General features: G+C 73.3%; 106 protein-coding genes (1 of these 106 running past the window's edge). 51 read left to right on the plus strand and 55 right to left on the minus strand.

The genetic code is table 11. From position 1 onward, the window contains the following. A partial coding sequence (locus ABD944_RS27510) for a helix-turn-helix transcriptional regulator (RefSeq protein WP_345181508.1) occupies positions 1-1314 on the plus strand: 1314 nt, incomplete at its 5' end. Positions 1315-1331: 17 nt separating this feature from the next. On the opposite strand, the gene ABD944_RS27515 is transcribed toward ABD944_RS27510, so the two are convergent. Further along, a complete protein-coding gene (locus tag ABD944_RS27515; protein ID WP_345181511.1) occupies positions 1332-2504 on the minus strand; it encodes an SRPBCC family protein in 1173 nt (390 codons plus the stop codon). An 11-nt stretch (positions 2505-2515) separates the two neighbouring features. Further along, entirely contained in the window at positions 2516-3319 is an 804-nt protein-coding gene (locus ABD944_RS27520) for an SRPBCC family protein (protein ID WP_345181513.1), read from the minus strand. A gap of 368 nt (positions 3320-3687) precedes the next feature. On the opposite strand from ABD944_RS27520, the gene ABD944_RS27525 reads away from it, so the two are divergent. From ABD944_RS27525 to ABD944_RS27540, 4 genes are read left to right on the plus strand one after another with little or no spacing between them, the layout of a single operon-like run. Further along, the gene (locus ABD944_RS27525; protein WP_345181517.1) at positions 3688-4935 is read left to right on the plus strand and encodes an extracellular solute-binding protein; all 1248 of its coding nucleotides are present in this window, start codon (positions 3688-3690) and stop codon (positions 4933-4935) included. Further along, positions 4936-5880, plus strand: coding sequence for a carbohydrate ABC transporter permease (locus ABD944_RS27530; RefSeq protein ID WP_345181520.1), 945 nt, complete (start codon positions 4936-4938; stop codon positions 5878-5880). It abuts the gene before it with no gap. Next, the gene (locus ABD944_RS27535; protein WP_345181524.1) at positions 5877-6692 is read left to right on the plus strand and encodes a carbohydrate ABC transporter permease; all 816 of its coding nucleotides are present in this window, start codon (positions 5877-5879) and stop codon (positions 6690-6692) included. Before ABD944_RS27530 ends, ABD944_RS27535 begins: the two co-directional genes overlap by 4 nt. Then, positions 6689-7591: an ROK family protein gene (locus ABD944_RS27540; RefSeq protein ID WP_345181527.1), complete on the plus strand. Its 903-nt coding sequence runs from the start codon at positions 6689-6691 to the stop codon at positions 7589-7591. Before ABD944_RS27535 ends, ABD944_RS27540 begins: the two co-directional genes overlap by 4 nt. On the opposite strand, the gene ABD944_RS27545 is transcribed toward ABD944_RS27540, so the two are convergent. Further along, positions 7588-8445: a helix-turn-helix transcriptional regulator gene (locus tag ABD944_RS27545; protein ID WP_345181530.1), complete on the minus strand. Its 858-nt coding sequence runs from the start codon at positions 8443-8445 to the stop codon at positions 7588-7590. The two genes, ABD944_RS27540 and ABD944_RS27545, sit on opposite strands and share 4 nt — an antisense overlap. A 103-nt stretch (positions 8446-8548) precedes the next feature. Between ABD944_RS27545 and ABD944_RS27550 the strand changes: the two genes are divergently transcribed. Then, positions 8549-10066, plus strand: a complete 1518-nt coding sequence (locus ABD944_RS27550; protein ID WP_345181533.1) for an MFS transporter — start codon at positions 8549-8551, stop codon at positions 10064-10066. A gap of 12 nt (positions 10067-10078) precedes the next feature. On the opposite strand, the gene ABD944_RS27555 is transcribed toward ABD944_RS27550, so the two are convergent. Both ABD944_RS27555 and ABD944_RS27560 read right to left on the minus strand, forming a co-directional pair. Next, on the minus strand, positions 10079-10537 hold the full coding sequence (locus ABD944_RS27555) for an SRPBCC family protein (RefSeq protein ID WP_345181535.1): 459 nt from the start codon (positions 10535-10537) through the stop codon (positions 10079-10081). Positions 10538-10592: 55 nt separating this feature from the next. Next, entirely contained in the window at positions 10593-11564 is a 972-nt protein-coding gene (locus ABD944_RS27560; RefSeq protein ID WP_345181537.1) for a GlxA family transcriptional regulator, read from the minus strand. Between the two features lie 114 nt (positions 11565-11678). Between ABD944_RS27560 and ABD944_RS27565 the strand changes: the two genes are divergently transcribed. From ABD944_RS27565 to ABD944_RS27580, 4 genes are all read left to right on the plus strand, one after another. Further along, positions 11679-12443 (plus strand): NIPSNAP family protein, encoded by a 765-nt coding sequence (locus ABD944_RS27565; RefSeq protein ID WP_345181539.1) that lies wholly within the window; start codon positions 11679-11681, stop codon positions 12441-12443. Positions 12444-12544: 101 nt separating this feature from the next. Beyond that, complete coding sequence (locus ABD944_RS27570; protein ID WP_345181541.1) at positions 12545-12760, plus strand: hypothetical protein; 216 nt, start codon at positions 12545-12547, stop codon at positions 12758-12760. Between the two features lie 209 nt (positions 12761-12969). Then, complete coding sequence (locus ABD944_RS27575) at positions 12970-15651, plus strand: ATP-binding protein (RefSeq protein WP_345181740.1); 2682 nt, start codon at positions 12970-12972, stop codon at positions 15649-15651. Positions 15652-15814: 163 nt separating this feature from the next. Continuing rightward, positions 15815-16564, plus strand: a complete 750-nt coding sequence (locus ABD944_RS27580; RefSeq protein WP_345181543.1) for an SDR family NAD(P)-dependent oxidoreductase — start codon at positions 15815-15817, stop codon at positions 16562-16564. Between the two features lie 151 nt (positions 16565-16715). Here ABD944_RS27580 and ABD944_RS27585 read toward each other — a convergent pair whose 3' ends face one another. From ABD944_RS27585 to ABD944_RS27600, 4 genes are all read right to left on the minus strand, one after another. After that, positions 16716-17771 carry a CU044_5270 family protein gene (locus ABD944_RS27585; RefSeq protein ID WP_345181545.1) on the minus strand — a complete coding sequence of 352 codons (1056 nt, stop codon included), beginning with the start codon at positions 17769-17771 and terminating at the stop codon, positions 16716-16718. Further along, complete coding sequence (locus ABD944_RS27590; protein ID WP_345181547.1) at positions 17768-18376, minus strand: RNA polymerase sigma factor; 609 nt, start codon at positions 18374-18376, stop codon at positions 17768-17770. Before ABD944_RS27590 ends, ABD944_RS27585 begins: the two co-directional genes overlap by 4 nt. Positions 18377-18499: 123 nt before the next feature. Further along, positions 18500-18958, minus strand: coding sequence for an SRPBCC family protein (locus ABD944_RS27595; RefSeq protein WP_345181549.1), 459 nt, complete (start codon positions 18956-18958; stop codon positions 18500-18502). Continuing rightward, positions 18955-19200 carry a hypothetical protein gene (locus ABD944_RS27600; RefSeq protein WP_345181551.1) on the minus strand — a complete coding sequence of 82 codons (246 nt, stop codon included), beginning with the start codon at positions 19198-19200 and terminating at the stop codon, positions 18955-18957. Before ABD944_RS27600 ends, ABD944_RS27595 begins: the two co-directional genes overlap by 4 nt. A 111-nt stretch (positions 19201-19311) precedes the next feature. Here ABD944_RS27600 and ABD944_RS27605 point away from each other — a divergent pair, with 111 nt between their 5' ends. Next, on the plus strand, positions 19312-20136 hold the full coding sequence (locus ABD944_RS27605) for a hypothetical protein (protein ID WP_345181553.1): 825 nt from the start codon (positions 19312-19314) through the stop codon (positions 20134-20136). Positions 20137-20157: 21 nt separating this feature from the next. On the opposite strand, the gene ABD944_RS27610 is transcribed toward ABD944_RS27605, so the two are convergent. Continuing rightward, positions 20158-21078 carry an NADP-dependent oxidoreductase gene (locus ABD944_RS27610; RefSeq protein WP_345181555.1) on the minus strand — a complete coding sequence of 307 codons (921 nt, stop codon included), beginning with the start codon at positions 21076-21078 and terminating at the stop codon, positions 20158-20160. Between the two features lie 102 nt (positions 21079-21180). Between ABD944_RS27610 and ABD944_RS27615 the strand changes: the two genes are divergently transcribed. The 3 genes from ABD944_RS27615 (at position 21181) to ABD944_RS27625 (ending at position 22784) form a co-directional block, all read left to right on the plus strand. Next, positions 21181-21540: a VOC family protein gene (locus tag ABD944_RS27615; RefSeq protein WP_345181557.1), complete on the plus strand. Its 360-nt coding sequence runs from the start codon at positions 21181-21183 to the stop codon at positions 21538-21540. Further along, positions 21537-21848, plus strand: coding sequence for an ArsR/SmtB family transcription factor (locus tag ABD944_RS27620; RefSeq protein WP_345181560.1), 312 nt, complete (start codon positions 21537-21539; stop codon positions 21846-21848). Before ABD944_RS27615 ends, ABD944_RS27620 begins: the two co-directional genes overlap by 4 nt. 501 nt (positions 21849-22349) lie before the next feature. Beyond that, complete coding sequence (locus ABD944_RS27625; protein WP_345181562.1) at positions 22350-22784, plus strand: SRPBCC family protein; 435 nt, start codon at positions 22350-22352, stop codon at positions 22782-22784. A gap of 237 nt (positions 22785-23021) precedes the next feature. On the opposite strand, the gene ABD944_RS27630 is transcribed toward ABD944_RS27625, so the two are convergent. Continuing rightward, entirely contained in the window at positions 23022-24902 is a 1881-nt protein-coding gene (locus tag ABD944_RS27630; RefSeq protein WP_345181565.1) for an ABC transporter ATP-binding protein, read from the minus strand. A gap of 125 nt (positions 24903-25027) precedes the next feature. Here ABD944_RS27630 and ABD944_RS27635 point away from each other — a divergent pair, with 125 nt between their 5' ends. Then, positions 25028-26182 (plus strand): aminotransferase class V-fold PLP-dependent enzyme, encoded by a 1155-nt coding sequence (locus ABD944_RS27635; RefSeq protein WP_345181567.1) that lies wholly within the window; start codon positions 25028-25030, stop codon positions 26180-26182. Positions 26183-26191: 9 nt separating this feature from the next. Here the strand turns inward: ABD944_RS27635 and ABD944_RS27640 are convergent, their stop codons facing one another. The 3 genes from ABD944_RS27640 to ABD944_RS27650 all read right to left on the minus strand — a co-directional run bounded on the left by ABD944_RS27640 (position 26192) and on the right by ABD944_RS27650 (position 28314). After that, the gene (locus ABD944_RS27640; RefSeq protein ID WP_345181569.1) at positions 26192-26611 is read right to left on the minus strand and encodes a CBS domain-containing protein; all 420 of its coding nucleotides are present in this window, start codon (positions 26609-26611) and stop codon (positions 26192-26194) included. Positions 26612-26683: 72 nt separating this feature from the next. After that, on the minus strand, positions 26684-27730 hold the full coding sequence (locus ABD944_RS27645; RefSeq protein WP_345181571.1) for an LCP family protein: 1047 nt from the start codon (positions 27728-27730) through the stop codon (positions 26684-26686). A gap of 2 nt (positions 27731-27732) precedes the next feature. After that, complete coding sequence (locus tag ABD944_RS27650) at positions 27733-28314, minus strand: RNA polymerase sigma factor (RefSeq protein WP_345181573.1); 582 nt, start codon at positions 28312-28314, stop codon at positions 27733-27735. Positions 28315-28528: 214 nt separating this feature from the next. On the opposite strand from ABD944_RS27650, the gene ABD944_RS27655 reads away from it, so the two are divergent. Next, positions 28529-31315, plus strand: coding sequence for a hypothetical protein (locus ABD944_RS27655; RefSeq protein ID WP_345181576.1), 2787 nt, complete (start codon positions 28529-28531; stop codon positions 31313-31315). A gap of 12 nt (positions 31316-31327) precedes the next feature. Here ABD944_RS27655 and ABD944_RS27660 read toward each other — a convergent pair whose 3' ends face one another. The 6 genes from ABD944_RS27660 to ABD944_RS27685 all read right to left on the minus strand — a co-directional run bounded on the left by ABD944_RS27660 (position 31328) and on the right by ABD944_RS27685 (position 37436). After that, on the minus strand, positions 31328-32752 hold the full coding sequence (locus tag ABD944_RS27660) for a pyridoxal phosphate-dependent decarboxylase family protein (RefSeq protein WP_345181578.1): 1425 nt from the start codon (positions 32750-32752) through the stop codon (positions 31328-31330). Next, positions 32742-34082 (minus strand): MFS transporter, encoded by a 1341-nt coding sequence (locus tag ABD944_RS27665; protein ID WP_345181581.1) that lies wholly within the window; start codon positions 34080-34082, stop codon positions 32742-32744. The genes ABD944_RS27660 and ABD944_RS27665 overlap by 11 nt, the downstream gene beginning before the upstream one ends. Then, positions 34079-34687: a TetR/AcrR family transcriptional regulator gene (locus ABD944_RS27670; RefSeq protein WP_345181583.1), complete on the minus strand. Its 609-nt coding sequence runs from the start codon at positions 34685-34687 to the stop codon at positions 34079-34081. The genes ABD944_RS27665 and ABD944_RS27670 overlap by 4 nt, the downstream gene beginning before the upstream one ends. Positions 34688-34718: 31 nt before the next feature. Continuing rightward, positions 34719-35942, minus strand: a complete 1224-nt coding sequence (locus tag ABD944_RS27675; protein WP_345181586.1) for a PucR family transcriptional regulator — start codon at positions 35940-35942, stop codon at positions 34719-34721. Positions 35943-36080: 138 nt separating this feature from the next. Further along, on the minus strand, positions 36081-36710 hold the full coding sequence (locus tag ABD944_RS27680) for a LysE family translocator (RefSeq protein WP_345181588.1): 630 nt from the start codon (positions 36708-36710) through the stop codon (positions 36081-36083). Positions 36711-36776: 66 nt separating this feature from the next. Next, entirely contained in the window at positions 36777-37436 is a 660-nt protein-coding gene (locus ABD944_RS27685; protein WP_345181590.1) for a TetR/AcrR family transcriptional regulator, read from the minus strand. Between the two features lie 151 nt (positions 37437-37587). Here ABD944_RS27685 and ABD944_RS27690 point away from each other — a divergent pair, with 151 nt between their 5' ends. Continuing rightward, positions 37588-38751: a cytochrome P450 gene (locus tag ABD944_RS27690; protein WP_345181592.1), complete on the plus strand. Its 1164-nt coding sequence runs from the start codon at positions 37588-37590 to the stop codon at positions 38749-38751. 81 nt (positions 38752-38832) lie between these two features. Here ABD944_RS27690 and ABD944_RS27695 read toward each other — a convergent pair whose 3' ends face one another. The 7 genes from ABD944_RS27695 to ABD944_RS27725 form a co-directional block, all read right to left on the minus strand. Beyond that, entirely contained in the window at positions 38833-39402 is a 570-nt protein-coding gene (locus ABD944_RS27695; protein WP_345181594.1) for a TetR/AcrR family transcriptional regulator, read from the minus strand. Positions 39403-39410: 8 nt separating this feature from the next. After that, positions 39411-40958, minus strand: coding sequence for an MFS transporter (locus ABD944_RS27700; protein WP_345181595.1), 1548 nt, complete (start codon positions 40956-40958; stop codon positions 39411-39413). A 151-nt stretch (positions 40959-41109) separates the two neighbouring features. Beyond that, complete coding sequence (locus ABD944_RS27705) at positions 41110-41727, minus strand: GyrI-like domain-containing protein (protein ID WP_345181598.1); 618 nt, start codon at positions 41725-41727, stop codon at positions 41110-41112. Next, positions 41714-42292: a PadR family transcriptional regulator gene (locus ABD944_RS27710; RefSeq protein ID WP_345181599.1), complete on the minus strand. Its 579-nt coding sequence runs from the start codon at positions 42290-42292 to the stop codon at positions 41714-41716. The genes ABD944_RS27705 and ABD944_RS27710 overlap by 14 nt, the downstream gene beginning before the upstream one ends. Before the next feature lie 38 nt (positions 42293-42330). Beyond that, positions 42331-42906 carry a GNAT family N-acetyltransferase gene (locus ABD944_RS27715; protein WP_345181601.1) on the minus strand — a complete coding sequence of 192 codons (576 nt, stop codon included), beginning with the start codon at positions 42904-42906 and terminating at the stop codon, positions 42331-42333. A 51-nt stretch (positions 42907-42957) separates the two neighbouring features. Next, positions 42958-43383, minus strand: a complete 426-nt coding sequence (locus ABD944_RS27720) for an NlpC/P60 family protein (protein WP_345181603.1) — start codon at positions 43381-43383, stop codon at positions 42958-42960. A 21-nt stretch (positions 43384-43404) separates the two neighbouring features. Continuing rightward, positions 43405-43791: a winged helix-turn-helix transcriptional regulator gene (locus ABD944_RS27725; protein ID WP_345181605.1), complete on the minus strand. Its 387-nt coding sequence runs from the start codon at positions 43789-43791 to the stop codon at positions 43405-43407. Positions 43792-43891: 100 nt separating this feature from the next. Here ABD944_RS27725 and ABD944_RS27730 point away from each other — a divergent pair, with 100 nt between their 5' ends. Further along, entirely contained in the window at positions 43892-44515 is a 624-nt protein-coding gene (locus ABD944_RS27730) for an NAD(P)-dependent oxidoreductase (protein ID WP_345181607.1), read from the plus strand. Positions 44516-44597: 82 nt separating this feature from the next. Here ABD944_RS27730 and galE read toward each other — a convergent pair whose 3' ends face one another. Continuing rightward, entirely contained in the window at positions 44598-45602 is a 1005-nt protein-coding gene (gene galE, locus ABD944_RS27735; RefSeq protein WP_345181609.1) for a UDP-glucose 4-epimerase GalE, read from the minus strand. A gap of 262 nt (positions 45603-45864) precedes the next feature. On the opposite strand from galE, the gene ABD944_RS27740 reads away from it, so the two are divergent. The 7 genes from ABD944_RS27740 to ABD944_RS27770 all read left to right on the plus strand — a co-directional run bounded on the left by ABD944_RS27740 (position 45865) and on the right by ABD944_RS27770 (position 54701). After that, positions 45865-46518, plus strand: coding sequence for a response regulator (locus tag ABD944_RS27740; RefSeq protein WP_179846292.1), 654 nt, complete (start codon positions 45865-45867; stop codon positions 46516-46518). Between the two features lie 110 nt (positions 46519-46628). Beyond that, positions 46629-47954: a hypothetical protein gene (locus ABD944_RS27745; RefSeq protein ID WP_345181612.1), complete on the plus strand. Its 1326-nt coding sequence runs from the start codon at positions 46629-46631 to the stop codon at positions 47952-47954. Between the two features lie 4 nt (positions 47955-47958). Then, complete coding sequence (locus ABD944_RS27750) at positions 47959-49107, plus strand: DegT/DnrJ/EryC1/StrS family aminotransferase (RefSeq protein ID WP_345181614.1); 1149 nt, start codon at positions 47959-47961, stop codon at positions 49105-49107. Continuing rightward, a complete protein-coding gene (locus tag ABD944_RS27755) occupies positions 49104-50324 on the plus strand; it encodes a glycosyltransferase (RefSeq protein WP_345181616.1) in 1221 nt (406 codons plus the stop codon). The genes ABD944_RS27750 and ABD944_RS27755 overlap by 4 nt, the downstream gene beginning before the upstream one ends. Beyond that, positions 50321-53002, plus strand: a complete 2682-nt coding sequence (locus ABD944_RS27760) for an O-antigen ligase family protein (RefSeq protein WP_345181618.1) — start codon at positions 50321-50323, stop codon at positions 53000-53002. Before ABD944_RS27755 ends, ABD944_RS27760 begins: the two co-directional genes overlap by 4 nt. 2 nt (positions 53003-53004) lie before the next feature. Beyond that, positions 53005-53754, plus strand: a complete 750-nt coding sequence (locus tag ABD944_RS27765; RefSeq protein ID WP_345181620.1) for a sugar transferase — start codon at positions 53005-53007, stop codon at positions 53752-53754. Between the two features lie 26 nt (positions 53755-53780). Then, positions 53781-54701, plus strand: a complete 921-nt coding sequence (locus ABD944_RS27770) for a hypothetical protein (RefSeq protein ID WP_345181622.1) — start codon at positions 53781-53783, stop codon at positions 54699-54701. 22 nt (positions 54702-54723) lie between these two features. On the opposite strand, the gene ABD944_RS27775 is transcribed toward ABD944_RS27770, so the two are convergent. Further along, positions 54724-54876, minus strand: coding sequence for a hypothetical protein (locus ABD944_RS27775; protein WP_345181624.1), 153 nt, complete (start codon positions 54874-54876; stop codon positions 54724-54726). 153 nt (positions 54877-55029) lie between these two features. Further along, positions 55030-56592: a Rieske 2Fe-2S domain-containing protein gene (locus tag ABD944_RS27780; protein ID WP_345181626.1), complete on the minus strand. Its 1563-nt coding sequence runs from the start codon at positions 56590-56592 to the stop codon at positions 55030-55032. A 339-nt stretch (positions 56593-56931) separates the two neighbouring features. Between ABD944_RS27780 and ABD944_RS27785 the strand changes: the two genes are divergently transcribed. The 10 genes from ABD944_RS27785 to ABD944_RS27830 all read left to right on the plus strand — a co-directional run bounded on the left by ABD944_RS27785 (position 56932) and on the right by ABD944_RS27830 (position 66185). After that, complete coding sequence (locus ABD944_RS27785; protein WP_345181628.1) at positions 56932-57663, plus strand: sensor histidine kinase; 732 nt, start codon at positions 56932-56934, stop codon at positions 57661-57663. Continuing rightward, positions 57660-58307 (plus strand): response regulator transcription factor, encoded by a 648-nt coding sequence (locus ABD944_RS27790; RefSeq protein WP_345181630.1) that lies wholly within the window; start codon positions 57660-57662, stop codon positions 58305-58307. The genes ABD944_RS27785 and ABD944_RS27790 overlap by 4 nt, the downstream gene beginning before the upstream one ends. A gap of 102 nt (positions 58308-58409) precedes the next feature. Continuing rightward, on the plus strand, positions 58410-59282 hold the full coding sequence (locus ABD944_RS27795; protein ID WP_345181632.1) for a cytochrome P450: 873 nt from the start codon (positions 58410-58412) through the stop codon (positions 59280-59282). Positions 59283-59313: 31 nt separating this feature from the next. Next, complete coding sequence (locus tag ABD944_RS27800) at positions 59314-60447, plus strand: alpha/beta hydrolase (protein ID WP_345181634.1); 1134 nt, start codon at positions 59314-59316, stop codon at positions 60445-60447. A 1-nt stretch (position 60448) separates the two neighbouring features. Next, entirely contained in the window at positions 60449-61498 is a 1050-nt protein-coding gene (locus tag ABD944_RS27805) for an alpha/beta hydrolase (RefSeq protein WP_345181636.1), read from the plus strand. A 58-nt stretch (positions 61499-61556) separates the two neighbouring features. Continuing rightward, positions 61557-62828: a sensor histidine kinase gene (locus tag ABD944_RS27810; RefSeq protein WP_345181638.1), complete on the plus strand. Its 1272-nt coding sequence runs from the start codon at positions 61557-61559 to the stop codon at positions 62826-62828. Continuing rightward, entirely contained in the window at positions 62825-63490 is a 666-nt protein-coding gene (locus tag ABD944_RS27815) for a response regulator (protein WP_185027840.1), read from the plus strand. The genes ABD944_RS27810 and ABD944_RS27815 overlap by 4 nt, the downstream gene beginning before the upstream one ends. An 89-nt stretch (positions 63491-63579) precedes the next feature. Beyond that, a complete protein-coding gene (locus ABD944_RS27820) occupies positions 63580-64191 on the plus strand; it encodes a response regulator (protein WP_345181641.1) in 612 nt (203 codons plus the stop codon). Positions 64192-64468: 277 nt separating this feature from the next. Then, a complete protein-coding gene (locus tag ABD944_RS27825; protein ID WP_345181643.1) occupies positions 64469-65062 on the plus strand; it encodes a DUF6230 family protein in 594 nt (197 codons plus the stop codon). Between the two features lie 4 nt (positions 65063-65066). After that, positions 65067-66185, plus strand: a complete 1119-nt coding sequence (locus ABD944_RS27830; RefSeq protein WP_345181644.1) for a DUF6114 domain-containing protein — start codon at positions 65067-65069, stop codon at positions 66183-66185. Here ABD944_RS27830 and ABD944_RS27835 read toward each other — a convergent pair. From ABD944_RS27835 to ABD944_RS27845, 3 genes are read right to left on the minus strand one after another with little or no spacing between them, the layout of a single operon-like run. After that, a complete protein-coding gene (locus ABD944_RS27835) occupies positions 66101-67612 on the minus strand; it encodes a serine/threonine-protein kinase (protein WP_345181646.1) in 1512 nt (503 codons plus the stop codon). The genes ABD944_RS27830 and ABD944_RS27835 overlap by 85 nt on opposite strands. Positions 67613-67634: 22 nt before the next feature. Then, positions 67635-69347 (minus strand): protein kinase domain-containing protein, encoded by a 1713-nt coding sequence (locus ABD944_RS27840; protein ID WP_345181648.1) that lies wholly within the window; start codon positions 69345-69347, stop codon positions 67635-67637. Continuing rightward, positions 69347-71188 carry a serine/threonine-protein kinase gene (locus ABD944_RS27845; RefSeq protein ID WP_345181650.1) on the minus strand — a complete coding sequence of 614 codons (1842 nt, stop codon included), beginning with the start codon at positions 71186-71188 and terminating at the stop codon, positions 69347-69349. Before ABD944_RS27845 ends, ABD944_RS27840 begins: the two co-directional genes overlap by 1 nt. A 158-nt stretch (positions 71189-71346) precedes the next feature. Between ABD944_RS27845 and lysX the strand changes: the two genes are divergently transcribed. Next, positions 71347-74646 (plus strand): bifunctional lysylphosphatidylglycerol synthetase/lysine--tRNA ligase LysX, encoded by a 3300-nt coding sequence (lysX, locus tag ABD944_RS27850; RefSeq protein ID WP_345181652.1) that lies wholly within the window; start codon positions 71347-71349, stop codon positions 74644-74646. Here the strand turns inward: lysX and ABD944_RS27855 are convergent. Continuing rightward, positions 74643-75128, minus strand: coding sequence for a hypothetical protein (locus ABD944_RS27855; protein WP_345181654.1), 486 nt, complete (start codon positions 75126-75128; stop codon positions 74643-74645). The two genes, lysX and ABD944_RS27855, sit on opposite strands and share 4 nt — an antisense overlap. A gap of 111 nt (positions 75129-75239) precedes the next feature. Between ABD944_RS27855 and ABD944_RS27860 the strand changes: the two genes are divergently transcribed. Genes ABD944_RS27860 through ABD944_RS27870 form a run of 3 tightly spaced genes read left to right on the plus strand, consistent with a single transcriptional unit; the run spans position 75240 to position 77412 of the window. Beyond that, a complete protein-coding gene (locus tag ABD944_RS27860) occupies positions 75240-75608 on the plus strand; it encodes a type II toxin-antitoxin system RelE/ParE family toxin (RefSeq protein ID WP_345181657.1) in 369 nt (122 codons plus the stop codon). Beyond that, positions 75608-75907 (plus strand): helix-turn-helix domain-containing protein, encoded by a 300-nt coding sequence (locus tag ABD944_RS27865; protein WP_345181660.1) that lies wholly within the window; start codon positions 75608-75610, stop codon positions 75905-75907. Before ABD944_RS27860 ends, ABD944_RS27865 begins: the two co-directional genes overlap by 1 nt. Positions 75908-75921: 14 nt before the next feature. Further along, positions 75922-77412, plus strand: coding sequence for an alpha/beta hydrolase (locus tag ABD944_RS27870; RefSeq protein WP_345181663.1), 1491 nt, complete (start codon positions 75922-75924; stop codon positions 77410-77412). A 12-nt stretch (positions 77413-77424) separates the two neighbouring features. On the opposite strand, the gene ABD944_RS27875 is transcribed toward ABD944_RS27870, so the two are convergent. Next, a complete protein-coding gene (locus ABD944_RS27875) occupies positions 77425-78513 on the minus strand; it encodes a winged helix DNA-binding domain-containing protein (RefSeq protein ID WP_345181665.1) in 1089 nt (362 codons plus the stop codon). Positions 78514-78590: 77 nt separating this feature from the next. Between ABD944_RS27875 and ABD944_RS27880 the strand changes: the two genes are divergently transcribed. Further along, positions 78591-79091 carry a CGNR zinc finger domain-containing protein gene (locus ABD944_RS27880; RefSeq protein ID WP_345181668.1) on the plus strand — a complete coding sequence of 167 codons (501 nt, stop codon included), beginning with the start codon at positions 78591-78593 and terminating at the stop codon, positions 79089-79091. A gap of 3 nt (positions 79092-79094) precedes the next feature. On the opposite strand, the gene ABD944_RS27885 is transcribed toward ABD944_RS27880, so the two are convergent. The 4 genes from ABD944_RS27885 to ABD944_RS27900 all read right to left on the minus strand — a co-directional run bounded on the left by ABD944_RS27885 (position 79095) and on the right by ABD944_RS27900 (position 85096). Continuing rightward, on the minus strand, positions 79095-83255 hold the full coding sequence (locus ABD944_RS27885) for a hypothetical protein (RefSeq protein ID WP_345181670.1): 4161 nt from the start codon (positions 83253-83255) through the stop codon (positions 79095-79097). Between the two features lie 83 nt (positions 83256-83338). Continuing rightward, on the minus strand, positions 83339-83542 hold the full coding sequence (locus ABD944_RS27890; RefSeq protein ID WP_173397798.1) for a PspC domain-containing protein: 204 nt from the start codon (positions 83540-83542) through the stop codon (positions 83339-83341). A gap of 145 nt (positions 83543-83687) precedes the next feature. Then, a complete protein-coding gene (locus tag ABD944_RS27895) occupies positions 83688-84449 on the minus strand; it encodes an HAD family hydrolase (protein WP_345181674.1) in 762 nt (253 codons plus the stop codon). After that, the gene (locus tag ABD944_RS27900) at positions 84446-85096 is read right to left on the minus strand and encodes an MBL fold metallo-hydrolase (RefSeq protein WP_345181676.1); all 651 of its coding nucleotides are present in this window, start codon (positions 85094-85096) and stop codon (positions 84446-84448) included. Before ABD944_RS27900 ends, ABD944_RS27895 begins: the two co-directional genes overlap by 4 nt. Positions 85097-85212: 116 nt before the next feature. On the opposite strand from ABD944_RS27900, the gene ABD944_RS27905 reads away from it, so the two are divergent. From ABD944_RS27905 to ABD944_RS27915, 3 genes are all read left to right on the plus strand, one after another. Beyond that, entirely contained in the window at positions 85213-86277 is a 1065-nt protein-coding gene (locus tag ABD944_RS27905; protein ID WP_345181678.1) for a phosphotransferase family protein, read from the plus strand. Further along, complete coding sequence (locus tag ABD944_RS27910) at positions 86274-87374, plus strand: Rv3169 family protein (protein ID WP_345181680.1); 1101 nt, start codon at positions 86274-86276, stop codon at positions 87372-87374. The genes ABD944_RS27905 and ABD944_RS27910 overlap by 4 nt, the downstream gene beginning before the upstream one ends. A 98-nt stretch (positions 87375-87472) precedes the next feature. Then, entirely contained in the window at positions 87473-87673 is a 201-nt protein-coding gene (locus tag ABD944_RS27915; RefSeq protein WP_345181682.1) for a hypothetical protein, read from the plus strand. Positions 87674-87735: 62 nt separating this feature from the next. Here ABD944_RS27915 and ABD944_RS27920 read toward each other — a convergent pair whose 3' ends face one another. From ABD944_RS27920 to ABD944_RS27930, 3 genes are all read right to left on the minus strand, one after another. Continuing rightward, positions 87736-88035: a Fe-S cluster assembly protein HesB gene (locus tag ABD944_RS27920; RefSeq protein WP_089310191.1), complete on the minus strand. Its 300-nt coding sequence runs from the start codon at positions 88033-88035 to the stop codon at positions 87736-87738. A 94-nt stretch (positions 88036-88129) separates the two neighbouring features. After that, positions 88130-89089: an LLM class F420-dependent oxidoreductase gene (locus ABD944_RS27925; RefSeq protein WP_345181685.1), complete on the minus strand. Its 960-nt coding sequence runs from the start codon at positions 89087-89089 to the stop codon at positions 88130-88132. Between the two features lie 54 nt (positions 89090-89143). Next, a complete protein-coding gene (locus ABD944_RS27930) occupies positions 89144-89911 on the minus strand; it encodes an SDR family oxidoreductase (RefSeq protein ID WP_345181686.1) in 768 nt (255 codons plus the stop codon). Positions 89912-90122: 211 nt separating this feature from the next. On the opposite strand from ABD944_RS27930, the gene ABD944_RS27935 reads away from it, so the two are divergent. Next, positions 90123-90572: a Zn-ribbon domain-containing OB-fold protein gene (locus ABD944_RS27935; protein WP_345181689.1), complete on the plus strand. Its 450-nt coding sequence runs from the start codon at positions 90123-90125 to the stop codon at positions 90570-90572. Continuing rightward, positions 90569-91759 (plus strand): lipid-transfer protein, encoded by a 1191-nt coding sequence (locus tag ABD944_RS27940; RefSeq protein WP_345181691.1) that lies wholly within the window; start codon positions 90569-90571, stop codon positions 91757-91759. The genes ABD944_RS27935 and ABD944_RS27940 overlap by 4 nt, the downstream gene beginning before the upstream one ends. 9 nt (positions 91760-91768) lie before the next feature. On the opposite strand, the gene ABD944_RS27945 is transcribed toward ABD944_RS27940, so the two are convergent. Both ABD944_RS27945 and ABD944_RS27950 read right to left on the minus strand, forming a co-directional pair. Next, positions 91769-93376 (minus strand): serine/threonine-protein kinase, encoded by a 1608-nt coding sequence (locus ABD944_RS27945; protein WP_345181693.1) that lies wholly within the window; start codon positions 93374-93376, stop codon positions 91769-91771. 76 nt (positions 93377-93452) lie between these two features. Beyond that, complete coding sequence (locus tag ABD944_RS27950) at positions 93453-93824, minus strand: DoxX family protein (protein WP_345181695.1); 372 nt, start codon at positions 93822-93824, stop codon at positions 93453-93455. A 383-nt stretch (positions 93825-94207) separates the two neighbouring features. On the opposite strand from ABD944_RS27950, the gene ABD944_RS27955 reads away from it, so the two are divergent. The 3 genes from ABD944_RS27955 to ABD944_RS27965 are packed head-to-tail and all read left to right on the plus strand — an operon-like array spanning position 94208 to position 97542. After that, a complete protein-coding gene (locus tag ABD944_RS27955) occupies positions 94208-94807 on the plus strand; it encodes an ATP-binding cassette domain-containing protein (protein ID WP_345181697.1) in 600 nt (199 codons plus the stop codon). 26 nt (positions 94808-94833) lie between these two features. Then, a complete protein-coding gene (locus tag ABD944_RS27960) occupies positions 94834-96951 on the plus strand; it encodes a YhgE/Pip family protein (RefSeq protein ID WP_345181699.1) in 2118 nt (705 codons plus the stop codon). A 15-nt stretch (positions 96952-96966) separates the two neighbouring features. After that, the gene (locus ABD944_RS27965; RefSeq protein WP_345181702.1) at positions 96967-97542 is read left to right on the plus strand and encodes a TetR/AcrR family transcriptional regulator; all 576 of its coding nucleotides are present in this window, start codon (positions 96967-96969) and stop codon (positions 97540-97542) included. A gap of 3 nt (positions 97543-97545) precedes the next feature. Here the strand turns inward: ABD944_RS27965 and ABD944_RS27970 are convergent, their stop codons facing one another. Together ABD944_RS27970 and ABD944_RS27975 are read right to left on the minus strand one after the other, a co-directional pair. After that, the gene (locus tag ABD944_RS27970; RefSeq protein WP_345181704.1) at positions 97546-98271 is read right to left on the minus strand and encodes an SDR family oxidoreductase; all 726 of its coding nucleotides are present in this window, start codon (positions 98269-98271) and stop codon (positions 97546-97548) included. 144 nt (positions 98272-98415) lie between these two features. Continuing rightward, positions 98416-98940: a pyridoxamine 5'-phosphate oxidase family protein gene (locus ABD944_RS27975; protein ID WP_345181707.1), complete on the minus strand. Its 525-nt coding sequence runs from the start codon at positions 98938-98940 to the stop codon at positions 98416-98418. A 306-nt stretch (positions 98941-99246) separates the two neighbouring features. On the opposite strand from ABD944_RS27975, the gene ABD944_RS27980 reads away from it, so the two are divergent. Next, positions 99247-99756 (plus strand): hypothetical protein, encoded by a 510-nt coding sequence (locus tag ABD944_RS27980; protein ID WP_345181709.1) that lies wholly within the window; start codon positions 99247-99249, stop codon positions 99754-99756. A gap of 73 nt (positions 99757-99829) precedes the next feature. On the opposite strand, the gene ABD944_RS27985 is transcribed toward ABD944_RS27980, so the two are convergent. The 6 genes from ABD944_RS27985 to ABD944_RS28010 all read right to left on the minus strand — a co-directional run bounded on the left by ABD944_RS27985 (position 99830) and on the right by ABD944_RS28010 (position 106842). Further along, positions 99830-100300 (minus strand): MarR family winged helix-turn-helix transcriptional regulator, encoded by a 471-nt coding sequence (locus ABD944_RS27985; RefSeq protein WP_345181711.1) that lies wholly within the window; start codon positions 100298-100300, stop codon positions 99830-99832. Positions 100301-100541: 241 nt separating this feature from the next. Further along, on the minus strand, positions 100542-102110 hold the full coding sequence (locus ABD944_RS27990) for an acyl-CoA synthetase (RefSeq protein WP_345181714.1): 1569 nt from the start codon (positions 102108-102110) through the stop codon (positions 100542-100544). An 18-nt stretch (positions 102111-102128) separates the two neighbouring features. Continuing rightward, complete coding sequence (locus tag ABD944_RS27995; protein WP_345181716.1) at positions 102129-103286, minus strand: thiolase domain-containing protein; 1158 nt, start codon at positions 103284-103286, stop codon at positions 102129-102131. Continuing rightward, the gene (locus tag ABD944_RS28000) at positions 103279-104319 is read right to left on the minus strand and encodes a thiolase domain-containing protein (protein WP_345181718.1); all 1041 of its coding nucleotides are present in this window, start codon (positions 104317-104319) and stop codon (positions 103279-103281) included. The genes ABD944_RS27995 and ABD944_RS28000 overlap by 8 nt, the downstream gene beginning before the upstream one ends. Beyond that, positions 104319-105293 carry a Zn-ribbon domain-containing OB-fold protein gene (locus ABD944_RS28005; RefSeq protein WP_345181720.1) on the minus strand — a complete coding sequence of 325 codons (975 nt, stop codon included), beginning with the start codon at positions 105291-105293 and terminating at the stop codon, positions 104319-104321. Before ABD944_RS28005 ends, ABD944_RS28000 begins: the two co-directional genes overlap by 1 nt. Continuing rightward, complete coding sequence (locus ABD944_RS28010) at positions 105283-106842, minus strand: acyl-CoA synthetase (protein ID WP_345181723.1); 1560 nt, start codon at positions 106840-106842, stop codon at positions 105283-105285. The genes ABD944_RS28005 and ABD944_RS28010 overlap by 11 nt, the downstream gene beginning before the upstream one ends. Positions 106843-107012: 170 nt before the next feature. On the opposite strand from ABD944_RS28010, the gene ABD944_RS28015 reads away from it, so the two are divergent. Continuing rightward, positions 107013-107825, plus strand: a complete 813-nt coding sequence (locus tag ABD944_RS28015; protein ID WP_345181725.1) for a crotonase/enoyl-CoA hydratase family protein — start codon at positions 107013-107015, stop codon at positions 107823-107825. 104 nt (positions 107826-107929) lie between these two features. Beyond that, positions 107930-108328 carry a hypothetical protein gene (locus ABD944_RS28020; RefSeq protein ID WP_345181726.1) on the plus strand — a complete coding sequence of 133 codons (399 nt, stop codon included), beginning with the start codon at positions 107930-107932 and terminating at the stop codon, positions 108326-108328. Between the two features lie 71 nt (positions 108329-108399). Here the strand turns inward: ABD944_RS28020 and ABD944_RS28025 are convergent, their stop codons facing one another. From ABD944_RS28025 to pgfA, 3 genes are all read right to left on the minus strand, one after another. Continuing rightward, on the minus strand, positions 108400-109515 hold the full coding sequence (locus ABD944_RS28025) for a hypothetical protein (RefSeq protein ID WP_345181728.1): 1116 nt from the start codon (positions 109513-109515) through the stop codon (positions 108400-108402). A 168-nt stretch (positions 109516-109683) separates the two neighbouring features. Further along, positions 109684-110793 carry an NAD(P)H-dependent flavin oxidoreductase gene (locus ABD944_RS28030; protein WP_345181730.1) on the minus strand — a complete coding sequence of 370 codons (1110 nt, stop codon included), beginning with the start codon at positions 110791-110793 and terminating at the stop codon, positions 109684-109686. 545 nt (positions 110794-111338) lie between these two features. Beyond that, positions 111339-111359, minus strand: partial view of a cell envelope lipid trafficking protein PgfA gene (gene pgfA, locus ABD944_RS28035; protein WP_345181732.1) — the 3' portion only. Its footprint extends 1140 nt past the window's final position; the window shows 21 of its 1161 coding nt (coding positions 1141-1161); its start codon lies beyond the right edge, outside the window — the gene reads right to left on this strand; the stop codon is at positions 111339-111341.

The raw sequence follows: 111359 nt of genomic DNA on the forward strand, positions 1-111359 counted from the left end.
CTTGACGCCGCGGCGGCGCTGGACGCGCTGGTGTGGGCCGCGGAGGCCGCCGACGCGTCCGGCGACCACCGCGCCCGCCTGGAGATCGCCGAGCGCGCCCGCGCGCTGGAGCCCGCCGCGCCCGGTCCGCGCGCCGAGCTGCTGCTCGCCCACCTCGGCGGCGTCGCGGCCGTGATCCGCGGCCGGTACCGGGAGGCGGCGGAACGCCTCGGGCACGCCGTGCGCCTCGGCGCGGACGCGGCGGACCCGGACGCGCGGTCGTGGGCGGCGCTGTCGGCCCTCGCCCTCGGCGACGGCTCCCGCGCCCGCGCGCTGGCGGGCGAGGCGGTCGCGGCGGCCCGGCGGTCCGGCGACGCGCCCGCCGAGTCGTTCGCGCTGGTGGCCGCCGGGCGCTGCGAGACGCTCCTCGGGCATCCCCCCGCGCCGATCGCCGCCTGCCACGACGGCCTGCGCCTGGCCCGCGCCACCCGCCTGCACGGGCACGCCACGGAGCAGCTCGCCACCCTGGCCCTCACCGCCGCCTTCAACGGCGACGAGGCCAGGACGCGCGAGCTGCTGGACCAGCTCACCGGCGCCGCCGACGCGCGCTTCCTCGCCCGCGCGGGCGCCCTCGGATCGTGGGCGCCCGCGTGCCTCGACCTCGCCGCGGACCGGCCCGCCGACGCGGCCGCGCGGGTGCGGCTGCCGGGCGGCGCCGGGCTCGCGCACCCGCCGGCGCGGCTCCTGTCCGTCCCCCACCTGGTCGAGGCGCTGGTCCGCACCGGCGAGCACGACCCGGCCGCGGGGGCCTACGGGCACTTCCGCCGCTGGGTGGACGGGATCGGCTCGCCCCCCGGCCCGGAGGCGCTCGGCCGCCGCTGCCTGGGCCTGCTGGCCGGGTGCGACGACGAGGCCGAGGAGCACTTCACCGAGGCCCTGCGCCTGCACGAGGCCGCCGGCGCCGCGTTCGAGCTGGCCCGCACCGAGCTGCTGTTCGGGCACCGGCTGCGGCGCGGGCGACGCCCCCGCGCCGCCCGCGAGCACCTGCGCGCCGCGCTGCGCGTGTTCGAGCGCTACGGCGCCGCCCCGTGGACGGGGCGGGCCCGCGCCGAGCTGCGCGCCGCCGGGGAGACCGCGCCGCGGGCGGCGAGCGGGTTCGGCAAGCTCACCGCGCAGCAGGCGCACATCGCCCGGATGGCCGCCGAGGGGGCCACCAACCGGGAGATCGCTGCGCGCCTGCTGCTCAGCCCGCGGACGATCGACCACCATCTCCGCAACGTCTTCACCCGTCTCGGGATCCGCTCGCGCGTCGAGCTGGCCCGGCTGATCCGCTGATCCGGCCGGCCGCCGGGTCAGCGGGCCTGCTCGTACTCCTCCTCGCGGTCCTCGGCCTTGCCGCTGCGGGACGACGAGGAGGACGAGGAAGAGGAGGAGCTCCGCGTGCTCCGGCCGTTCCGGGAGCCCTTGGTCTCCGAGTCCTTGGAGTCCTTGGCGCTCTCGGAGCCCTTCGCGGAGGTGCCGGAGCCGCTGCCCTTACCGGACTTCTCCTCTTCCTCCATGGCCTCCTCGTGCGTCCGGACGACCTCGCTGTCGCGGATCTCACCGCGCCAGCCCTCGATCTCGTCCGCGCGGGTCAGCGAGTTCGTCATCACGTACCGGCGGAAGTGCTTCAGTTCGAGCCGGGCGCGGCGGCCCTGGGCGCGCCACAGGTTGCCCGTCCGCTCCATGAAGCCCTGCGGGTGGTACTCCAGGACGACCAGGACGCGGGTCAGGTTCGGCGACAGCTCGTGGAAGCTCACCGTCCCGTCCACGTGGCCCTTCGGGCCCTTCGAGCGCCACACGATGTGCTCGTCGGGGACCTGCTCGACGATCGTGGACTCCCACGTGCGCGCCGACCAGAAGATCTTGGCCTTCCAGTTCAGCTTGGTGTCGTCGGCCTGGTCGACGCTGACGACCTTCTTCATGAAGGACGGGTAGTCCTGGAACTGCGTCCACTGGTCGTAGACGAGGCGGGACGGCGCACCGATGTCGATGTGCTCGACGATGTTGGTGACCTTCACCTTCTTCCCGCCGCCCTTGCCGCCCTTGCCCTTCTTGCCGCCGGGCAGGACGTCCTTGAGCTTGCCGAATATGCCCTTGCCCTTGCCCTTGCCCTCGGACTGCTCGTCCTTGCCGTCGGCGTCCTTGGCGCCGGCCTTGGCCTCGTCCTTGGAGTCGCTCTTGGCGGCGTTCTCGGCCTCGTCCTTCGCGCCGTTCTTGGAGTCGCTCTTGGCGTCGGAGGCCTTCGCCTGCTCCTGGTCGCCCTGGTCGGAGTCCCGCCCGGCGCGGTTGCCGGCGATGGCCCGGCTCGCCGCGACGGCCGCGCCGGCGCCGAGCAGGACGCCGCCCGCGGTGCCGACGGCCCGGCCGCCCGGGAGGGCCTTGGTGATGGCGCCGATACCGGACGAGCGCTTGCGCCCGCCGATCGGCAGCCTCTTGGCGATCTGGCCGACGGGCAGCTTGCCCATCGGGTTTGCGCGTGCCATGTTCCGCTTCCTCACTTGGGGTTGGTGACGGTCTCGCCGTCGCGGATCTCGCCGCGCCAGCCCTCCACCTCGTCGGGGTGCAGGAGCGCCTGCGTCATCACGTGACGGCGGAAATGCTTCAGTTCCAGCCGCGTCCGGCGGCCCTGGGCCCGCCAGAGGTTGCCCGTCCGCTCGAACAGGCCGACGGGGTGGTACTCCAGGACGAGCAGGACGCGGGTCAGGTCGGGCGTCAGCTCGTGGAAGCTGACCGACCCGTGGGCGTGGCCCTTCGGGCCCTTCGAGCGCCACACGATGTGCTCGTCGGGGACCTGCTCCTTGATCGTCGACTCCCACGTCCGCGCCGACCAGAAGATCTTCGCCTTCCAGTTCAGCCTGGCGTCGTCGGCCTGGTCGACGCTGACGACCTTCTTCATGAAGGACGGGTAGTCCTGGAACCGCGTCCACTGGTCGTAGACCAGCCGGCGCGGCGCCCCCACGTCGATCTGCTCGACGATGTTGGTCAGCTTCCCCTTCCGCCCCCGCCCGAAGATGCCGGCGAGGGTCTCCTTCAGGGCCGTCCAGCCGAAGCTCAGCAGCGCGCGGAAGGGCGACTTGCCCTCCTGCAGCGCCTTGACCCCGGCCAGTGCGGCCTTGGCGAGCGGGCCGGCCTGCTCCGCCTTCGCGGTGAGGTGCCGGACCGCACGGTCGAGCCGCCGTTCGAGCCGGGTGACGAGCCCGGCCGAGGCACGGCGTGCCAGGCGCCGCGCCGAGAGCGCGGCCAGCGCCCCGCCGGCGCCGACGGCCGCGCCCGCGATCGGGCCCGTCCGGAGTTTCATGTCCTGTCCACCTCATCGTCCAACTCGGGTACGGCGCCGGGTTACCCGGTCAAGATGGGGCAAAACAGGACGCAGGCAAGATGCGACACATCGCGGTGCGGTTGGCCGCTCCAGGACGGGGGCCCGCGAGGCCCCCGGAGCGAACACCCGGACGCTCCTGACGGGCGACCAGACCAGCCCAGCGTGGACACCGGACCAGACCGGCGTCTCCGAAACCTCGCATAACGGTTGAGATTCGTGCTTTACGGGCCCCTTGAACTGGTACGGACCAGTGTTTATCTTCTTCCCCACCACGCGCGTTTGTGCTCGGGGGGCGTTCACACCGCGCAGAATCTTTCATGCGCGACAGCCGGAGAAGGCGGGGACAGATGAAACGGCACCTCATGGGCGTCGTCGCCGCGGGCCTGACCGTGGCACTCGGCGTCAGCGGCTGCGGCAAGGGCAGCTCGTCGGGAGGCGACTCCGACGGCAAGACCATCAAGTTCGTCGCCGCGATCTACGACGACAACACCAAACCCTTCTGGGACGCCCTGATCAAGGACTTCGAGGCGAAGAACTCGGGCTACAAGGTCAACCTGGAGATGGTCGACTGGACCCAGATGGACGCCAAGGTGAAGACCTACGTCCAGACCAAGCAGGTTCCGGACGTCCTCAACTACAACGCGTTCTCCGACTTCGCCCGCGACGGCCTCATCTACAAGGCGGACGAGGTGCTGTCGCCGGGCACGCTCGGCGACTTCACGCCGACCTTCGTCCAGCAGGCGCAGTACAACGGCGCGCAGTACGGCCTGCCGTTCATCTCCAGCGCCCGCCTGCTCTTCTACAACAAGGCCCTGTTCAAGAAGGCCGGCATCAGCGACCCGCCCGCCACCTGGGACGAGGTCAGGGCCGACGCCGAGAAGATCAAGAAGGCGGGCGCCACCGGGTACGGGCTGCCGCTCGGCCCCGAGGAGTCCCAGGCCGAGTTCTACTCCTGGGCGATGAACAACGGCGGCGGCTGGGTCGACGCGTCCGGCAAATGGGCGATCAACCAGAAGGCCAACGTCGACACCCTCGCCTTCCTCAAGGACCTCAACAAGTCCGGGCTGACCCAGCCGAACCCGGAGACCACCGACCGCAAGACGGTGTTCAACCAGTTCGCGCAGGGCAAGATCGGCATGGCGATCGGCGGCCCGTTCACCAAGGCCGGATTCATCGACCCGGTGAACAAGGACCTGGAATTCGGCGTCGCGCCGCTGCCGAGCAAGAGCGGCACCGAGCACAACACCCTCGGCGTCATGGACGTCCTCGCCGCGTTCAAGAAGGACGGCGGCAAGAACAAGGAGGCCGTCAAGAAGTTCCTCGACTTCTTCTACCAGAAGGAGAACACCTCGAAGTTCCTCAAGACCGAGGGCTTCCTCCCGGTGACGAAGTCGGCCGGGGACGCGCTCAGCGCCGACCCGTACATGAAGCAGTTCGTGGACGCGCTCCCGACGTCGAAGTTCGCGCCGACGTCCAACCCGGCGTGGTCGGCGGTCGCGGGCGCGGTCAAGCAGGACCTCGGCACCGCCGCCGCGAACGAAGACCCGAAGAAGATCCTGGACAAGATCCAGGAGACGGCGGAGAAGGCCGGCTGAGTGCTGGAGTCCCCGACCGGAGAGCGGGGGGCCGCCGCCTCGACGGCCCCCCGCCCCTCCCTCCTCCGGCGGACCGGACGCGCCCTGGCACCGCTGCCGTGGCTCGCCCCGTCCCTCGCGCTCATCGCGATCGTGGTGCTGTGGCCCGTCATCGAGATGGTCCGCACCTCGCTGCAGAAGATCAGCTCGTCCGGCGTCACGCTCGGCTACCGGGGCGGCGGCAACTACACCGACCTGTTCGGTGAGGACGACCTCGTCCCGGTCGTGCTGCGGACGCTGCTGTGGGTCGCCGGAGTCGTCGTCGTCACGATGGTGCTCTCGCTCGCCCTCGGCCAGCTGCTGAACGCCCGCTTCCCCGGCCGCCGCGTCGTGCGCTGGGCCGTCATCGTCCCGTGGGCGGCGTCGGTGCTGATGACGTCGCTGATCTGGAAGTGGATGCTGGACAACTACTCCGGCCTGGTCAACCGCGTGCTGCTCGACCTTCACGTGATCGACGAGCCGGTGAACTGGCTGGCCCACCCGGGGCAGGCGATGCTGTGGATGATGTGGGTGGCGGTCTTCGTGTCGCTGCCGTTCACCTCGTTCGTCATCCTCGCCGGGCTCCAGACGATCCCCGCCGACGTGTACGAGGCGGCCCGCGTCGACGGCGCCGGGTCCGTGCGCACCTACGTCGCCATCACGCTGCCGCTGCTGCGCCCCGCCGTGCTCGTCGCGTCCATCATCAACGTGATCAACGTCTTCAACTCGTTCCCGATCATCTGGGCGATGACGGGCGGCGGCCCCGGCAGCAAGACCGACACCACCACCACGTTCATGTACAAACTCGCGTTCTACGATCAGGACGTCGGCGAGTCCGGCGCGATGGCGGTCGTGAACTTCGCGCTGATCCTCGTGATGGTGCTGCTGTACCTGCGCGCCGCCCGCTGGCGGGAGGAGGTCCGATGACGCGCCGGATCGTCCTCACGGGCGTCGGCTGGCTGGTCGCCCTCGCGTTCCTGCTGCCCTACCTGCAGATGTTCGTCACCGCGCTCAAGCCCGAGCGCGAGCTGACCAGGTCGCCGGGCACCTACCTGCCCTCGCACTGGACGTGGTCGAACTTCGTGGACGTCTGGTCGGCCGCGCCCGTCTGGACGTACATGCGGGTCTCCCTCACCGTCGCGGCGGCCGCGACCCTGGTCACCCTCGCCTGCGCGATGCCCGCCGCGTACTACACGGCCCGCAACCGCTTCCGGGGGCGCGGGGCGTTCCTGCTGCTCGTCCTGGTCACGCAGATGTTCGCGCCGACCGCCCTGGTGATCGGCATCTACCGGGAGATGGTCGCGCTCGACCTCACCGACACGCTGCTGTCGCTCATCCTGGTGAACGCGGCGTTCAACCTGCCGTTCTGCATCTGGATCCTGCACGGCTACTTCTCCAGCATCCCGAAGGAGCTGGAGGAGGCCGCCTTCCTGGACGGCGCGGGCCGCGTCGGCGCCCTCACCCGCGTCACCCTGCCCATCTCCATGCCGGGCGTCGTCACCGCGATCGTCTACACGTTCATCGCGGCGTGGAACGAGTACATCGTGGCGCTGACCGTCACCGCGTCCCCGGACCGCCGCCCCCTCACCGTCGGGATCCCGTCCTTCGTGACCCAGTACCAGGCGCACTGGCAGTACCTCTTCGCCACGTCGCTGATCGCGATCATTCCGGTCGTCATCCTGTTCGTCTTCATCGAGCGCTACCTCATCGGCGGCCTGACGGCGGGGTCGGTCAAATGACCCTGATCGGCCTGGACGTGGGCGGTACCACGATGAAGGCCGCCCTGTTCGGCGAGGACGCGGGCGGCGAGGAACCGCAGATCCTAGCGAGCGAGTCGCGGCCCACCGACCGGGCCGACCCGGTGGGGGGCGTCCTCGACTTCGCCGCCCATCTCGCCGCCCGCGCCGCGTCCCTGGGCTCCCCCGCCCGCGCGGCCGGCATCGCCCTGCTCGGCATCGTGGACGAGGCGTCGGGCACGGCCGTCCACTCCGCCAACGTGGGGTGGCGGGACGTGCCGATCCGGCGGCTGGCGCGCGAACGCCTCGGCATCCCCGTCGCCATCGGCCACGACGTCCGCACCGGCGGCCTGGCCGAGGCCGTGCTGGGCGCGGGCCGCGGCGCGGGAGACTTCGTCTTCGTGGCCGTCGGGACCGGCATCGCCGCCGCCCTGATCCTGAACGGCGCCCCCTACCCGGGGACGGTCGGCTGGAGCGGCGAGATCGGCCACGTCGTCGTCCGTCCCGGCGGCGAGCCCTGCGCCTGCGGGAACCGGGGGTGCGTGGAGACCTACGCGTCCGCCGCCGCCATCTCCCGCCGCCACGGCGAGGGCGTCCCGGCCGAAGAGGTGATCGCGCGGGCCGGGCGGGGCGAGGAGAAGGCCGGACGGGTCTGGTCGGAGGCGCTCGACTGCCTCGCCGACGGCCTCGCGATGACGACCCTGCTGATGGACCCGGGCCTGGTGGTCGTCGGCGGCGGACTCGCCCGCGCCGGGGACACCCTGCTGGCTCCCCTCGAAGCACGCCTGGCCGCCCGCCTGAAGTTCCGCGACCCGCCGCGCCTGCTGCGCACGCGGCTGGACGACCAGGCGGCCGTCAGGGGCGCGGCGATCCTCGCCCGGCGCGCCCTGGACGGCGGCTAGGGCGATGACGCTCCGTGCGGCGCGTCCCGGGTGAGGATGCGCAGCGCGTCGGCGGAGCCGGCGTCGTTCGGGGTGTAGATCTCAAGCCGGTGGTCGGGGCTGTCGGGCTGGAGCCAGACCTGGTAGGCGACGCTCGCGGCTCCGACGGTGGGGTGCTGCAGGTGCATGTCCCCCACGGTGCAGTCGGCGACCTCACCGGTCGCCCACATGGCCGCGAACTCGTCGCTGCGCATGGTGAGTTCGCCGATGAGTTCGGCCAGCCGGGCGTCGGTCGGGAAGCGGCCCGCGGTGAGCCGCAGGTAGGCGACGTGGACGCGTGCGAGTTCGTCCCAGTTGCGATGGAGGCTCCGGGTGAGCGGGTCGAGGAAGAACATCCGCGGGATCGAGGGACGCCGATCCGGCGCGTCCGGCGCGTCGAAGTCGATGTGCTCGGCGAACAGCGCGTGGCCGGCGCGGTTCCACGCGAGCACGTCTCCTCGCCGGCCCAGCACGAGCGCCGGGGTCGCGTCGCCGAGCGTGGCGAGGAGAGCCAGAACGCGCCCGTGCGGCTCCTCCCGGCCGGGGTCCGACAGTCCGGGGGCGGTGGACTGCCGAGCGAGATTGCGCAGGTGCGCGGTCTCCACCTCGTCGAGCCGCAGCACCCTTGCCAGGGCATTGAGCACTTGGTCCGAAGCGGTTTCCGCCTGTCCCTGCTCCAACCGGGTGTAGTACCCGGGGCTGACTCCGGCGAGCTGGGCCAGTTCTTCGCGACGCAACCCCGGGACCCGCCGAGCGGTGCCGTAGGTGTGCAGTCCGATCTCGGCCGGGGTGATTCCATCACGCCGGTTCTTCAGGAACGTTCCCAGACTCTCCACGCCATGGAGCGTATGCACGCCGCGGCGGGCGTGGGTGCACCTGCTGGGTCTACCCAGAGCAAGGGGATGGCCGTCCGACGCGGCGGCCCTGAGCGTGGACGACATGTATCAACAGCACGCGAGTACGCCGGGTGCACGGGCCTGGCTTGGTCTCCTTGTCGTCCTGGGGCCGGTACTGCTGGTCTCGATGGACGGGTCGATCCTCTTCCTGGCGATGCCCCGGATCAGCGGAGCACTGGCGCCGACGGCCGAGCAGGCCCTGTGGATCCTGGACGTCTACGGCTTCGCCGTCGGATCCCTGCTCATCGCGTTCGGCGACCTCGGCGACCGATACGGCAGGCTGCGGCTCCTCATGATCGGCACGGCGGTCTTCGGGCTGGCGTCCGCGGCCGCGGCGTTCGCCCCTGACCCGGGACTGCTCATCGCCGCTCGTGCGCTGATGGGCGTCGCCGGGGCCACCCTGCTCCCCTCCGCCCTGGCGGTGGTGAGCGAGCTGTTCGCCGACCCGCGGCGCCGCGCACAGGCCATCGGAATCTTCGCGGCCGCGTTCGCCGCCGGCTTCGCCATCGGCCCGGTCCTCGGTGGTGTGCTGCTGGAGAGCTTCTGGTGGGGATCGGTCTTCTTGGTCAACCTGCCCGTCGTCGCCGTGTTCCTGGTCCTCGCGCCGGTCCTGCTCGGTGAGGTCCGCGCGACTCGGCCCGGCCGCGTCGACGTCACCAGCGTCGTGACCTCCGCTGCCGGCCTGCTGCTCGCGATCTACGCGCTGAAGCGCGTCGCGGCCGAAGGTCTCTCGCTCCTCCCCGTCCTGGCGGCCCTGACCGGAGCGGTTCTTCTGGTGTGGTTCGCGACCCGGCAGCGGCGCCTGCGACATCCACTGATGGATTTCTCCCTGTTCGGTGACCGCACCTTCACCGTCGCGATCGTCACCGGGCTGCTGCCCCTGGCGGCATGGTCCGCGACCGCCTACCTGGCGGGCGTCTACCTCCAGTCGGTCCTGGGCCTTGCGGTCCTGCACGCCGCCCTGCTCGCCCTACCCGGAGCCGCGGTGCTCACCCTCACCTGCATCATCACGCCGGCCGTGGTCGACCGCATCGGCAAACGCACCACCCTGCTCGTCTGCCATCTCTCCATCGCCGCCGGGCTGTTGCTCCTGCTCCCCACCACCGTCCACGGTGGCGCCGGCTGGTACATCGCCTCCACCGTCGTCGCGGGAGTCGGCTACGGCCTCTCCTTCGCCCTCGTCGCGGACACCGCCGTCGGCGCGGTCCCGCCGGAGCGCGCCGGCGCGGCCGGAGCCATCGCCGAGACCAGCAACGAGATCGGCAACGCCCTCGGCATCGCGCTCCTCGGCTCGCTCGCCGCACTCGTCTTCCGGCTCCAGGGCCCGGCCTTCGCCCCGACCCTCGGCGAGACACTCCAGATCCCGGAACTGACGGCCACTCAGGCCGACGATGCGAAGTCCGCCTTCGTCGTCGGACTGCACGCGGCGGTCGCCGTGGCGAGCCTCCTGCACGTCGTCCTCGGCGTGCTCGCATCTCGCTGGCTGCCCAGACAGAGCAAGAGCGATTCGTCGCCCTCCCCAGGCGAGCCGGCCGATCTCGCGGAGAGGGAGGCGCGCTGAGCCAGGCCGTCCCTAGTCCGCTTCGACGAGCCTGGCGAGGTTGTCCAGGGCCATTCGCGTGCCGGTCTCGTTGTCGGCGGCGGGCACCGCGTCGGGCATGCCCTCGTGCACGACGAGGACCTCCGTGCCCCCGTCGACCTCGGTGAGCGTCGTGGTCATCGTCATCTCGCCCTGGAAGGCGGGATCGCCGGTCTCGAACTCGAACACCTCGACCACGCGCTCGCCGGGCACGAGCTCCGCGAACCGCCCGTGGTAGGTATCGGTGCGCGCCGACGACTTGCCGGCGCCGGTCGGCGCGTCGTAGGTGAGCGAGATCCGGAACGCGCCGCCCTCGCGGGCGTCGAACGCGTGCACCTCGCCGGTCATGCCGTCCGGCACCCGCCATCTCCTGATCGCGTCCGCGTCGACGAGCGCCCGGTAGACGTCCGAAGGACGGGCTTTCACGTGCCGCGACACCCGCGTCGAGTACATGCGCCGACCCTATCCGCAGGGTGTGTCAGGACACGTGGCGAGCCGGGCGGCCGGTTCAGGGGCGGCGGGCGCGGAAGGCGCGCCGGTAGTCGGTCGGCGGGACGCCGACGTGCCGGGTGAAATGGCGCCGCAGGTTCGCGGCCGAGCCCAGGCCGCTGCGGCGGCTCACCTGGTCGACGGGCAGGTCGGTGGATTCGAGCAGGGCGCGGGCGCGGCCGAGGCGCTGGTCGAGGAGCCACCGGGACGGGGTGGTCCCGGTGTGGGCGGTGAAGCGGCGGGCGAACGTCCGCGGGCTCATCCGCGCCCGCCGGGTGAGGTCCGTGACGGTCAGCGGCTCGTCCAGGCGCGCGGCGGCCCACTGCAGGACCGGGCCCAGCCCGTCCCCGTCGGTGCGGGGCACGGCGAGCTCGACGTACTGGGCCTGGCCGCCGGGGCGGTGCGCCGGGACCACCATGCGCCGGGCGACCTGGTTGGCGACGTCCGCGCCGAGGTCACGGCGGACGATGTGCAGGCACAGGTCGAGCCCGGCGGTGCGTCCGGCGCTGCTGAGCACGTCCCCCTCGTCCACGTAGAGCACCGAGGCGTCCACCCGGACCCGCGGGTACCGGCGCTGCAACGTGCCGGCGAACATCCAGTGGGTGGCGGCGGACCGTCCGTCCAGGATCCCGGCGGCGGCGAGGGCGAACGCGCCGGTGCACAGCGACACGATCCGCGCGCCGGCGCGGTGCGCGGACGCGAGCGCGGCGGTCAGCCCGGGCGGCACCGGGCGGTCGGACTCCACGTGGGCGTACGGCAGCGCGGGGACGACCACCATGTCGGCGCCGGCCAGGCCGTCGAGCCCGTGCCCCGCGCCGAGGGTGAAGCCGAACTCCAGGTGCACGTCCCCCGGCTCGGTCGAGCACAGCCGCAGGCCGTACCACGGGACGTCCGGGTCGGCCCGCGCCGAGCGGAAGACCTGGCAGGCGATCCCGACCTCGAAGAACGGCATGTCGTCGAGCAGGACGAGGGCGACGGAGGCGCGCGTCATAGCCGCCCAACTTATGGCAGAAAGCGTGCGCATGTCGGCAGATCAGCCACTCGTGGCCGCCGCGCCGGGCTGCGACCGTGGAGGCCCGCCCCTCCCGAACGAAGGAAACGAGCCATGTCCGAGGCCCCCGGCGCCGCGCCGGCCCCCGCGGCGGACCTCCGCTGCTCCGTCGTCGAACTGCGGCAGTACACCCTCCGGCCCGGGGCCCGGCCCGTCCTGACCGATCTCTTCGACCGCGAGTTCGTCGAGACCCAGGAGGCCGCCGGGATGCGCGTCATCGGGCAGTTCCACGACGAGGCCGACCCGGACCGGTACGTGTGGCTGCGCGGCTTCCCCGACATGGAGGCGCGGAAGGCGGCGCTCACCGCCTTCTACCTGGAGGGCGCGGCGTGGAGGGAGCACGGCATGGCCGCCGCCGCCACCATGGTCGACTCCGACGACGTCCTGCTGCTGCGGCCGGTGGGGCCCGGCTCCGGCTTCCCGCCCGCGGACGGGCGGCCGCCGGTCGGAGCGGCGCCTCCCGAGTCCCGGGTCATGGCGACGATCCTGCATCGCGGAGCACCCGTCGACGCCGCGTTCGCGGCGCACTTCGACGCCACGATCGCACCGTTCATGGCCGGTCTCGGCGCCGCTCCCGTCGCCCGCTTCCAGACCGAACCGGCCGAGAACACCTTTCCCCTCCTCCCCGTGCGGACGGGCGAGAACGTCTTCGTCTGGTTCGCGGTCTTCGAGAACGCCGCTCACCTGCGCGACCACCTCGACCGGCTGGCCCGGTCACCGGAGTGGACCGAGCGGCTCCTGCCCGCCCTCGCCGCGGACTCCGCGGCGCCACCGGAACGGCTGACCCTGGCCCCCACCGCCCGCTCCGCACTCCGCTGAGGCCGGCAGCTGATCTTGACATCGTCGGCCCGCCCCGGGAACGATCGCCCGCAGGGTGGCAGCAAGGAGGTCACCCGTCGGAGCAACGAAAAGGACCTGACATGGCCGGCCAAGATAAGAACTACTACTACCAAGAGGGCCTGTCCCCCGAGGCCAACGCGACCCTCGCCATCCAGTACGCGATCGATGAGGCGCCGAAGAACGGCGGTACGGGCGTCGTCAACATCGTCGACGACAGCGGCAAGGTCTCGCAGACGTCCCTCCACAACACCCCGGAGAACCTGGCACAGACCCTGAAGGACCAGGGCAAGCAGTAATCGCTGCCAGGCGACCCTGAACGTAGGCGCCCCGGTGACGGCATCACGCCGTCGCCGGGGCGCTCATTCGTGGGATCACCCCGCGTGATTCGTCCGGGCGCAAGCCGCGCGGCATGGACGTTCCAGCACGAGGCCTTCGTCCGCCACCCCCAGAACGGCCGGCCGACCGGTGGGCGGGCGGTCCGGCTTGTAGTGTTCTCGGCGTGTTCATGGGGCGAGACCGCGAGCTCGACCACCTCACCGGGCTGCTCAGGGACGCCCGCGCCGGGCGGAGCAGGACCGTGGTGGTCCAGGGCGAGGCGGGGATCGGCAAGACGGCCCTGGTCGAACAGGTCGCGGCGGCCGCCGGGGACATGCGGGTCCTCCGCGGGATCGGCGTCGAGTCCGAGAGCGAGCTCGCGTTCGGCGGGCTGCATCTGATGCTGCACCCCTACGGCGACCGGTTCGACGCCCTGCCCGAGCAGCAGGCGGCGGCGCTGCGGTCGGCGTTCGGCCTCGGCGCGGGCCCGGCGGGCGACCGCTTCCTGATCGGCGCGGCCACGCTCACGCTGCTGTCGGAGCTGGCCGCCGACCGCCCGCTGGTGTGCCTGGTCGACGACGCGCAGTGGCTGGACACCGCGTCGCTGGACGCCCTGCTGTTCGCCGCCCGCAGGCTCGGCGCCGACCCCATCTCCATGATCTTCACGGCCCGGGACGGCGCCCGCCCCTTCCCCGACCGCGGGCTGGAGGTGCTGCGGCTGACCGGCCTGGACCGCGGGGCCGCCGAGGACCTGGTGATGGCGCACGCCCCCGGGCTGACCGTGCCGGTGCGCGAGCGCCTGCTGGACGAGGCGGCCGGCAACCCGCTCGCGCTCATCGAACTGGGGAACGCCCTGCGGTCGCGGCCCGCCCGCCCCGCCGGGCCGCTGCCGGTGGGCGGCCGGGTGCAGGAGACGTTCCGGCGCCGGCTGGCCGAGCTGCCGGACGCCACCCGCCGGCTGCTCCTGGTGGTCGCCGCCGACGGCACCGCCGACCTCGGCATCGTGCTGCGCGCCGGGGACGCGCTCGGCCTGACGCCCGCCGACCTCGGGCCCGCCGAGGAGGCCGGGCTCGTGGTCCTGGACGGCGGTGAGGTGCGGTTCCGCCACCCGCTCATCCGCGCCGTCACCTACCAGGACGCGGCGCACCACCGGCGGATCGACGCGCACGGCGCCCTGGCGAGCGTGCTGCCCGGAGACGAGCACGCCGACCGGCGCGCCTGGCACCTGGCGGCGGCCGCGACCGGCCCCGACGAGGGCGTCGCCGCCGAGCTCGAACGGGTCGCGCACCGCGCCGAGCTGCGCGGCGGGACGGCCGCCGTCGCCACCGCCTACGAGCGCGCCGCGCGGCTCAGCACCGAGCCGGAGGGCAAGGCCCGGCGGCTCGTCCACGCGGCGCGGGCCTCCTACGACGCCGGCCGGCCCGACCAGGCCGCCCGCCTGGCCGAGGAGGCCGAGCACCTCAGCGCCGAGGACGGGGTCGTCGCGGAGGCCACCTTCATCCGCGCCCAGGTCGCCTACGAGCGCACCTCGCCCGCCGCCGACGCCGAGCTGGCGCTGCGGGGCGCGGCGCTCATCGCCGGGAGCGATCCCGAGCAGGCGGTCGCCATGCTGACGGAGGCCGTCTGGGCCGCCCGGGACGCGGGCGCCCACGACCTGGTGCGGCGCAGCGTCGAGCTGCTCGGGACGGTGCGGCTGCCGGACGGCTCACCGAAGGCGCCGGTGAGCGCCGCGCTGATCGCCTACGGTCGGCTCGCGGACGGCGTGCCAGGGGCCGTCCCCCCGATGCGGGCCCTCTTCGAGGCCGCGCGGAGCGGCGAGGTCGAGGAGGCCGTCGAACTCGTCATCGGCGGGTTCATGGGCCTGCTCGTGGCCGACGACCGCGGCGCCACCGGGCTGCTGGAGCGGATGGCCGCGCAGGCCAGGGCCCGCGGCGCGCTCGGCTGGCTCCCCTACATCCTGGAGGCCCTCGCGATCGGGCGGGTGCTGCTCGGCGACCTGCGCGGCGCGGACGCGGCGGCGGCCGAGGGCATGTCGCTGGCCGCCGACATCGGCATGGACACGCAGGTGACCGCGCTGCGGTGCATCGTGGTGCGGCTGGAGTCGGACGCCGTCCGCAGCCGGGCCCTGGCGGCGGGCGTCCTCAAGCACTCCGACCTGCACCCGACCAACACCGCCCTCGCGTCCTGGGGCCTCGGGCTGCTCGACCTCGCCGAGGGGAACGCCGGAGCCGCCCTGGAGCGGCTGGACGCGGTGTGCTCGGGCCCGTCCCGGCACGACGTGCTGATCCGCGCCGTCCCGGACCACGCGGAGGCGGCGGTGCGCGCCGGGCGCCCGGACCTGGCCCGCGCCCACCTTCCCGCGTTCGAGGCGTGGGCGGCGGCCACGTCGAGCACCGCCCTGATCTCCCGCTGCCGCGCCCTGCTCGCCACCGGGGACGAGGCCGGCGAGCACTACCGCGCCGCCCTCGGCCTGCACGGCGACCGCGCCTACGATGCCGCGCGGACCCGGCTGCTGTACGGCGAGTGGCTGCGCCGCCGGCGCCGCCGCCCCGAGGCCCGGGAGGAGCTGACCGCGGCGCGGGAGGCGTTCACGCGGCTCGGCGCCGAGTGCTGGGCCGAGCGCGCCCGCGCGGAGCTGGAGGTCCTCGGGGACCGCCCGGCGGCCCGGTCCGGGGACGCCGACCCCCTGAAACGGCTGACCCCGCAGGAGCTCCAGGTCGTGCGGCTCGCCGCCGCCGGGCTCAGCAACCGGGAGATCGGCGCGCAGCTCTACCTCAGCCCCCGCACGGTCGGGCACCACCTCTACAAGGCGTACCCGAAGATCGGCGTCACCCGCCGCGTGGAGCTGGCCCGGCTGGTATCGGACACATGACTTAGGCCTGCCGCCGCGCCCGCGGGGCCCGCCTTCCCCGCGCCTCTCCCCGGCCCGGTTCAGCCGTGCCGACCTGCGCTGTTGAACACCCGTTCGATGACCGATGCGGGCCGTCCGTCCGCGCTCGTAGCGTCGTGGCACCTCAGACGAACGGAGAACCACGATGCTTCTGGAGAACAAGACCGCGGTCGTCTACGGCGGAGGCGGCGCCATCGGCGGCGCCATGGCGCGCGGTTTCGCGGCCGAGGGCGCGCGGGTGTTCCTCGCCGGCCGCACCCCCGCCAAGCTCGACGCCGTCGCCGAGGAGATCCGGGCCGCGGGCGGCCTCGCCGAGACGGCGCGCGTGGACGCCCTGGACGAGGACGCCGTGAACGGCTGGGTCGACTCGGTCGTGGAGACGGCCGGCAGCGTCGACGTGTCGGTCAACGCCATCTCCCAGGACGCCCTGTTCATGCCCCTGCTCGACATGCCGGCGGCGGACTTCGGCCGGGCCATGGACAAGGTCGCCCGCTCGTTCCTGGTGACCACGCGGGCCGCCGCGCGGCACATGGTCAAGCAGAACTCGGGGGTGATCCTGCACTTCGGCGGCTCCGACCCCGCCCACCGGCTGCCGGGCATCGGGACGGTGCAGATCGGCTGCGACATGGTGGAGGCGATGCGCCGCCAGTGGGCCTGCGAGCTCGGACCGCACTCGGTCCGCGTCCTGTCGATGCGCACCGGCGGCATCCCCGAGTCCATGCCGAACATCCCGGACATGGAGCCGATCAAGCAGCAGATGGTGGACGCCACCCTGCTCAAGCGCGCCGCGACGCTCGCCGACGTCGGCCGCGTCGCCGCCTTCCTGGCCTCCGACCACGCCGCCAGCCTGACCTCCACGCAGGTCAACATCTCCGCCGGCGCCCTGGTCGACTGACGCGGGACCGTCCTCGCGCCGTCCGGCCGATCCCGCGTCCCGCGCACGGGCGGACGGCGCGACGGGGGCGATGACGCCTCACCGCTCCGGCGAAGCCACGATCCGGGCCCACCGGCGCAGGCGAGGCGTCATCTCGGCGTGTCCTCCCCGCTCAGCCGCGGCCGCCCGGCTTCGGGACGAAGGAGGAGGCCATCAGGGCGCCCCAGCCCGTGATCTGGCCCCGCTTCAGGGGCAGCAGGCCGGGCTCCCGGTGGTCCTTCACCGCGATGGCGCGGAAGCCCAGGTAGGCGTAGGTCTTCGGATCGATGAGGATCTCACTGCGCAGGTAGCCGTTCTCGACGCGGTAGAGCGTCACCCCCCGGCGATGCCCGAGATCGGCGGCCGCGGGCTCGTAGCGCACGCCGGGGATCCTCGCGGCGGCGCCGTACAGCGCCGCCTCGATCTTCGCGGGGAGGACGGCGTCGCGCATGTACTGGGAGACGAGCTCGAACGCCGTGGAGTCGCGCTCTTCGGCTGTCGGCGGCTTCGGCTTCGCCTTCTTCATCAGGGCGTGCTTCTCGCGCGTCCGCTTCGGCAGCCCCTCCGGGATCGGCTTGCCCCACTCGGCGAGACGCCGGGCGTACTCGGCGTCGATCGTCTTGTAGATCCGGGCGAGCACCGCGCCCGGGTCGGTGGGCAGCGAGAGCAGTTCGGGATAGGTCGGGGTGTACTTCGAGCCCTTGGCGACGCGCAGCCTGCCGTCCTCGATCACGGCGAACCGCCTGCCGTCCGTCCGGCGCCACAGTTCCTGGGTGCGGGTCTTGTCCGGGGCGCCGAAGAGGGGCCGTCCGCCGCCTTCCTGGGTCTCGGCGTAGACCGTCTTCAGGTAGGCCCACTGCGCCGGACCGATCTTCGGAACGGGCTTGGTCGCAGCGACCAGGGCGGCGTTGTGGGCCAGATCCTGGGGGGCGCCGACCGGACGCAGGGCCAGGGCGCCGGGCTCCCGCTCGTCCCGGCCGCCGACGGTGACGGCGGTGGCGGCGGCGATCGCCAGCGCCCCGGCGAGGGCTCCGGCCGTGAGGAGGCGCCGGCGGGCCCGCCACGGCCGGGCCGGGGAGGCGGGCGCCCCGTCACTGAGGCGGACGCGCAGGCGGGCCTTGGCCAGGCGGTCGTACTCGGGGACGTCCGGGCGGCCCTCGCGGAACAGGGTGATCTCGTCGGTGGTCATGTCGCGTTCTCCTGGAGGGGGTGGGCGCCGCCGAACGCGCGGTGCAGCTTCTTGCGGATCCGGTGCAGGCGGGACTTGATCGTGCCGAGGGGGACGCCGAGGGCCTGGGCCGCCTCCTCGTAGCTCAGGTCGGCCCAGGCGATGAGCAGGAGCAGGTCGCGGTCGGCGGCCGAGAGCCGGGTGAGCGCCGCGGCGAGCTCGGGCCGGAGCCGGCCCGCCGCGACCCTGGCGGTGCTGCGCTCGTCGAAGGCCTCCTCCGGCCGGTCCGGCGCCGCGCGGGCCATCGCCCTGGTGCGGCGGGCCTCGGCGCGGCGGTGCTCGCGCAGGGCGTGCGTGGCGATCCCGTAGAGCCACGGGCGCGCGTCCGGCCGGCCGGGGTCGTACCGTCCGCGCTTGCGGAAGGCGGTCAGGAACGTCTCCGCGACGACGTCCTCGGCCATGTCGGGGCCGAGGCGGCGGGCGACGTAGCGGTGGATCTCGTCGCCGTGCCGGTCGAAGAGGTCCGCGAAGCGCTCGGGTCGCCGGAGCGACTCCCGCAGGACCGCGGCGTCGGTCGGCGGGCCTGGAGGGACGTCCGGCTCCGTCCCCGAAGGTGCGGTCATCATGTGACTCGTCCGTTCACAGGGGTCCTTTCGGTGGGCTTTCACCCGGTACTCGGCCGGTCGCGCCGGACGGGTTCCCTCCGCCTGTGGAGCGGGACGAGTGCACGCCTTGGCGTCGGTCGCCGGTCAGGCGGACGGGCCTTGGGCTTCGGCGCGCAGGGCCTCGGCGATGGCGTCCTGCCAGGCCGCCAGGAAGGCGGGGTATCCGTCGGCGAAACGCCGCAGGTCGGCGGCTCCGTCGCCGGAGAGCGCGGTGAGCTCGTAGGTGACGGTCACGTCGCTGTGATCGCCTGCCCGGTCCAGGACGACGGAGACCGTTCCCGCGCTGACGCCCGGGGTGACGCGCGCGTAGCGGATGCGCCGGCCGGGGGTCGCGTCCACGACGATCCAGGTGGTGGTCCGGCCATGGTCGAGGGTCTGGAAGACCGTCCCGGGCTCGGCGTCGTCGGCGACGGGCGCGGGGAAGGACGGCGCCCATCGCGGCACCCACCGCCGCTCTCCCCGCGCGGTGAACAGGGGGAACGCCTCGTCCGGAGGCAGCGCGACCGCCAGGCGGCCGGTGAGCCGGTGCCGGGCGCCGCTCATCGCGTCTCGTCCAGGACGTGCGCGTCCGCCGCGGTCAGCGTCAGGCCGTAGACGTCCTTGAGCTGCTCGATCTTGGCGAGCGTCTCCGGCGCGAAGGGGGCCTTTCCCTCGAAGGCGTGCAGGGCGATCCCCTCGACCAGGTCGCCCAGGGACAGGTCGAGGTACTCGGCCAGCGCCTTGAGGACCTTGAGCACGTTGCGCTCGATCCGCACACCGGTCTGCACCCGCTCAATTTTTACCATGGTACCAAGTTACCAACTCACCCCGGCGCGGGGTGGCCAGACCCGGAGGATCACCTCTACCTTGGACGACCACGCGATCTTCGGACATGGCGGGCGGAAGGGAGGGAGCACATGCCGGAACCTTCGGCCGCGCCCGGCGAAGAGCCATCGCTGGAAGGGCAGGCGACGGAAGGGCGGGCGACGGTCGGCCCGCCGAGCCGGCCGAGGTGGGCGGCCTGGCTCGTCCCGGGCTACGCGATCTCCTACGGGCTCGTCCTGCCGGCCTTCAGCGACGACTTCTGGTGGCTCGGGATCCCCGGGATGCTCGGGCTCGCGTGCGTGGTGCTCATGGCGCTGCACGTGCTGCTCGAAGGGCCGTTCCGCCGTGCCGTCCCCTACGCCACGGACGGCACCGACCGCCGGGGCCCGGTGAAGCACCACTACAAGGTCCTGATCGGGCGTTACCTCGTGCTGGTGGCGGTCGGCGCCCCGATGGTCGTCGTGCCGCTCGCCGTGGACGTCCGCTACCTCTACCCGTTCGTCGGCACGGGCATGATGGCACTGCTGCTGGGGACGAGGTTCTGGCTCCCCCAGATTCTCTACCTACGCAAGTGCGACCGCGTACTGAAGGTCTACGACTTCGAGTTCCGCTCCCCGGTGAAGAAGTCGAACCTGCGCGGCAACGGGGTACGGTCCCTGACCATGGGCGCCGCCGGCTCACCGCGCATGTCGGCCCGGGAGCCGCTGTTCTCCGACCGTTGGCCGAGGGGGATCGAGCGCGGAGTATGGTTCGCCGGAGACGACCCCTTCGGCGGGGTGATCCTCGTCCCGGACACCGGTGAGCTGATGTACATGCAGCCGGAGGTCTGGGCGGCCCAGGACACGGCCCGGCGGCAGGCCGCGCACAAGCGCCGGGAGAAGGCGCGCCAGGCCGGGCTGGCACGCAAGTCGATCTAGCCGCCCGGGGCCGTCCCGCGGCTACGGCGTGATGACGAGCTTGCCGCGCGTGTGCCCGCCGCGGCTGGCGTCGAAGGCCTCGCCCACCTTCTCCAGCGGGTACGTCCCGGCGACCTCCACCGTGAGCGCGCCGTGGTCGGCCATGGCCGCGAGCTCCGCCAGCTTCGCGCCGCTGGGGCGGACCCAGATCCAGTGGCCGCCGTGCTGTTCGACCGTGTCGTCGGCGACCGACACGTGCCGCCCGCCCTCCGCCAGGACGGCGAGCGTGGCGTCGAGCTGGCCGCCCACGAAGTCGGCGACGGCGGTCACCCCGTCGGGCGCGAGGTCGCGGACGCGCTCGACCAGGCCGTCCCCGTAGACGACGGGCTCGGCGCCGAGGCCGCGCAGGAAGTCGTGGTTCCGCTCGGAGGCCGTGCCGATGACGCGGGCGCCGCGGTCCCGTGCGATCTGGACGGCCTGGCTCCCCACCCCGCCGGACGCCGCGTGGATCAGCAGGACATCGCCCGGACCGACCTCCAGCCGGTCGAGGGAACGCTGCGCGGTCATCCCGACGAGCGGCAGCCCACCGGCCTGGTTCCAGTCGAGAGACGCGGGCTTGCGCGCCACATCGTCCGCCGCGACGGCGACATACTGCGCGAACGTCCCGGCGCCGACCACGTCCTTGCGGGCGTAGGACATGACCTCGTCGCCGTCCGCGAACTCCGGCGTGTCGGGGCCGCGGCCCCGCACCACACCGGCGACGTCCCAGCCGGGGATGACGGGGAACATCGTGTCCATCATCCCGTCCAGGCCGCCGGCCATGACCTTCCAGTCGACGGGGTTGACCCCCGCCGCGCGGACCTCGATCAGGACCTGCCCCGGGCCGACCTTCGGATCCGGGACGTCCCCGACCTTCAGGCGGGAGTTGTCAGTGGCATAGGAGTCATAGGTGACGGCGCGCATGCCCTCAACCTGCCACCCGGCCCGCCCGGCAAACATGGCGCCGTCGCGTAGGAATCCTCCTACGCTTGACATGTAGGCAAACTCCTACATATCTTCGGGCGCATGAACATCACGCATGTGCGGCTGCTGACCGTGCCGGTCTCCGACCAGGACGCGGCCAGGGACTTCTACGCGACCAAGCTCGGCTTCGAGGTGGTGATGGACCGCTCGATGGGCCCGATGCGCTGGCTCCAGATGGCGCCGAAGGGCGCGGAGACGAACGTCGTCCTGGCGAACCATGTGCCCGGCGCGGCGCCCGGCGGCGTGCACGGTCTGATGCTGGAGACGACCGACCTCGACGCGGACTGCGAGCACCTGCGCGACGCGGGTGTGCGGGTCGAAGGCCCGCAGGACCTCCCCTGGGGCCGTCAGGCCACGCTGACCGACCCCGACGGCAACGGCATCGTGCTGGCCGCGCGGTGACGGCGGACGTCTTCGCGGCCCTGGCCAGCCCCGTCCGGCGGGAGCTCACCGCCCTCCTGCTGGACGGGCCGCGCCCGGTCAACGACCTCGCGGCGCACTTCGCGATGAGCCGCCCGAGCGTGTCGGAGCACCTCAAGGTGCTGCGCGACGCCGGACTGGTCAGCGAGCGCCGCGACGGCCGGCAGCGCCTCTACAGCCTGGAGCCCGCGCCGCTGCGGGAGCTCTCGCAGTGGCTCACCCCGTACGAGCGGTTCTGGCGGGAGAAGCTCTCCGGCCTGCGCGACCTGCTGGACGAGGAGGACCTGTGACCTCGCCGACGAGAACCACAGCACCAGCCTGGGCCTTCTGTGCGTGAGGTGCCTGCCCCCGAACGAGCCCCCGCCCGTCTTGCGGAGCCCGCTCTGTGCCACGTACTCGCCCTGGAACACCTCGCCGGCGCCGCACGCGCCGCACTGCCCGTAGCGCATATCCCCATTCGTCATGAGAGCACCCTAGGATTCGCGCACGGTGACGGGCATCGTCATAACGTGACGGCACCGCCCGAGAGCAACGGCCCCGCCGTCCGCACATACCCACGTCGGGGCGGCGCCCCGAAGGCCGCAAGCTTCCCCGGCCACAGGGCCGCCCCTTCGGCCCGGTGGCGCACGTGGGCGCGTACCGGACGGCGCGGCGCGGGTCCTCCCTCAGGGCTCGGCGCGCCTCAGGCACTACGTCTTGCGAGCGCCGACCGAGACCACAGGGATCGTCCTGAGGTCGGGCGCCGTCACCGTCGCCCGTTTCCGCCAGATGAGACATGGGAGAGGGAGAACATGAGTGGTGAGCGTTCCTCGATCGAGGTGGACGAGTTCCTGCCGCATCCGCCGGCGAAGGTGTGGCGAGCGCTCACCGAGCCGGACCTGCTGGCCCGGTGGCTGATGCCGAACGACTTCAAGGCCGTCGTCGGGCACCGCTTCACGTTCACCGCGACGCCGATCCCGGCGGTCGGCTTCGACGGGACGATCGCGTGCCGCGTCCTCGACGTCGAGGACGCGGCACTGCTGCGCATCAGCTGGCGCGGCGGCGGCCTCGACACGACGGTGACGTGGCGGCTCGTGCCCGAGGGGCGCGGTACGCGCCTGTTCGTCGAGCACGCGGGCTTCGACTTGGGCGACCCCGTCAACGCCCACGCCTTCCGCGGCATGGGCAGCGGCTGGCGCTCCAACATCCACCGCGCCCTGCACGACCTCCTCACCGACCTTCCCTGACCCACCCGCCCTGGCCGAGAACCCCGCACCGGCCCACTCGGCCGTGCTGCGGCTCGACCACACGGGATGTCGGACACGGCCGCGCCTCCGGACGCTGCCGACTCGCGCACGAGCGAAGGCGTTCGGTGGCCCCGGCCCGCGCGGAGACCGACAGCGCGCCCCCGCCCGGAGAGGGGGCGGAGGCGCGGGCGCGGGCGCGGGGGCGGGGTTCCGGGCTGGGGCGGTTGCGGCATTCGGTCAGGCGACGGGCTCCAGGGGCGGGTCGTCGGCGAACTGGGTGTGGTAGAGGTCGGCGTAGCGGCCGTCCGCGGCGAGGAGCTCCTCGTGCGTGCCGCGCTCGACGATGCGGCCGCTCTCCACGACGAGGATCAGGTCGGCGGCGCGGACCGTCGACAGGCGGTGCGCGATGACCACGGCGGTGCGGCCGTCGAGGGCCTCGGTGAGGGCCTCCTGGACCGCGGCCTCGGAGGTGGAGTCGAGGTGCGCGGTGGCCTCGTCGAGGATCACGACGCGCTGGCGGGCGAGCAGGAGCCGCGCGATGGTGAGGCGCTGGCGCTCACCGCCGGACAGGCGGTAGCCCCGCTCGCCGACGATCGTGTCGAGGCCGTCGGGCAGGCCCTCGATGAGGGCGTCGAGCCGGGCGCGGCGCAGGACGTCCCAGAGCTCCTCCTCGGACGCCTCGGGGCGGGCCAGCAGGAGGTTCTCGCGGATCGACTCGTGGAACAGGTGCCCGTCCTGCGTCACCATGCCGAGCGTGTCGCGGATGGCCTGGAACGACAGGTCGCGGACGTCGACGCCGCCGAGCCGGACGGCGCCGGAGTCGACGTCGTAGAGGCGCGGCAGCAGTTGCGCGATCGTCGACTTGCCCGCGCCGGACGAGCCGACCAGGGCGACCATCTGGCCGGGCTCGGCGCGGAACGACATGTCGTGCAGGACGTCGACGCCGCCCCGGGTGTCGAGGGTGGCGACCTCTTCGAGGGAGGCGAGGGAGACCTTGTCGGCCGACGGGTAGGCGAAGGTGACGTGGTCGAACTCGACGGCCACCGGGCCCTCGGGCACGTCGCCGGGCTCGGGCTTCTCGGCGACGAGCGGCTTGAGGTCGAGCACCTCGAAGACCCGCTCGAAGCTGACGAGCGCGCTCATCACCTCGACGCGGGAGCTGGCCAGGGCGGTCAGCGGCGCGTAGAGGCGGGTGAGCAGCAGGGCGAGGGCGACGACGGCGCCGGCGTCGAGGTGGCCGCGCAGGGACAGGAACCCGCCGACGCCGTAGACGAGCGCGAGGGCGAGCGCCGAGACCATGGTCAGCGCCGTGATGAAGACGTGCTGCACCATCGCGGTGCGGACGCCGATGTCGCGGACGCGGCGGGCCCGGGCGGCGAACTCGGCCGACTCTCGGGCCGGGCGCCCGAACAGCTTCACCAGCGTCGCGCCGGGGGCGGAGAACCGCTCGGTCATCTGGGTGCTCATCGCGGCGTCGTGCGCCGCGGCCTCGCGTTCGAGCTTCGCCAGGCGGGAGCCCATCCGGCGGGCCGGGAGGACGAACACGGGCAGCAGGACCAGCGCCAGCAGAGTGATCTGCCAGGAGATCCGCACCATCACGGCGAAGGTGAGGAGCACCGTCACGAGGTTGCTGACCACTCCGGAGAGGGTGTCGCTGAACGCGCGCTGGGCGCCGATCACGTCGTTGTTGAGCCGGCTGACCAGGGCGCCGGTGCGGGTCCGGGTGAAGAACGCGACCGGCATGCGCTGCACGTGGTCGAACACGGACGTGCGCAGGTCGAGGATCAGCCCCTCGCCGATGCGCGCGGAGAGCCACCGGTTGAGGAGCCCGAGGGAGCCCTCGGCCAGCGCCAGAACCGCGATCACGATGGCGAGCCACACGACCGTGGACGTGGAGTCATGGTCGACGATCGCGTTGACGACCCATCCGGCGAGGACGGGCGTCGCGACGGCGATGACCGCCATCACCACGCTGAGCAGGAGGAAGGCCGTGAGTATGCCCCGGTGGGGGCGGGCGAAGCGGGCGATGCGGCCCAGCGTCGCCCGGGAGAACGGCCTGCTGTCCCTCGCGTTCATGGCGTGGTGCAGCGACATCCACGCCGTGACTTCCATGTCCATGGAGACCCCTGTGATCGTTAGCCTGGAACAGCAAGCATGCGACCTCAAGAAAGGTTGAGGTCAAGCCGCCGCAGGATCCCAGGGTCCCGCGGGGGTACGACAATTCCGCGAGGGGAAGGCTGCCTGTGGACATCGACGAGCTCCGGTCCGACACTCCCGGCTGCGCGAAGGTGGCCCATCTCAACAACGCCGGGGCCGCGCTGCCGCCCCGTCCCGTCATCGACGCCGTCGCCGGGCACTTCGAACTGGAGTCGCTGATCGGCGGATACGAGGCCGCCGAACGCAACGAGGCGGCCATCGCGCACTTCTACGACGCCGTCGCCCGGCTGCTGGGCGCCCGCCCCGACGAGATCGCCTTCGTGGAGAACGCCACCCGGGCATGGGACATGGCGTTCTACGCGATCCCCTTCGCCGAGGGCGACCGCATCCTGACGACGACGAGCGAGTACTCCAGCAACGCGATCGCCTACCAGCAGGTGGCGGCGGCCAAGGGCGCCCGCGTGGAGGTCGTCCCGGACGAGGCCGATGGCACCCTCTCGCTGGACGCGCTGGAGGCCGAACTCGCCAAGGGCGACGTCCGGCTGGTGTCGCTGAACCACATCCCCACCCACAACGGGCTCATCAACCCGGCCGCCGAGGTCGGGCGGCTGTGCCGCGCGCACGGCGTCCTGTTTCTCCTGGACGCGTGCCAGTCGGTGGGGCATCTCGCCGTGGACGTCGAGGAGATCGGCTGCGACATCCTGTCGGCGACGGGGCGCAAGTTCCTGCGCGGCCCGCGCGGCACGGGCTTCCTCTACGTCCGGCGCGACATCCTGCGGACGCTCGTCCCGCCGTTCCTCGACCTCCAGGCCGCCGACTGGAAGGCGCCGGACGGGTTCGAGCTGCGCGACGACGCCCAGCGGTTCGAGACGTGGGAACGGCACGTCGCCGGGCAGATCGGGCTGGGCGTCGCCGCCGACTACGCGGCCGGCCTCGGGATGGAGCGGATCGAGGACCGCGTCCTTGGCCTCGCCGCCCGGCTCAGGGAGGAACTCGCCGAACGGCCCGGGATCACCGTCCTGGACCGGGGCGCGCGGCCGTCCGGCATCGTCACGTTCACCGTGGACGGACGCGAGCCGGCCGCCGTCAAGGCGGCGGCCAGGGAGCGGGGCGTCAACGTCAACGTGACCGACCCGCTCTCGCACGGATACGACCCGCACGCCCGTCCGTCGGCCGTGCGGGCCTCCGTGCACTACTACAACACCGACGAGGAACTGGAGCTGCTCCTGTCCGTGCTGTAGGCGGGCATGTCAGCCGTTGGAGCGCGCCGCGCTGATGTCGGCGAGCGCCGAGGCCGAGTCCTTCTCGATCGCCAGGTCGCCGATGGACACGATGCCCACCGGACGGCCGTCCTCGATGACGGGGAGCCGCCGGACGGACCGCTCGCGCATGATCTGCGCGGCCTTGTCGAGGGAGTCGTCGGGCCCCACCGTCGCGGTCACCTTGCTGGCGATCTGGCCGATCTTGGCCTGGGCGGGGTCGCCGCCCGCGGCGAGCCCGCGCACCACCAGGTCGCGGTCGGTGACGACGCCCTTCAGGTCGTCGCCCTCCGCCACCAGGACCGCACCGATCTCCTCGTCGCGCATCGCGCGCGCCACGGTGACGATGTCGAGCTCCGGCGACACCGACGTAGGCGAGCCGGTCATGATGTCGCGGACTTTCGTGGCCATCGCTCACTCACTCCTTGCTCGTGGGTCGTAGCCGGGAACGATGCGGCCCCTACCCCTCAGACCGGGCGTCACTCATCGCGTCAGGAAGGGCGCGAGCACCCTCCGGGCGGCGGCCTCGTCCAGCACGAGCCGGTTCGGGTCCGAGGGGGCGGGACGGACGGGGATCGTGGCCGCGGCGACGCCGCCGCTCCCGTCGTACCCGCGCGCGAGCGCGCGCAGCGCCCCGGCGTCCAGCCGCGGCGTGCTGTCGATCGAACGGGCCGCGACGGCGAGGAAGCGCGCGAACCGGATCGGGTCCTTCGCCATGACCACCCCGGCCTGCCGCGCCGCCGAGGCGAGGAACTGCTGCTGGCGCCGGACGCGGTCGAGGTCCGAGCCGTCCCCGAGGCCGTGCCTGGTCCGGACGTAGGCGAGCGCCTGCTTCCCTCTCAGCCGGTGCCGGCCCGGGGGAAGGCTCAGCCCCGACTTGGCGTCGTCGACCGCCGTCGGCAGCGTCACCTCCACCCCGCCGAGGGCGTCCACCATCCGCGTGAAACCACCGAAGTCGATCACTATGGTCTGGTCGATCCGGACGCCGGTCAGCGACTCCACCGTCCTGCGCGTGCAGGCGGCGCCGCCCCTCGGGAACGCCGTGTTGACCAGCGCCTGCCGCCCTCCGGCCCGGCCGCAGGCGGGCATCGGCACGAGCACGTCCCGCGGGATGCTCACCACCCGCGGCCTCTTCCGGTCGGCGGGGACGTGCACGAGCATCAGGGTGTCCGAGCGCGACGCGCCGCCGTAGCGGGCGTCCAGCCCGATGACCAGCACGTTCAGCGCCGTGCCCGCGGCGGGCGCGGTCGAGCCGGTCGCCGCCGGCCGCGCGTCCCGCCCGTGCAGGAGGACCGCCGGGACGAGGATCGCCGCGGCCGTCACCGCCGCGACCACGCCGAGCAGCGTCCACCGCACCATGCCCGTCACCCCTGCCATGCCCGTCACTCCCGCCATGCCCGTCCAGCGCCCCCTGCCGCGGCGCCCGTGCCGCGCCTCGTCCAGCAGCCGGCCGCGCTGGCGGGCGAGGGACGGCGGCGGCTCGTGCTCCAGGTCGCGGCCGAGGCCGCGGATCAGGTCGAGATCGTCCATGGTCACGCCTCCTCGCGGGTCGGGTCGGTGTCGCCGAGCGCCGCGCGCACCTTGCGCCGCGCCCGGTTGAGGCGGGAGCGGACCGTGCCGACCGGGATGCCGAGCGCCCGCGCCGCCTCCTCGTAGGACAGGTCGCCCCAGGCCACCAGGAGCAGGACGTCCAGGTCGCGGCGCGCCAGGCCGGACAGCGCCGCCGCCAGCGCGGGGCGGGTCGCCGACGCGGTCACCCCGGCCGCGACGCGGTCGTCGGGCCCCTCGACGGGGCCGTCCACGGGGCTGCGCCGCAGTGCCCGGTAGCGCGCGGCCTCCGCCCGGTGGTGCCGCGCCACCAGCTTCGTCGCGATGCCGAACAGCCACGGCCGCGCGTCACGCTGCTCCAGGTCGTAGCGGTTCCGCTTGCTGAACGCGACCAGGAACGTCTCCCCGACGACGTCCTCCGCCGCCTCCGGCCCGAGCCTGCGGGAGACGTACCGGTAGATCATCGCTGAGTAGCGGTCGAACAGCGCGGCGAACGCCTCGGGGTCGGCGAGCGATCTCTCGACGAGATCGGCGTCGCCCTCCCGAGCCGTCGGGGGAACGGTCATCGCGGCCACCATGGCATGCGCACCGGGCCTTCCCGTGGGGGGACGTTGTCAGCGATGTATCTCCGCGAACCCCGCACCAGGTTCACGGCGACACGGCGCGCGCCGATACGGATCCTGGCGAACCTTCCCGATAAAATGCGCATCCTCTATACGCACGGGGTTGTCGGCAGGACCGCTCCGCCGCCTGTCAGGGACGAGCAGAGGGGGTCTGCACGTGGGCGACGACGCCGAGCTCGACGCGGAACCGGCGCGCAACGGAACCGCCGAGTTCCGCGTGCCGGTGAAGGTCAACCTGACCCGTCCGGACATCGCCGTCCGCCGTCCCGCCGAGCCTCGGGACGAGCCCGGCGACGAGGCTGCGGACGAGGTCGCGGACGAGGTCGCGGACGAGGTCGTGGACGAGGCTGCGGACGAGGCCGCCGGCGAGACCTCGGACGAGGGCGGCGACGAGGGCGGCGACGAGGCGGCCGAGAAGCCGGCGGGCCCCACCTGGTACGTCCAGTTCACGCCTCCTCCCCCGGACGAGGAGCCCGAGCAGGAGGCGCCTTCCGCCGCTGCTGCTCCGCCCCCGGAGACCGAGCCCTGGCGGCCCACGTCCCGCTCCGTCCAGGATGAGGAGCCCGCCCAGGAGGACGACACCTCCTCCCCTGCGGAGCAGTCACCGGCCGAAGAGCGCCCCAAGGACGACGACGCCCGAACCACCGCGCCCCGGCAGGACCGTGCCGCCGCCGCACCGGCGGAACCGCAGGAGCGCACCGACGACGCCCGCGAGCCGCGCAGCGCCCCGCGACAGCGCCATGCCGCGCCGCCGAAGCCCGACGACGACCCGCCTCCGGCCGTCTCCCCCCGAAGCAGCGGACGCCACGCGATACGTCCCGCGGCCGAGCATCCCGAGGGCGCCCCCAAGCCGGAGGCACAGCGGGAAGCGGCGGGCGACGCCTCCGAGGCCGGCCCCGGCACGGCTCCGCCCGCCAGGGGGCGTCGGCACGCGCCCCCCTCTGACGCCGAACGCCCTCAGGGCGGGGCTCCGCACGCCGTCCCCGCGCCACCGCAACACCAGGAACACCCGGGCGACGTCCACCGACCGCGCGGCAGGCGGGCTCGCCCCGAACCGCCCGACGCCGAACGTCCGCAAGGCGCGCCCGCGCCGGCGGCGCAGCAGGGCGCACCTGGCGACGTCCGCGAGCCCCGTGCAGGCGCGGCGCCGGTGGCTCCGTCGCGGCAAGCGCCGCCTCCCCAGGGGGAACGCCCCCCGAGGGCGCCCGCACCGGCCGGGCGGCAGGCGCCGGGCGACGTCCACGAGGCGCGCGCCAACGCCGCGCCGCCCGCCCCCGCCCGGCGCGCCGCACCCCCGGAGACCGAGCACCCCCAAGGCGCTGCCCCGCGCACCGCGCCCGCACCGCCGCAACACCGGGAACGCCCCGGCGACGCCCAGGAGACGCGGAGCGACCGGGCGCTGCCCGCCCCGCACCGGCCTCCCGCGCCGCCCGAGATCGAACGCCCCCACGCCGCGGCCGCACCGGCCATGTGGCCGGAGGCGCCCGGCGACGTCCGCGGCGGCGCCTCCTCGTCCGCCGGGCCTACGCGGGTCGAGCGGTTGCCGGATCTGTCGGCGCAGGGCGGCCCCTGGGAGGCCTCGCTCCCTGCTCCGGCGGCGCGGACGTCCGGCCAGTGGAGCGTGCCCTGGGACGGGACGGCATCGCCCGCACAACCCGCACAACCCGCACAGCCCTCGCAGCCCGTCCAACCGGCTCAACCGGCTCAACCGGCTCAGCCGCCGTACCCGGCCGCGCCCGCCGAGGCGGAGAAGCGGAAGGGCAAGCGGCGCTGGCTCGTCGTCGTCGCGGCCATGCTGGTCCTCGTGGCCGGGGTCGTGGCCGGGCAGCTGCTGCGGCCGCCGCCCGACCCGACGGTGCGGATGACCCTCGCGTCGAGCCACACCTTCCCCGGCCAGGCCCCGGCGCTGCCGTGGCCAGCGGTGGGCCAGGCGGTGCTCTACGTGGACGGGGTCGGGACGATGGGCTCGTCCGGCGGGGCGGTGCCGACGCCCACGGCGAGCGTCGCCAAGGTGATGACGGCCTACGTGTACCTGAACGACCACCCGCTGAAGTCCGGCGAGGCGGGGCCGGTGCTGACGGTGTCACCGCAGGCGGCGGCGCAGATCCCGGCGCGCAAGCGGCGCGGCGAGTCGCTGCTCGGAGTCACGGCGAACCAGCGGCTGACGCAGCGCAAGGCCCTGGAGGCCCTGCTCATCATCTCGGCGAACGACGTGGCGCACGAGCTGGCGCGCTGGGACTCCGGGAGCGACCAGGCGTTCGTGGCGAAGATGAACGCCGCGGCGAAGCGCCTCGGCATGACCGGCACGCGCTACACCGACCCGAGCGGCTACCACTCCGGCACCGTCAGCACGGCCGCCGACCAGGTGAGGCTGCTGCGGGCGGCGATGGAGATCCCGGCGTTCACCGAGATCGTGAACAACCGGATGTACGTGCCGGACGGCGGCGGCTCCCCGCGGCAGGGCGGCAACTTCATCCTGGGACGCAACGGCGTGGTCGGCGGCAAGACCGGGTACACGGACGCGGCGGGCGGCAACTACGTGTTCGCCGCGCGCCGGGACGTCGGCGGCACGCAGACCCTGATCGTGGGCGCGGTGATGGGGCAGCGCTCCCCCAGCGCGGCCGACGCCGTCAACACGGCGGAGGGCATCCTCGTCGCGGCCGAGCAGGCCATGGTCGCGGTGCCGCTGGCGCGCCCCGGGCAGAGGGTCGCCTGGCTGGAGGACGGCCTCGGCGGCCGCAAGGCGCTGACCGCCGCGTCGCCGGTGAACGTCGTCGGCTGGCCCGGCCTCACCGTGCCCGTCCGCTTCGACGGCGACCCGCCCGCCGAGCCCGCGCGCGGCACGAAGGCCGGTGTCGTGGAGGCGGGCGCCGCCCGGGTGCCGGTGGAGGTCGGCACGGGACGGCCCCCGTCCATCGTCAAGCGGCTGACGCGCCTCGGCTAGGCGCGTCGGGGGTCACGCGTACAGCGCCGACAGGAAGCGGATCAGCAGGGCCTCGCGGGTGGCGGGCGGCAGGGCGTCCAGGATGGCGTTGACCATGGCCATCTCGGGCTCCGCGCCGCCCGCGAGGTCGACGCCGACCGACGCGAGCAGCCCCGCGAATCCGGCGTCGTCGAGGCTGTCGAGCTCCAGGCCGGCGAGCGCGTCGACCAGGCCGGACGGGACGTCCGGCGGCCCGGCGTCGCGGGCGGCCTTCACCGCGTCGGCGAGCGCCGCGAGGAGCGCGCCGACGTCGCTGACTCCGGTGAGCGTGAAGTGCAGGTTCGGCGGGATGCCCTGGTAGGACAGCTGCGGCTGGAAGAACCAGCCGCGTGCGCGGGCCTCGTCGGCGACGACGAACACGTCCAGCGCCGGATCGGTCGAGGCCACGGCGACGAGGGGGGCGGCGGGCTCGCCGAGCACCCGCAGGCCCGGAATCCCGGCGACGCCCGCGGCCAGCCGCTCGGCCGCCGCCATCGCGGACGCGGCGAGGTCGCGGTAGCCGCGGGCGCCGACCGCCATGAGGGTCGCCCACGCCGCGCCCAGCGGCCCGGCGCTCTTGCTGCTCTGCACGCCCGCGTTGATGACGGTGTAGCCGGGCCATTCCGCGGACGCGAAGTAGGCGCGGCGGCGGAGCGACTCGTCCGCGAACAGCACGACCGATGCCCCCTTGGGCGAGTAGCCGTACTTGTGCAGGTCGCAGGACAGGGACGTCACGCCCGGCACGGACAGGTCGAACGGCGGGACGTCCCGTCCGGCGTCGCGCAGCCAGGGCAGCACCCAGCCGCCGACGCAGGCGTCCACGTGGCACGGCACCCCGGCGGACGCCGCGATGGAGGCGATCTCCGGGACGGGGTCCATGACGCCCTGCGGATAGGACGGCGCCGACGCGACGACCAGCACCGTGCGGGGCGTGAGCGCGGCGGCGGTCGCGGCCGGGTCGGCGCGGAACGCGTCGTCGACGGGAACGTGCACGACCTCAAGGCCGAGATAGTGCGCGGCCTTGTGGAACGCGGGGTGCGCGGTCGTCGGCAGGACGATCTGCGGCGTTCCCTCCACCGGCCGGGCGTCCCGCGCCGCCTTCACCGCCAGCATGATCGACTCGGTGCCGCCGCTGGTGAAGACGCCGGTGCCGCCGCCCAGCTTGTCCGCGACGCAGCCGACGATCTGTCGTTCGAGCGCGACGATGCTCGGGAACGCCGTCGGGTCCAGGCAGTTGACCTCCAGCATCTCCTGGTAGGCGGTGGCGGCGAGGTCGTGCACGGCCTCCCGCCCGGTGTCGTAGACGTAGGCGGTGACCTGGCCGCCGCGCACGGGCAGGTCGGCGCTCCGCAGACCGGCGAGTTCGTCGAGCAGTTCGGCGCCGGGGCGCCCGGCTTCGGGAAGGCGTTCAGACGGCATGTTCCGGTGTTCCCTCGATCGGGCGGTGGACGGCGGCCTGCCGGCGGTAGGCCAGCAGGAGGGGGACGCTGAGCAGCAGCAGAGCGGCCGGGACGAGCGTGAACCCGGCGGTCAGCCCGGTGAGGGCCGACTCCGGCTGGACGACGGGGGTGTCGAGGTCGGAGGACTGGAACGACGAGGCGGCCAGGATCAGCGCGAACACGCCGGGCCCGAGGGCGAGCGCACCCGTCTCCGCCGCCGTCCACAGCCCGGTGAAGGCGCCGGACTGCGCGTGGCCCGTCCGCCCGGCGTCGGCGTGGACGGTCTCGGGCATCAGCGACAGGGGAAGCAGCTGCACGGCCGCGTAGCAGACGCCGACCAGGGCGCTGAGGGCCAGGACCCCGGCGGTGGACGTGATGAGCGGGTAGGCGGCGACGCCGGTCGCGGCGAACACCACCAGCGCCGCCGCGTAGCAGCCGACCTCCCCGTACCGGCGCGCCAGCCACCGCCACAGCGGGACCGCGAACGCGCTCGGCGCGACCATGCAGACGAACATCGCCGAGGTGAGCCCGTAGTCGTCCAGCCGGTACGTCGCGACGTACGGCGCGCCCGCCAGCATGATCGCGACGGCGAGGGTGTTCCCGACGTGCGCGCCGAGCAGCAGGAAGAACGGGCGGTTGCCGCGCGCGGTGCGCAGCGCGGCGGCGAGGCCGAGCGGGTGCGGCCCCGGACGGGACGGGATCCAGCGGGTGGCCAGCGTGCTCGCCACCATCGCCGCGCCCATGACGAGTCCGATCACGGCCCCCATCAGGGCGTATCCCGCGCGCCCTCCCCCAGCGGCGCCGGTCAGGACGGGCGCGAGCCCGCCCGCGACCAGGATGCCGACCGTCAGGCAGACGACCCGCCACGCCATCGCCCGGCCCCGCTCGGACGGCTCGCCGGAGATCTCCGCGGGCAGCGCCACGTACGGCACCTGGAAACACGCGAACGCACTGGCGGCCAGCAGGAACATGAGTGCGGCCCAGCCGGCCGCGAACCCGGGCGAGTCGACCGGCACGGCGAACATCGCGGCGAAGAGGACCGGCAGGGTCAGCGCGCCCAGCAGCAGGAAGCGGGTGCGGCGGCCTGTCCGGACGGCCTCGCGGTCGCTGGCGGCGCCGACGACCGGGTTGAGGAGCACGTCCCAGGCTTTCGGGACCACGAGGACGGCCCCGGCGATCGCGGCGGACACGCCGAGGACGTCGGTGAGGTAGTAGAGGAGCAGGAGGCCGGGGACCGAGGAGAACACGCCGGTGCCGATCGAGCCGACGCCGTAGCCGAGGAGCCGCCGCCGGGGCAGCGCACCGCTCATCCGGGGCTGCCGGCGGGCGGGCTGATCGCCGCGGCGACCGTCCGGCGCATGTGGGCGCGGAACCGGGCGACCGCCTCCGGGTCGTCCAGTTTCCGGCGTTTCCCCTGCTGGTCGAGGAGGCCGCCGGAGCCGAACCCGTGCGTGCACCAGACGACCGTCCACACGAGGAAGTCGAGGTCGACCTCCTCACCGACGACCCCGCGGACGGCCCCGCTGACGATCTCCATCAGCGGCCGGACGTAGTCGTCGTCGAGATGCGCGACGTCGGCGGCGTCCGACAGCCAGCGGTGCATCCACAGCGCGGGGATCTCGGGCCGCGCCATGCAGAGTTCGACGTACCGGTCGACGAGGGTGAGGACGCCCTCCAGGTCCGGGGTCATCTCGGCGAGGGCCTCCTCCAGCACCTGCCGCTCGGCCCGGTGGGCGCGCTCCATGACGATGAGGTACAGGTCGCGCTTCCCGCCGACGTGGTAGGCCACGGTCGCGACGTTCAGCCCGGCGGCCTCGGCGATCATCCGGGTGGACGTGCCGTCGTAGCCGAGGGCCGCGAACAGCCGGGTGGCGGCCTCGATGATCCGGTCTCGTCCGGAGTCGGTGCTGCTCATCCGCCCAAGCTAGGCGCTCCGACCGTCCCGGTCAATCGTTTGATTGAGCCGCCGCCGGGGGCCCGGAGAGCCGGACGGTCAGCACCATCTCCAGTTCCAGCCGCAGCTCCGGCTCGTACATCCGCTCGCCGAACAGCTCCTCCAGCTGGTGCAGCCGGTACCGGACGGTCTGCGGGTGGACGTGCAGCCGGTTCGCGACCTCGGTGGCGTTGAACCCGTTCTGCAGGCAGGCCAGCAGCGTGCGCATGAGCCGCTCGCGGTGCCGGGGCCGGACCTCCTTCAGCGGTGCGAGCCGCAGCTCGGCGACGGCGCGGACCAGCTCCTCGTCCTTGAAGACGACGAGCGCCGGCATGTGCTCGGCGCAGCGGATCAGCCGGTCGGACGGCAGGACGCCGCGGCGCGCGAGCGGCAGCGCCTCCCGGGCCCAGCGCAGCGACCTGGCCGCGTCCTCGGTGCGGACGGTCGGGCCGAGCGCGGCGACCCAGTCGCGCAGCGCCGACTCCAGCATCCGGCCGCGCCCCGGGCCCTCCGGGTCGGGCACGAGGAGGCAGGGTTCGCGGCGGTCGACGTCGGCGAGCACGTCGGGCGGCAGGGACGGGTGCGAGAAGGGCCGCCGCCCCCGCTCGTACAGGACGACGGCGGCGACGGTGCGCGGGACGCGCCACCGGGCGAGGCGGGCCAGGTCGGCGACGGCCTGCGGGGCGGCGGGCGGCTCGGCGAGCAGCAGGTCGAGCAGCCGGCGGCGTCGGTGCTCCAGCTCGCCGGCTTCCTGCTCGCGGGCCTTGGTGTAGCCCTCGGTGGCGGCGCGGGCGATCTCGTCCAGGAAGGCGAAGATCGCCTCGGCGATGCCGGCGAGGGTGCGGCGGGAGATGTCGTACCGCTCGGACTCGGCGGCGAGCCTTCGCCAGGCGACGCGGGCGCCGAGCCGCAGCGAGGTCTGCAGGATGTCCAGGTTGCGGCCCTCGCGCGCCTCCGCCCAGCCGATCTCCCGGTAGACGGCGGCGACCGGCTCCCAGGAGCTCTCCGGGTCCATGATGAGGTCGACGAACTGGCGCAGCGCGCCCTCGACGGCCAGCCGGACGAGGCGCGCGTACTCCTCGTCCTGCGGGCGGGAGTACTCGGGGATCCCGGCGAGGATCTCCTCGATCATCTCCTCGGCGAGGGCGTCCAGATGGGGCCGGAACACGGTGGACAGCTCGCGGGGGACGCCGGCCCAGGGCTCCAGCGGCGAGCGCTGATCGAGGCTCGTGGTCACCGTTTCGCACCTCCCGCTCCGGAAGCTACCGACGCCCGGCCCGGGAGGCTGCACGACGCGGCGCGCATTGCGCCGCGTCACTTGTCAGCGGACTGACAAACCCTCCGCGTCCCGCCGGAGCGCCGTGCGGAACGAGCCTCACGCACGGCGGGGGCTCGGGGCGGCGAACACGGCCGCGGCGCCGAGGGCGAGGTAGATCAGCCCTGTGGCGTACCGCTGCCGGCGCCGGAACGCGGGACGGGCCCGCAGCCACGTCCCGATCGAGCCGGCGGCGACCGCGTACACGATGTCGGCGGCCAGCCCGATCAGCGCGGTCGCGGCCCCCATCACCGCGATCTGCAGCGGCACCGCGCCCGCGTCCTGGTCGACGAACTGGGGCAGGAACGCGAGGAAGAACAGCACGACCTTCGGGTTGAGGACGTTGACGAGCACGCCGTCCAGGTAGACGCGGTGAAGCGGCCGCGGTTCGAGGTCGGGCTCGCCGGCGTCGTGGCGGCCGCGCAGCGCCCGGTACGCGAGGTAGACGAGGTAGGCGGCACCCGCGTAGCGAAGGAACCCGAACGCCGTCGCGGACGCGGCCACGATCGCGGACAGCCCGCCCGCCGCCGCGGCGATGTGGACCAGCGTGCCGGTCTCGACCCCGAGCGCGGACGCGATCCCGGCGCGGCGGCCCTCCCCGACGCTGCGCGCGGTGATGTAGAGGTGGTTCGGACCCGGGATGGCGACGAGCGTCAGGGCGGCCAGCAGGAACAGCAGCGGGTTGGTCATGGAGGCACGCTAGGACCGGATTGGCCCGTCCTCTAGGTCCAATCTCCGTCGAGCATCATGGACCAATCAGCTTGGGGTGGGGGCGGCGAACGCGCCGGCCAGCACGAGCCGCCCGGCGGTGCGGACCATCGCGGCGACCTCCTCGGCCGGCTGCCGCAGCGACGCCAGGCTGATCAGCGCGGCGAGCAGGATGTGCCCGAGGACGATCTCGACGTCGTCCCGCTCGGGCACCGGGTCGCCGATCGCCGTCGAGAGCCGGTCGCGCAGGAACAGGAACAGCACGGTGCGGTCGTCGTCGACGCTGGAGTCGTCCGAGGTCACGGCCTGGATGATCGCCGACGTCAGGGTCGGCTCCGCCGCCGCGACGTACACGATGCGCTCCAGCAGCGCGGTGAGGCGCTCCTGCGGGGTGTCGCCGACGGCGAGCGCGTCGACGTCGTCGGTGACGCGGTGCGCCCACGTCGCCGCCACCTCGGTGAGCAGGTGGTCCTTGGTGGCGAAGTACCGGTAGACGGTCGCGCGGGCGACCCCGGCGCGGTCGGCCACGTCGTGCATGGTGACGGCCGGGTAGCCGCCCTCCAGCGCGAGCTCGCGGGCCGAGTCGATCAGGCGCTCGCGCCGCGCCTGCTGGTCCTTGCTCAGCGTCCGCGTGACGGTGAACCGCGCCTCGCCGCTCAAATCGTCCTGCCTCTCCGCCTGGCCCGCCTCGCCGTGACCGTTACCCATTCTTCCGTACATCGCCCCCTAACGCGCCAATCCCGGGCGTATGCCCCTTTACCGACAGCGCGTCCCGGTTCACGATAGACCTACCGCTTGCTTGGGTGAGACGCTAGTCTCGACTCACGTCTCTCCCCTCCCGCCCCCGAGGAGCGAGCCCATGGACATCGACCTTCTCGACGGCGAGATGTACGCCACCGACCCCTGGTCCGTCTACGCGAGGCTCCGCGCCGAGGCGCCCGTCTACCACGACGCGGAGAACGGGCTGTGGGGCGTCGCGCGGCACGCCGACGTGTTCGCGGTCGAGCGGAACCCCAAGGTGTGGACGAACTCCGGCGGGTACCGCCCGCAACTGCCGGCCGACCCCTCGATGATCGGGCAGGACGACCCCGAGCACGCGCACCGGCGCCGCATGGTCTACCAGCGCTTCACCCCGCGCGGTGTCTCCCGCTACGCCGACCGCATCCGGTCGACCGCCGTCGACTGCATCACCGCGGCCCTTGAAGCGGGGACCGTGGACGCCGTCCCGGCGCTGGCCGCTCCCCTGCCCGCCCGCGTCATCGGCTGGCTCCTCGGCTTCCCCGAGGACATGTGGCCGCGCCTCGTCCACTGGTCGGCGACGGCCGTGTACGCGGGCGGCGGCCTGCGCTACATCACCGACGACGCGACGATCGCCGCTGGGGAGTACGCCCTCGCGGTGCTGGAGATGGCGAAGGACCGCCGCGCCCGCCCGACCGACGACCTGCTGTCGATCTGGTCGAACGCGGGCCCGGACCAGCCCGCCTACGACGACGAGCACCTCGCGCACGAGGCCCTGCTCCTCCTCGTCGGCGGCGCGGAGACGACCCGCACGGTCATCGCGACCGCCCTGGACGCCCTCATCCAGAATCCGGCGCAATGGCGGAAACTGCGCGACGACCCGTCCCTCATCCCGGACGCCGTCGAGGAGTTCGTCCGCTGGACCACCCCGATCCTCAACATGTGCCGCGTCGCCGCCACCGACGCAGAGATAGCGGGCGTGCGGATCCCGGCGGGCGGCCAGATCCTCCTGATGTACGGCTCCGCCAACCGCGACGAGTCGGTGTTCGAAGCCCCGGACGTCTTCGACGTGACCCGCCGCCCGGGCGACCACATAGCCTTCGGCCTGGGCCCCCACTTCTGCCTGGGCGCGTCCTTGGCCCGCCTGGAACTCCAGATCTTCTTCGAAGAGTTCATAGCCCGCGTGGACACGGCGGAATGGGCCGACGACGAGGGCCCCCGAATCCTCCGCAACGCCTTCGTCAGAGGCGTGACCGAATTCCCGGTGACCCTGACGCCCCGCTGACCGGCTACGCGAAGGGAACCAGGGCCGGCCGCCGCGGGACCTGGCGCTCGTGACGCCGGTCGAGCCTCGCCGGGGAAGGGGCTATTGGCCGGTTCGCCGGAGCGCTTTGCCGAGGACGGCGCGGATGTGGTCCGGATCGGCCTCGTCGTCGTCGAGGAGGATGGCCGCGCACAGGCCGTCGGACACGGCGACGAAGGCTTCGACCGCGTCCGGGTCGTCCGTCTGCGTTCGGGCGAGTTCCGCGACGTTGTCGCGCCAGCGTCGCGCTACCGGCCGCAGGGCGGGCCGGCGGGCGGCCAGAGTAGACAGCTCCCGTTCGGCAAGGGCGCGCTCCCGGCCCGGACCGGCGGATTCGGCGATGAGCCGGGCGAGACCGCCGACCGGGTCGTCGTCGGACTCGATGAGGCGGCGTATGCGCCGGGTGTACTCGTCCGTGACGCTGCTCAGGGCCGCGACCAGGAGGTCGTCCAAGGTCGCGAAGTAGTAGAGGGTGAGGCTGGTGGTGATCCCCGCCTCCTTGGCGACGCCGCGATGGGTGACACCCGTGGCGCCGTCCCGGCGGATGATCGCCAGGGTCGCCTCGATGATCTGGGCCCTGCGGCGTTCACCGCGCGCTCTCCGCCCGTCAACGGTGCCGTGCTCAGCCGCCATCCTCGTGCTCACCCGTCGTCGCCGCTCATGCTCGTCGAGGCTATCGGCTCCGCCTCACGATCAGCGGCCCCGAGGGGCCGCAGGTGGCGCAGTGCCGTGAAGCAGACCAGCGAAGCGGCCGCCACGGCGATGCCCGCCACCGCGGCGGCGGTGTTGAGTCCGCTGGTGAACGCGGTCCTCGCGCCGTCGAAGGCCGCGGGCGGCAGCCGGTCCGCGACGGACGAGGCTCCAGAAAGGCTGTCTCGGTAGGTGTCGGCGTCGGACGGCGTCAGCCCGGAGGGCGCCTCGACTCCGCTCCGGTACAGCACGGTGGTGAGGCTTCCCAGGAGCGCGACTCCCACCGCGACGCCGAGTTCCTGAACGGTCTCGGAGAGCGCGGCCGCTGATCCGGACTTCTCCGCCGGCGCCGCGCCCACGACGATGTCGGTACCGAGCGCGGCGATGACGCCGAGTCCGAGGTACACGAACGCGAATCCGGCGATCACGCTGGGCCTGCTGCCGGTCCCGGCGAAGGCGAGCAGCACGTATCCGGACAGCGACAGGGCCAGCGCGGCCGCCATGACGACGCCGGGTGACATCCGGCCGGCCAGGAGCGGGGCGCCGATGGCGCCGACGAGCATCGCCAGTGCGGGCGGCCCCATCCACAGCCCCGCCGCCGTCGGCGAGAGGCCCTCGACGAACTGCAGGTACTGGGTGACCAGGAACATCACCCCACCGAAACCGACCAGACCGACCAGCAGGACGGCCAGCGCCGCGCGGAAGGCCCGGCCGGTGAAGAGCTTCATGTCCAGCAGCGGCTCGCTCAGGCGCAACTGGCGGCGGACGAACGCGACCGCGGCGCCCCCGCCGACGAGAACGGCGGCCGATGCCCGGGCGTCGAGGCCGTGGACCGCCGCGTGCTTGAGCGCGTAGGTGACCGGCAGCATCGCCGCGAGGGACAACCCGACGCTCGGCAGGTCGGGACGGCCGCCGGAGGTCCGGTACTCCGGCAGCAGCGCCGGCGCGCCGGCCAGCACCAGCACGGCGACCGGCACGGCGACGAGGAAGGCCGCACCCCACCAGAAGCCGGCGACCAGCGCACCGCCCGTGACCGGACCCGCCGCCATCCCGAGGGCGAACATCGTCGCCCACACGCCGATCGCCAGCGCCCGCTGCCGGACGTCGGCGAACATGTTGCTGATCAGCGACAGCGTCGACGGCATGAGCGTCGCGCCGGCCACTCCGAGCAGTGCCCGCGCCACGATCAGCCACAGCGCGCTCGGAGCGAACGCCGCGAAGACCGAGGCCGCGCCGAACGCCGCCACTCCGATCATCAGCAGTCGGCGCCGTCCGACCCGGTCCCCCCACGTCCCCATCGTGATCAGGAAGCCCGCGATGAAGAAGCCGTAGGCGTCCATGATCCACAGCGTCTCCGTCGCGGTCGGCTCCAGATCCGCGGACAAGCTCGGAACGACGAGGTAGAGCGCCGTCACGTCGAGCCCCAGCAGCAGGGTCGGCAGCGCGAGCAACGCGAGCCCCGCCCACTCGCGCCACCCTGCGCGCACCGACCGCTCCATGCACACCACGCCCCGTCGTCAGTAGTTGAACGAACGTACTACTTGTACCATGGTTCAACTTGTGACGCCGGCGAGACCCGCGACCTCGCGATCCTCACCACCAAGAACCAGGCCGTCGAAACCGCCGCCCTGGACCCCGAGGCCGCTTCCGTCAGGTCGCCGGTTGGACGGGCTGGCGGAGGACGGTCTTGAACTTGGCGGGCTCGGTGCGGCGGTGGTCGCCGAGGTAGATCTCGTGGTGGGGCCCGGACATGCGCAGGCCGTTGGCGGCGAGGTACTCGTGGTGGAGCCTGGCGAGCGCGGGGCCTTCGTCGTCGTAGGGCCCGACGTGCAGGAGCTGGGCGCAGGTCCCCTCCTTCAGGGCCTCCCGACGGACCTCGGCGATCGCGGGGAGGCCCTTCTTCGCCAGCGCGGCCCGCTTGGCCTCCTCGATGACGTCCTCGGTGATCCAGTCGGGCTGGCTGATGAGCATGCGCCACTGCCAGGCGTCCTTGACGCGGGTGACGAACACCTCCGGGTCGTCGGCCCACCACAGCCCTTCGAGCGGCCCGACGACGAAGTCCCGGCCGAGAGCCTTGCTGTCGAACTTGATCGTGTAGGCGACGGCGTAGAGCGCCTCGACGGCACGGGCGTAGTCGTCGCTGGTGTTGGGGTCGCCGCTGCCGTCGACGGCGATGAACTGCTGCGCGGGCACGTCGACCAGCGCCCAGTCGGTGTTCCTGGGCGCGTAGCACTGCTTGAGGTCTCGTTTGACGTCATAGCGGTCCATTGCCGTCTGCCTTCTTCTCAAGAGATCGGTCGTCGACTAGGGCTGCCCGGTACTCGGTCAGCCATTGCTGCTCGGCAGCCAACTGGCCCAGCGCGTAATCGAAGGTGGCGCGGACGAAGTCGGGCACGTCAGGCTGCGCGTCGCGGGCCGCCCTGATGGTGGCCGTCCTCTCCGCCAGGGCGGCGGCCCGCTGGTCGAGCGCGGCCCGCAGGCGCTCGGGCGGGATGACGGGCTGGTTGGCCAGACCGACCAGCAGCGGCGGGAACACCGGCCGCAGTTCGGCCACCGCGGCCTCGGCAGCCCGCGCGCAGGCCCGGTACCCCTCCGGCGTCGGCCCGTAGACCCGGCGGGCCTTCCCCCGGCCGCCCTGCGGCGCGTCCACCTCGGCGATCAGCCCGCGGTCCCGGAGCCGGGTCAGCAGGTAGTAGATCGAACTGAAACCGATCTCGGTCCACTCGCGCATGCCCCGGGCGTCGATGACGTCGTCCAGCTCGTAGCCGTGCCTCGGCTTCTCCACGAGCAGGCCGAGCAGCGTCAACTCCGCGGGCGTCAGGTCAGCGGCCACGGAGTTACTCTAGCGCTAGAATAAAGCGCTGCGGTCCGTCACTGGGGAGCGGGCCACTCCTCGGCCAGGAGCGCGTAGGAGAGACCGTCGAGCCATCCCTTGGTGCGGTGGAGAGAGTCCTTCACCGTGTGCTGTTCGCGGCGCATCCCCACCCGCTCCATCAGCCGCCACGAAGCTTCGTTGTCGTAGAAGCACTCCGCGTGCAGACGGCGCAGGCCAAGGCTCCCGAAGGAGAGGTCGATGAGGGCGCGTACCGCTTCGGTGGCGTAGCCCTTGCCGCCGTAGGAGGGGTCCAACGTCCACCCCAGCTCTCCCTGGACGCCTTTCGCCAGGTCAGCGACCTCCTCCTGGGCCCAAGCGTCCTGGACCTGCAGCGTCAGATCGCCGATCACCCGGCCGTCCAGTTCGATGATGAGCAGGTCCGCGAGCCGGTCCTCGCGGAGGAAACGCTCACGGTAGTCGTCGTGGGACTCCGTGGCCGCCGTGACCCATTCCTGGGTCTCCGGCCGTTGCCGGTAGACCCAGGTCGCGTCCACGTCGTCGGGGGCGGCCCGGCGCAACAGGAGTCGGCCGGTGGAAACCGGCCAGTCCAGCGTGTCAAGAGGGTGGCGCATGGGCCTCATGCTGGCAGAGGGCCGTGGAGACGCACAAAAGTGCCGGGAGACCTACGGAGGCCGCAGGCGGCGCACGACCCGTTTCATGCCGACCACGGTCCGGTACCGATCCCGGGCCTCGAACTCCTGCCAGCTCCACACGGTGGGGTGCCCGGCCTCGGCGCACAGGTGCAGGATCTGGTCGTCGCCGGCGACGACTCCCACGTGAGCGCCCCACGCATTCCGGGTGGCGTTGAACAGGACCAGGTCGAGAGGACGTGCCGTTGTCACCCGCTCGGTGGATTCCACATCGTCCCAGAGGTCACTCGACCGCAGGTCAGGCGGGTCGAGTCCGAACATCCTGAGCACCTCATAAGCGAACAGCTGGCAGTTGGCCCCATCGGCGAGCCCGGGCCGGTCGGTCACCAGAGGTGACCCCGGAAAGCGCGCACCGACATACGGAGTGGCCCACAGACCATCCGGCAATTTCTTCAGCACGGCCCCTCCGGTGACAGTGCGTTAAACGGCGCGGTCGAGGTGGGACGTGAGGGTGCTCGACTCGCGGGCTTCCAGGAGTTCGTCCCAGTGCTCTTCCGCCCAGGCGCAGGCGGCCGCCATCGGTTCGAGCATGCTGCGGCCCAGCGAAGTCAGTTCGTACTCCACGTGCGGCGTCGCTTCGGCGTAGACGGTGCGCTTGACGAGGCCGTCGCGTTCGAGGGACCGCAGCGACTGGGTGAGGACCTTGGGGGTGACGCGGCTGAGCGGCACGCGCAACTCGGAGTACCGGCGGGGCCCGTTCTCAAGGCAGCGGATGACGAGCCCGGCCCACTTGTCACCGAACCGGATCGGGTTGAGCGAGGACGGGCACAGCTCGTCGAACATGTCGGCGGGCAGGGGTTCCCTCATGGCCTCACGATAGCCGGTATCCAGGCGGTAACCACGGCCCCCGATAGCGTCCGCGCAGCGGTCGGGCACAGGAGCTCCGGCCCTGGTGAAAGGGTCGCTCATGAACATCGTGGTCTTCGGTGCGGGTGGACGGGCCGGGCGGCAGGCGGTCGCCGAGGCACGCCGGCGCGGCCACCAGGTCACCGCCGTGGTGCGCGACCCCGCGAGTCACGGTGACCTGACCGACGTGCGGGTCGTGGCGGGCGACGTCACGGACGCGGAGAGCGTCGAGCGGGCGGCCGCGGGGCAGGACGCCGCCGTCAGCGCCGCCGCGGACCTGACGGTGCCGCCGCACGACTTCTTCACCGCGTCGGCTCGCGCCCTCGGCACCGGCCTGGCGAAGGCGGGCGTGCGCCGCCTGGTGGTGGTCGGCCTCGCATCGATCATGCCGGGGGCGTCCGGTGCTCCCCTGATGGACGAGCCCGGCTACCCCGACGAGTACCGCTCCTTCTACCTCGGCCACGCGGCGGGCCTGGAGGAGCTCAGGACCTGCGACCTCGACTGGGCGTACGTGGCTCCCGCGGGTGACTTCGACCATGGCGGCGCCCGCACCGGCGGGTACCGGGTCGCCGACCATGGAGACCCGGCCAGCCGGATCACGTACGCGGACTTCGCGATCGCGCTGCTCGACGAGATCGAGACGCCCCGCCACCACCGGACCGCGGTCAGCATCCGGGAGGCGTAGCCCGTCCGCGTTGTCCTGAGACGCGGTCCGTCCGGTCGCCCCGGCGGAAGGTACGGGCGACCGGACGGACCGAGTTCGTGGGTCAGGCCACGTCGAGACCGCGGCGGCGGTCGGCCCACTGGAGGGAGTGGCGGATGGCGTCCTCGACGGTGTACTCGGGCTTCCAGGCGAGCAGGTCCCAGGCCTTGGCCGGGTCGACAAAGGCGCCGACCACGTCGCCGGGGCGGGCGGGGGCGTCCTCGGCCCGGAAGGAGTCGCCGACGACCTCGCGGAAGGCGGCGACGAGCTCGCGGACGGTGACGCCGTCGCCGGTGCCGAGATTGATCACCTCGTAGCGGGCGTGGTCGCCGGCCGGCGGGACGATCGCGTCGAAGCGGGCGGCGGCCGCGTGGAAGGCGCGGGCGATGTCCCAGACGTGGATGTAGTCGCGGATCGCGGTGCCGTCGCGGGTCTCCCAGTCCACCCCGGTGATCTTGAAGGGCACGCCCGTCGCGTAGCACTCGATCATCTTGCCGAGGGCGTGGGTGGGCTTGCTGTTCTGCAGGCCGGTGCGCAGGCGCGGGTCGGCGCCGATCGGGTTGAGGTAGCGCAGCGAGATGACGCGCAGCCCGTAGGCCTCGCAGAAGTCCCGCAGGAGCAGCTCCGCCATCATCTTCGAGCGGGTGTAGGGGTTCTGCGGTTCGAGTTCGGACGTCTCGGTGACCGACAGGTCGGCCTCCGGGCGGTACATCCCCGCGGTGGACGCGAAGATCATCCGATCGCAGCCGTTGCGGACGAGGTGGCCCGCGAGATCGAGGGTCTTGGACAGGTTGACCCGGTAGTAGCGCAGCGGGTCCGTCATCGAGTCGGGCACCACGATCAGCGCGGCGCAGTGCACGGCGAGCGCGATGTCGGGGTGGTCGCGGAAGATCTCGTCGACGAGGTCCCCGTCCCCGATGTCGCCCTGGTAGAAGACCTTGCCGTCGGTGAACTCCCGCCGTCCGGTGATGAGGCTGTCGAGCACCACGGGAGTGGCGCCGCGCTCGGTGAAGGCGGAGGCGATCGTGCTGCCGATGAAGCCGGCTCCCCCTGTGATCAGCACTTTCATGTGGCATCCCTGCAGGCCAGTGCGTCCCCTGAAGTTCCAGCCACAGGATGAGCAGGCGGCGGCGGGCGGTCAATGTCCCGCGTTCGAGGTGACCGGGTCCGGACTCGCGTGAACCGGCCGGGCCCGGGCGCGTCCGCGCACGAGCCTTCCCCCGAGTACTCGTCCTGCGAGGTCGCAAACCGGGCTCCGGCAATCGGACGGCCGAAACGAAGTACAGCGTTTGCAGGATCCGCCGGGCCCGCGCAGCGGTCATCGTCGGTGCATGGAACCGATCCGTGTCCTCATCGTGGACGATCACGCGCTCTTCGCCGAGGCCCTCGCGGCACGGCTGGGACGCGAGCCCGATCTGGTGATCCTCCCGATCGCCGCCGACGTGCGGCGCGCGCTGGCGCTGACCGCCGCCGAGCGCCCGCGGGTCCTCGTCCTCGACATGACGCTGGACACGGAGAACGGGCTGGACGTCCTGGAGCGGGTCCGCAAGCGGTACCCGCACGTCCGGGTCGTCATGCTGACCGCGATGAGCGACGTGGACGCGATGGTGCGGGCGGTCCGGACCGGCGCGGTGGGCTGGGTGGAGAAGACCGAGAGCGCCGACCTCGTCGCCCGGGTGATCCGGTCCGCGGCGCGGCAGGGCGGCTGGATCCCCCCGGACGTGCTCGGCGAGGTGCTGCGCAGGCTGACCGAGGGCGGTGGCGACGGGCTGATCGCCGAGCTGACGCCGCGGGAGCGCGAGGTCCTGCAGTGCATGGTGGACGGCCTCGGCCGCGCGGAGATCGCCGAGCGGCTGGGCCTGTCGGCGAACACCGTCCGCACCCACACGCAGAACCTGCTGGCCAAGCTCGACCTGCACTCCGCCCTGGAGGCGATCACCCTCGCGATGCGCGCCGGCATGCGGCCGACCTCGGACGACTACTGAGCGTGGGGCGCGCTCTGGTGCAAACGGCGTAGAGCGGGGTCGTCATTTGTGTGATTCCTCCGGACAGGCGGCTTTCTACGCTCGGCCATGACGGAGCCGGAGGGGGAACCGTGGAGATCGACGAAGTCGCCGCGCGGGTGGTCCGGAGCTACTGGGTGCTCCTGCTGGTCATGACGCTCCTCCCCCTGGTTCTGGTCGGCCTCGCCATGAGCGGGCGGGAGCCGCCGTACACGGCCGCGACGCGGTTGCAGGCGAGCAGCAGGGCGACCGACGCGGCCCCCGGGGACGCGGGCGTGTCCATCGTGGTCAGCCAGGTGAAGGCGTTCGCGACCAGCGAGAACCTGCTGAGCGGGGTCCTGCGGCAGCAGCACGCCGACCGGTCGACGGTGAAGACGGCGAAGGCGATCGGGGTGACCGGGCTCGGGACGTCCACCGTGGTGGAGCTGTCGGTGAAGGACCGCGACCCGGGCGTGGCGCGGCGGCTGGCCGACGCGCTCGGCGCCGCGGTCGTCAAGGAGATCAACGAGTCCAACCAGGGCTCGATCCGGCAGCAGATGGACGACATCGACAAGCGCGTCCGGACGCTGGAGAAGCGTCTCGGCCCGCTGTCGCGGCGGGCGGGCGCGCAGCCGAACCCCGACATCGGCGCCGCCAACGAGCGCGAGCGGGTGCAGGCGGAGCTCACCGACCTGCGGTCGAACCGGTCGGACCTGCAGACGCAGCTGTCGTCGGCCGGGACGGCGTCGGTGGTGCAGCCGGCGGTCCTGGCACCGCGCACGAACCCGGTCGTGATGACGGCGGCCATCGCGGGGCTGGTCGGGCTGGTCGGCGGCATCCTGATCGCGGTGGTGACGGAGACGGCCCGTCCCACGATCCCGGGGCAGCGGCGGGTCGCGCGGCGGCTCGGGGTTCCGCTGCTCGGCTGGGCCGACCGGGGGCCCGAGCAGCTCGCCGACCTCGGGCGGCGCGTCCGGCTCGCCATGAAGAAGGAGGGGGTCGGACGGGTAGCGCTGGTCGGTGCGCCCGGCCCGCTGCCGGCCGGCGTGGTGTCGTCGGTCGCGTCCGCCGTCTACGGGGACGGCACGAAGGTCGTCACGGCCCGCCCCGGAGACGACGCCCCGGACGGCGAAGGCGACGGCGACGGCAAGGGCGGGACGCCGCCGGCCGGCGGCGGGTCCGGCAAGGGGAAGAGCAGCACGTCGGTGGTCCGTGCCGGCACCGCCGTGATGGCGAAGAAGGCGGTCCCGGTGCGCCGGCTCTGCCAGGTGCACGCGTTCGAGGAGATCGATCCGGGCTCGGACGACGTGGTCGGCGTGGTCGTGGTGGTCGGTCCGGTGACGAGGGCGGCGGGGCTGGAGACCGTCCGCGACCTGGTCGCCGCGTCCGGCTGGCCGCTGCTCGGCGTCGTCGGCGCGGCCCGGAAGATCAAGGGGTGACCAGATGAGTACGTCCGTTCCGTTCACGGTTCCGTCGGTGTCCGGTGAGGCCGCCGACGCCGTCGTCAAGGTGCTCGACTCGGGTTGGATCACGACGGGGCCGCAGACGGCCGCGTTCGAGCAGGAGTTCGCCGATCATCTGGGCGCCGCGCACGTCGTCGCGGTCTCCTCGTGCACGGCCGCGCTGGAGCTGTGCCTGCGGGCGCTGGACCTCCCCCCGGGTTCGGCGGTGCTGACGCCGAGCCTGACGTTCTGCGGCGCGATCAACGCGATCCTGCACGCGGGGCACCGGCCCGTGCTGGTCGACATCGACGAGGACACGCTGGTCCCGAGTCCCGAGACGGTCGCGGCGGCGGCCCGCCGCGCCGTTCCCGCGGCGATGGTCGTCCAGAACCAGGGCGGCTACCCGGTGGACGTCGCGGCGCTCGCCGCGGCGGCGGGCCTGGACCGGACGAAGGTCGTCGAGGACGCGGCGCACGGTCCCGGCGCCGGACGCGGCGGCAGGCCGGTCGGGTCGGAGTCGTTCGCGGCCTGCTTCTCCTTCTACGCCACCAAGAACATGCCGATCGGCGAGGGCGGCGCGGTGGCGTCGAGCGACGGGGAGTTCGCCGACCGGGTCCGCGCGATGCGGATGCACGGGATGAGCAAGGACTCGTGGAAGCGGTACCTGCCCGGCGGCAGCTGGCGGTACGACGTGAAGACGGTCGGGCTGAAGGCCAACATGACCGACGTCCAGGCGGCGATCGGGCGGGCGCAGCTCGCGGCGCTGCCGGGCTGGCAGCGGGACCGCGCCGAGATCACGGCCCGCTACGACGCGGAGCTCGGGGGGCTGCCCGGTCTCGTCCTGCCGCAGCGCGACCTGGACGGCGTGCAGCACGCCTGGCACCTCTACCAGGTCCGGGTGCCGGACCGGGACGCGGTCAGCGCCGAACTGGAGGCGGCGGGCGTCGCGACGTCCGTGCACTTCATCCCGGCGAACCAGATGACGGCCTACCGGCGGATCCTCGGCGCCGAGGAATGCGCGCGCGTGCCGGTGACCGACCGGGTCGGTGAGGAGTTACTGTCGCTGCCGCTGTATCCGGGGCTGACGGCCGACGGCGTCGAACGCGTCGTCGCCGCGCTCTCCGCGGCGCTGCGGAGCCGGAGCGCGTGAGCACCGCCCGCAAGCTCAGGGTCGCCACGGTGATCACCCGGCTCAACGGGGGCGCCGGCCAGGTCGCGCTGAACGGTGCGCTGGCGCTGCCGGACGGCGACTACCAGCGCACGATCGTCACCGGTGGCGTCGGAATGGACAGCACGGCCTCCGCCACCGGCGACGGCGTCCTCTACGGGGAGGAGGCCGTCGCCAACGCCGCCGCCGGCGACCTCACCGGGCGGGCGCACGCGGCCGGGATGGAGATCGTCCAGGTGGGGCCGCTGGTACCGCAGGTGTCCCCGCGCGACGACCTCGCCGCGCTGAGGACACTGACCAGCGTCCTGGCGGAGGGGCGGTACGACGTCGTCCACACCCACAGCGCGAAGGGCGGCGTGCTCGGACGGATCGCGGCGGCCCGCGCGGGCGTCCCCCGCATCGTCCACACGTGGCACGGGTTCCCGTTCAACGAGTTCCAGTCGCGGGCCCGGCGGCACCTCTACATCCGCCTCGAACGGATGGCGGCGAAGCGCACCGACGCGTTCCTCGCGATCGGGTCGGAGACGGTGACGACGGCTCTGCGGCTCGGGCTGACCACGCCGGAGCGGGTCCGGCTGTCCTGGCCGGCCGTGGACGTGGACGCCTACGCGGCCGCGCCCGGCTCCCGCGTTCAGGCCCGCCGCCGCCTCGGCCTGCCGCTCGGCGTGAGGGTCGTCGGGTCGGTCGGGCGGCTGACGTTCCAGAAGGGACCGGAGATCTTCGCCAGGGCGATCGCCCGGCTTCCGGACGACGTGTTCGGCCTGTGGGTCGGCGGCGGCCCGATGGCGGGCGAGGTGGAGCGGCTCACCGCGAGGCTCGGCGTCGGCCAGCGGATGCGCTGGCTCGGGCACCGCGGCGACGTCGCCGACGTGCTTCCCGCCTTCGACGTGATGGCGATGGCGAGCCGCTGGGAGGGTCTCCCGTGCGTGCTGGTCGAGGCGATCGGGGCGGGGATCCCGCTGGTCGCGACGGCCGTCCCGTCCAACCAGGACCTCGTGCTCGCCGGGGAGACCGGCGTGCTCGTCCCGCCCGGGGATCCCGCCGGGCTCGCCGCCGGGATGTCGGCGCTGCTGAACGATCCGTCCGCCGCCGCGCGGATGGCGGAGCGGGCCCGGGCCAGGGTCGGCGAGTGGTTCTCGCCCGGATACCTCGGGACCGTCCTGGACGAGACCTACCGAGGCGACTCGCGCCGGCCATGACCACGGTGATCGAGGCCCCGCCCGCGCCGCCGCCGCTGAGGCGCGGCCCGCGGCCGGCGGCCGCCGTGCTGGTCGCGGGCATCGCCTCGCTGCCGATGCTGATGCCGGGCGGCCTCCCGCCGGGCCCCGGCAACACCGGGCTGCCCGACCTCGCGCTGGTCGGGCTCATCGCGACGACGCTGGTGTGGGCGGGCACCCGCGGGCACCCGGTCCGGTGGCCGTTCCTCGTCCCGACCCTGATGACGATCATCGCGGGCGGGGTCGCCGCCATCGTCAACGAGGCGGGCGCGCTCACCCTGCTCAAGGACATGTTCGTGCTGCTGTGGGCGGTGAGCCTCGCCAACCTCGGCCGCGACCCGGCGCTGCTGAGGGCGGCGCTCCGCGCGTTCGTGTGGATCGGGACGAGCTACGCCGCCGTCATGATCGTCGGTTTCGTGCTGGGCATCGAGGCGCTGTCCGGCAAGCAGATCGACGGCGAGCGCGCGATGTTCACGTTCGGCGACGCGAACTACGCGTCCAACTGGTTCATCTGCGTCTTCTTCGTCGCCCGCGCGACCCGGTATCCGGGGGCCGGGGGGAAGAGGTGGGCGGTCTGCGGGATCCTGCTCGCCGCCGAGATCCTCACCGGCTCGAACGGCGGGCTGCTCGCGCTCTGCGTCGCGGTCCTGCTCGGCCACCTGTTCCGGCTGGTCCGCGAGGGCAGAGCGCACCACGCGATCGCCGTCGGCCTGTTCGCCGTGTTCGTCGGCGGGGCCGGCGTCGCGGTCGTCGCCCAGGTCGACGTCCAGCCGTATCTGGACCAGGCCGGCCAGGCGTCGCCGATCCTGCGCGACTCCATCGGGCGGACGACCGGGGAGAGCACGAACTCGCGCGGCACGGTCCTCGCCACCACCCTCCAGATGATCGACGACCAGACGCATCCGTGGGGCATCGGGCCCGGCCAGACCGAGCGCCAGATGCTGGTGCGGCAGGAGACCTACGTCCGGGAGGCGCACAACGACTACGTCGCCGCGGTCCTGGAGCGCGGCTTCCTCGGCGGCGTCGCGCTCATCGCGCTGGTCTTCGTCCTGCTGCTGAAGTGCGTGCGGATCGCCCGCCGGGACGCGCTGACCGGCGAGTACGCGCGGCTCGTCCCGCGTCCCGAGCTGTTCGGCGCGCTCGTCGCCGTCTTCCTCGTCTCCGGCCTGTTCTACGAGACGCTCCACTACCGCCACGGCTGGGCGATCTTCGGGCTGATCGCCGCGCTCGACCTCTTCGGACGCCGCGGCGACTCCTCCGTCCGCCGGCGTCTCCGGCCGCGGGCGAGCACGCCCGCCGTCTCATCGGCCATGCCCGGCCCCCCGCCGAACCTGAACGGTGCGGCGGTCGCCGTGCCGCCGCCCCGAACTCCCGAACCGGAGGGCGGCGGGAGAAACGCACGGCGCAGGCTGCTGACGCTGGTCGCGGGGAACGTGGCGGGACGGGTCGGCGCGCTCGCCTCGCTCGGCGTGGCGACGATCCTGGTGGCGCGGATCGGCGGGCCCGAGCTCGTCGGCGCGTTCACGCTCGTCCGGATCCTGCCGGGGCTGCTGTGCCAGCTGTCCAGCGCCGGGCTGCCGGGCGCGGCGCCGTACTTCCTCGCCCGGAGCGACTACGACCAGAGCCGGGTACGGCCCACGCTGGCGTGGCTGACCGTGATCGGCGCGACGATCTCCGGTGCGGGCTGGCTGGCGCTCAGCCCGCTGGTCTACCTGGTGTTCTTCAAGTCGTTCGGGCTGTGGGTCGCGGTCGCCGCGGCCGCGCCGTCCTTCACGCAGGGCTTCGTCTCGGTCGGCAAGGGCCTGCTGCAGGGGACCGGCGACCAGCCGGGCGCGAGCCTCGCCATCGCCGTCGAGGAGTTCGTGTTCCTGCCGATCTACCTCGTGCTCCTCACCGGCTGGTACGGGCCCGGCGCGCTGATCAGCGGGCTGGTGCTCGCCGACGTCGCCGCCGCCGCGTGGATCGCCCGGCGGCTCGCGCGGCGCGGGTTCTTCGCCGGGTGGGGGCGCCCCGACCGGCGGCTCGGCCGGTCCATCGCCGGGTACGGGCTCCGCGGCTACCTCGGCCAGCTCATCGACCTGCTGCAACTGCGGTTCGACATGGCGCTGCTCGGCGCGCTCGCCGGGCCGAAGGTGCTCGGCGTGTACACGGTCGCGAGCAAGTTCGCCGAGCTCGTGCAGCTTCCCGGCCTCGCGGTCAACTACATCCTGTATCCGGACTTCGCCAAGGACGACCGGGACACCGCGATGAAACGGACGTCCCGCCTGATCCTGCCCGCGCTCGGCGTGTCGGCCCTGGCCGCGCTGCCGCTCGCCCTCATCGCCGGGACCGCGCTGCCGTGGATCTTCGGCGACGTGTTCGACGACGCGGTCGTGCCGACCTACGTCCGGCTCGCCGGCGTCGTGACCTTCGGGGTCACCGGGCTCGTCATGGCCTGCCTGTACGGGGTCGGGCGGCCGGGCGCCGCGTCCGCGGGGCAGGGCATCGGGCTCGCGGTCGTCGTCGTCCTCGGCGTGGTCCTGATCCCCGCGCACGGCGCGGTCGGCGCCGCGGTCGCCACGTCCATCTCGTTCGTCGCCACGACGGCGGCGCTGCTCGTCCTGTTCCGGCGCGTCGGGAAGGCCGCGCCGCCGCCCCCCGCACCCGAAGACAAGGGGTGATCATGTCCGAGTTCGCGAGCCGTCCCGTCGACACGTCCGACGGCGTCCCCCCGTCCACGGCGCGCCGCGTCCTGGACGTCGCCGGAGCGGCCGCCGGGCTGCTGCTCCTCAGCGTCCCGCTGCTGGTCGTCTACCTGCTGGTGCGGCTGTCCAGCCCGGGGCCGGGCGTGTTCCGGCAGACGCGGGTCGGGCAGGGCGGGAGGCCGTTCACCATGTACAAGTTCCGGACGATGCGGCAGGGCGTCGGCGGCCTCGCCGTCACCGCCAACCGCGACCCGCGCCTGACGCGGACCGGGAAGATCCTGCGCCGGTGGTCGCTGGACGAGCTGCCGCAGCTGGTGAACGTCCTGCGCGGCCAGATGACCCTCGTCGGGCCGCGCCCGGAGACCTACGACCTCGCCGTCCACTACGACGGGCGGCACCGCTGGATCTTCGACCACCGGCCCGGCCTGACGGGCGTGTCGGAGGTCCGGTTCCGCGACTTCGACGTGCTCGGCCCCGGCGAGGAGGTCGACCTCGCCGGCTACATCGAGCGGATCGTCCCGGCGCGGGTCGCGGTCGACGCCGTGTACCTGCGGGACCCGTCGATGCGGGCCACGCTCGGCGCGCTCTGGGACACCGTCCGGCACCTCCTCGGCTTCACGGTCCCGCCCCTGCGGGTGGACGCCGCCGGGGCCGTGCACGAGGCCGCCGTCGAGGAGGCGCGGGAGCGGCCGGTGCGCGCCGCCGAGGAGCCCGGTTCCGCCGCCTGACCATCGCCTTCGGGGAGTGACGCGGGATGGACGTCCAGGACGCCCGATTCAAGATCGCGGCCGTCGCCACGGCGGTCGTGCTGGCGGCCGGATTCCTTTTCCACCTGCACCGGCGGACGTCGGACCACCGGCCGTACCGGGGGCCGTCCGCCGCGCCGGGGACGCCCGCGACCGAGCCCGGCGGGACCCGCCGGATCGCGCTGAACACCCGGCCGTCGGACTATCCGCGGCTCCGGGCGCTCGGCTATGACCTGGTGGACGTCGAAGCGGACCCGTCGCTCGTCGCCGGGGTCCCCGCCGGGATGCGGGCGCTGCTGTGGGTCGGCAACTTCACCTGCGGCGACTTCGCGCTCGGCTGGGACGAGTTCCAGCGTGCCGTCCAGCGGTTCGGGCGCGACCCGAAGGTGTACGGGTGGTACCTGTCGGACGAGCCCAACACCGGCGACTGCCCGGAGGTCGCCGGTGAGATCCGCCGCCGCGCCCGCTACATCGACCGGAACGCGCCAGGGCAGGTCTCGTTCATCTCGCTGACCGACTGGCCGATGGGACCGCTCACGCCGCGGCGCGTCGGCGTCGACCTGGTCGGCCTGGACCCCTACCCCTGCAAGGGCTCCCCGGAGGCGCGCGAGCACTGCGACATCGGGGCGATCGACCGGATGGTCCGTATGGCGGACGCCGCCGGCATCCCGCGCGCCAAGGTCGCGCCCGTCCTGCAGACGTTCGGGCAGGGCTGCACCGAGGGAGACAAGCAGTACTGGCTGCCGACGCGGGCCCAGTTCCGCGCGATCCTCGCGCGCTGGGACCGGCTCGCGCCGCGGCCGCCGCTGGAGATCTCCTACTCCTGGGGACACCAGGAGAAGTGGGCCTGCCCCACTCTCGCGGACGCCTCCGGCGGCGCCCACCCCGACCTGCAGAGCCTCATGCGGGCACGCAACACGGCGCGCTGAGAGGCCCTGACCGGCGCGGAGGTCAGTTACCGCCGGGCTGGTCGGCGACGGCCGGATGCCGCGACTTCGACGGAACCTGGAACTCCAGTGACCCGAGCCTCAGGGCCAGGACCTCCATCACACCGACGGCCAGAATCAACGCGACGGCCATCAGGCCGAGCTTCCTGCGGTTCAACCGCGCACCCCTTTGAAACCCCCGAACGAGCAGGTCAAGAACTTAACATGCAGTGATCTTTCTTCTGTTCCGGAACTGCCCGTTTCTCACCCTTTGTAACGCCTTTGTGATCCTGCGCAGCCCCCCGCCTCCCGCGCCGCCCCCGCGGCGCGGTCAGAGGGCTCGGCTGGTGAGGTTGGCGGCGCGGGCGTTGAGGCACTCGCCGGTGGCGAGGTCGAAGGCGAAGTTGTGGGCCAGGCAGTGGATCCGCCCGTCCCGGACGACCGAGCCGACCGACAGGTCCTCACCGGCGTGCGGGCAGTACCGCGGGATGTCGTAGCGGGCGCCGGCGTCGGCGACGACGATGCGCTCGCTCTCGTCCCGCCCGGTCTCGTACGCCTCGACGGCTTCCAGCGCCGGCGCGTTCGCGTGCTTGAGCAGTCCGACCAGGTGGTCGTTGTAGACGTCGGGATCGCGGTAGAGGCTGAGCCGGAACGAGATGAGCAGGTCCTCCCACGCCATCCGGCCGGTGAGCACGCCGTCCAGCCAGCGGGCCGCGGTGGTGATCCGGTAGTGCGGGCGGACGCCGGGGGACGCCTGCGCCACCGTGAGGCCGCCGGGAGAGAAGTCGACGTCCCAGGAACCGCCGTGCGGACCGGTGACGTCGAACCGGACGATCATCGAGATCCGCCGGAGGAAGTAGTCGCTGAGCCCGCCGAGGCGCGCGAAGTGGGCGGTGAACCTGTCGAACAGGTCCGGGCCCGGCTCGGGGTGGTCCGCCAGCACGCCGGCGATGGCGCCGGCCCGGTCGGCGGCGTACCGCCTGAGGTAGTCGCCCCGGGCGTCGTCGGCGAAGGAGAACACCGCCGAGACCGGGTCACGGGTGATCTCCCCTGTGTCCAGGTCGACGGCGTCGCCCGGCTTGAAGCACTCCCAGCGCTGCCCCGGCAGATGCTCGCGCAGCCAGCCGGTGGCGACCTCCGGGTCGCAGAACGCGCCGTCCGCCTGGTCGAGCACCCGGTTGAGGTGCTCGACCTCGGCGTCCAGGAAGCACGGCGGCCCGGCGAACGGGGCCGCCAGCACGGGCTCGGTCTGCCGGACGAGCCGCTGCGCCGCGCGCAGCTTGGAGACGCGCTTGGCCGCCGAGACCTCGGCCATCTCGGCGGCGGAGTACTCGTAGCAGATCGGGTGCCAGGACGCCCCGGACGTCTGGAGCGCCATCAGGTCGAGCCGGCCTCCCGCCATGTGCTTGGCCCGGCGGGCCTGCGCGGCGGTGAGCCTGGCGTCGTTGCAGTGCAGGATCGCGCGACCGTCCGCCACGATCAGAAAGGCGGCGTCATGGCACATGGGCGACAGTTCTGGAATGACGGTGATCCAGGAGCCGCGATTGTCGAGCGTGAATTTCTCCCACGGCCGTATTTCGATGACCTGACGCCCGCCCGCGGCGGCCGTGATGCGTTCCCGGAAGGCGGGTCCGGGATAACACGGAATGAGGATCCGGGTCCGCGCGGGAAGGCGCTCGATGACCCACGGGTCGAAATGGTCGAGATGCTCGTGCGAGACCGCCACCCAGTCCGCGTCGAGCAACGGAGCGAGATCCAGATGATCGTTTCTCGGGTACTGGTGCCAGGCGCCGAGAAAGGCCCCGGTCGGAGCCAGCCACGGGTCCGCGAGCAGATGGAACGCGGCCGCGTCCACCGACACCCCCGCATGTCCGATAAATGTGACAGTCGGCATGTCCAGACTGTCGCCCTTCGGGCCCCGCCGGCACACCCGCCGGAGTGCGTAAAGCGGCTACGCCGTCAGCATGAAAGCACTATATGCACGGTGTTGATACGTCGGCCGAGACGCCCGGAAACAGATCGAGTTCACACTCCCCCGGGCAATGACCGCTTCCGGACAAAAGGTACATATTACGGACGATCTACTGGACATCCGCGGGGCCGCCGGGCGATCGTCGACTGGGTGCTGGAATAGCGGGCGGTGGTCGTCATGGGCAACGGGCGGGCTCGATCTTCCCGAGCGGACACTGCCCCGGGCGCGCGGGCGCTCGCGGGCACGGGCGGCCGCGAGGGCGTGCGCCACGAACACCATGACCGGACGGGACCCCCCGACCGCGGCGGGCGGCAGCTGTGGCGCAGGCGGCTGCGGCACGACATCCGCCACGAACTCGGCACGATCATCATGCTGGCCTCGGCCGTCGCCGTCGCGGACGACCTCGGCGACACCAGCCGGGCCCGCATCGACCAGCTGCTCGGCGAGACCCGGTGGCTCGACCACCTGCTCCGCCGGCTCGACGAGGACGACGACCGCCCGGCGCCCGCCCCGGAGCGGATCCGGGTGGACGACCTCACCGCCGAGGTCGTCACCGGGATGCGGCTCGTCACCCCGCACGAGATACGCCTCACCGCCGGCGAGGCGTGGGCGCACATGGACCCGGTGTCGTTATGGCGCGCGGTCCGCAACGTCCTCGAGAACGCGTGCCGCGTCGCGGAGGGACGCGTGGACGTGCACGTCGAGGCCGCGCGGGGCCGGCTCGTCATCCAGGTCGACGACGACGGCCCGGGGTTCGGCGCGGGCCTGGGGACACCGGCGGGGCGAGGACCGGCCCGGCCCGGGCTGGCGTCGTTGGGGCTCGGCATCGTGCACGACCTCATCTCCGGGTACGGCGGCGGCCTGGAGATCCGCACCAGCGAGATGGGCGGCGCGCGCGTCCGCATGCTGCTGCCCGCGGCGCCGCCCCCGGAGGACCGCGCGGCGGGCGCCCTCGCCGACGCCTGCTCCGACGACTGGCGGCCCCACCCATGAGGATGGTGATCTGCGACGACCACGCGGTCTTCGCCGAGTCGCTGTCCCTGGTGCTGAGCAGCGCCGGGCACAGCGTCGTGGAGGTGACCTACTCCCCCGCCGAGGCGCTGCCCGTGCTCCGGGCCAGGCAGCCCGACCTGTGCCTCATCGACCTGCACTTCCCGTCCGGCACCGCGCTCGACTGGATGCCGCGGCTGCGCGGCTCGTCCCCGCGGACGAGGTTCGTCGTGCTGACCGGATTCCTGGAGCGGCCCGTGCTGGAGGCGGGCCTCGCGGCCGGGGTCCGCGGGTTCGCGCACAAGGGGCAGCAGACCGGCGAGATCCTCGCCGTGCTGCGCCGTGTCGCGGACGACGAGATCGTCGTCGACCAGGAGATCCGCCGCGGTGACGCCCGGGGACGCGACCAGTCGCGCAGGTTCGCCCGGTTCCTCACGCCCCGGGAACGCGAGGTGCTGACCCGGCTGGCGCGCGGCGAGTCCACGCAGACCCTCGCCCGGGCGATGGGGGTGACGCGCAGCACGGCGCGCAGCCACGTCCAGAGCGTCCTCAGCAAGCTGGGGGTGCACTCCCAGCGGGAGGCGGTGATCGAGGCCGCCCGGCACGGTCTGGTCAGCGTGGAGACCGGAGAGTGGATCGCGGGCTAGCCGCCGCGTGTTTCGGCGGGATTCCGGGCGGGGACGGCCGGACCTGGCCCTTCAACGGGCGACCGTGACGCGTTAGCGTCTGCCTGGGGAGAGGAGGTACCCATGCCTCAACGGCGAGGCACGCCGCCCGTCTCCGACGCGGGGGTCCTCGACTGCCCGGACGCCTACGTGCGCGGGGTCCCCTACGACAGGCTCGAACGGCTCCGGACGCGGACGCCGGTGGTGTGGCTGGACGGGCGCACGGCGGGACGGCCGGGCGCCTGGGCCGTGCTGCGCCACCGCGACGTCCGGCATGCCCTCGCGCACCCGGAGACGTTCTCCCCGCAGGTGGACGGCGTCGTGCACGGCCCGCTGAGCGGGGAGGAGCCGTCGGGCGAGGACGAGCTGATCGACATGGACCCTCCCGTGGAGGCGATGCTCGCGCGGATCCCGCCGCGGGAGAGAGTCGACTTCGTCCGGGAGGTCGCCCGCGACCTCCCGGAGACGCTGCGCAACACCCTCGCCGGCGGCCTGCACGCCCTGCTGCGCCACCCCGCCGAGTACGTCCGGCTCCGCGACGGGCGGCGGGACGACCGGCTCCTCGACAGCGCGGTCGAGGAGATGCTGCGCTGGTGGACGCCCGTGCTGCACGTCCGGCGCACCGTGCAGCGCGGCACGGTCGTCGGCGACGTGCCGCTGCTCGCGGGCGAGGAGGTCATGCTGTGGCTGGTGTCCGCGAACCACGATGACGAGGTGTTCCCCGAGCCGGGGCGCTTCGTCCCCGACCGGTTCCTGCGGGACGCCCCGCCCCATCTGTGCTTCGGGTTCGGGCACCGGGCCTGCCTGGGCGCGCGGCTCGCGCGGGTGCATCTGCGCGCCCTGCTCGCCGCGCTGCTCGAACGGCCCGGCCTGCCGCGGCCGGCGGGCGAGCCGGTGATGCTGCGGTCGAGCGCCCGGCACGGCTTCGCGCATCTGCCCCTCCGCTGGGACCGCTGAACTTTTTCCGCCCCTCGGTCGTAGTAGGTGCGTGGGACTCACGAGCGCGGGGACGCTGAGCCTGCTCTTCCTGCTGGCCTTCGGCTGCATGGCCGCGACCGTGCGGGCCTGGCCGCGTGCCGCGGCCCCCGGCGCCCGGGCCGTGGGGGCCCGCGCGCTGATGCTCGCGGGCTGCCAGTTATCCGTCCTGCTCACGCTGGTCGCGGCCCTGAACGCGCACTACCTGTTCTACGGCTCGTGGACGGACCTGCTGAGCGCCGCCGGCGGAGGCGCCCAGGAGCACCGGCCGAACGGGGGGAACGCGGCCGCCGCGACGAGGGTCGTGCGGACGGTGCAGGCGGGCCTCGACCCCGGACCGCGTGCCGAGCACGTCCCGGCGAAGGACGGCCAGGTCGAGCGCCTCGACATCCGCGGCGTCCGGACGGGACTGGCGTCGCAGGCGTACGTGTACCTGCCGCCGCAGTACTTCCAGCGCGCCTACGCCGCCCGCCGCTTCCCGGTCGTGGTCCTGCTGGCCGGGTACCCGGCGGCGGACCGGCTCGTGTGGATCCGCCAGGGGCACGTCCCCGAGGACGCCGCGCGGGCGCAGGCGCGGGGCCTGATCCGGCCGATGATCTACGTGATGATGCGGCCGACCGTCGTGCGGGGCTGGGACACCGAGTGCGCCGACGTGCCCGGCGGTCCGCAGGTCGAGACGTTCTTCGCGCAGGACGTCCCCGAGGCGGTCGCCGAGACCTACCGCGTGCCGCGGGACCGGAGCGGCTGGGCGCTCGCCGGGTACTCCACCGGCGGGTTCTGCGCCGCGAAGCTGGCGATGCGGCACTCCGACCGGTTCTCCGCCGCCGTCAGCATGGCCGGGCACTTCGACGCGCTGATGGACCCGACGACCCGCGACCTGTACGGCGGGAGCAGGGCCGTGCGGCAGAGCGACGACCTCGTCTGGCGGCTGCGGCGCCTTCCCGCGCCGCCGGTGTCGATCCTGGTGGCGTCGGCGGACACCGGGGAGAAGACGTTCCCGTCGGCGCAGCGGTTCATGCGGGCCGCGCGCCCTCCGCTGGTCGTGGACAAGGTGCTGCTGCGCAGCGGCGGCCACAACTTCAAGACGTTCCGCAAGTACATCCCGCCGTCCATCAGGTGGCTGAGCGCACGGCTGCGGGGAGGGTGACATGGAACCGGTGAGCGCGGCCCTCATCGGGCCCGTGTGCCTGCTGGCGCTGGGCTGCGCGGTGGCGGCCGTCGTCCTGTGGCGGCGGCTCGCGGGGACGGGCGTGCGGGCCGTGCTGGCGCGCTCCGGGCTCCTGCTGGCCACGCAGGCCGCGCTCACCACGTCGATCCTGCTGCTGGCCAACCGGTACTTCGTGTTCTACGCGACGTGGAACGACCTGCTCGGCAACGATCCCGCGCGCCTCCGGGTCGAGCACGTCCAGCCGCAGCGCGCGGCGGGACGCCTCGTGGAGCGCACCGTGACCGGCCTCGGCCCGAAGCGGGCGGGGCACACGGCCGACCCCGCGAAGGACGGGCGGGTCGACCGCCTGACCGTCCACGGCGCGCGGAGCGGCCTGGACGCCGAGGCCTACGTCTACCTCCCGCCGCAGTACTTCCAACGGGCCGGGCGGCTGCCCGTGGTGGTCCTCATGGGGGACGGCGCGCCCGCGGACCGGCTGCGGGACGCCGGCCTGCTCCGGGCCGCCGGGAGGACGCGGCCGATGGTGTACGCGATGGTGCGGCTCCGCGGCGCCGCCGACTGCGTGGACGTGCCGGGGCGTCACGCCACGCTCGGCGAGACCTACCTCTCGCAGGACCTTCCGGAGGCCCTGGCCTCGCAGTACCGGGTGACGGAGGCCCGCGAGGGGTGGGGTCTGGCGGGGACGGGCGACGGCGGATGGTGCGCGGCGCGGCTCGCCATGGTGCGCTCCGACCGGTTCGCCGCCGCCGCGAACGTCGGCGGCCGGTTCGGCGCGCCGGCGGGCGACCTCTACGGCGGGAGCGAGCGCTACCGGCTCGGCGACGACCTGCTGTGGCGGCTCCAGAACGTCCCGCCGCCCCCGGTGTCGATCCTGGTCGGGGCGGCGAGGGGCGACGAGCAGGCCCGGCGGTTCGCCGCGCTGGCGCGGCCGCCGATGCGCGTCGAGACGTTTCCGGGCGAAGGTCCCTCCGCGCTTCCGTCCGTCCTGACGTGGCTGGGGGCGCGGCTCCGGATACCTCCCGCGGAGTAGGGGCGCTGACTCCTCAGGGCCGACGTGGCCCGGCACACCCATGACTTAACGTGCAGGAATGAGCACTTCGCCGCCGCGCTGGCCGCGGCCCGCCGCGTGGCCGGTGTGGGTCGTCCCGCTGCTGGTCGCGTTCCTCCAGGTGGGCGGGTCGCTGGGCGCGCAGGGCGAGCGGCCGCCGGGAGGGCGGACCGGCGGACCGCCGTGGGAGCACGGGAGCGCGTCCATCGGGCACACCGACCTGGACGCGCTCGGCTTCGCGCTGCTCCTCGCCGGACCGGTCCTGCTGCTGTTCCGGCGCCGGCACCCGGTGTTCACGGTGTGCTCCACCGCGGCGGTGACCGCCCTGTACTTCCTGCGCGCCTACACCTACGGCCCGGCGCCGCTGGCGCTGGCCGTCGCGATGATGGCGGCCGTCACCGCCGGGCACCGGCTGCTGGTCTGGGCGGGGACGGGCGTCGGCCTCGCCGCGTTCTTCTCCCTCACCGCGCTGATCGGCGTCCCGGCCGCCGAGCGCGGTCAGGGCGGCCCGTTCCCGGTCGAGGAGCCGACGCTCGGCGGGTCGGGCTTCGTGGTCGGCTGGGCGCTGGTGGTGCTCGTCACGGCCGAGCTGATCCGGATGAGCCGGCAGCGCGCCGCCGAGACCGCCCGCACGCGCGCCGAGGAGGAGCGCCGCCAGGCCAGCGAGGAGCGGCTGCTGATGGCCCGCGAGCTGCACGACGTGCTCGCGCACAACATCTCCATGATCAACGTGCAGGCGGGCGTGGCGCTGCACCTGATGGACGAGAACCCCGAGCAGGCCCGGACGGCGCTCGCCGCCATCAAGGACGCCAGCAAGGAGGCGCTCACCGAGATGCGCGGGGTGATCGGCGCGCTGCGGGCGCAGGGCGAGACCGCGCCCCGCGCCCCGACCGCCGGGCTGGAGGGGCTGGACGACCTGCTGGCCCGCGCGCGGTCCGCGGGGCTGGACGTCGAGGCCGAGGTCACCGGGGAGCGGCGGCCGCTGCCCGCAGGCGCCGACCTGGCCGCGTTCCGCATCGTCCAGGAGTCGCTGACGAACGTGACCCGCCATGCCGGTCCCGGACCGGTGACGGCGCGGGTCCGCATCGCCTACGGTGAGCACGAGGTCGTGGTGGAGGTCGAGGACGACGGCCGGGGCGTGTCCCTGCTGGACGACCGGCCGGGCGGCAGCGGGATCCGCGGCATGCGCGAGCGGGCCGCCGCGCTCGGCGGCGCGTTCGAGGCCGGTCCGCGACCCGGCGGCGGCTTCGGCGTGCGGGCGCGGCTGCCGCTGGACGCCGGCCCGGCCGGGCCCGAGGAGGGTGCGCGATGATCAAGGTGCTGCTGGCCGACGACCAGGTGCTGGTGCGGGCCGGGTTCCGGGCGCTGCTGGACGCGCAGCCCGACATCGAGGTCGCCGGGGAGGCGGGCGACGGCGAGGAGGCGGTGGCGCTGGCCCGCCGGCTGCGTCCCGACGTCATCCTGATGGACATCCGCATGCCCGGCCTGGACGGCCTGGAGGCGACCCGGCGGATCGCCTCCGACGAGCGGCTGGACGGCGTGCACATCGTGATCCTCACCACGTTCGAGCTGGACGAGTACGTGTTCGAGGCGCTGCGCGGCGGGGCGAGCGGGTTCCTGGTCAAGGACACCGAGCCGGTGGAGCTGATCCACGCCGTCCGGGCCGTCGCGGACGGGGACGCGCTGCTGTCGCCCGGCGTGACCCGGCGGCTGATCTCGGAGTTCGCCGCGCGGGCCAAGGAGCCGGCGCCCTCGCCGCGGCTGAACGCGCTCACCGAGCGTGAGCGGGAGGTGATGGCGCTGGTCGGCGAGGGACTGTCGAACGAGGAGATCGCGGCCCGGCTCGTGGTGAGCCCCGCGACGGCCAAAACGCACGTCAGCCGTACGATGGTGAAGCTCGGGGCGCGGGACCGGGCGCAGCTCGTGGTGTTCGCCTACGAGTCGGGGCTGGTCAAACCGGGCTGGCTGCCCTAGAAATTTTACTCTGCGGGGATTCGCTGTCCTCCCCCGCAGGACCATGACAGGGTGGACGGCGCAGGCCGTCACCGACGTGAGGGAGTCCGGTGCCGCACGACGCGAGGATTCTGGCCGTCGACGACCGCGAGGAGAACCTCACCGCCCTCGCGGCCGTGCTCGACGCGCTGCCGGTGGAGGTCGTGTCGGTCACCTCCGGCCAGGCCGCCCTGAAGGAGCTGCTGAACGATGACTTCGCGCTGATCCTGCTCGATGTCGTGATGCCGGAGATGGACGGGTTCGAGACGGCCGAGCACATCAAGGCCCGGCCGCGCACCCGGGACGTCCCGATCATCTTCCTCACCGCGGGCGGCGGCGCCGGGGAGCAGGCGTTCCGCGGCTACGCGGCGGGCGCGGTCGACTACCTCACCAAGCCGTTCGACCCGTGGCTGCTGCGCGCGAAGGTCTCGGTGTTCGTCGAGCTGCACCGCCGCAACCAGCAGCTCCAGCAGCAGGCGCTGCTGCTGCGCCAGACGCTGGAGGAGGGCGAGGGCGGGGCCTCCCCGGCAGGGTGCGACCGGCTCCTCGCGGCCCTGGACCAGCGGGTCGCCCGCATCGAGGCGGACGTCGCCCGGCTGCGGTCCGGCGAGCCCGCCGACGAGCTGGAAGCTCACGTCGCCGACCTGCGGACGGCGCTCGACACGCTGGCCGCGGGCGGCTGAGCGCCCCTCTCGATCCTTCTCGATCCCCTGCGAGGGCGGGGTTCCCGCGCACGTCAGCGGCTACTTATCGTAGCCGCTCTCGTCCTCACTCCCCTCCAGGGCGGCCGGCGTCTCCAGAACATGATCTTGCAGGTCAGAGAACTGGAATCTTTTACCTTTGATGATGCTTGTCCGGTTTGTCGCAAGTAAGTACTTGGGGGTAACTTGCACTCTGCGTCACACCAGTGACCCGTGTCACCGCGGTCCCCCCACGGACCACGACCCCCCGGAGGCCCCCATGTCCCCCTCGTCCGACGCCGCGCCCGGCCGCGTCCGCTGGAAGCGGTTCGCCGCGATCGCCGCCCCCGCGGCGGTCGGCGCGGGCGCCCTGGTCTTCATGACCGCGCAGGGCGCGATCGCCTCCTCCTTCGCCGTCTCCGGCGGCAGCTTCAAGGTCAGCGCCGACTCGCTGAGCGGGCAGGGCTTCGTCCAGTACGGCGGGGTCGACGCGGGCAAGGACGGCGCCAAGCACCCCGTGCAGGTCTCCGCCATCAGGTCCGCGCAGATCCGCGACATGTGCCAGTCGGTGAAGGTCGGCCCGTTCACGCTGCGGCTCACCGCCGGCACCGGCGCCAAGCCCGTCGAGGCGAGCGACCTCGTCCTGGACGTGGAGCAGCTCAACGCCGACGCCACGTTCTCCGACATCGAGATCGGCCGGGACGCGAGCACGCTGGACAAGGGCCCGGACGGGGCGAGGGGCCCGGCGGGCATGTTCGGGCAGCAGGCGTCCTCGATCGAGCTCCGCGACGTCAAGCAGGTCGCGTGGGCGACCACCGCCGGGACCTTCAAGCTGAACGACCTCAGCATGAAGCTCGGCGCCGAGTGCTTCTGAGGCCATGACCCTTCCCACCGGACCCGCTCGTCCCGCCCCGTCCGCTCCCCGCGCGCCGCACGGATTCCGCCGCTGGCGGCGGACACGCCCCTTCTGGGGAGGCGTGTTCGCCGTCCTCGGCGGCGTCGAACTGGTCGCGATCCCGCTGGCCCCGATGCCGCTCATCGTCCACCAGGGCATGGCCGGGGTGGCGAGCTGGCTCATCGGCGCGCTGCTCGTCACCGCTGGCGCGCTGATGTGGTTCCAGCCCGCCCAGCGCAGCTTCTACGGCATCCTCGCGGTGCTGCTGTCCCTGGCGTCGTTCCTCACGTCCAACTTCGGCGGGTTCCTCGTCGGGATGCTGCTGGGCCTGCTCGGCGGCGCCCTCGGCTTCGCCTGGACGCCCGCGCCGGACGGGCCCCGGCCCGCCACGACGCCGCGGGACGGCCGTCACGGCGCGCACGCGGCGCCGCGCGGCGGGCGGCTGACCGCCCTCGCGCTCCCGGCCGTCCTGGGGATCCACCTGCTCGCCCCGTCCCCGTCCCCATCGCCGTCCTCCCCGGTGGCGGCGTCCTCGGCCACCCCCGCCCCCTCGGCGGCGCCGTCCGCGATCCAGACCGCGTCTCCGAGCCAGACGCCGTCCACGCAGCCCACCACCAGCGCGACACCCGCCCCGACCGCCACGCCTTCGCCCAGCGCGACGCCATCGCCCACTGCGACGCCCGCACCGGCCAAGGACGCGGGCACCGGGCCGCGCCTCTACACCGACGCCGGGACGCTGCGCGCCGACTCGCTGACGATGTCGGGGCTCAGCTACGACGGCGTCGCGTCCCTCCCCTCGGCGGGCGGGACCGTGAAGGCGCTGAAGTTCAGCATGTCCAAGGCCGTCCTGAAGAACGTCGACCAGACGGCCTCGCACGGCGGCGCCACCGCGCGGACCCGGACCGGCAGCCTGACGCTGACCGGCGATGTCGTCATGTACACGACGAAGATGTCGTCCAAGCTGCTGGGCGTCCCGGTGACCTTCACTCCGGCGGCGCCTCCGCCGCTGACGCCGCCCTACATGGTGATGACCGACGTGGTCTCCGAGCAGCCCGCCGTCACCGCCGGCGGAGCGCAGATCAGCGGCCTCGCCACCGGCTGACCGGGCGCCTCGCCCAGCGCGCCGGCGCCCAGCTTGCCGCGCAGGATGAACGCGCCCAGCAGCACGGCCGCCACCACGAGGACGACCGCGACCGTGACGACCACCACCGTCTTGCGGCGCTCCCCGCCACTTCCGGGACGGTCGTGGACGGGCGGCGGAGGCGGCTGCTGCCAGTTCGCGTACTGCTGCGGCTGCTCCCACGGCGGAGGCGTCTGCGGCGGAAGGCTCGGATGCGGCTGGATGACCGACGGTTGCCGCACCGGCGGGTGCTGCACGGACGGGTGCTGGGACGGGGGCGGCGGCACCCAGTCCGACTCCAGCGGCGTCCGCGGAGCCGGCTCCGGAGGTTGGGGAGGGGGCGGCGGCGGGTGCGAGGCGCCGCGGTCCTGGAACCGGCCCGGGTCGCGGCGGGTCACCGGCTCGGGTTCGCCGAGGTCGTGGCGCACCGGCTCGCGGCGAACGGCGTCTCCCACGTCCCGGCGCGTGACCGGGTCGAGGTCCTCGGGGTCGAGGACGGTCTCCGAGGCGCGGTCGGGCAGGTAGCGGGCGGACGGCTCGTCCGTCATCGTCTCGTTCACCCGCGAGGGCAGCGGCGGCACCGGCGGGGACGGCTGCTGGACGGCCACGACCTGGGTGAGCAGGGGCAGCGCCTGCTCCGCCGTCATCCGGCCGAACGGCTCGCGCGCGAGCAGCCCCTCCAGCACCCGGCCGAGCGGCCCCGCGTTCCGCGCGGGCGGCACGGGCTCGGTCAGCGCGGCCTGCAGCGACGACATCGCGTCGGACCGCTCGTACGGGGAGCGGCCCTCCACGGCCGCGTACAGGGTAGCGCCGAGCGCCCACAGGTCGGAGGCGGGGACCGCGCGCTCGCCCTGCACCCGCTCCGGCGCGATGTAGGCGGGCGACCCCATGACCAGGCCCGTCTGGGTGAGGGTCGAGTCGCCCTCCATCTGCGCGATGCCGAAGTCGGTCAGCACGGCCCGTCCCGTGTCGGTGACCAGCACGTTGCTGGGCTTGACGTCGCGGTGCAGGATGCCCTTCTGGTGGGCGTGCTGGAGCGCGCCGAGCATCTGCAGCCCGATGTCGGCGACCCGGCGGTGCTCCATCGGGCCGCGCTCGATGATGTCCTGCAGCGACGGGGCGAGGACCAGCTCCATCACGATCCAGGGCCGGTCCGCCTCCTCGACGACGTCGTGGACGGTCACCACCCCGGAGTGGTTCAGCCGCGCCGACGCGCGGGCCTCGCGGAACGTCCGCTCGTAGAGGACGGCGCGCTCGGACTCGCTCAGCCCGGGCGGGAGCACGACCTCCTTCACCGCGACCTCGCGGTCCAGCATGGTGTCGAAGGCGCGCCACACGGTGCCCATGCCGCCGCGGCCGACCACCGAGTCGAGCCGGTAGCGGTTACCGAGCAGACGTGCCTGTGCCATCTCTAGAAGGTCCCCCCACTGGTCATCCCACCCCGGAGGGCTGGAACGTGTCGAGGACATTGTTCACGAGTGTCTCGTTCTCGTTCCACTGGGAGGTGGGTACCGCCACCACGATGGCGAACGGCCGGCCGTCCACCATCACGCCGCGGTCCTTCGCGCGCGTGCCGCCCGAGCGGGACCAGCTGAACTCGATGTCGGCCGCCGGACGCCCGGCGACGGTCGTGCGGGTGATCTCTCCGATGCGCTGGAAGCCCTGGAGCTTGCCGTCGGCGATGGCCTCCCGCTCCCAGGTGACCCAGTGCTCGTAGGGGTCGCCGGACCACACCGTCCGGTCGACCTGCACGTAGGCGCTGGACGCGGGGTCGGTCCAGACGACGCTGTTGCCCTGCACCGAACGCCGCCACCCGCGCGGGACCGCGATCGTGAAGCCGCGCTCGCGCGCGGGGACGAGCCCCGCGGGAATCGGCCGCCTGCTCGCACTCGGCGAGGGCGCCGGGTCGTCCGAGGCCACGGTCGGCGTGCTCCCCGTGGCCGGCGTCTCCTGCCCGGCGGCCTGCGGCGGCTGCGACCGTTCCGGTCCGCCGTCCGAGGAGTTCTTCGGCCAGAAGGCGAACCCGGCGATCGCCAGGACCGCCGCCGCCACGACGACGCCGGCGAGGACCGGCACGACCGGGGACTTCCCGCGCGCCGGGGCGGCGGGCGCTCCCTGCGTCCACTGCGTGGACGTTCCGTGCGGAAAGTGCTCCGTCGATTCGGGCGGGACGGGCACCGGAATGGACGGCTGCGCGAGCGCCTGCGACGGTGCCGCCTGCGACGGTGCCGCCTGCGACCCGCCGGACGGGAGCGTCGCGGTCCAGGTGGCGCCGGCGGCCGCGGCCGCCGCCTCGTTCGCGGCGATCTGCGCGGCGGCCGCGTCCGCGGCGTGCCCGGAGGCGACCGCCTTCAGCGCCGCCTCGGCCCGGTCCCCGGTCATCCGCCGCACCGGGTCGCGCTCCAGCAGCCCGGTGAGGACGGGCGCCAGCGGCCCCGCGTTCCTCGGCGGCGGGACGTCCTGCGTCATCACGGCGGCGAGGACCGCCATCGCGTCGCTGCGGTGGTGCGGCGCCTTGCCCTCCGTCGCCGCGTACAGGGTGGCGCCGAGCGCCCACAGGTCGGACGCGGGGATCGCCGGGTCGCCGTTCACCCGCTCCGGCGACATGTACGCGGGCGACCCCATGATCAGCCCGGTGCCGGTGAGGGTGGCGTCGCCCGCCACCTGGGCGATGCCGAAGTCGGTGAGCACGGCCCGGTCGTCGCCGGTGACCAGCACGTTCGCCGGCTTGACGTCGCGGTGCAGGACGCCGATCGCGTGCGCCGCCCGCAGCGCCCCCGCGATCTGCGCGCCGATGGTCGCGACCCGTCCGGGCGGCAGCGGCCCCTCCTCCTCCACGACCTCCTGGAGGGAGCGGGCGCGCACCAGCTCCATGACGATCCACGGCCGGCCGTCCTCGTCGACGACGTCGTGCACGGTCACGACGCCCGGGTGGTTCAGCCTGGCCGAGGCGCGGGCCTCGCGCAGCGTGCGGCGGTGCCGGTTCTCGCGCTCCTCGTCGCTCAGGCCCGCGGGCAGCACGACCTCCTTGACCGCGACCTCGCGGTCGAGGGTCTCGTCGGAGGCGCGCCACACGGTGCCCATGCCGCCGCGCCCGACGACCGATTCGAGCCGGTACCGACCGGCCAGCAGCCGCCCCTCCATCAGGCGTCCGCGGGCTTGAAGAACCGGTAGACCGGCTGGAGTTCGGAGTACACCTCGTCCCAGTCGCCGTCAGGGGCCCGCAGCAGGATCGCGTAGCCGTGCCCCTTCGTCACGAACCCGCGGTTGAGGATGTGCACCCGGCCTCCGTCGCCGTCGTAGGTGAACTCCCAGTCCGCCGACTTGTCGCCGTTCCCGGTGTCGGGCACCGGCGGGTGGTCGCCGGTCGCGGCGATCCTGAGCTTCTTGTAGCCGGGCCAGCCGGAGCCGCCCCGCTCCTGCCGCCGCCAGTCGTCGATCGCGCTCGGGCCGGGGTCGTCGGTCTGGTCGATCTGGATGTAGGTCTTGCGTCCGGGCGCGTAGAAGAAGTCGCCGCCGTTCTTGCGCTCGGGTCCCTTCCAGCCCTCGGGGACGGGAACGGAGTAGCCGCTGCGGTCCTTGTGCGTCCTGAACCCGGCGGGAAGGGCCGGGCTCGGGTTCTTCGACTTGACCGGGGAGGACGAGGACGCCCTCCCCGTGGCCGGCGGCGTCGAGGCGCTCTTCTTCGCGCCCTTCCCCTTGTCGTCGCCGCCGTTGCTGGCCAGCGCGATCCCCGCGATGACCAGGATGACGAGGAGCACCACCCCCGCGATGATCAGCACGTTGCGGTTGGACGCCAGCGCCGGCCGTCCGGCGGAGGGGTGGTGGGTCGTCGGCGGGAAGTGCGTGTCCGGGCCGGGCTCGGGCCCCCGGCTCGGGACCGTGACCCGTCCGGCGGGCTGGGTGCGGGGCCCCGGCCGCCAGGAGCTGACCCTGTCGGGGTCGGGCGCGGTCTCGGCGGGGTTCGCGGCCTCGGGCGCGCTCGGCGCCCCCCTCGGGAGGTCGAAGCTGGTGAGCTGGTCGGGCCGGTCGCCGGCGCCGGCCGGGCGGGGCGCCTCGTCGGGGGCCTCCGGCATGGTCGTCTGCGTCCCCGGCGCCTCCTCGACCGGGTACTCGACGGCCATCGTCCGCTGGGTGTCGATGGTCTCCTGCCGGACGATGTCGTCCAGCATCCGGCCGGCCTCGATCGCGTCCATCCGCTGGTCGGGGTTCTTGCGCAGCAGGCCTTCGATGACCGGGACGAGCCGGCCGCCCTTCTCCGGCGGGTCGGGCTCGTCGGAGATCACCGCGACCAGCGCGGCCATCGGCTCGGGACGCTCGAACGGCGACTTGCCGTGCAGCATCGCGTACAGGGTGACGCCCAGCGACCACAGGTCGGAGGCCGGACCGGCGACGCGGCCCCGGGCCCGCTCCGGCGCGATGTAGGCGGGCGAGCCCATGACGAGCCCGGTCTGGGTGAGGGTGGCGTCGCCGGAGGCGGTCGCGATGCCGAAGTCGGTGAGCACGGCGCGCTCGCCCATCCGCCCCGTGCCGGTGATCAGCACGTTGCTCGGCTTGACGTCGCGGTGCAGCACGCCGGCCTCGTGCGCGGCGTGCAGCGCGGCGAGCATCTGCCGGGCGATCTCCGCGGCGCGGCGCGGCTCCATCGGCCCGTCCTGCTTGATCACCTGGTCCAGGGAGCGCGCCCTGATGAGCTCCATGATGATCCAGGGGCGGTCGTCCTCCTCGACGACGTCGTAGACGGCGACGACGCCCGGATGACTGAGCCTGGCCGCGGTGCGGGCCTCACGGAACGTGCGCTTGTGGTGCACGGCGCGTTCCTCATCGGTGAGACCATGCGGGAGGATGACCTCCTTCACCGCAACGTCACGACCGAGGACCTCATCGTGCGCCTGCCAGACCGTCCCCATGCCGCCTCGGCCGACCTGGGTCACCAGGCGGTAGCGGCGGGCGAGCAACCGCTCACCGGTGGGTTCATTTGGCATATCCGCGACCATATCGACTTTTGCTGACAACCTTGGACTGAGAGTGCAAGCCACATCCCCTTACCCGTACGACGCCCGAGATCACTCCGTGGTTCGCCGCGGGCCGGGCGCGCGGGGGCGGAGACGTGATCGACGTGCGACCCGGTAGAAAGGGGACCATGACCGAGCAGGGCCAGCAGCGCGGCCTGCGGGGCGAGTGGGGGCGGCTGATCCAGGCCGCGCCGACGATCTTCTTCTGGTACACCCGACTCTCCGGGATCCTGTCGCTGCTCGCATGGGTCTCCTATGGTCTCATCCTTGAGATAGCCGATATCTGGGCGTTGCGATGGATCGGTTATCTCGGCTGGTTCCCGAGCGTCCCGATCGGCCTGCTGTGGATCCTGCTGTCGATGGGCGTCCGGCGGCGCAAGAAGGCCGCGTGGCGGATCCTTGTCCTGATCTTCTGCCTGCCCACCGCGCTCGGCGTCACCGCCGTCCTGACGACGCTGATCAACCCGGACAGGCCCACCCCCGTCGGCCTGATCGTCACCGCCGCCGTCTACCTGGCGGTGCTCGGCCTGCTGATCTCCGCGCGCGGCCAGTTCACCACCCTGCCCGACAGGGCCAACCGGCGCCTGGCCACCCTCGTCTTCACCAGCCTCCTCATCGTGACCTGCGGCATCGGGACGTTCCTCGTCACCGTGACCGACCGCATCTCCCGCGGCGACTTCTGGACGCACCCGCTCTACGCGATCGCCCAGACCGTCCTCGGGCCGCGCGTCACCGGCAAGCCGATCGACGTGTCGGTGCCGTTCTGGGTCGACGTGATCCTGTGGGTGCTCGGCACCGGACTGATGATCGCCACGTTCTGGGCGCTGTTCCGGCCCGGGCGGCGCGACCCCGTCCTCAGCCCCCCGGAGGAGCTGGCGGCCCGCGCCCTGCTCGCCGAGTACGGCGACCAGGACTCCCTCGGCTACTTCGCGCTGCGCCGCGACAAGGACGTCATCGTCGCGCCGAACGGTAAGGCGGCCATCGCCTACCGGGTGGAGGGTTCGGTCTCCCTGGCCAGCGGCGACCCGCTCGGCGACCCCGAGTCGTGGGACCAGGCGATCGAGGCGTGGCTCGGCGAGTGCCGCGCGCACGCCTGGATCCCCGGCGCGGTCAGCGTCGGCGAGCGCGCCGCCCGCATCTACAAGCGGCACGGCTTCGACGCGCTGGAGCTCGGCGACGAGGCCATCGTCGACCTCACCGACTTCAACCTGGACGGACGGGAGATGCGGCAGGTCCGCCAGGCCGTCCGGCGCGTCGAGCGGGCCGGGTACACCGTGCGGATCCGCCGCCACTCGCAGATCCCCGGCTGGGAGATGGCCAAGCTCATCCGCAGCGCCGACGCCTGGCGCGGCGAGGAGACCGAGCGCGGCTTCTCCATGGCGCTCGGCCGGCTCGGCGACCCCACCGACGGGCGCTGCGTCATGGTCGAGGCGTTCGACGCGCACGGGGAGCTGCGCGGCCTGCTCAGCTTCGTCCCCTGGGGGCGGGCCGGGCTGTCGCTCGACCTGATGCGCCGCGACCGGCTCGCCGAGAACGGCCTCAACGAGTACATGGTCGCCAAGCTCGCCGAGAAGGCCGCCGCGGTCGGCGCGCAGCAGCTGTCGCTGAACTTCGCGATGCTGCGCTCGGCGTTCGAGCGCGGCTCCCAGATCGGCGCGGGCCCCGTCGCCCGGCTCTACTACCGGTTCCTGTCGTTCGCGTCGAAGTTCTGGCAGCTGGAGTCGCTGTACCTGTCCAACGCCAAGTACATGCCCGACTGGCGTCCCCGCTTCATCTGCTACGAGCACGGGCGGCACCTCGTCCGGCTGGGCCTCGCCTACGCCCGCGCCGAGGGGTTCCTCCCGAGCCTGAACCGCCCCAAGCTGGACCGGGCCGCCTCGATGGTCCCCTCCGACGACCTCGTCGAGAGGATCAAGGAGATCGAGGAGGCCGCGGAGGCCGCCCGCGCCCCCCAGCGCCGGCTGTCGGAGCAGGAGCGGGTCCGGCACGCCAAGCTCGACCAGATCCGCGCCGCCGGGATGGAGCCGTACGCGCTCGGCTGCGAGCGCACCGACGTCGCCTCCGGCATCCGGGAGCGGCACTCCGGTCTCGCCCCCGACACCCGCACCGGCGACTCCGTCGCGATCGCGGGCCGCGTCGTCCTCGCCCGCGAGCACGGCCGGCTGATCTTCGTCACGCTGCGGGACGAGACCGGCGACCTGCAGGTCATGCTGACCGCCGACTCGGTCGGCGAGGAGTCGCTGCGCCGCTGGAAGTCGCTCATCGACCTCGGCGACCAGGTCGGGGTGCGGGGCGAGGTCGTCACGTCCCGGCGCGGGGAGCTCTCGGTTCTCGCGTCCTCGTGGACGCTCGCCGCCAAGTGCCTGCACCCGCTGCCGAACAAGAGCTCCGGGCTGTCGGACCCGGAGGCCCGCGTCCGGCAGCGGTACGTGGACTTCATCGTCAACGACGAGTCCCGCCGGATGCTGCGGATGCGCGGCGACGCCGTCGCCGCCGTCCGGGACGGGCTGCGCGCCCGCGGCTACCTGGAGGTCGAGACGCCGATGCTCCAGCCGGTGCACGGCGGCGCCACCGCCCGCCCGTTCACCACCCGCATCAACGCCTACAACATGCAGCTCTACCTGCGGATCGCGCCGGAGCTGTACCTCAAGCGCCTCCTCGTCGGCGGCGCCGGCCGCGTCTTCGAGCTGAACCGCAGCTTCCGCAACGAGGGCGTCTCGCAGCGGCACAACCCCGAGTTCACCATGCTGGAGGCCTACGAGCCCTACGGCGACTACGACACCATGGCCGAGCTGACCCGCTCCCTCGTCGTGGACGCGGCCCGCGCCGCCCTCGGCACCACGGTCGTCGTCCGGGACGGCGCCGAGTACGACCTCGCCGAGCCGTGGCAGGAGATCACCGTCTACGAGTCGGTGTCCAAGGCGCTCGGCGAGGAGATCACCCCGGGCACCTCGCCGGAGCGCGTCCACGCGTTCGCCGAGCGGGCGGGGCTGAACGTCGACCCGCAGTGGGGGCAGGGCAAGGTCGTCCAGGAGCTGTTCGAGGCGCTCGTCGAGGAGCACCTGACGGCGCCCACGTTCGTCCGCGACTACCCGGCCGAGACGTCCCCGCTGACCCGCCCCCACCGCGACGACCCGCGCCTGGCCGAGAAGTGGGACCTCATCGTCTTCGGCCTCGAACTCGGCACCGCCTACTCCGAGCTGATCGACCCCATCCTCCAGCGGCAGCGGCTCACCGAGCAGTCGCTCCAGGCCGCGGGCGGCGACCCGGAGGCCATGGAGCTCGACGAGGACTTCCTTCGTGCCCTGGAGTACGCGATGCCGCCCGCCGGGGGCATGGGCATGGGCATCGACCGGCTGCTGATCACGCTGACGGGCCGCAGCATCCGCGAGACGATCCCGTTCCCGCTGGTGCGCCCCGGCTCCTAGAGGCCGCGCGGGACGGGCCGGAACCCCTGCCCCGCGAGCCACGCCCGCGCCGCTCCCCGCCGGGCGTCCTCCCCCTCGGGCAGGACGCCCGGCGGAACGGGCAGCCCCTCCGCCTCGTCGGCCGGGAGCACGTCCCCGCGCTCGGGATCGAGCACCTGGAAGCCGTCCTCCATCGCCGCGGCGACCGCCCCCAGGTCGACGGGAAGCGGAGCCAGCCCGGTCGGCGCCCCCACGCCCAGGGCGGCGGCGAGCTCGTCCGCCAGCTCGGCGTCGCCGGGCAGGTCGCGCTCGTTCAGCTCCTCCAGGCACGCGAGGGCGAGAGACCGCGCGTCGCGCCCCTGCGCCAGGGCCGCGACGAGGACGTCCCCGGCGTACTGGAGCACGGGAGCCAGCGGACGGCCCCGGAGCAGCTCGGCGTCCCCGACCCCCCGGTGCGCCGCCGCCCGCAACCGCGCCAGCGCCTCATCGCCCCATTCCGTCACGCACACATTTGTACAGACAACCTCTGACACGCGCGCTCGATTCATTGCCCGTGCGGCCTGGACATTGCGAACGGCGGCGACATACCATCAATGAAATATACCTTGGAGGGTATGTTCGAGATCGAGATGGAACCCGAGGTCGTCGCGTGGCTGGACACTCTGACCTTCGTCCAGTACCAGCGCGTCATGCGGAACGTGGACGACTACCTTGTGGACCGTGGAGACCTTCTCGACGGCAACCACACCCGAGCGTTACGAGCCGGCGTTCGTGAGTTGCGTCTTCACTTGGAGGACACCACGTGGCGGATCACCTACTGGCTGCCGACGGCCCGCGGACGCCTCATCGTGTTGCTGACGGCTTTCCAGAAGGTTCGCAATGGCTCCCAGCCGCAGGATGTCGAAAGGGCGGTCTTCATGCGAAGAATCTGCGAGTCGTCCCACTTGGCACCCACAGGGCACGTCTATGAAAGGAGCGAGTGATGGCCGGGCATAGCGGGTGGCGGGCCTACCGCGCGAAGCGACTGCGGGAGGAGACCGCGGCCCATCCCGAGTACGAGCAGGCGGGGCTCGACCTCCGCCTCGGTGACATGGTGCGCGAACGCCGACTCCGCCTCGGACTCACGCAGGCGGTCGTCGCCGAGCGCGCCGGCATCACCCAGCCCGCGCTCTCGCGGCTCGAAGGGGGTGGCGGAATTCCCACCCTCGCGATGCTGGACCGCATAGCCAGGGCCATGAACACCACCTTCACGATCACTGTGGGAGAGGACGCGGCGGCCTGACCTCCATCAGGATCGTGGCGGTGGTGGTGGGGGTGGTGTGTGCCGTCGTCGGGGGTGTGGGGGTGCTGGCGGCGGACGCCGGGCTCCGGCGGCGGGCCGTGGTGGTGGACGGGGTGCCGGTCGAGATCGTGCGGCAGGCCGGGGCGTCCGGGCGGGCGCCGGGTGTCGTGGTGGCGCACGGGCTCGGAGCAAGCGGGCGCCTGATGCGCGGGTTCGCCGACACGCTGGCCCGGCGCGGGTACGCGGTGGCGCTCGTCGACCTCGCGGGGCACGGGGCCAGCACGCGGCGGCTCCCCGGGAACGGGGACGGCCCTGCCGCCGATGCCCGGCTCGACCGTGACGTGGACGTCGCCGTCACGCGCCTGCGGGCCATGCCGGGGGTGGACGGGGAGCACATCGGACTCGTCGGGCACTCGCTGGGAGCCGCCGCGGTCATCCGCTACGGCGCGGCGCATCCGTCCGTCGGGGCGACGGTCGCGATCTCGCAGGGGTCGATGGCGGTGCCGGCGTCCGCGCAGAACGTGCTGCTGGTCGCCGGCGGCCTGGAGTTCCCCGCGTATCGGGACGGCGCCGTCCAAGCGCTGCACGCCGTCCACCCGGAGGGGCGGCCCGGCGCGACCTACGGCGATCCGCGCGACGGGACGGCGCGGCGGGCCGTCATCGTCGGCGGTGTCGAGCACGTCGGCGTGCTGTTCAGCCCGCGCACCCATCGCGAGACCGGCGCCTGGTTCGACGCGGCGTTCGGGCGGCACTCGGCTCCGGTCTCCGACGTGCGCGCCGTCCAGCGGGCGGGGTCGGCGCTGCTGCTGCACCTCGCGGCCGTGCTGACCTTCGGGGCGATCGCCTCGGCGCTGCTCGGGCGGCCCTCGGACGCCCGCGAGGCGCGCCGCCGCGTCCCGGTGCGGTTCGCGCTGCTCGCGGCGGCGTTCGCGGCCGGGGTCGCGGTGCCCGTGATGGGGGTCTTCCGGTTGCCGCTCGCGGTGGCCGGTCCGCTCGCCGGGTTCTTCGGCGTCGCCGGCGTGGTGGCGCTCGTCTGCGCGAGGGACCCCGGCTTCCTCGGGGGCCGGCCCCGGGCGCGGACGGTGGCGGCGGCGGCCGTCCTCGTCGCCTTGACCGTGGTGTCGTTCGCCGTCCCGGCCCAGCTGGGGTGGGCGCACGCGGTGCCGGTGGGCCCGCGGGTGTGGGCGCTCGTCCCGATCACCGCGGGCACCGCCCTGTACTGCCTGGGGGTCGAGGCGCTGTGCGCCGGGCATGATCGGCCGACCGCCATCGGCGTGCACGCCTGGGCGGCGACGGCCGCGCTGGCCGCCCTCCTCGCGGCCGCCCTCGTCGGGGCCGTCTCGCCGTTCGTGCTGCTGGTGTCGCCGCTGATCGCCGGACTCCTGGCCTGGCAGGGCGTCCAGGCGGCGGCGCTGCGCTCGATCCGGGCCCCGGCGTGGGCGACCGCGCTCGTCGGCGGCGTCCTGCTGGCCTGGCCCCTCGCGGTCACCATGCCGATCACCTGACGTCCGGTGAGCTCACCGCGCGAAGCGCAGGACGTGGTCGGCGTCGGCGGCGGCGAACGCCAGGAGGCGGGCCGCCTCCTCCCGGACCGGCTCCTCGTCGGGGAGGGGCGCGAGAAGGTCCACGGTCAGCTCGGCGCGGGCCGCCTTCCGGTCGTGCTTGAGCGTCCAGGTGCCGTGGACCCGCCCGTCGACGAGGACGGTCGGCTTGGTGACGGCCCCCACGCACACGGCCTTGCGCTGCTCGTCCGTCATCATGCGGCTCCGGTCGGAGTAGGCGAGGATCAGGTTGTCGAAGGCCGGGAGGAAGCGGACGGGCGCGGGGGCGTCGGCGTCCGGGAGCGGCATGCCGGGAAGGTCGAAGAGCTCCGCGCCGCTCTCGTCCCGGTAGGTCCGCAGGGACGGGCGGAGCTCCTCGAAGGCGGCGTCCATGCGGCGCAGCCCGGACCACATCTGGAAGTCCTTGACGGAGGCCGGGCCGAACGCGGCCAGGTAGCGGCGGATCAGCCGCTCCGGCGACTCCGGGGAGAGCGGGCGGCCGATCCACTCCTCCGCCAGGGCGAACGGCGTCGCGCCGCCGGTGTTCCACGTCCCGCTGGGCGGCGGATGGACGACGGAGACCAGCGCCTGCGCCGACCAGCCGAGCGCCTGGAGGTCGCGGTCGGGCCAGCGCTCGGCGAGGGCGCGGGCGAGCTGCGGGCGGGTGAGGGTCCGCCCCCGCAGGAGCCTGCGCGCCTCGGCGGCGAGCCCGTCCAGGTCCCAGTCCCGGGTGGCGCTGCCGAAGGCCGCCTGGCGTCCGCGCAGGACGCTCTCCTGGACGAGGGGGCGCACCCACAGGAAGTCGGCGGCGGACGCCAGGTGCTGCGTCCCCCGAAGGATCGTGCTGCGCACGGCGGACCGGTCGTAGAGCAGGCCGGTGAGGTCGTCTCGGCGGAAGCCCTCCAGCCGCGCCCAGAGCCCGATGTACGGCATTTTGGTCTCCTGGGCCTGGATGGCGACGAGCCGTTCGACCGCTTCCAGGAGGGGCATGCCGGAGCGCTCCAGGAGCAGCTGCCGCTCAAGCGCCGCCCGGTTCAGCGTCCGGCGATCCAGTGTCCGCGTCATACCGCCAGTCTACCAGAACGGAATGCTCTATTCCGCAAATGGGCCCGTATCATCGAGCCAGGAAGGTAGGTGGTGATGTGCGTTACGTTGCCTACATCGGCAACCTGACCCGGCTCGCGGTCGAGCTGGTCAACGGGGACGAGCCCAGCGAGCTGCGGCGGGAGTTCTTCCAGCAGCACGACGTGGTGGAACCGGACGACCCGGGGGACCTCCTCCCGGCCCTGCGCGACGCGGTCGCGGCCGTCGCCGACGGCGGACCGCCCCTCCCGGTCAACCTCCTCCTGGACCGTTTCCCGCCCGCGATGCGCGTCGCCGAGCACGACGGCGACGGCCCGCACCTGCACTTCGCCCGCGACGGCGAGGACGGCGTCCAGTGGCTCGGCCGAAGCTGCGCCGCCGCCCTCGCCCACGTCCTGTGCGGGGACCCCGACGTCACCGTGGGCCGCTGCCGCGCGGACGGCTGCGCCCGCTTCTACGTGGACGAGTCCCGCAACCGCAGCCGCCGGTTCTGCTCGAACGCCTGCGCGAGCCGCACGACCGTCGCCGCCCACCGCGCCCGCCGCCGGGCGAGCCGGTGAGCGCTACCCGGCGCCCTCCCGGTACACCTCCACCGCGTACCGGAGGCGGGCCCCGACGAGCAGCGCCTCGTCCTCCGGGCACCCGAGGAGCCGGGTGACCAGCTCGACGATCTGGTCGTCGGTCAGATCCGGTTCGAGCTCGGCGACGTGCCCCACGATCTCGACCAGCTCGGGCCGCTTGTAGGACGCGATCGACCGCCCCCGCCGAACCCGCGTCTCCCCGACCGACCGCCGCTGCGCCGCCCCTTCCGCCTCCTGCGCGGCAGGCCGCACGTCTTCCGCCCGTGCCGAACCCTCCCCCCGCGAACGAGGCTGCGCAGGTTGCGGACGCTGCTCCTGCGCGGATTCTGGCTGCGAGGAAACCTCCGCCTGCGAACGATGCGCCGCTGGTTGCGGCCGCTGCTGCTGCGCAGGTTCGGACTGCGGAGGGACCTCCGCCTGCAAGCGGGGCTGCGGCTGCGAGGACTCCGTCCGCGAGCGAGGCTGGCTCTGTTGCGGGCGCTGCTGCTGCGCGGGTTCTGATTGGGGCGGGATCTCCGCCTGCGAGCGGGGGCGCGGCTGTCGTGGCTGCTGCGGCTGTGAGGGCTCCGTCCGCGAGCGAGGCTGCTCCTGTTGCGGGTGCTGGGGGCGCTGCTTCTGTGAGGGGTCGGTCTCTTGTGGGCTAGGTGCGCCCGGTTGTGGGGGTTGTGTTTCCGCCGTGGTTTCCCTCTGCGGGCGGGGTTGGGCTTGTTCTGGGGGATGGGCCTGCTGGGGCGGCTTCGGGCTCTCTGAGGGGTTCGGCAGCGGGCCGGGTCTGCCCCAGAGCGCGGGGATGTCCGAGCGGCCGGGAGGTGGGGCGTGCCCGGCCTCCGGGACGCGCGGGTTGGGGCCCGTGGCCTGGGCGCCCGGCTCCTGGGCGGGCTCGTCCCATCTCATGGCGTCCAGGCGCCGGGGCGGAAGGCTGCCGCCGCGCCCGCCCGGCCGGCCCTGGTCCTGCGGCTCTCGCCGGGGCGCGTCCAGACGTCGGGGCGGTGCGCCTTGCCCGGACGCGCCGGTGCCGGGACGCGCAGGCGGTCGAGCGCGCACGTCCCGCTGCGTCACGTCCGGCCGCTCCCCCGCGCGCGGGTCACGGCCCCCCAGACCGGGGCCGGGACGCGGTTCTCTCGGTCGTTCCAGCGGGCGCGGGTCGCGCGGCCTCGTTCCTGCTTCCTTCCGCGGAGCCTCGGGCGGGACGGCGGCGGGCGGCCGTGACCGGAGGTCCTCTCGCGTCGGTTCCGGGCGCGGGGGCTGGATCGGGAGGTCCCGTTGGGTCACGTCCGGGCGCTCGGACAGGGGGCGCGCAGCGGGAGGAGGCGGGGTGCGGGGAGTGGTGAGGGCGGTGAAGAGCGTGGTGGTGGGGGTTATGGCTTCGTGCAGGTGGGACGGGAGGCGGGGGCTCGGCGGCGGGCCCTCGGGAGGGGGGAGGTCGGGGCCGGACGGGCCGACGAGGATGGTGCGGGGCGCGTGCCAGAGGACGAAGAGGGCCTCGGCGCCGGCCTCGTGCTCGCCGTCCACGATGACGACGTCGAAGTCGTCCGGAGCGGGCGGGAGGACGTCCGGGACGCGCCACAGCGGCAGGATCCACGCGGGGACGATGTCGGGTCCGGAGCGGGCGAGGGCGGACGCCGCGGCGCGGGCGGCGGTGAGGTCGGCGCGGGCCTCGCGCAGGGCGCCCTCGGCCTCGGCGAGGGCGTCGCGGAGGCGGTCCGCGGCGGCGGGGCCGGTGGAGGCCGCGCGGCGGCGGGCCCACGTCCAGGCGTCGTCCCAGCGGCGGGCGCGGTCGTGCCAGACGTCGTCGCCGTCGGTGGCGATCATGAGGTGGGCGAGGTCGGGGTGGACGGCGCGGACGCGGGCGACCAGCTCCTCGCAGCGGATCTGCCGGGAGCGCTCGTGCCGGGCCTCGGCGAGGGCGCCGAGGGCGCGGCCGTAGGCGGCGGCGTCGCGGGCGTCGACGGCCGCGAGCGCGGCGCGGAGCTCGGGGGGATCGTCGGCGTCAACGGGGCCGATCGAGTCGCGGAGGGCGTCGAGGTCGGCGGTGGCGCGGCTGACGCCGAGCCCTTCGAGGGCGTTGCGCAGGGCCGCGGCGTAGTCGTGCCACTGGATCGGGTGGACGAGCGGGACGCGGAAGCCGGAGCGTTCGAGGAGCCGCCGCGTCGAGTCCAGGGCGGTCATCGCGTCGCGGACGCGGGCGAGCCGGGCGTGCGCGCGGACGAAGCGGGCGACGCGCTCGCCGGGCGGCAGGTCGGCGGGGAAGGAGATGCCGGCGGCCTCCCACACGTACTGCAGCTCCCGGCAGGTGATCCGCACCATGAGGTCGGTGTGGGCGATGTCGAGCAGCTCCGGCGTGGTCGGCGCCGCGCCGTCCACCTTGACCGTGGCGAGGAGGGGCTCGGCCTGGCGCTGGGCGGCGGACCGCAGCGGGCCGCGCTTGAGGACGCCGCCGTCGGCCAGGTAGGCGCGCAGGTCCTGGGCGGCGGCGGCGAGGCCGCGCAGGTCGGCGTCGGCGGGCAGCTCGACGCGGTGGCCGCTCAGCTCGCCGAGGGCGCGCTCGGCCCACTGCGCGCGGGCCGTCATCTCCACGACGCGGGCCCAGATGAGGGGGCGCCGCTCGGCGAGGGCGTCGCCGAGGGCGCGGACGGCGAGGTCGGAGGGGTTCCAGCCGCCCGGGTGGCCTTCCAGGCCGAGGTCGCGGAGCGCGGCGGCGACGACGGAGGCGTCCCCGTCGAGGCGGGCGAGGAGGGTGACGTCGCTGTCGCGCAGGAGCTGCGACAGCTCGGTCCTGGACCGCTCGGCGCGCTCGGCGGCGGCGGCCTCCGCCTCGATCAGGGTGCGGACGTAGGCGGCGCTCGGCAGCGCGCCCGGGTCGACGTCCCGCTGCTCGGTGCGGGCCTTGCGCTCGGCGGTCTCCTCCGCGAGGAGGACGACCAGTTCGGCGGCCTCGGAGCGGGAGATCGGCGGGCCCGGCGGCAGGTCGGGCCGGACCGGCATCCAGGACAGCTCGGGCTCCTCGCCGCGCAGGTCGGGCGGCGGCTCCGCCGGCCCGCCGCCGCGCAGGCGCTCGGTGATCTCGGCGACCCGCAGGGCGGCGGCCTCCTCGCGCTCGGCGAGGGCGTCGAGGTCGGGTTCGCCCCCGGCGCGGACCGCCTCGGCCACGCGGGCGGCCATGGCCGCGTCGGTGGCGGTGAGGGCGGCGAGGCCGGGCGGGAGCGCGCCGCGCAGGGCGGCGGACGCGGCCGGGCCGGACGTGGCGACGAGTACCCGGCGGCCCCGCGCCAGCAGCCCGGCCAGCAGGTCGGGGACGGTCTCCGGCGCCCGCTCCGGTAGGTGCATGACCTGGGGCTTCAGCTCGGGCGAGACGAACCGCGCGACCCCCTCGGGGACGCCGCGCGGCAGCAGGCTCAGGAGCCTGGCGTGGTGGTCGGCGACGGCCTCGCGGCCCGCCGGGCGGACGACGAGGGCGGGCGCGAGGCGCAGCCGGGGGACGGGCGAGGCGGCGTCGGCGTCGGGCGTCCAGTCCTCGCGGTAGTCGGCGGGGCTCGTCAGCGCGACCTGGCACCATTTGCGCAGGACGTCCCCGACGGAGGCGTTGAGCCCGAAGCCCTGCCCGGCCTGGACGGCGTCGGCGATCCAGTCGGCGGGCCGGAAGCCGGGGTGCCCGGACAGCAGTTCCCGGTCGCGCAGGGTCGTGTGCCCGGTGAGGACGACGTCGACGCGTTCGGTCCGCTCGTCCAGGACGATCCGGACGGGCGTGCTCAGCAGGTGGTCGTGGACGGCGGGCCGCCACGACAGCAGGCCCGTCGCGAGGACCGCTTCCTCGCCGGCAAGCTCGCGCAGGACGCGGTACCAGGTGCGCAGGGCGAGCCAGCCGTCGAACTCCTCCAGCACGACCGGCGGCGTCAGCGGGATGACCGGGATGCTGAACAGCACCTCGCCGGGCCCGGCGTCGGCCTCGACGTAGACGTCGCCGGGCAGTCCGGCGAGCCAGTGGACGTGGTCGTGGTCGGCGAGGTCGCGCGAGGGGCGCCGCCGGGCCCGCGCCAGATCGCGCAGGTACCCGAGCAGTCGCGCCGCGTGGTCTGCCTCCCGCGCGGCGGCGTCGTCCAGGGCCCGGCCCGTCCGGCCGGGACCCGGAGCCTCGTCAGGCACCGCGGCTCCTCCCCACGGGAATGCTGGTGCCCCGATCTAACACCCCCGGGCGGCCCCGGTCGAGCGCAATCGTTGATCTTGAGTCAGCGGGCGCCGGCCATGTGGCGGTCCTCGTTCGGCATCATGACCCAGAGGACCAGGTAGACGACGAACTGCGGGCCGGGCAGCAGGCACGAGAGCAGGAACAGGATCCGGACGGTCCACGGGGTCATGCCGAACCGGCGCGCGAGGCCGGCGCAGACCCCGGCGATGACGCGGTCGCGGCGCGGACGATAGAGGCCGTTCATGGGTTCTTCTCTCCCCGATTCGTCGAGCGGTGAACGCGGCCGCGGTCTTCGCGGCCACGTTTCTCACGCTACGAACCGGGCAGGCGACCTCACATCGCTCTCGCGGCCTGTTCCCCGCTGCTACCTCAGGAGTACGGGACGTCCCCTAGGGGGCGGCGGGCCGGCCGGCGTTGTGCTCGGCGACCAGGCTCGGCAGGGCGGCGAGGTCGTCGAGCACGAACAGGCACTCGCCGAGCGCTTCGTCGTCCCTCTGGATGTTGCCCCACGGGCCGCGGCGCAGGAACGCCGCCCGCATCCCGAACGCCAGGGCGGGCCGGACGTCGTTGTCGATGCGGTCCCCCACGTACAGGACGCGGTCGGGCAGCACGTCGGCGAGCTGGGCGCAGCGCTCGAAGAACTCGTGGGACGGCTTGCTGACGCCCCACACGTCCGAGATGCCGACGACGTCCGCGTCCAGGGCCAGCTCCGCCATCTGCTCGGCCGCCTGGACCGGCTGGTTGCCCGCGATCCCGACGTACAGGCCCTGGTCGCGCAGGCCCGACAGGCACGCCCGCGCGTCGGGGTAGAGGTCGTCCGGCCCGAACCCGTTCGGGACGCCCGCCTCCGCGCGGCGCCGCTCCTCCTCTTCCAGGTCGAACCCCGGCCGGAAGTACTCGAACAGGTCCGTGTGGTCGCCGCCGGTCGCGAGCAGCGCGCCGAGCTTGGTGAGGAAGGTGTGCCTGGGCACGCCGAGCCAGTCGGCCCAGCGCCCGTAGATCTCGCCCTCGTTGACGAGGGTCTCGCCGATGTCGAAGAACACGGCCTGGATGGAGCGCGGCGCGGGGAGGCCCGCCGCGTACTCGGAGGAGCCGGCGCGCTCGGCGGCCGCCGGCTCGGCGGCCGGGGGGATGCGGGGGGAGGCGTTCACTTGGCGGCCAGGTCCACTGAGGTGCCGGGGGTGAGGCGCACGAACTCCTTGCCGAGTTCGTCGCCGGCACTGGTGAGGACGCGTTCCATCACCTGGAGGCCGATGTCGTTCAGCAGCCCGTCGTGGATGGCGAAGGCGCGCCCCGGGCGGACCTCGCGCGTGTACTCGTACAGGTCGAGGGCGCGCATCCAGGGCGCGTTGCCGGGCAGGCACAGCGTCGGGACGGGCTCGGACGGGACGGTCAGCGCGTCGCCCGGGTGGAAGACCTCGCCGTCGACCAGGAACCCGACGTTCGGGACGGGCGGCAGGTCGGGGTGCATGAGCTCGTGGTCCTCGCCGTAGACGTGGACGTCGAAACCGGCGATCGTGACGGCGTCGCCGTGGCCGACCTGGTGGACGCGTCCGCCGAGGTCGGCGAGGTTCTCGGCCACGGCGCGGGACGTCCACGCCTCCAGCTCGGGGCGCTCGGCCATCGCGGCGCGCAGCGCGTCGGGGTCGAAGTGGTCGAAGTGCTCGTGGGTGATCAGTACGGCGTCGGCGGCGGCCAGCGCGTCCCCGGCCTCGCTGAACGAGCCGGGGTCGATGACGATCGTGCGGTCGTCCTCGGTGAGCTGCACGCACGCGTGTCCGAGCTTGGTGAGGCGCATCCGGCGATTTTTTCACGGGTGCGTCCCCGCCCATTGACCACCCCCCGGACCGTTGATAGAACACGTTCTAATTCGGGCGCGACCCCGGCCAGCAGGCACGGCAAGGAGGCGGTGCGATGCCCGTTCCCGACCAGCGCGACCCCGAGATCACCCGGCGGGCCCTCACGCGGTGGCTGGACGGCCATCTGCCCGGGGTCCGCATCCCGCATGTGGAGACCCCGCAGACCAGCGGCTTCTCCAACGAGACCCTGCTCTTCGAGGCCGAGTGGGACGGGGGCGGAGGGCCGAGACGCGAGCCGCTCGTCGCGCGGGTCGCCCCGGAGAAGTACCAGATCTTCCCCGAGCCGCGGTTCGAGGAGCAGTACCGGCTGATGCGGATCCTGGACGAGCGCACCGCCGTCCCGGTGCCGCCGATCCGCTGGTACGAGCCGTCCCGCGACGTCCTCGGCGCCCCGTTCTTCGTGATGGGCCGCGTCGACGGCCGCGTCCCGACCGACATGCCGCCGTACCACATGGACGGCTGGGTGACCGGAGTGCCGCCCGGTGAGCGGGCCGCGATGTGGTGGTCCACCCTGGAGATCATGGCGCGGCTGCACCGGCTGGACGTCGGCGAACTGGGTCTCGGCTTCCTGGACCAGCCCGCCTGGGGGGCGCCGGGCCTCGACCAGCGGCTCAACTACTACGAGCACTACCTGGGCTGGGCCTACCGGGGGCCGCAGGAGACGGCGCTCAGGGCGCTGGAGTGGCTGAAGGCGAACCGCCCCGACGAGCCGGACGACCCCGTCGCGCTGTGGGGCGACGCCCGCATCGGCAACGTGATCTTCCAGGACGGCGCGCCCGCGGCGGTGCTGGACTGGGAGGGCGCCGTGCTCGGCGCGCCGGAGGAGGATCTCGCCTGGTTCATGTTCCTGGACCGGCACCACTCCGAGGGCGTCGGCGCCGCCCGGCTGGAGGGCTTCCCCTCCTACGAAGAGACCGTCGCCCGCTACGAGGAGCTGCTCGGACGCCCGATGCGGCACATGGCGTACTACGAGATCCTGTCCGGCTTCAAGTTCTCGGTGATCATGGCGCGGATCGGCCAGGCGATGATCGACTTCGGCTGGATCGAGGAGACGGCCGACTTCCCCCACGACAACAACTGCACGCAGCTGCTCGCCCGCATCCTGGGAGGGGACCGGTGACGCTCTCGCCGCTCGACGACTACCCGATCCACCAGGCGCCGGAGGTGATGCGGCACGTCACCACCTCCGACCGGAACTTCTACGACCGGTACTACTTCAACGTCCACCCGTGCTCCGACGAGCTGATGATGATCATCGGGATCGGGCAGTACCCGAACCTCGGCGTCATGGACGCGTTCGCGGTCGTGCGGCGCGGATCGGTGCACAAGGTCGTCCGGGCGTCCCGCGAGCTGGGCGACGACCGGATGGACACCACGGTCGGGCCGTTCCGCGTCGAGGTGGTCGAGGGGCTCAAGCGGCTCCGGGTCGTCCTGGACGAGACCGAGCACGGCCTCTCGTTCGACCTCGCCTGGGAGGGCACGGTCCCGGCCACCCTGGAGCCGCCGCACTACCTGCGCTGGCAGGAGCGCGTCGTCTTCGACTCCCGCCGTCTCGCGCAGACAGGCCGCTGGACGGGCACCATCACGGTCGACGGCGAGACCATCGAGGTCACACCCGACCACTGGTGGGGCTCGCGCGACCGCTCCTGGGGCATCCGGCCCGTGGGCGAGCCGGAGCCGCCCGGCATCCAGGTGAAGAACGCGGGCACGTTCTACTGGCTGTACGCGCCGATGCAGTTCGAGGATCACGCCATCTTCTGCATCGTGCAGGAGGACGAGAAGGGCCGCCGCATCCTGGAAGAGGCCACCCGCGTGTGGCCCGACCGCGAGCCCGAGTATCTGGGACGTCCCGAATACCGCCCGGAGTACGCGGAGGGCACCCGCGACGTGGTGACGGCGACACTGCGTTTCGCCCCGCCCGGCGGGGAGCCGTTCGAGGTGAGGGCGACGCCGATCCTGCCCGTCCACCTCATGGTCGGCACCGGCTACGGGCTGGAGCCCGACTGGAAGCACGGCATGTACCAGGGACCCGACCTGAAGGTGCAGGGCGTCGCCTACGACACCCGCAAGCCGGACGACGCGGCCCGCATGTGGGGCATGGTCGACGCGGTCGGCCGCTACGAGTACCTGGACGGGGCGCAGCCCACCGCCGCCGCCACCGGCTACGGCCTGTTCGAGTACTGGGCCCTCGGCCCCCACCCCTCCTTCCCGGGCTGACCGGTGCCCGGAGTCCCGGCGGGCCCTGACTCCGTCCGCGCGGACGCACGGCCCGGGCGGTCGGCGGGTGGAGTGATCCATCTGCGACACTGGCGCTCGTGACGACCCCGCCCTCACGCGACCCCCTGGACGCGGGACGTTCGTTCCGGCGAAGACCGGACCGGCAGGCGCGCGACCGCTCCCCCGCCTGGCGCGACCAGCCGCGCGCCCTGGCCTGCGCGGTGATCGCGGCGTTCGCGTTCCTCACCGCGGCGGCGTTCGTGTTCGCCGTGGTCGCCGTCGTCGCGGCGATGCGCTGACACGCGGGGAGAACACGAGACCGGGGCGGCCCGGCGGGCGCGCCCCGGTCTCGCCTCCAACGTCAGGTGGGGGTTCCCTCCGACCCCTCGGCGATGGTGAAGGCCACGTCGCCCTGCGGGTCGACCTGGGCGTCGAGGGTCTTGTCGTCCAGCATCTCGGCGACCGTGGGCTCCAGGTACACCTTGGCGCCCTCTTCCTCCACGACCTGGTCGCCGGCCTCGGGGGCCGGGGCCACCGAGAGCCGCAGGGCGTCCGAGCCGTCGAGCCCGGACTCGATGCGGATGCCGGTCTCGGGCGGAAGCTCCGGGTTGGCGGTCACCGTACGGATGACCTGGACGGCACCGCTGGTCAGCGTGAGCACGATCAGCTCCTCACGTCTCTTCGTTCTCTGTCGGGATTTGCCCCACCCTCCCCGCTGCTCCCGGCCGTAAACATCGGGACGTGATCGAACGATCTCAGTCCGCACTCGGGGCGAGCGCCCGCACCGCCTCCGCCGGGGACAGGCCCCCGCCCGGGACGACCGCCAGCACCGGCGTGGTGAGACCGTTGTCGACGTACTCGCGGACGCGGGCCCGGCACCGCTCCGGGGAGCCGTGCACGATCAGGTCGTCCACCACCTCGTCCGGGATGGCCTCCAGCGCCCTCTTCCGGTCGCCGGCCGCCCACGCCTCGTTCATCGGGGCCAGCGCCTCGCCGCGTCCCAGCCACTCGTGGAACGCCCGGTAGACGGGGACCGTCATGTACGCGGCGATCATCCAGCGGCCGATCGCGCGCGCCTCCTCGGCATCGCCCGTGGGGCAGACGAACAGCCGCGCGATCAGCTCCGGCCCGTCACCGAGGGCGCCGCGGACCGTCCGGACGTCCTTCGGCGCGAGCCAGTTGGTGATCGCGCCGTCGGCCTCGCGGGCGGCGAGCCGCAGCATGCCGGGGCGCAGGGCCGCGAGGACGATCGGCGGCGGCGTCGCCGGTGCGCTCTCCAGCTTGAAGCCCTTCACGGCGAAGGTCTCGTACTCCTCCTTCACCTTCTCCCCCGCGAGCGCCCTGCGGAGGAAGCGCAGCGTGTCGCGGGTGCGCTTGTAGGGCTCGTCGAACGGGATGCCGTTCCAGCGCCGCACGATCGTGTCGGACGAGGTGCCGATGCCCAGCACGAAGCGTCCCGGCGCGAGGTCGGCGAGGGTGGCGGCCTGCTGGGCGAGCAGGGCGGGCCCGCGCGTGTAGACCGGCACGATCGCCGGCCCGAGGCGCAGCCCCGGGTCCCACTGCGAGGCGAGCGCCAGCGGGGTGAAGGCGTCGGCGCCGTTGGTCTCGGCCGACCAGGCGTCGGTGTAGCCGAGCCCGGACAGCCCGGACACGATCTCGCGGTGCTCGGCCAGCGGGAGGCCGGTCAGCGGAATGGTCAGTCCCCAGCGTGACATGCGCTTCTCCCTGTTCCTGTGTTCGCGGGCGTTCCCGTGTTCGTGGGCGGGCGGTCAGGCGATCGAGGGCCGGATGGTGGCGCCGCCGTCCACGACGAGCGTCTGCCCGGTCATCCAGGACGAGGCGTCGCCCGCGAGGAACACCGCGGCGTTGGCGATGTCCTCGGGCTCGCCGATGCGGCCGAGCGGCATGTACTTGCTGATCTCGGCCTCGTTGTTCTCCCACAGGGCGCGGGCGAGGTGCGTCTTGACCAGGCCGGGCGCGATGCAGTTCACGCGGACCTTCGGGGCCAGCTCCATCGCGAACTGCCGGCTGAGGTGGATCACGGCGGCCTTGGTGGCGTTGTAGTAGCCGATGCCGTGCTCGGTGAGCATGCCGCCGACCGAGGCGATGTTGATGATCGCGCCGCCGCGCTCGGCGAGGGAGGCGCGCAGCGCCAGCTGCGTCCACTGCACGACCGCGAACTGGTTGACCTGGACGGTCTTGGCCGCGGCGGCGGGCTCGATGTCGGCCATCGGGCCGAAGTAGGGGTTCGTGCCGGCGTTGTTGACCAGGACGTCGAGGCCGCCGAACTCGGCGACGGCCGCGTCCACGCAGGCCGCGGCCTGCTCGGCGTCGCCGACGTGGGCCGCCTTGGCGAGGACGCCCGCGCCCGGGTGCGCCGCGCGGATCTCCTTGGCGACCTCGTCCAGCGCCTCCTGCTTGCGGGAGGACAGGACGACGTTCGCCCCCTCGGCGGCGAGCGCGGTGGCGATCGCCTTCCCGATTCCCCGGGACGCCCCGGTGACCAGCGCCGTCTTGCCCTCTAGACCAGTCCGCATCCGCACGCTCCCTGCCTGTCCGCACCCTGAGGGCCTGCCTGTTCGCACCCTGCGGGCGGCATCACCAGAATCCGACTCGGTTCACTGTACCGAAGTGACTGACGAGTCAGTTAGGTGGGTTCGCATGGTCCGTCCCGCTCACCGGACACGTCCCGTTCGGGGCGCTCGCCCGGTTGTTACGCTGCGCCCGGTCGGAGACGAGGAGGACCGCGTGACCACGACCAAGGAACGCCGTCCGGCGATCGAGGGCTGGTTCGCCGCCGCGGACGGCGACGTCCGCCTGCTGGGCACCCGCTGCGGCGCCTGCGGAACGCCGTACTTCCCGCGCAACGAGCTGGCCTGCCGCAACCCGGCCTGCACCGGCCCGAAGGACGGCTCCGAGCTGGAGCCGTACGCGCTGTCGCGGCGCGGGCGCGTCTGGTCGTACGCCGACTCCCGGTACAAGCCGCCGCCTCCGTACGTCTCCCCCGACCCCTTCGTCCCGTACACCGTCGCGGCCGTCGAACTCGAAGCCGAGCGCATCGTCGTCCTGGGGCAGGTCGCCCCCGGCCACACCGTCGACGACCTCGCGGTCGGCATGGAGGTCGAGCTGACCGAGGGCGTCCTCTACGAGGACGACGAGGCCGAGTACACCGTCTGGATGTGGAGGCCCGTGAAATGACGCGCGACATCGCCGTGCTGGGCGCGGGCATGCATCCGTGGGGCAAGTGGGGCCGCAACTTCGTCGAGTACGGTCTCGCGGCGGCGCGGGCCGCGCTCGCCGACGCCGGCCTCGCGTGGACGGACGTCCAGTACGTGGCGGGCGCGGACACCATCCGCAACGGCTACCCGGGGTTCATCGCGGGCGCGACGTTCGCGCAGGCGCTCGGCTGGTCGGGCGCGCGCGTGTCCAGCTGCTACGCCGCGTGCGCGTCCGGGGCGCAGGCCATCAACAACGCGCGCGCGCAGATCCTCGCGGGTCTCTGCGACGTCGCGCTGGTCGTGGGCGCCGACGCCGCGCCGAAGGGCTTCTTCAAGCCCGTCGGCGGGGACCGCCCCGACGACCCCGACTGGCTCCGCTTCCGCCTGTTGGGCGCCACCAACCCCATCTACTTCGCTCTGTACGCGCGCCGGCGGATGGCGATGTACGGCGCGACCCTGGACGATTTCGCCGCCGTCAAGGTGAAGAATGCCCGGCACGGGCTGTCGAACCCGAACGCCCGGTACCGCAAGGAGGTGACCGTGGAGGACGTACGCGAGTCCGCCGTGGTCGCCGATCCGCTGCGGCTGCTGGACATCTGCGCCACCAGCGACGGCGGCGCGGCGCTCGTCCTGACGTCCATGGAGTTCGCGCGCGGGCACGGCATCGCCGACCCGGTGCGCATCCCGGCGCTGTCGACGGCGACGCCCACGTTCCCGAAGACCGTCCTGGACCTGCCCGACTTCGCGACGGACTCGGCGATGACCGTCCCGGAGCCCGAGCGGCCGTTCCGGTCCGCGATCGCGCATGCCGCCTACGAGGAGGCGGGCATCGGCCCCGAGGACCTGTCGCTCGCCGAGGTCTACGACCTGTCCACCGCCCTCGAACTCGACTGGTACGAGGACATCGGCCTGTGCGAGAGGGGCGGCGCCGAGGAGCTGCTCCGCTCGGGCGCCACGGCTCTCGGCGGCCGCGTCCCGGTCAACCCGAGCGGCGGGCTCGCCTCCTTCGGCGAGGCGATCCCGGCTCAGGCGATCGCGCAGGTCTGCGAGCTGACCTGGCAGCTGCGCGGCCAGGCCGAGGGCCGCCAGGTGGAGAACGCGCGGGCCGGCATCGCCGTGAACCAGGGCCTCTTCGGCCACGGCTCCGCCGTCATCGCCGTCCGCTGACCGGAACGGCTAGGCGACGGTGAAGCCGTCGCAGGTCAGGTAGTAGGCGTCGCCGTTCGGGCGGACGTGGAACCAGATGACCGTCCAGTCGCCCTTCATCAGCGGGTAGGTGCCGTTTCCGGCGCCCTCCCATTTGAACTCCGACGGGTAACTCATGTTCAGCCACGCGGCCTGGCCGGGGTACATGTGCGGCTTGCTCTGCACCACCCCGGTGACGCCGTTGCCCTGCTGCTCCACCGGGGGACGGACCTGGATGGCCACGTAGTACTTGGCCGGGTCCGCGTACTTGAAGCGCAGGCCGAACTCGACGGTCTTCTCGGTGTACGGCTGGCGCGGTACCGACGTCTGGGTGTCGTTCGTGAGGTCGAAGTCCTCCGGACGGGCGGCGGGCTGGCATGTCTTGGCCGCCTGGGTCCACCGGAGGTCCGCGATGTCGGCGGGCTGCTTGATCAGGATCCGGTCGGGCGGGACGCCGTTGGCCGCGGCCGAAGTCCTGCTGCCGGGGGTCGAGCCCGCGGGATCACCGGTCGCGGTGCCGCCCTGCGTTCCCTGCCCGGCCCGGGGCTTGTTCCGGTTCTCGTCGCCGCCCCCGTCCCCGTTGAGGACGAACCGCGCGAGCAGGGCGCCCACCAGGACCACGGCGGCCACCCCGGCGCCCGCCGCGATGACGGTAGCGCGCGACCGTCCACGCGAGACGCCCGGGACCGTCCTCGTCCGGTCGGCCGGGACGAGCCCCGACGCGACCGCGTCGGTGACGCTGGCGGGGATCGGCGCCGGAACGCCCACGATCCGCCGGTAGGCGGGGTCGGCGGCGAGGGGGCCGAGCGCGGGCAGCTGCTGGAGCAGCCGCTCCAGCGGGATCCTGGCCTCCGGCTCCTTCGCGGCGCACTGCCGGACGAGCCCGGCGACGCGCGGGTCGACGCCCTCCAGGTCGATGTCACCGCTGAGCGTCCGGTGGATGATCGCCTCGATGCGCCCGCCGCCGAACGGGGGCCGTCCCGTCGCGGCGTAGGCGACCGTTCCGGCGAGCGAGAACACGTCCGACGCGGGAAGCGGCTGCTGCTCGCGGACCACCTCGGGCGCGACGAAACCGGGGGTGCCGTTCCACGCGCCGGTCTGGGTGATCTGCGTCTGGCCCTCGCCGCGCGCGATGCCGAAGTCGATCAGCCGCGGCCCGTCCGGGGCGAGGATCACGTTGCCCGGCTTGAGGTCGCGGTGCTGGACGCCGTGCCGGTGGATCTCCAGCAGCCCCTGCGCCAGTTCGGCGAGCAGCCGCACGCAGGTCTCGGGAGGCAGCGGCCCGTGCGCGGCCACCGCCTGGCGGAGCGTCGGCCCGGGGACGTACTCCGTCGCCAGCCAGTACGGCGGCGCGTCCAGGCCGGCACCGACCATCGCGGCGGCGAACCTGCTGCGCACCCGCTCGACGGTCGCGACCTCGCGCCGGAACCGGGCCAGCGCCGTCGGCCCCTCGAAGTCCTCCCGGATCACCTTGAGGGCGATATGCCGCCCGCTGGCGGTCAGCCCCAGATAGACCTGCCCCATGCCGCCGGCGCCCAGGCGCCCCAGCAGCGGATAGCCGCCGATCGCAGAAGGATCTTCCAGACGGAGTGCTTCCATACTTTCCCCGGCCCCTCGTCAACACGCACCGCCGCCAAATGATCTCATTCCGGGAGGAGCCGTGTGGACCGGGTTCTCAGTCGGCCTGGCGGGCCACGTGGAGGGCCCAGGCCACCAGGGGGGCCTGGAGCGGGAGGCGGGCGTAGGCGGCCGCGCGGAGGGGCAGCGGGCGGTGGCGCCAGTCGCGGGCCATCTTCACATTGGCGGGGAAGACCGCCGCCATCAGGCCCGCCGTGGCGAGCGCGCCCGCCTTGCGGGTGCGGGGACGGGCGAGCGCCGCGGCGCAGGCCAGCTCGGCGACCCCGCTGAGGTAGGTCCAGGTCCGCGCGCCGCCGGGGAGCCGCTCGGGGACGAGCGCGTCGAACGGCTTCGGAGCGATCATGTGGAGGGCGCCCATCCCGGCCATGAGCGCGGCCAGCCTGCGGTGCGCGTGTGACGACTCGGTCATCCCCGGAGTCTGTCAGATCGGACGGTCCGTCCAATAGTGGTGGCGCCGCCTCCCTGGTCGGATGGGGCGCGTGTGACCTAAATCACGTCATTGATCCGTGTGACCCCAGTCGTGGGGGTCACGTGTCTGATGTCACCGCTCGGGTGGATTCGCGAAGTTCGCAGCAGAGCTAGGTTTGTACTGACCAGTCAGTTCAAAAACCGGCTCTCCGGAAGGTCGCGATGACGTCCGATCACCAGACTCCAGGGGCGGCCGCCGTGGCCGGGGGGACCGCGGCGCCCGTCCCTGGACCCCGCCCGAGCGGCTCAGGGGCTGGCGGGGGCCGCCCCGGAGCCGGCCCCGCGCCCGCGCACGGCTCGTCCGTGCGGGCGCGGGACCTCGGAGTGAAGGGGGCACGGGGCTGGGTCTTCCGCGACGTCCACCTGGACGTCCCGGGCGGCGCGCTGGTCGCCGTCAGCGGCATCGCGGGCACCGGGCGGACCGCGCTGCTGCTCACGCTCGCCGGGCGGATGCGGCCCGCCGAGGGCACGGTCGCGGTGGGCGGGGTCACCGGGCTCAGGCGGATCCAGCGGGTCGCGGCCCTCGGGATCGTGCCGGGGGTGACCGAACTCGACCCGGCGCTGACCGTCCGGGAGCACGTCGACGAGGCGCTCGCGCTGCGCGAGGGCGTCCTCGGCAGGTTCCGCGGGCGCGAGGCCCGCAGGCGCCGGACCCTCGAACGGGTCGGCCTCGACGTCGCCCCCGGGACGCTCGCCGAAGAACTCGCGCCCGACGAAGCCCAGCTCCTGGGCGCCGCCCTGGCGCTCGCCGGAGATCCCGGGCTCCTCCTCCTCGACGACGTGGACGAGGGCCTGCCCGCCGACCGGCAGCGCGACCTGTGGCGGCGGCTCGCCGCCGTCGCCGCCGGCGGCGTCACCGTCATCGCGTCCTGCCACGACGCCGCGCCCGCCGAGGGCGTCGCCACCCACGCACTCCCCCTCTAGCAGCCCCCAAGCCAGGAGACCCCCCGATGAGACTTCCCGCGTTGACCTCGGGCGGCCTTGAGCTGCGCCGCTTCCAGCGCAACCGGCTGACCCGTGTCGCGATGGCCGGGCTCGTACTGCTTCCGCTGCTCTATGCCGGTCTGTACCTCTGGTCCTTCTGGGACCCGTACGCGCGGCTCCAGCACGTTCCGGTCGCGCTCGTCGTCCAGGACCGGCCCGCCAAGGCCGGCGGCAGGACCGTCCACGCGGGGGCCGATCTGGCGGACGAGCTGAAGAAGCGCAAGGTCTTCGACTGGCGCACCGTCTCGGCGGCGAAGGCCGAGGAGGGCGTCCGGTCCGGGAAGTACTACATGTCGCTGACGATCCCCGCCGACTTCAGCGCGCGGATCGCGTCGCCGTCCGGGGACGGGACCCCCGCGCCGGCCGGGTTGCGGCTCCAGATGAACGACGCGAACAACTACGTCGTCGGGACGCTCGCCCAGGCCGCGTTCAAGGAGATCAGCGCCGCCGCCGGGAGCGAGGCGGTGCGCGGCTACCTCGACCAGATCTTCCTCTCCTTCGGCAAGCTGCACGGCGAACTCGGCAAGGCCGCCCAGGGCGCGGACGAGCTCGCGACGGGGTCCGGCCAGGCGCACGACGGCGCGGGCAAGCTCGCCGAAGGCGCGGGCAAGGCCGAGGCGGGCCCGGGGAAGCTGAAGGGCGGCATCGACGAGGCCCGCGCCGGCAGCGGCAGGCTGACCTCCGGCCTGGAGGAGCTCCGCACCGGAACCGGCCAGGTCGCCGCCGGAATGCAGCGGCTGACCGCGACCGTCGACCGCGCGGGCGACACCCTCGTGCCGCTGCTGAGGGAGAACGCCCCCGAGATCCGCCAGGCCGCGCTCGCCGTCGCCCAGGGTGCGGACGCCCTCGCCGACGGCGCCGGACGGCTTCCCGCCCAGACCGCCGCCGCCGTCCAGCGCGCGGAGAAGGCGCAGGCCGAGCTGGACGCCTACCTCGCCGCGCACCCGGAGGTCCCCGCGGACGTCCGCCAGGACCTCACCCGGGCGGCCGCGCAGGTCGTCGCCGTCGCGAAGCAGGTGGACGGATACATCAGCGACCGCACCGGCGACCTGCGCAAGGTCGCGGCCGACGCCCGCACGGTCGAGCGGGCCGCCCGCAAGATCGCCAAGGACGCGCCTTCCCTGGCCGCCAGGGTCGAGAAGGCGCGCCGGGACGTCGACCGCCTCAACGCCGGAACCCAGCGGGTCAACGCCGGGACCGGCCGCCTGCTCTCCGGGTCGTCCCAGCTCACGGCGGGGCTCGGCACGCTCTCGGGAGGCGCGGGCGAACTCCGGGGCGGGCTGGGACGGCTGTCCGGCGGCGCCGTGACCCTGGAGACCGCCCTCGCGCAGATCTCCCACGGCAACGAGCAACTGGCGAACGGCCTCAACGAGGGCGTCTCCCAGATCCCGGACTACGGCGCCGGGGAGCGCGCCGCGCGCGACGACATGATGAGCAACCCGGTGCGGCTCGCCAGCTCCACCGAGAACGAGGTGCCGAACTACGGGACGGGGTTCGCGCCGTTCTTCGTCCCCCTCTCCCTGTGGGTCGGCGGCATGATCATCTACATGCTGCTGCGCCCGCTGAACCCCCGCGCGCTCGCGGGCACCGCGCCCGGACGCCGCGTCGCCCTCGCCGGCTGGCTGCCCGCCGCGGCGATCGGCGCGGCGCAGGCCTGCGTCGTCCTCGCCGTCCTGCACTTCGCGCTCGGCCTGCGCGCCGAGCACTGGCCCGGACTCGTGGCGTTCCTCGCGCTCGCCTCCGCCGCGTTCCTCGCGGTGATCCAGTGGGTGAACGCCCGCTTCGGCCCGATCGGCCGGATCATCGCGCTGGCGCTCCTGATGCTCCAGCTCACCTCGGCCGCCGGCACGTACCCGATCGAGACGAGCCCGGCGTTCTTCCAGGCCGTCCGCCCGTACCTGCCGATGCCGTGGGTCGTGGACGCCGTCCGGCACCTGATCAGCGGCGGCGACCTGTCCTCGGTATGGCAGGGTTGTGCGGTGCTGGCCGCCTTCCTGGCCGGCGGGCTCGCGCTCACCGCCCTGGCCGTCCGGCACAACCGGGTCTGGACGGTGAAGCGCCTGCACCCGGCACTGAAGCTCTGATCGGAGGCAGGGGACGTGGCCCGCATCGCGACCCGGGAGAAGCTCTTCACCGCGGCGATCGAGCTGATCGCCGAGAGCGGGCTCGCCGCGACGACCGTCGACCAGATCGCCGAGCGCGCCGGGGTGGCCAAGGGCACCGTCTACTACAACTTCGACAGCAAGGCCGCGCTGTTCGCGGCGCTGCTGGAGTACGGCGTCGACCGCCTCGCCACCGCGCTCCGCGACGCCGCGTCCGGCCGCCCCCCGCTGGAGGCGCTGGACGCCGTCGTCGCCGCGGAGCTGGCGTTCATCGGCGAGCACGAGCCCTTCGCCCGGCTCCTGATCGCCGAGACGTGGCGGGCCGGCGGCGACTGGCAGCACGCCGCCCGCCTGATCCGCGAGCGCGCCATCGGCGTCGTCGCCGACGTCCTGCGCGAAGCGGTCGCCACCGGCGACCTGCGCTCCGACCTGGACACCGGCACGGCCGCCTCCGCCGTCTTCGGCATGGTCCTCACCGTCGCCCTGGACTGGCGCGCCCTCCAGCCCGGCCGCTCCCTGGACGACGTCCAGGCGACCCTGCTGGACCTCCTCCGAGGCCGCCTCACCCCCTGATCTTCACTGGACGAGCTGCTGGCCGCCGTCGATGTCGTAGGTCGCGCCCGTGAGCGCCGTGTTGGCCATGATGTGGACGGCCAGCGCGGCGACGTCGGCCGGACCCACGACCCGGCCGATGGGGAGCGTCGCCCGCAGCTCGTTCCTGCGCTCGTCGAGCCGGTCCCCGAGAAGCGACGCCGACAGCGGCGTGTCGACGAAGCCCGCGGCGATGAGGTTGACCCGGACGGGCGCGAGTTCGAGGGCGAGGGTCGCGGTGAACGGCGGCAACGCGGCGGTGGCGGCGGAGATGAGCCCGAGCCCGCGGCGGACGCGACGGCCCCCGGTGCCGCCCATGAGCAGGAGCGTCCCCCCGGGGCGCATCCTCGGGGCCGCGCTGCGCGCGATCTGGAGCGCCACCACCATGTGCCCGCCGACCTCCTCGCGCACCTCGTCGGCGTCCATCTCCAGCAGCGGCTTGTAGCGGGGCCCTCCGGCCGTGATCAGCACGTGGTCGACGGGTGAGGGGAGCTCCCGGAAGAACCCCTCCACGGCGTCCCGGTCGTTGGCGTCGAACACGGCAGTGCTCCGCGCCCCGACGTCCAGCGCGGCGCGCTCCAGCCGCTCGGGGCTGCGCCCGGTGAGGACGGTCTCGGCCCCCTCGGTCCGGGCGAGCCGGGCGGTCTCCAGCCCGATCCCCGCGCTGCCGCCGACCAGGACGACCGTCTGCCCGTCCAGCTGCGTCCCCATGATCTCTCCCGGCGGGTGCTGGTCTTCGGGAGCCGCCGTGGCGGCGGCCTGAAGGCGTACGGCGTCACCATCACCCGCACCCTCAGGCCAAAACCCCTCTTTAACAGCCCTTACTGGCCTTTAGGCGGATTCTCGCCTCGCGCGCTACGGCGCGTCCGTGAGCTTGGCGGCGTCGGGCGCGTAGGCGGCCATCCAGTGCGGGTGCAGGCGGTAGTAGACGATCTCCTCGTCCCAGTCGAAGGCGTCCCCGCCGTAGAAGCCCTTGAAGTAGGCGAGCAGGTCCGGCCAGTCCGGGGCCGGTTCGGCGTCCCGCGGGTTGAGGATCTCCACCCTGCCGTGCGTGAACACGCCGAGGTCCTCCCCGCGCATGTGCGCCGCGCTGACGGCGGGCCGGGCGGCCAGATGGCGGGCCTTGGCCGCCTCGCGCGCCGTGCCGAAGTGCCACTTGCCGTGCAGGAAGTGCCCGTCCACACCGCTGATCCGCGGCTCCCCCAGGGCGGTCACCGTGGACAGCGCCAGCGTGCACATGCCGGTGAGCACCCGGCAGAGCTGCTCGGCGGTCAACGTCCTCTCCGTGTTGATGATCGACCGCAGATGCGCGGTGGAGCGGGAAAGGGAGTCGTCCAGAAGGGTCTGGAGCTCCTTGAGTTCTTCTCTGGTTTCACGCATGACGAGTCCTAGTCCGAAGGGTCCGGTCCACACTTCATCCCCCAGCACTGGCCGGTGTCCCCACCCTGCCCTTAAAACCTGACACCTTCCGTCAGGCTTTCTCCGGGTGCGGAAAGTTCGGCGGCTCCGCGCGAACTTCTCGATGCCGTCGGGACATCCGGACGGCCGCGGCCGACCGTGGGTTCGGGGAGCGGCCGGTCGGATTGATCACGTCCCGCCGCGCCAACTCGCGCCGCGTCCCCCCGCATCTCACCCCCCAGAGCGCGATCACGAGAGACCGCGCACGGAGAACGGGAGCGAGGACCCATGCGGAAGATCATGATCACCGGAATGGCGGCGGCGCTGGCGCTCGGCCTGACGGCCTGCGGCGGCGACGGCGGCTCCGCGGCGGCCTCGCCCTCCTCGCCCGCGGCCTCCGCGCCCGCGCCGAGCGAGCCCTCGACACCGGACGGCGGGTCCACGCCTGGCGGCCCTTCGACCCCGCAGGGCCCGGGCGGCTCGGGTATCCCGGGCGGCCGGCACACCCCGCTCGCGCAGCAGGGCGGGCAGCAGGGCGGCCGGCAGGTCACCACCAAGTGGGGGCCGCTGCGCTACCTGGCGCCGGGCAAGTACACCGTCGGGAACGTCGCCTTCTTCACCGCCACCGACACCGTCGTGTACGTCGCCGGAGGCACCTGCCCCAACGGCGCGCCCACTCCGCCCGACGTCAGCAAGTGCTCCGTCGACGGACTCGACGAGTGGGTGAAGGCCGCCCCGCACAACGCCAGCGTCCGCTTCTCCGGCGCGACCGCCACCCGCATCACCGAGACGCAGTAGCGCGCGGCCGCCCAGCTTCGGAAGCCCCGCCGGCAGACCGGCGGGGTTCCCGCGCTTCCGGCGCCGGGCGGGGTCAGGGGAGTTTGCGGATCTCTTCTATGACGGACGGCATCGTCTCGTTGTTGTGGCGGATCCAGTCGAGGAGGACGGCGACCTGGTCGTCGGTGTAGGCGTCGAGGCGGTCGCGGAAGGCCCGGCCGATCGGTTCGAAGTAGCGGGCGAACTGGGCGACGTTCTCCTCGACGAGTTCGACGATCACGCGGCGGCGGTCGTCGGGGTCGCGGGTGCGGCGGACGTAGCCGGCGCGCTCCAGGCGGTCGATGACGGCGGTGATGGCGCCGCCGGTCGTGATGCCCATGAGCTGGGCGAGCTGGCCGGGCGTCTGGGGGCCGTCGAGCGTCAGCGCGTTGACGCACTGCGCGTCGGTGACGTTCATGCCCGCCTTGCTCGCGGTGGCATGGTGCAGCAGCACCGTGAACATCGTGCTGCGCTGCATCGCCATCTGCAGCTCGCCCGCCATCCGCTCGCGCTCCGGGGTCGACACGCCGAGGACCTCTCTCCCTATTTCTCTCATATAGAGACACTCATTTCAAGAGCGACTCTCTAGGGGAGATTCTATCGACCCCACCCCGGCGGGACCAGGCAGGACGGCGACGGCATGTGGCGCAGCCGACACCGTTCAATGATCGCACCACTGCGGAGCGCGACCTACCATGGGTTTCGTTAGGACCACTAACAGAGGTCCGCTCCTGGCCCCGAATCCCACGAAGGTTCGGGGCCGCCCCCTATCTGGCCTCCTCCGCCACCTGCTTCGCCCAGCGGTAGTCCGCCTTGCCGGCCGGGGACCGCTTCATCTCCGCGACGAACGCGTAGACGCGCGGCACCTTGTAGCCCGACAGCTTCTTGCGGCAGTGCTCGTTCAGCTCCTCGGAGGAGGGCTCCGCGCCGGAGGGCTGGATGACCGCCGCGACCCGGCTGCCCCAGCGCTCGTCCGGAATGCCCGTCACGACCGCGTCGTAGACGGCGGGGTGGCCCTTGAGGACGGCCTCGACCTCTTCCGGGAACACCTTCTCGCCGCCGGTGTTGATGGCCTGCGAGCCGCGGCCGTACACGGCGATCGAGCCGTCCTCCTCCACGGTCGCGATGTCGCCGGTGAGCAGCCAGCGCCGGCCGTCCACCAGGGGGAACGTCCGGGCGGTCTTCTCCGGGTCGTTGTAGTAGCCCTGCGCGATGTGGCCCGTGCGGGCGACCTGGCCGATCACGCCGGATCCCGGCTTCACGGGCTGGAACGCGTCGTCCAGGACGGTGACGTTCTCCACGTCCGGCGCGAACCGCAGGCCCTTCTCCGGGGTGGAGCCGGCGACCGCCTCGGCCGTCGAGCCCGACTCGGTCGAGCCGAAGCGGTCCAGGATCATCGTGTTCGGCAGCAGCCTCTGGATGCGGTCGCGGACCGTCCCGGTGAAGATCGCGCCGGTGGAGACGTAGGCCAGCAGGGACGAGGTGTCGTAGTTCCCCCGCGCCAGCTCCTCGGCCATCGGGATCGCCATGGCGTCACCGGTGATCGTCAGCGAGTTGACCTTCTCCCGCTCGATCGTCCGCCACACGTCCGCCGCGTCGAACTTGCGCGTGTAGACGAGCGTCGCGCCCATGAACCAGGCGATCCAGGTGGCCATCTGGGCGGCGCCGTGCATCAGCGGCGCGACCGGCATCATGGTCATCGGGCCGCCGCCCCGGGCGTTCTCGACGACGTCCTCCGGCCTGGTCGGACGGGGAAAGGTGGGGTTCCAGAACGCGAGCAGCATCTGCTCGGTCGACCACATGACGCCCTTCGGCATCCCGGTGGTCCCGCCGGTGTAGATGATGTAGAGGTCGTCCTTGGAGCGCGCCGGGAAGTCCCGTGCGCCGGAGGCGTCCTTCAGGGCCTCGTCGTAGGCGACCGCGCCCGGGATGGACGGCTCGCCGCCCACCGCGACCAGGTGCCGCAGCTCGGACGCCTCCGGGACGGTCGCCGCGACACGGTCCTCGAACTCCACGTCGTACAGCAGCGCGACGCTGTCGGAGTCCTTGTACACGTAGAGGAGCTCGCTCTCCACGTACCGGTAGTTGACGTTGATGGGCACGGCCCGGATCTTCAGCGCGGCCAGCAGCGCGGCGGCGTACTCGACGCCGTTGTAGAGCTGGACGGCGACGTGCTGGCCGGGCCGGACCCCCGCGTCCGAAAGGTGGTGCGCGAGGCGGTTCGCGTGCTCGTCCAGCTCGGCGTAGGTGAGGCGCCGGTCGCCGCACACCAGCGCGAGACGGTCCCCGATCGCGTCCGCGACGCCCTCGAACAGGTCAGCGTGGTTGAACTCCATCGGACGGGCCTCCGGGAATCAGGGTTTGTCGCTGCCGACGATCCACATGGCGAAGAACTGGGCTCCGCCTCCGTAGGCGTGGCCGAGCGCGCGGCGCGCGCCGTCCACCTGGTGCTCGCCCGCCCGGCCGCGCACCTGCAGCGCCGCCTCGGCGAACCGGATCATCCCGGACGCCCCGATCGGGTTGGACGACAGCACGCCGCCGGACGGGTTCCACGGAATGTCGCCGTCCAGTGCCGTCGCGCCCGCCTCGGTGAGCTTCCAGCCCTCGCTCTCACCGCAGAACCCGAGGTTCTCCAGCCACATCGGCTCGTACCAGGAGAACGGGACGTAGACCTCGGCGCAGTCCAGCTCGCGCCGCGGGTCGGAGATCCCGGCCTGCCGGTAGACGTCCGCCGCCGCGTCCTTGCCGCCCTGCGGGCTGACGGTGTCGCGCCCGGCGAACTGCATGGGCTCCGAGCGCATCGCCGTGCCGTGCACCCACGCGGGCGGGGCCGGCGCCCGCTTCGCCGCGTCCTCCGAGGCCAGCACCATCGCGCACGCGCCGTCCGAGGACGGGCACGTCTCCAGGTAGCGGATCGGCTCCCAGAGCATGGGCGTCGACTCGACCATCTCGCGGGAGATGCCGGGGATCTTCAGGTGCGCGTACGGGTTCTTCAGCGCGTTCTGCCGGTCCTTGACCGCGACGAGCGTCCCGACGTGGTCGGGGGCGCCCGAGCGGCGCATGTAGGCGCGGATGTGCGGGGCGAAGTAGCCGCCCGCGCCCACGACCAGCGACGTCGTGAACGGCGAGTTCACCGTCAGCGCCCACGTCGCGTTCGACTCCGACTGCTTCTCCCACGCGATCGTGAGGACGCGGTCGTGGACGCCGCCCTGGATCAGCCCCGCCGCCACGATCGCCGTGGAGCCGCCAACCGACCCGGCGGTGTGCACCCGCATGATCGGCTTCCCGGCGGCGCCGAGCGCCTCGGCGAGGAACGTCTCCGGCATCATCACGCCCTCGAACAGGTCGGGGGCCTTGCCGACGACGACCGCGTCGATGTCCTTCCAGGTCAGCTGGGCGTCCTCCAGCGCCCGGCGGGCCGCCTCGCGCAGCAGCCCGGCCATCGAGACGTCCAGCCGCTTGGTCTTGTACGCCGTCTGCCCGACGCCGATGATCGCGCAACGGTTAGCCATGGTTCTCTCCCGACAGGACGCAGACGAGGTTCTGCTGGAGGCAGGGGCCGGACGAGGCGTGCCCCAGCACGCGGGACGCCGACCCGTCGTGGACGCGGGCCGCGGCCTCGCCGATCCGGATGAGGCCGGCGGCCATCATCGGGTTCGCCGACAGCGGCCCGCCGGACGGGTTGACCGCCGTGTCCTCGCCCAGGCCGAGCGCCTCCCGCAGGATCAGCTCCTCGTGCGTGTACTGCGCGTGCAGCTCGGCGACCTCGATCCCGGTCGCGCCGGCCCTCTCGCCCGCGACGCGGGCCGACTCCGAGCGGCTCAGGTCGCGGACGCCCGGCGCGTGCGGCTCGGTGCGGTGGTCGATCCCGGTGATCCACGCGGGGCGCTCGCACAGCTCGCGGGCCCGGTCGCCCGCCGCGAGGACGATCGCGGCGGCGCCGTCGGTGACGGGCGCGACGTCGTAGGGGTGCAGCGGGGCGACGTCGTAGTCGTCGCCCTCGGGGTCGGGCAGGTGCAGCGCGAACGGGTTGCCGCGCCCGGCCTCACGGGACCGCGCGGCGACGGCGCGCAGGTCGTCCTCCTTCGCGCCCGACCGCTCCATGAAGGCGCGGGCCTGGAGCGCGGCCAGGGACACCGCGTCGATGCCGAGCGGCGCCAGGTGGTACGGGTCGAGCTGCTGGGTGAGGACCGCGCGCAGGTTCCCCTGCGACGACTTGCCGAACCCGTACACGAGCGCGGTGTCGATGTCGCCGTGCTGGAGCCTCACCCACGCCTCGTACAGCGCCCACGCGGCGTCCATCTCGACGTGGCTCTCGGAGATCGGCGGCCACGCGCCGATGGCGTCCAGCGCCGACACGAACGCGAAGGGGGCGCCGGCGAGGTAGTCGCAGGATCCGGAGCAGGTGAAGCCGAACTGCTTCTGGCCCGTCCGCTCCTTGATCTCGGTGATGACGGGGGCCAGGATCTCGATCTCGGCCATCCCCCGGTCCTCACCGCTGTGCTCGGTCTGCGCGAACGCGACCACGGCCACGGGACGAGGCATCACATGAAGTCCTTGATCTCTTCGAAGGGGACGTCGGGCTCGTCGATCGGCTCGAACCACTTGATGTTGCCCATCGTCCGCTCCCACTCCTCGCGGGGCCGCCACGCCGCCTTCACCCGCATGCCCATCCGGACCTGGTCGGCCGGGATGCCCGCCACGAGCGTCAGCATCGTCAGGCCCGCGCCGTCCAGCAGGACGTAGGCGGACACGAACGGCACCTCGGGCGCGCGCGGGTCGGGGATGTTGTTGACCGCGAAGGTGGTGACGGTGCCGGTGTCGGGCAGCTCCACCTCCTCGGTCGTGGGGACGCCGTCGCGCGGGCACAGCCCCTTCATCGGGACGATCACCGATTCGCACACCGGGCACCGGTGGCCGAGGATGCGGCCCTCGGACATGCCCTCCAGGAAGCGCCGCAGGGCCTGCCCGCCCTTCAGGCGGTACTCCAGCCGCGTCGGCGCGTTGATCATGGTGACCTCGGGCTGGAAGCACTCGATGTCGCCGATCCCGCCGGTGCGCTCGGCCCGCCACCGGGGGCGGACGCGCATCCCGGTCCTGAGGAACTTCGGCGGCTTCGCGCCCTCCTCGAAGATGCCGAGGTCGAGGGCGTGCAGGAGCGCGGTGTCGGCGCCGTCCGGGCGGATCAGCGCCCAGGCGAACGGGCGGTCGAGCGGGTGCTCCTTCGCCGGGTGCGCCACCCACGACCAGGTCGTGACCGTCCCGACCGGGCCGACCTCGACGAACTCGTCCGTCACGTCCTCGCCCGTCTGCGGGTCGTACTCCGACGGCGGGACGAGGACCCTGCCGTCCGCGGTCCGGACGCCGACCAGCCGGCCGTCGCGCAGCTCGCTGAAGAAGCGGCCGATCACCGGGCCGACCGAGCGCGTGTAGCCGCCGGGGAACTCCAGGACGTGGTTCGGCTCGGGCGGCCCGGCGTCGGCGGGCGCGTTCTCGACGGGCGCCGTGTCAGATGGCACTGTCGCGGTCCTTCCAGTACGGGTCCCTGAGCTTGCGCTTGAGGAGCTTGCCGTTGGGTTCGCGCGGCATCGCCTCGATGAAGTCGACGGACCTCGGCCACTTCATCTTGGCCAGCCGCCCCTCCAGCGACGCGAGGATCTCCTCGGCGAGCCCCGGGCCGGGCTCGACGCCCTCGGCGGGCTCCACCACGGCCTTGATCTGCTCGCCCCACTCGTCGTCCGGGATGCCGAACACGGCCACGTCCCCGACCTTGGGATGCAGGATGATCTCGTTCTCGATCTCGGCCGGGTAGATGTTCGCCCCGCCCGAAATGATCATGTCGGCCTTGCGGTCGGACAGGAACAGGAACCCGTCCTCGGTCAGGTACCCGATGTCCCCGACGGTGAAGAAGTCCTTCAGCCGGTTCTTCTCCGTCTTCTCCTTGTCGCCCTTGTACTCGAACTCGACGCCGGCCATCTTCATGTAGATCGTGCCGTGCGTCCCGGTGGGGACGGGCTCGCCGTCGTCGTCCACGATCAGCAGCTCGCTGATCGGCCAGGCGTTGCCGACGGTGCCGGGGTGGGCGCGCCAGTCGGCCGGGCTGGCGATCGTCCCGCCGCCCTCCGTCGCCGCGTAGTACTCCCAGATGCAGTCGCCCCACCAGTCGAGCATCTGCTGCTTGAGCGGCACGGGGCACGGCGCCGCCGCGTGGATCGCCCACTTCATGCTCGACACGTCGTACCGGGACCGGACGTCCTCCGGCAGCGACAGCAGCCGCTTGAAGTGCGTCGGCACCATGTGGGTGTTGCTGACGCGGTGCTCCTGGATCAGCCGCAGGGTCTCCTCGGCGTCCCACCTGTCCATGTAGACGAGCGTGTGGCCCATCTGCAGGGCCGTCCCGCCGAACTGGGTGACGGCCGTGTGGTAGTTCGGGGAGGTGACGAGGTGCGCCTGGTGCTCTCCCCCGGCCGGGCGGCCCGGAGGGATGCCGAACATGCCGAGCAGGAACGTCATCAGCTCGGCGCTGTCGTCGGGGTCGAGCCCGGCCAGCGCCCGCTTGACGCCCTTCGGCCGTCCCGTCGTCCCGGACGTGTAGTGCATCGTGGCGCCGTTGCTGCGGTCGTCCGGCAGGGTGTCGGGCTGCCCGTCGACGAGTTCCGCGATCGGCCGGAAGCCCTCGACCTCCCCGAACGCGAACCGCCGGTGCGCCTCGATCTCCTCGCCCGCCCGCGCGCCCTCGGCGGCGTACCGCTCGTGGACGAAAAACGCCTTGGCCTCGCTGTCGGCGACGATGTAGCCGATCTCCGGGCCGGTCAGATGCCAGTTGATCGGCGTGTAGTACCAGCCCGCCTGGAGCGCCGCCAGGTAGAGGACGACCCCGTCCGCGCCGTTCGGGACGAGGCCGCAGATGCCGTCGCCCTTCTCCAGTCCGAGCGCGCGCAAGCCGTGGACGAGCCGGTTCGCGCGTGCCAGCAGGTCGCCCGCGGCGTGCTGCGTCCCGTCCGGATCGATGGCGGCGACCCACTCGGGATCGGCCTGCGCCAGCCGCCAAAAGCCCAATGACCCCATCGGATCTCCCTACGTGAGCACAGAGCACACAGAGCACAGAGCACCGGCGCCCGCTGCGGACGCCCGGCAGCCAAAGTAGATCACGTTCTCGTTTTGCAGTTCAACCCCTACCGGTAGGGCAGCGGCTTAACTAGAATCTGTTCTCGTTTGACATCTGAGCTGGAGGAACCATGACGGAACGGCTGCCGATCAGCACCGAGCACTGCGTCGTCGAGCGCGACGGCCACGTCGTCATCGTCACGATGAACCGCCCGGAGGCGCGCAACGCGCTCAGCTCGTCCATGCTGGTGGGCCTCGCCGACGCCTGGACCTACATCTCCGACACCCCTGAGGTGCGCGTCGCCATCCTCACCGGGGCCGAGGGCACGTTCTGCGCCGGCGCCGACCTGAAGGCCATGGGGCAGCAGCCGTCCGACCCCCGCGTCCGGGAGCGGATGGCGCAGATCCCCAACTTCCACTGGAAGGGCCTGCTGCGCGAGGGCCAGCCGACCAAGCCGCTGATCTGCGCCATCGAGGGCTACGCCGTGGCGGGCGGCACCGAGCTGCTCGTCGGCACCGACCTGCGCGTGGTCGCCGAGGGCGCCACCCTCGGCCTGTACGAGGCGAAGCGCGGCCTGTTCCCCATGGGCGGCTCCGCGATCCGGCTCCCCCGCCAGATCGGCTACGCCAACGCGATGGACATCCTGCTGACCGCCCGCTCGGTCACCCCGCGGGAGGCCCTCGCCATGGGCCTCATCAACAAGATCGTCCCGGACGGGCAGGCGCTGGCCGCAGCCCGCGAGCTGGCCGACCAGATCGCCGCCTGCGGCCCGCTCGCCGTCCAGGGCATCCTGCGCACCTACCGCGAGACCCAGCACCTGTCCGAGGAGGACGCCCTCAAGATCTCCGACGAGATCGGCTGGCCGGTCATCGGCTCCGAGGACGCCAAGGAGGGCTCGCGCGCCTTCAAGGAGAAGCGCCCGCCCGTCTACCACGGCAAGTGACGTCCGTCCGGCCGGAAATGGACTGTCCGTAAATAGGGGCCGGGTTTGCGGGGCGCCTCCCGTGGCATCGCCTGGGGCGAAGGCGAGCACGGAAGGACGAGGCCATGGCCTTGCATCTAGGACGCAAGCACGAGACGCCGGAGGAGACGTCCCCCCGTCCGCCCCGGCGGGCGCTCTGGCGGCGGACGGACGGCACGGCCGTCCAGCGCAAGCCGCCGCGCTGGCGGCGCACCAGGCCGAACCCCGTCAGCGCGATGATCATGGCGGCGGGCTGGGCGGCGGTCGCGATCCTCGCCCTCGGCATGCTGCTGACGTGGGGCGGCGCGAACCCCGGCAACACCCTGGTGGACGCCACGCTCGACGCGGGACGCTGGCTCGCCACGCCGTTCCACGACGTCTTCACGCGCAGCGACCCCGACGAGCAGCTCTACATCAACTGGGCCCTCGCGGGCGCCGTCTACTACGTCCTGGCCCGCGCACTGTCCTGGATGACCCGCTTCTGACCCGCCCCCGGGCCGAGGAGCCCGGCCGGCGCCAGAGGAACGGCGCCGGCCGGGTTCCTTCTATGCGGTCGTCAGCTGCTGCGCCAGTGAGCCAGGTCGGCCCACCCGGTCGCGCTGTTGCTCGTCCAACCGACCGCCCACATGGTCGTGGTGCCCGGGCGGAGGGCCAGCGCCGTCGGGTTGGCCCTCGTCCCAGTGGGCTGGGCCACGGTCTCGTCGGACCAGACGCCCGCCGCAGTGCGGTGGCGCATGGTGGTGCCGGCGGAGACCCAGATACCGCCCGCGCCGTCCGAGGCGACCTTGGTCAGGTAGGTGCCGGGGGCGCCGAGGGTGTTGCTCCACACGGTGCCGTTCCAGTGCGCCAGCAGCGAACGCGAGACCTTCTTGCCCGATTCGTCGACCACCCGCACCGACCCGACCGCCCAGACGTCGTTCGCGGAGGCGGCGTACACGTCGCTCAGGGTGGACGCGATCTCACTGTTGACGTCCACGCCGTCGACCCGGGGGAACGGGACGTTGGTCCACGAGGTGCCGTTCCAGTGGGCCGTGGCGGGCTGCCCCTCGGCCCAGCCGACCGCCCACGCGCTGGTGGACGAGACGGCCGTGATCGCGCGGGGCTTGATCCCGATCGGGGTGTCGGCCCAGGCCGTGCCGTTCCAGTGCTTGGCCGCCGAGCTGCTGACCACCCACGTGCTGCCGGGGCCCGCGGTGGCGATGTCGCTGGGCTGGAAGCCCAGCGGGACCTTGAACGTGCTCCAGGCCGTGCCGTTCCAGCGCAGCACGGCGTGGGAGTCACCCGAGGTGTTGAGCTGGGCGGCCAGCCACAGGTTCGACGCCGACGTGGCCGCGGCGGCGTTGAAGCGGTACGGGGCGGCGGCCGCCGGCAGCGCCACGTTGCTCCAGGTGTCGCCGGTCAGGCGCTGGAGGATCGGCTTGTAGACGCCGCTCGCCTGCCGGCCGCCGGCGGCCCACATGGTGCCGTCCGGTGCCGCGGCCAGACCGCTGAGGCTGGTTCCGGTGTCGGTGTTCGGGCTGCTCTGGACGAGCGGCCACGTGGTCGCGGCGGCGCCCGCGACGGACGCCGCGCGGTGCTCGCCCGGCTGCGCCGCGGCGATTCCGACGGCGGCGACCGCCCCCAGAACGAGGGTGGACCCCGCGAACACGGCGAGCCTTCTGCTTCTCTTCACCCGATACCTTTCCCCGTAAAAATGATCTTGGTGCGGGCACACCGTAACAGCGGCCACCGCCGGTATCAGGCGCTTTGATGATCTTCGTGCGGTCGCCGCGCGCCCGGGAAAGCGCGCGGCCCCGGCCGGGGCTGGGAGGAACAGCACCGGCCGGGGCCTTCGGGGCGGTCAGCCCTCGGTGATGGCGTTCAGGCGCTCGATCGCCTCGACGTACTCCTCGATCAGGTCGTAGACGACCTGGGCGGCCGGCTTCACCTGGTTCATCGATCCGACGATCTGGCCCACCGGGAAGGTGACGAGCTCCCCGTCGCCGGACCGCTGGATCCGGGGCAGGGCGTCGGCGATCAGCATGAACTGCATGGGCATCGGGAGGTAGCCCGGCGAGTTCTCGCTCTCCCACGCCTCGGTCCACGCGGTCTTGAGGAAGCGCGCGGGCTTGCCCGTCCAGGCCCGGGACCGGACGGTGTCGCGGGACGTGGCGTTGAGCAGCTTCGGCAGGGCCCGCTCGGGGGTGTCGGCCTCGTCGACCGTCAGCCAGATCGAGCCCGTCCAGACGCCGTCCGCGCCGAGCGCCATGCCGGCGGCCATCTGGCGGCCCCGGCCGATGCCGCCCGCCGCGAGCACGATGGTGTCCTCGCCGACGGCGTCCACGACCTCGGGGATGAGGACCATGGTGGCGACGTCGCCGGTGTGCCCGCCCGCCTCGGTGCCCTGCGCGACGATGATGTCCACGCCGACCTCGACCTGCTTGCGGGCGTGCCGCGCGTTGGAGGCCAGCCCGGCGACCTTCACCCCGTGCTCGTGCGCCTGCTCGACGACGTCCGCCGGGGGCGGGCCGAGCGCGTTGGCCAGAAGCGCGATCGGGTGCTTGAGCGCCACCTCGACCTGCGGCCGCGCGGTCACGTCCGTCCAGCCGAGCAGCGCCTTGCCGGCCTGCTCGCTGGGCGGGTCGACCCCGTGCTCGGCCAGCAGGTTCTCCAGGAACTCCCGGTGCTGCCCCGGGATCATGCCCTGAAGCTTGCCGAGCAGCTCCTCGGCGTCGCCGACGTCGGCGCCCTCGTACTTGGCGGGCATCACGACGTCCACGCCGTAGGGCTTGCCCCCCACATGCTCGTCGATCCACTTCAGCTCGAGTTCGAGCTCCTCGGGGGTGAAGTGCAGGGCGCCGAGGACGCCCATGCCGCCGGCGCGGCTCACCGCCGCGACCACGTCGCGGCAATGACTGAACGCGAAGATCGGGTACTCGATGCCGAATAGTTCGGTGACTCGTGTCCGCACAGCCTCGACCCTAGGCGCGGACCCGCAAAACTGCAACAGGTTCTAGTTAGGAATCTCATCCCGGACGCCCGCTAGCCCACCTTCTAGAACACGTATCAAAAGCGCCTTCAGCGCCACGGGCCGACGCACAGGAAACCCCGCACCAGCAAAGCAAAGGCAACACGGCCCGCAGGCGGCGCAGGCCGTAGGTGGCCCAGGCCGTAGGTGGCCCAGGCCGTAGGTGGCCCAGGCCGCAGGTGGCCCAGGCCGCAGACAACGCGGGCCCCAAGCAACGCAGGCCGTAGGTGGCGCAGGCCGCAGACAACGCGGGCCCCAAGCAACGCAGGCCGTAGGTGGCGCAGGCCGCGGGCAACGCGGGCCGCAGGGGGCGCAGGTAGCGCAGGCATGAGGCGGCGCGGGGCGGGAGGCGGCGCGGGGCGGGAGGCGGCGCGGGCGGGGGTGACGGTGCGGCGTGCGGACCGGCAGGCGGTCGCAGCTCGTACTGGGATACGGGCGTGGGCGGCTGGGCAGGGCGAGGGGGCGGCGAGCCGGGCCTGCCCGTGGGGTCAGCGGCGCTTCGCGGGGCC

The organism is Actinomadura verrucosospora (assembly GCF_039540335.1).
Lineage (GTDB): Bacteria > Actinomycetota > Actinomycetes > Streptosporangiales > Streptosporangiaceae > Spirillospora > Spirillospora verrucosospora.

What these genes read in the sequence shown, in the direction of transcription:
- ABD944_RS27565 (WP_345181539.1), top strand. Translation starts at nt 11,679, where the DNA reads ATGTCCGAGGCCCCCGGCGCCGCGCCGGCCCCCGCGGCGGACCTCCGC.
- ABD944_RS27970 (WP_345181704.1), bottom strand. Translation starts at nt 98,271, where the DNA reads ATGGGGACGCAGCTGGACGGGCAGACGGTCGTCCTGGTCGGCGGCAGC.
- ABD944_RS27580 (WP_345181543.1), top strand. Translation starts at nt 15,815, where the DNA reads ATGCTTCTGGAGAACAAGACCGCGGTCGTCTACGGCGGAGGCGGCGCC.
- ABD944_RS27875 (WP_345181665.1), bottom strand. Translation starts at nt 78,513, where the DNA reads ATGACGCGGACACTGGATCGCCGGACGCTGAACCGGGCGGCGCTTGAG.
- ABD944_RS27790 (WP_345181630.1), top strand. Translation starts at nt 57,660, where the DNA reads ATGAGGATGGTGATCTGCGACGACCACGCGGTCTTCGCCGAGTCGCTG.
- ABD944_RS27700 (WP_345181595.1), bottom strand. Translation starts at nt 40,958, where the DNA reads ATGGAGCGGTCGGTGCGCGCAGGGTGGCGCGAGTGGGCGGGGCTCGCG.
- ABD944_RS27725 (WP_345181605.1), bottom strand. Translation starts at nt 43,791, where the DNA reads ATGAGGGAACCCCTGCCCGCCGACATGTTCGACGAGCTGTGCCCGTCC.
- ABD944_RS27805 (WP_345181636.1), top strand. Translation starts at nt 60,449, where the DNA reads ATGGAACCGGTGAGCGCGGCCCTCATCGGGCCCGTGTGCCTGCTGGCG.
- ABD944_RS27650 (WP_345181573.1), bottom strand. Translation starts at nt 28,314, where the DNA reads ATGACCGTTCCCCCGACGGCTCGGGAGGGCGACGCCGATCTCGTCGAG.
- ABD944_RS27945 (WP_345181693.1), bottom strand. Translation starts at nt 93,376, where the DNA reads ATGGAAGCACTCCGTCTGGAAGATCCTTCTGCGATCGGCGGCTATCCG.
- ABD944_RS27770 (WP_345181622.1), top strand. Translation starts at nt 53,781, where the DNA reads ATGGACGTCCAGGACGCCCGATTCAAGATCGCGGCCGTCGCCACGGCG.
- ABD944_RS27595 (WP_345181549.1), bottom strand. Translation starts at nt 18,958, where the DNA reads ATGAGCGGCGCCCGGCACCGGCTCACCGGCCGCCTGGCGGTCGCGCTG.
- ABD944_RS27980 (WP_345181709.1), top strand. Translation starts at nt 99,247, where the DNA reads ATGCGGAAGATCATGATCACCGGAATGGCGGCGGCGCTGGCGCTCGGC.
- galE (WP_345181609.1), bottom strand. Translation starts at nt 45,602, where the DNA reads ATGAAAGTGCTGATCACAGGGGGAGCCGGCTTCATCGGCAGCACGATC.
- ABD944_RS27825 (WP_345181643.1), top strand. Translation starts at nt 64,469, where the DNA reads ATGTCCCCCTCGTCCGACGCCGCGCCCGGCCGCGTCCGCTGGAAGCGG.
- ABD944_RS27940 (WP_345181691.1), top strand. Translation starts at nt 90,569, where the DNA reads ATGACGCGCGACATCGCCGTGCTGGGCGCGGGCATGCATCCGTGGGGC.
- ABD944_RS27865 (WP_345181660.1), top strand. Translation starts at nt 75,608, where the DNA reads ATGGCCGGGCATAGCGGGTGGCGGGCCTACCGCGCGAAGCGACTGCGG.
- ABD944_RS27795 (WP_345181632.1), top strand. Translation starts at nt 58,410, where the DNA reads ATGCCTCAACGGCGAGGCACGCCGCCCGTCTCCGACGCGGGGGTCCTC.
- ABD944_RS27705 (WP_345181598.1), bottom strand. Translation starts at nt 41,727, where the DNA reads ATGGACCGCTATGACGTCAAACGAGACCTCAAGCAGTGCTACGCGCCC.
- ABD944_RS27815 (WP_185027840.1), top strand. Translation starts at nt 62,825, where the DNA reads ATGATCAAGGTGCTGCTGGCCGACGACCAGGTGCTGGTGCGGGCCGGG.
- ABD944_RS27660 (WP_345181578.1), bottom strand. Translation starts at nt 32,752, where the DNA reads ATGCCGTCTGAACGCCTTCCCGAAGCCGGGCGCCCCGGCGCCGAACTG.
- ABD944_RS27690 (WP_345181592.1), top strand. Translation starts at nt 37,588, where the DNA reads ATGGACATCGACCTTCTCGACGGCGAGATGTACGCCACCGACCCCTGG.
- ABD944_RS27555 (WP_345181535.1), bottom strand. Translation starts at nt 10,537, where the DNA reads ATGTACTCGACGCGGGTGTCGCGGCACGTGAAAGCCCGTCCTTCGGAC.
- ABD944_RS27925 (WP_345181685.1), bottom strand. Translation starts at nt 89,089, where the DNA reads ATGTCACGCTGGGGACTGACCATTCCGCTGACCGGCCTCCCGCTGGCC.
- ABD944_RS28015 (WP_345181725.1), top strand. Translation starts at nt 107,013, where the DNA reads ATGACGGAACGGCTGCCGATCAGCACCGAGCACTGCGTCGTCGAGCGC.
- ABD944_RS27670 (WP_345181583.1), bottom strand. Translation starts at nt 34,687, where the DNA reads ATGAGCAGCACCGACTCCGGACGAGACCGGATCATCGAGGCCGCCACC.
- ABD944_RS27615 (WP_345181557.1), top strand. Translation starts at nt 21,181, where the DNA reads ATGAACATCACGCATGTGCGGCTGCTGACCGTGCCGGTCTCCGACCAG.
- ABD944_RS27715 (WP_345181601.1), bottom strand. Translation starts at nt 42,906, where the DNA reads ATGCGCCACCCTCTTGACACGCTGGACTGGCCGGTTTCCACCGGCCGA.
- ABD944_RS27765 (WP_345181620.1), top strand. Translation starts at nt 53,005, where the DNA reads ATGTCCGAGTTCGCGAGCCGTCCCGTCGACACGTCCGACGGCGTCCCC.
- ABD944_RS27605 (WP_345181553.1), top strand. Translation starts at nt 19,312, where the DNA reads ATGCCGGAACCTTCGGCCGCGCCCGGCGAAGAGCCATCGCTGGAAGGG.
- ABD944_RS27600 (WP_345181551.1), bottom strand. Translation starts at nt 19,200, where the DNA reads ATGGTAAAAATTGAGCGGGTGCAGACCGGTGTGCGGATCGAGCGCAAC.
- ABD944_RS28010 (WP_345181723.1), bottom strand. Translation starts at nt 106,842, where the DNA reads ATGGGGTCATTGGGCTTTTGGCGGCTGGCGCAGGCCGATCCCGAGTGG.
- ABD944_RS27760 (WP_345181618.1), top strand. Translation starts at nt 50,321, where the DNA reads ATGACCACGGTGATCGAGGCCCCGCCCGCGCCGCCGCCGCTGAGGCGC.
- ABD944_RS27860 (WP_345181657.1), top strand. Translation starts at nt 75,240, where the DNA reads ATGTTCGAGATCGAGATGGAACCCGAGGTCGTCGCGTGGCTGGACACT.
- ABD944_RS27995 (WP_345181716.1), bottom strand. Translation starts at nt 103,286, where the DNA reads ATGGCTAACCGTTGCGCGATCATCGGCGTCGGGCAGACGGCGTACAAG.
- ABD944_RS27610 (WP_345181555.1), bottom strand. Translation starts at nt 21,078, where the DNA reads ATGCGCGCCGTCACCTATGACTCCTATGCCACTGACAACTCCCGCCTG.
- ABD944_RS27550 (WP_345181533.1), top strand. Translation starts at nt 8,549, where the DNA reads ATGTATCAACAGCACGCGAGTACGCCGGGTGCACGGGCCTGGCTTGGT.
- ABD944_RS27845 (WP_345181650.1), bottom strand. Translation starts at nt 71,188, where the DNA reads ATGCCAAATGAACCCACCGGTGAGCGGTTGCTCGCCCGCCGCTACCGC.
- ABD944_RS27950 (WP_345181695.1), bottom strand. Translation starts at nt 93,824, where the DNA reads ATGACCGAGTCGTCACACGCGCACCGCAGGCTGGCCGCGCTCATGGCC.
- ABD944_RS27750 (WP_345181614.1), top strand. Translation starts at nt 47,959, where the DNA reads ATGAGTACGTCCGTTCCGTTCACGGTTCCGTCGGTGTCCGGTGAGGCC.
- ABD944_RS27540 (WP_345181527.1), top strand. Translation starts at nt 6,689, where the DNA reads ATGACCCTGATCGGCCTGGACGTGGGCGGTACCACGATGAAGGCCGCC.
- ABD944_RS28020 (WP_345181726.1), top strand. Translation starts at nt 107,930, where the DNA reads ATGGCCTTGCATCTAGGACGCAAGCACGAGACGCCGGAGGAGACGTCC.
- ABD944_RS27520 (WP_345181513.1), bottom strand. Translation starts at nt 3,319, where the DNA reads ATGAAACTCCGGACGGGCCCGATCGCGGGCGCGGCCGTCGGCGCCGGC.
- ABD944_RS28000 (WP_345181718.1), bottom strand. Translation starts at nt 104,319, where the DNA reads ATGCCTCGTCCCGTGGCCGTGGTCGCGTTCGCGCAGACCGAGCACAGC.
- ABD944_RS27590 (WP_345181547.1), bottom strand. Translation starts at nt 18,376, where the DNA reads ATGATGACCGCACCTTCGGGGACGGAGCCGGACGTCCCTCCAGGCCCG.
- ABD944_RS27525 (WP_345181517.1), top strand. Translation starts at nt 3,688, where the DNA reads ATGAAACGGCACCTCATGGGCGTCGTCGCCGCGGGCCTGACCGTGGCA.
- lysX (WP_345181652.1), top strand. Translation starts at nt 71,347, where the DNA reads ATGACCGAGCAGGGCCAGCAGCGCGGCCTGCGGGGCGAGTGGGGGCGG.
- ABD944_RS27575 (WP_345181740.1), top strand. Translation starts at nt 12,970, where the DNA reads ATGGGGCGAGACCGCGAGCTCGACCACCTCACCGGGCTGCTCAGGGAC.
- ABD944_RS27585 (WP_345181545.1), bottom strand. Translation starts at nt 17,771, where the DNA reads ATGACCACCGACGAGATCACCCTGTTCCGCGAGGGCCGCCCGGACGTC.
- ABD944_RS27835 (WP_345181646.1), bottom strand. Translation starts at nt 67,612, where the DNA reads ATGGCACAGGCACGTCTGCTCGGTAACCGCTACCGGCTCGACTCGGTG.
- ABD944_RS27900 (WP_345181676.1), bottom strand. Translation starts at nt 85,096, where the DNA reads ATGCGCCTCACCAAGCTCGGACACGCGTGCGTGCAGCTCACCGAGGAC.
- ABD944_RS27640 (WP_345181569.1), bottom strand. Translation starts at nt 26,611, where the DNA reads ATGGCCACGAAAGTCCGCGACATCATGACCGGCTCGCCTACGTCGGTG.
- ABD944_RS27810 (WP_345181638.1), top strand. Translation starts at nt 61,557, where the DNA reads ATGAGCACTTCGCCGCCGCGCTGGCCGCGGCCCGCCGCGTGGCCGGTG.
- ABD944_RS27905 (WP_345181678.1), top strand. Translation starts at nt 85,213, where the DNA reads ATGCCCGTTCCCGACCAGCGCGACCCCGAGATCACCCGGCGGGCCCTC.
- ABD944_RS27740 (WP_179846292.1), top strand. Translation starts at nt 45,865, where the DNA reads ATGGAACCGATCCGTGTCCTCATCGTGGACGATCACGCGCTCTTCGCC.
- ABD944_RS27930 (WP_345181686.1), bottom strand. Translation starts at nt 89,911, where the DNA reads ATGCGGACTGGTCTAGAGGGCAAGACGGCGCTGGTCACCGGGGCGTCC.
- ABD944_RS27840 (WP_345181648.1), bottom strand. Translation starts at nt 69,347, where the DNA reads ATGGAGGGGCGGCTGCTGGCCGGTCGGTACCGGCTCGAATCGGTCGTC.
- ABD944_RS27830 (WP_345181644.1), top strand. Translation starts at nt 65,067, where the DNA reads ATGACCCTTCCCACCGGACCCGCTCGTCCCGCCCCGTCCGCTCCCCGC.
- ABD944_RS27890 (WP_173397798.1), bottom strand. Translation starts at nt 83,542, where the DNA reads ATGAACGGCCTCTATCGTCCGCGCCGCGACCGCGTCATCGCCGGGGTC.
- ABD944_RS27535 (WP_345181524.1), top strand. Translation starts at nt 5,877, where the DNA reads ATGACGCGCCGGATCGTCCTCACGGGCGTCGGCTGGCTGGTCGCCCTC.
- ABD944_RS27975 (WP_345181707.1), bottom strand. Translation starts at nt 98,940, where the DNA reads ATGCGTGAAACCAGAGAAGAACTCAAGGAGCTCCAGACCCTTCTGGAC.
- ABD944_RS27685 (WP_345181590.1), bottom strand. Translation starts at nt 37,436, where the DNA reads ATGGGTAACGGTCACGGCGAGGCGGGCCAGGCGGAGAGGCAGGACGAT.
- ABD944_RS27560 (WP_345181537.1), bottom strand. Translation starts at nt 11,564, where the DNA reads ATGACGCGCGCCTCCGTCGCCCTCGTCCTGCTCGACGACATGCCGTTC.
- ABD944_RS27665 (WP_345181581.1), bottom strand. Translation starts at nt 34,082, where the DNA reads ATGAGCGGTGCGCTGCCCCGGCGGCGGCTCCTCGGCTACGGCGTCGGC.
- ABD944_RS27680 (WP_345181588.1), bottom strand. Translation starts at nt 36,710, where the DNA reads ATGACCAACCCGCTGCTGTTCCTGCTGGCCGCCCTGACGCTCGTCGCC.
- ABD944_RS27960 (WP_345181699.1), top strand. Translation starts at nt 94,834, where the DNA reads ATGAGACTTCCCGCGTTGACCTCGGGCGGCCTTGAGCTGCGCCGCTTC.
- ABD944_RS27625 (WP_345181562.1), top strand. Translation starts at nt 22,350, where the DNA reads ATGAGTGGTGAGCGTTCCTCGATCGAGGTGGACGAGTTCCTGCCGCAT.
- ABD944_RS27990 (WP_345181714.1), bottom strand. Translation starts at nt 102,110, where the DNA reads ATGGAGTTCAACCACGCTGACCTGTTCGAGGGCGTCGCGGACGCGATC.
- ABD944_RS27645 (WP_345181571.1), bottom strand. Translation starts at nt 27,730, where the DNA reads ATGGACGATCTCGACCTGATCCGCGGCCTCGGCCGCGACCTGGAGCAC.
- ABD944_RS27695 (WP_345181594.1), bottom strand. Translation starts at nt 39,402, where the DNA reads ATGGCGGCTGAGCACGGCACCGTTGACGGGCGGAGAGCGCGCGGTGAA.
- ABD944_RS27515 (WP_345181511.1), bottom strand. Translation starts at nt 2,504, where the DNA reads ATGGCACGCGCAAACCCGATGGGCAAGCTGCCCGTCGGCCAGATCGCC.
- ABD944_RS27730 (WP_345181607.1), top strand. Translation starts at nt 43,892, where the DNA reads ATGAACATCGTGGTCTTCGGTGCGGGTGGACGGGCCGGGCGGCAGGCG.
- ABD944_RS27630 (WP_345181565.1), bottom strand. Translation starts at nt 24,902, where the DNA reads ATGGACATGGAAGTCACGGCGTGGATGTCGCTGCACCACGCCATGAAC.
- ABD944_RS27570 (WP_345181541.1), top strand. Translation starts at nt 12,545, where the DNA reads ATGGCCGGCCAAGATAAGAACTACTACTACCAAGAGGGCCTGTCCCCC.
- ABD944_RS27780 (WP_345181626.1), bottom strand. Translation starts at nt 56,592, where the DNA reads ATGCCGACTGTCACATTTATCGGACATGCGGGGGTGTCGGTGGACGCG.